The sequence below is a fragment of the Streptomyces sp. NRRL F-5727 genome (assembly GCF_000719555.1).
Classification (GTDB): domain Bacteria; phylum Actinomycetota; class Actinomycetes; order Streptomycetales; family Streptomycetaceae; genus Streptomyces.
In genome coordinates this window covers 111,543-216,402 of the sequence record NZ_JOGX01000006.1, presented here as the reverse complement: position 1 = coordinate 216,402, position 104,860 = coordinate 111,543, and the positions used below count along the sequence as shown (strand labels likewise).

105 protein-coding genes, 1 tRNA gene, 2 pseudogenes and 1 riboswitch (1 of these 109 running past the window's edge) are annotated in these 104,860 nt (G+C 73.7%); of the genes and pseudogenes, 45 read left to right on the top strand and 63 right to left on the bottom strand.

What is annotated here, in order from left to right; all coding sequences use genetic code 11:
* The 3 genes from IF73_RS0107430 to kdpF all read right to left on the bottom strand — a co-directional run.
* A partial coding sequence (locus tag IF73_RS0107430) for a potassium-transporting ATPase subunit KdpA (RefSeq protein ID WP_037878472.1) occupies window positions 1–1,194 on the bottom strand: 1,194 nt, incomplete at its 3' end.
* A gap of 314 nt (window positions 1,195–1,508) precedes the next feature.
* Complete coding sequence (locus tag IF73_RS0107420; protein ID WP_234338182.1) at window positions 1,509–3,944, bottom strand: ATP-binding protein; 2,436 nt, start codon at window positions 3,942–3,944, stop codon at window positions 1,509–1,511.
* A gap of 125 nt (window positions 3,945–4,069) precedes the next feature.
* On the bottom strand, window positions 4,070–4,159 hold the full coding sequence (kdpF, locus tag IF73_RS40315) for a K(+)-transporting ATPase subunit F (protein WP_037878462.1): 90 nt from the start codon (window positions 4,157–4,159) through the stop codon (window positions 4,070–4,072).
* A gap of 877 nt (window positions 4,160–5,036) precedes the next feature.
* On the opposite strand from kdpF, the gene kdpB reads away from it, so the two are divergent.
* From kdpB to IF73_RS0107395, 4 genes are all read left to right on the top strand, one after another.
* Window positions 5,037–7,271: a potassium-transporting ATPase subunit KdpB gene (gene kdpB / locus IF73_RS0107410; protein WP_078867969.1), complete on the top strand. Its 2,235-nt coding sequence runs from the start codon at window positions 5,037–5,039 to the stop codon at window positions 7,269–7,271.
* A 251-nt stretch (window positions 7,272–7,522) separates the two neighbouring features.
* Window positions 7,523–8,332, top strand: a complete 810-nt coding sequence (locus IF73_RS0107405) for an SDR family NAD(P)-dependent oxidoreductase (RefSeq protein WP_031004741.1) — start codon at window positions 7,523–7,525, stop codon at window positions 8,330–8,332.
* A gap of 173 nt (window positions 8,333–8,505) precedes the next feature.
* Window positions 8,506–9,294 (top strand): GNAT family N-acetyltransferase, encoded by a 789-nt coding sequence (locus IF73_RS0107400; RefSeq protein ID WP_051716597.1) that lies wholly within the window; start codon window positions 8,506–8,508, stop codon window positions 9,292–9,294.
* A gap of 54 nt (window positions 9,295–9,348) precedes the next feature.
* Window positions 9,349–9,885, top strand: a complete 537-nt coding sequence (locus IF73_RS0107395) for a hypothetical protein (protein ID WP_051716596.1) — start codon at window positions 9,349–9,351, stop codon at window positions 9,883–9,885.
* Here IF73_RS0107395 and IF73_RS0107390 read toward each other — a convergent pair.
* Window positions 9,829–10,629: a DUF4118 domain-containing protein gene (locus IF73_RS0107390; protein ID WP_051716595.1), complete on the bottom strand. Its 801-nt coding sequence runs from the start codon at window positions 10,627–10,629 to the stop codon at window positions 9,829–9,831. The two genes, IF73_RS0107395 and IF73_RS0107390, sit on opposite strands and share 57 nt — an antisense overlap.
* A gap of 202 nt (window positions 10,630–10,831) precedes the next feature.
* Between IF73_RS0107390 and IF73_RS0107385 the strand changes: the two genes are divergently transcribed.
* Entirely contained in the window at window positions 10,832–12,787 is a 1,956-nt protein-coding gene (locus tag IF73_RS0107385; RefSeq protein ID WP_031004733.1) for an APC family permease, read from the top strand.
* A gap of 114 nt (window positions 12,788–12,901) precedes the next feature.
* Here the strand turns inward: IF73_RS0107385 and IF73_RS0107380 are convergent, their stop codons facing one another.
* On the bottom strand, window positions 12,902–14,740 hold the full coding sequence (locus tag IF73_RS0107380; protein ID WP_031004731.1) for an APC family permease: 1,839 nt from the start codon (window positions 14,738–14,740) through the stop codon (window positions 12,902–12,904).
* A gap of 208 nt (window positions 14,741–14,948) precedes the next feature.
* Here IF73_RS0107380 and IF73_RS40310 point away from each other — a divergent pair, with 208 nt between their 5' ends.
* Both IF73_RS40310 and IF73_RS41895 read left to right on the top strand, forming a co-directional pair.
* Window positions 14,949–15,131, top strand: coding sequence for a hypothetical protein (locus IF73_RS40310; protein ID WP_107049206.1), 183 nt, complete (start codon window positions 14,949–14,951; stop codon window positions 15,129–15,131).
* A gap of 81 nt (window positions 15,132–15,212) precedes the next feature.
* Window positions 15,213–15,458 (top strand): annotated as a pseudogene (locus IF73_RS41895) (IS5/IS1182 family transposase); the annotation flags it as partial.
* Window positions 15,459–15,724: 266 nt separating this feature from the next.
* On the opposite strand, the gene IF73_RS0107370 reads toward IF73_RS41895, so the two are convergent.
* Complete coding sequence (locus IF73_RS0107370; protein ID WP_037878459.1) at window positions 15,725–16,966, bottom strand: MBL fold metallo-hydrolase; 1,242 nt, start codon at window positions 16,964–16,966, stop codon at window positions 15,725–15,727.
* A 120-nt stretch (window positions 16,967–17,086) separates the two neighbouring features.
* Here IF73_RS0107370 and IF73_RS0107365 point away from each other — a divergent pair, with 120 nt between their 5' ends.
* Together IF73_RS0107365 and IF73_RS0107360 are read left to right on the top strand one after the other, a co-directional pair.
* On the top strand, window positions 17,087–18,265 hold the full coding sequence (locus tag IF73_RS0107365; protein ID WP_031004727.1) for a Glu/Leu/Phe/Val dehydrogenase dimerization domain-containing protein: 1,179 nt from the start codon (window positions 17,087–17,089) through the stop codon (window positions 18,263–18,265).
* A gap of 65 nt (window positions 18,266–18,330) precedes the next feature.
* Entirely contained in the window at window positions 18,331–18,951 is a 621-nt protein-coding gene (locus tag IF73_RS0107360; RefSeq protein ID WP_199806623.1) for a TetR/AcrR family transcriptional regulator, read from the top strand.
* Here the strand turns inward: IF73_RS0107360 and IF73_RS0107355 are convergent.
* The 3 genes from IF73_RS0107355 to IF73_RS0107345 form a co-directional block, all read right to left on the bottom strand.
* Complete coding sequence (locus IF73_RS0107355; protein ID WP_031004722.1) at window positions 18,936–19,706, bottom strand: SIMPL domain-containing protein; 771 nt, start codon at window positions 19,704–19,706, stop codon at window positions 18,936–18,938. The two genes, IF73_RS0107360 and IF73_RS0107355, sit on opposite strands and share 16 nt — an antisense overlap.
* Window positions 19,707–19,875: 169 nt before the next feature.
* Window positions 19,876–20,898, bottom strand: a complete 1,023-nt coding sequence (locus IF73_RS0107350; RefSeq protein ID WP_031004720.1) for a DUF6745 domain-containing protein — start codon at window positions 20,896–20,898, stop codon at window positions 19,876–19,878.
* A 37-nt stretch (window positions 20,899–20,935) separates the two neighbouring features.
* Window positions 20,936–21,262, bottom strand: a complete 327-nt coding sequence (locus IF73_RS0107345; protein ID WP_031004718.1) for a hypothetical protein — start codon at window positions 21,260–21,262, stop codon at window positions 20,936–20,938.
* 233 nt (window positions 21,263–21,495) lie between these two features.
* Between IF73_RS0107345 and IF73_RS0107340 the strand changes: the two genes are divergently transcribed.
* The 5 genes from IF73_RS0107340 to IF73_RS0107320 are packed head-to-tail and all read left to right on the top strand — an operon-like array spanning window position 21,496 to window position 26,651.
* Window positions 21,496–22,455, top strand: a complete 960-nt coding sequence (locus tag IF73_RS0107340; protein ID WP_031004716.1) for an STM4015 family protein — start codon at window positions 21,496–21,498, stop codon at window positions 22,453–22,455.
* Entirely contained in the window at window positions 22,452–23,597 is a 1,146-nt protein-coding gene (locus IF73_RS0107335) for an STM4014 family protein (protein ID WP_051716594.1), read from the top strand. Before IF73_RS0107340 ends, IF73_RS0107335 begins: the two co-directional genes overlap by 4 nt.
* Window positions 23,598–23,608: 11 nt before the next feature.
* Window positions 23,609–24,430, top strand: coding sequence for an STM4013/SEN3800 family hydrolase (locus IF73_RS0107330; protein ID WP_031004712.1), 822 nt, complete (start codon window positions 23,609–23,611; stop codon window positions 24,428–24,430).
* Window positions 24,427–25,764, top strand: coding sequence for an STM4012 family radical SAM protein (locus tag IF73_RS0107325; RefSeq protein ID WP_031004710.1), 1,338 nt, complete (start codon window positions 24,427–24,429; stop codon window positions 25,762–25,764). Before IF73_RS0107330 ends, IF73_RS0107325 begins: the two co-directional genes overlap by 4 nt.
* A gap of 8 nt (window positions 25,765–25,772) precedes the next feature.
* Window positions 25,773–26,651: an STM4011 family radical SAM protein gene (locus IF73_RS0107320; protein WP_031004708.1), complete on the top strand. Its 879-nt coding sequence runs from the start codon at window positions 25,773–25,775 to the stop codon at window positions 26,649–26,651.
* Here the strand turns inward: IF73_RS0107320 and IF73_RS0107315 are convergent.
* Window positions 26,638–27,441 (bottom strand): SGNH/GDSL hydrolase family protein, encoded by an 804-nt coding sequence (locus IF73_RS0107315; RefSeq protein WP_031004707.1) that lies wholly within the window; start codon window positions 27,439–27,441, stop codon window positions 26,638–26,640. The genes IF73_RS0107320 and IF73_RS0107315 overlap by 14 nt on opposite strands.
* Window positions 27,442–27,602: 161 nt before the next feature.
* Window positions 27,603–28,577, bottom strand: coding sequence for a LysM peptidoglycan-binding domain-containing M23 family metallopeptidase (locus IF73_RS0107310; protein WP_031004705.1), 975 nt, complete (start codon window positions 28,575–28,577; stop codon window positions 27,603–27,605).
* A 4-nt stretch (window positions 28,578–28,581) separates the two neighbouring features.
* Window positions 28,582–28,745, bottom strand: a riboswitch (cyclic di-AMP (ydaO/yuaA leader).
* Between the two features lie 388 nt (window positions 28,746–29,133).
* On the opposite strand from IF73_RS0107310, the gene IF73_RS0107305 reads away from it, so the two are divergent.
* Complete coding sequence (locus IF73_RS0107305) at window positions 29,134–29,958, top strand: tyrosine-protein phosphatase (RefSeq protein WP_031004703.1); 825 nt, start codon at window positions 29,134–29,136, stop codon at window positions 29,956–29,958.
* A gap of 15 nt (window positions 29,959–29,973) precedes the next feature.
* On the opposite strand, the gene IF73_RS41395 is transcribed toward IF73_RS0107305, so the two are convergent.
* The 17 genes from IF73_RS41395 to IF73_RS0107220 all read right to left on the bottom strand — a co-directional run bounded on the left by IF73_RS41395 (window position 29,974) and on the right by IF73_RS0107220 (window position 47,695).
* Window positions 29,974–30,138: a DUF6126 family protein gene (locus IF73_RS41395; protein WP_199806622.1), complete on the bottom strand. Its 165-nt coding sequence runs from the start codon at window positions 30,136–30,138 to the stop codon at window positions 29,974–29,976.
* 21 nt (window positions 30,139–30,159) lie between these two features.
* Window positions 30,160–30,789: a helix-turn-helix domain-containing protein gene (locus IF73_RS0107295; protein WP_031004701.1), complete on the bottom strand. Its 630-nt coding sequence runs from the start codon at window positions 30,787–30,789 to the stop codon at window positions 30,160–30,162.
* A gap of 100 nt (window positions 30,790–30,889) precedes the next feature.
* Complete coding sequence (locus tag IF73_RS0107290) at window positions 30,890–32,275, bottom strand: aspartate aminotransferase family protein (protein ID WP_031004699.1); 1,386 nt, start codon at window positions 32,273–32,275, stop codon at window positions 30,890–30,892.
* A 10-nt stretch (window positions 32,276–32,285) separates the two neighbouring features.
* Window positions 32,286–33,302, bottom strand: a complete 1,017-nt coding sequence (gene hpnH / locus IF73_RS0107285) for an adenosyl-hopene transferase HpnH (protein WP_031004697.1) — start codon at window positions 33,300–33,302, stop codon at window positions 32,286–32,288.
* Window positions 33,303–33,309: 7 nt separating this feature from the next.
* Window positions 33,310–33,966 carry a hypothetical protein gene (locus IF73_RS0107280; RefSeq protein ID WP_031004695.1) on the bottom strand — a complete coding sequence of 219 codons (657 nt, stop codon included), beginning with the start codon at window positions 33,964–33,966 and terminating at the stop codon, window positions 33,310–33,312.
* Window positions 33,966–35,972, bottom strand: a complete 2,007-nt coding sequence (gene shc / locus IF73_RS0107275; protein ID WP_031004693.1) for a squalene--hopene cyclase — start codon at window positions 35,970–35,972, stop codon at window positions 33,966–33,968. Before shc ends, IF73_RS0107280 begins: the two co-directional genes overlap by 1 nt.
* A gap of 108 nt (window positions 35,973–36,080) precedes the next feature.
* Window positions 36,081–37,181: a polyprenyl synthetase family protein gene (locus IF73_RS0107270; RefSeq protein ID WP_031004691.1), complete on the bottom strand. Its 1,101-nt coding sequence runs from the start codon at window positions 37,179–37,181 to the stop codon at window positions 36,081–36,083.
* On the bottom strand, window positions 37,178–38,575 hold the full coding sequence (gene hpnE / locus IF73_RS0107265; protein ID WP_031004689.1) for a hydroxysqualene dehydroxylase HpnE: 1,398 nt from the start codon (window positions 38,573–38,575) through the stop codon (window positions 37,178–37,180). The genes IF73_RS0107270 and hpnE overlap by 4 nt, the downstream gene beginning before the upstream one ends.
* Window positions 38,575–39,519 carry a presqualene diphosphate synthase HpnD gene (gene hpnD, locus IF73_RS0107260; protein WP_037878451.1) on the bottom strand — a complete coding sequence of 315 codons (945 nt, stop codon included), beginning with the start codon at window positions 39,517–39,519 and terminating at the stop codon, window positions 38,575–38,577. The genes hpnE and hpnD overlap by 1 nt, the downstream gene beginning before the upstream one ends.
* The gene (hpnC, locus tag IF73_RS0107255) at window positions 39,516–40,421 is read right to left on the bottom strand and encodes a squalene synthase HpnC (protein WP_031004685.1); all 906 of its coding nucleotides are present in this window, start codon (window positions 40,419–40,421) and stop codon (window positions 39,516–39,518) included. The genes hpnD and hpnC overlap by 4 nt, the downstream gene beginning before the upstream one ends.
* Before the next feature lie 287 nt (window positions 40,422–40,708).
* The gene (locus IF73_RS0107250; RefSeq protein ID WP_031004684.1) at window positions 40,709–41,344 is read right to left on the bottom strand and encodes a TetR/AcrR family transcriptional regulator; all 636 of its coding nucleotides are present in this window, start codon (window positions 41,342–41,344) and stop codon (window positions 40,709–40,711) included.
* A 118-nt stretch (window positions 41,345–41,462) separates the two neighbouring features.
* Window positions 41,463–42,251 carry an ABC transporter ATP-binding protein gene (locus IF73_RS0107245; protein ID WP_031004682.1) on the bottom strand — a complete coding sequence of 263 codons (789 nt, stop codon included), beginning with the start codon at window positions 42,249–42,251 and terminating at the stop codon, window positions 41,463–41,465.
* Window positions 42,244–43,176, bottom strand: a complete 933-nt coding sequence (locus IF73_RS0107240) for an ABC transporter permease (RefSeq protein ID WP_031004680.1) — start codon at window positions 43,174–43,176, stop codon at window positions 42,244–42,246. Before IF73_RS0107240 ends, IF73_RS0107245 begins: the two co-directional genes overlap by 8 nt.
* A 164-nt stretch (window positions 43,177–43,340) precedes the next feature.
* Window positions 43,341–44,120: a CDP-alcohol phosphatidyltransferase family protein gene (locus IF73_RS0107235; RefSeq protein WP_078867974.1), complete on the bottom strand. Its 780-nt coding sequence runs from the start codon at window positions 44,118–44,120 to the stop codon at window positions 43,341–43,343.
* The gene (locus tag IF73_RS0107230) at window positions 44,098–45,159 is read right to left on the bottom strand and encodes an iron-containing alcohol dehydrogenase family protein (protein WP_031004674.1); all 1,062 of its coding nucleotides are present in this window, start codon (window positions 45,157–45,159) and stop codon (window positions 44,098–44,100) included. Before IF73_RS0107230 ends, IF73_RS0107235 begins: the two co-directional genes overlap by 23 nt.
* The gene (locus IF73_RS0107225) at window positions 45,147–45,884 is read right to left on the bottom strand and encodes a sugar phosphate nucleotidyltransferase (protein ID WP_031004672.1); all 738 of its coding nucleotides are present in this window, start codon (window positions 45,882–45,884) and stop codon (window positions 45,147–45,149) included. Before IF73_RS0107225 ends, IF73_RS0107230 begins: the two co-directional genes overlap by 13 nt.
* The gene (locus IF73_RS0107220) at window positions 45,881–47,695 is read right to left on the bottom strand and encodes a DUF5941 domain-containing protein (protein WP_037878447.1); all 1,815 of its coding nucleotides are present in this window, start codon (window positions 47,693–47,695) and stop codon (window positions 45,881–45,883) included. The genes IF73_RS0107225 and IF73_RS0107220 overlap by 4 nt, the downstream gene beginning before the upstream one ends.
* A 419-nt stretch (window positions 47,696–48,114) precedes the next feature.
* On the opposite strand from IF73_RS0107220, the gene IF73_RS0107215 reads away from it, so the two are divergent.
* The 3 genes from IF73_RS0107215 (at window position 48,115) to idi (ending at window position 51,307) form a co-directional block, all read left to right on the top strand.
* Window positions 48,115–49,068: a cation diffusion facilitator family transporter gene (locus IF73_RS0107215; RefSeq protein WP_031004669.1), complete on the top strand. Its 954-nt coding sequence runs from the start codon at window positions 48,115–48,117 to the stop codon at window positions 49,066–49,068.
* 189 nt (window positions 49,069–49,257) lie between these two features.
* Window positions 49,258–50,523 carry a bifunctional class I SAM-dependent methyltransferase/N-acetyltransferase gene (locus tag IF73_RS0107210; protein ID WP_031004667.1) on the top strand — a complete coding sequence of 422 codons (1,266 nt, stop codon included), beginning with the start codon at window positions 49,258–49,260 and terminating at the stop codon, window positions 50,521–50,523.
* A gap of 145 nt (window positions 50,524–50,668) precedes the next feature.
* Window positions 50,669–51,307: an isopentenyl-diphosphate Delta-isomerase gene (idi, locus tag IF73_RS0107205; RefSeq protein WP_199806621.1), complete on the top strand. Its 639-nt coding sequence runs from the start codon at window positions 50,669–50,671 to the stop codon at window positions 51,305–51,307.
* Here idi and IF73_RS37530 read toward each other — a convergent pair.
* Window positions 51,273–51,791 carry an ATP-binding protein gene (locus IF73_RS37530; RefSeq protein ID WP_051716593.1) on the bottom strand — a complete coding sequence of 173 codons (519 nt, stop codon included), beginning with the start codon at window positions 51,789–51,791 and terminating at the stop codon, window positions 51,273–51,275. The genes idi and IF73_RS37530 overlap by 35 nt on opposite strands.
* A gap of 130 nt (window positions 51,792–51,921) precedes the next feature.
* Window positions 51,922–52,587, bottom strand: coding sequence for an HdeD family acid-resistance protein (locus IF73_RS0107195; RefSeq protein ID WP_051716592.1), 666 nt, complete (start codon window positions 52,585–52,587; stop codon window positions 51,922–51,924).
* Between the two features lie 71 nt (window positions 52,588–52,658).
* On the opposite strand from IF73_RS0107195, the gene IF73_RS0107190 reads away from it, so the two are divergent.
* Window positions 52,659–53,411 carry an enoyl-CoA hydratase/isomerase family protein gene (locus IF73_RS0107190; RefSeq protein WP_031004658.1) on the top strand — a complete coding sequence of 251 codons (753 nt, stop codon included), beginning with the start codon at window positions 52,659–52,661 and terminating at the stop codon, window positions 53,409–53,411.
* 1 nt (window position 53,412) lies between these two features.
* Here the strand turns inward: IF73_RS0107190 and IF73_RS0107185 are convergent, their stop codons facing one another.
* Window positions 53,413–54,054, bottom strand: a complete 642-nt coding sequence (locus tag IF73_RS0107185; RefSeq protein WP_031004656.1) for a DJ-1/PfpI family protein — start codon at window positions 54,052–54,054, stop codon at window positions 53,413–53,415.
* 11 nt (window positions 54,055–54,065) lie between these two features.
* On the bottom strand, window positions 54,066–55,040 hold the full coding sequence (locus IF73_RS0107180; RefSeq protein ID WP_031004654.1) for a GlxA family transcriptional regulator: 975 nt from the start codon (window positions 55,038–55,040) through the stop codon (window positions 54,066–54,068).
* A gap of 115 nt (window positions 55,041–55,155) precedes the next feature.
* On the opposite strand from IF73_RS0107180, the gene IF73_RS0107175 reads away from it, so the two are divergent.
* Both IF73_RS0107175 and IF73_RS0107170 read left to right on the top strand, forming a co-directional pair.
* Window positions 55,156–56,022: an SCO6745 family protein gene (locus IF73_RS0107175; protein ID WP_031004652.1), complete on the top strand. Its 867-nt coding sequence runs from the start codon at window positions 55,156–55,158 to the stop codon at window positions 56,020–56,022.
* Between the two features lie 114 nt (window positions 56,023–56,136).
* Window positions 56,137–58,500, top strand: coding sequence for a Tex family protein (locus IF73_RS0107170; protein ID WP_031004650.1), 2,364 nt, complete (start codon window positions 56,137–56,139; stop codon window positions 58,498–58,500).
* A gap of 82 nt (window positions 58,501–58,582) precedes the next feature.
* On the opposite strand, the gene IF73_RS0107165 is transcribed toward IF73_RS0107170, so the two are convergent.
* Genes IF73_RS0107165 through IF73_RS0107155 form a run of 3 tightly spaced genes read right to left on the bottom strand, consistent with a single transcriptional unit; the run spans window position 58,583 to window position 61,352 of the window.
* The gene (locus tag IF73_RS0107165) at window positions 58,583–58,987 is read right to left on the bottom strand and encodes a hypothetical protein (RefSeq protein WP_031004648.1); all 405 of its coding nucleotides are present in this window, start codon (window positions 58,985–58,987) and stop codon (window positions 58,583–58,585) included.
* A complete protein-coding gene (locus IF73_RS0107160; protein WP_031004646.1) occupies window positions 58,984–59,715 on the bottom strand; it encodes a 2-phosphosulfolactate phosphatase in 732 nt (243 codons plus the stop codon). The genes IF73_RS0107165 and IF73_RS0107160 overlap by 4 nt, the downstream gene beginning before the upstream one ends.
* Window positions 59,715–61,352: an ABC-F family ATP-binding cassette domain-containing protein gene (locus IF73_RS0107155; protein ID WP_031004644.1), complete on the bottom strand. Its 1,638-nt coding sequence runs from the start codon at window positions 61,350–61,352 to the stop codon at window positions 59,715–59,717. Before IF73_RS0107155 ends, IF73_RS0107160 begins: the two co-directional genes overlap by 1 nt.
* Window positions 61,353–61,404: 52 nt before the next feature.
* On the opposite strand from IF73_RS0107155, the gene IF73_RS0107150 reads away from it, so the two are divergent.
* Window positions 61,405–62,361, top strand: coding sequence for an NAD(P)/FAD-dependent oxidoreductase (locus IF73_RS0107150; protein ID WP_031004642.1), 957 nt, complete (start codon window positions 61,405–61,407; stop codon window positions 62,359–62,361).
* A gap of 63 nt (window positions 62,362–62,424) precedes the next feature.
* Here the strand turns inward: IF73_RS0107150 and IF73_RS0107145 are convergent, their stop codons facing one another.
* Together IF73_RS0107145 and IF73_RS0107140 are read right to left on the bottom strand one after the other, a co-directional pair.
* Window positions 62,425–62,721, bottom strand: a complete 297-nt coding sequence (locus IF73_RS0107145) for a hypothetical protein (protein WP_031004640.1) — start codon at window positions 62,719–62,721, stop codon at window positions 62,425–62,427.
* Window positions 62,722–62,837: 116 nt separating this feature from the next.
* On the bottom strand, window positions 62,838–64,148 hold the full coding sequence (locus IF73_RS0107140; protein WP_031004638.1) for a M14 family metallopeptidase: 1,311 nt from the start codon (window positions 64,146–64,148) through the stop codon (window positions 62,838–62,840).
* A gap of 205 nt (window positions 64,149–64,353) precedes the next feature.
* On the opposite strand from IF73_RS0107140, the gene IF73_RS0107135 reads away from it, so the two are divergent.
* On the top strand, window positions 64,354–65,859 hold the full coding sequence (locus tag IF73_RS0107135) for a M1 family metallopeptidase (RefSeq protein ID WP_031004636.1): 1,506 nt from the start codon (window positions 64,354–64,356) through the stop codon (window positions 65,857–65,859).
* A 24-nt stretch (window positions 65,860–65,883) separates the two neighbouring features.
* Here IF73_RS0107135 and IF73_RS0107130 read toward each other — a convergent pair whose 3' ends face one another.
* The gene (locus IF73_RS0107130; RefSeq protein WP_031004634.1) at window positions 65,884–66,804 is read right to left on the bottom strand and encodes an oxygenase MpaB family protein; all 921 of its coding nucleotides are present in this window, start codon (window positions 66,802–66,804) and stop codon (window positions 65,884–65,886) included.
* 143 nt (window positions 66,805–66,947) lie between these two features.
* Complete coding sequence (locus IF73_RS0107125) at window positions 66,948–67,439, bottom strand: hypothetical protein (protein WP_063833407.1); 492 nt, start codon at window positions 67,437–67,439, stop codon at window positions 66,948–66,950.
* A gap of 172 nt (window positions 67,440–67,611) precedes the next feature.
* Here IF73_RS0107125 and sph point away from each other — a divergent pair, with 172 nt between their 5' ends.
* A complete protein-coding gene (sph, locus tag IF73_RS0107120; protein ID WP_031004630.1) occupies window positions 67,612–68,595 on the top strand; it encodes a sphingomyelin phosphodiesterase in 984 nt (327 codons plus the stop codon).
* A gap of 22 nt (window positions 68,596–68,617) precedes the next feature.
* On the opposite strand, the gene IF73_RS0107115 is transcribed toward sph, so the two are convergent.
* Window positions 68,618–69,103, bottom strand: a complete 486-nt coding sequence (locus tag IF73_RS0107115) for a hypothetical protein (protein WP_031004628.1) — start codon at window positions 69,101–69,103, stop codon at window positions 68,618–68,620.
* Between the two features lie 140 nt (window positions 69,104–69,243).
* Between IF73_RS0107115 and IF73_RS0107110 the strand changes: the two genes are divergently transcribed.
* The 3 genes from IF73_RS0107110 to IF73_RS0107100 are packed head-to-tail and all read left to right on the top strand — an operon-like array spanning window position 69,244 to window position 70,779.
* The gene (locus IF73_RS0107110) at window positions 69,244–69,453 is read left to right on the top strand and encodes a helix-turn-helix domain-containing protein (RefSeq protein WP_031004626.1); all 210 of its coding nucleotides are present in this window, start codon (window positions 69,244–69,246) and stop codon (window positions 69,451–69,453) included.
* The gene (locus tag IF73_RS0107105; RefSeq protein WP_031004624.1) at window positions 69,453–69,989 is read left to right on the top strand and encodes a Clp protease N-terminal domain-containing protein; all 537 of its coding nucleotides are present in this window, start codon (window positions 69,453–69,455) and stop codon (window positions 69,987–69,989) included. The genes IF73_RS0107110 and IF73_RS0107105 overlap by 1 nt, the downstream gene beginning before the upstream one ends.
* A 52-nt stretch (window positions 69,990–70,041) precedes the next feature.
* Entirely contained in the window at window positions 70,042–70,779 is a 738-nt protein-coding gene (locus tag IF73_RS0107100; protein WP_031004622.1) for a MerR family transcriptional regulator, read from the top strand.
* Here the strand turns inward: IF73_RS0107100 and IF73_RS0107095 are convergent.
* The 4 genes from IF73_RS0107095 to IF73_RS0107080 are packed head-to-tail and all read right to left on the bottom strand — an operon-like array spanning window position 70,766 to window position 76,561.
* Window positions 70,766–72,940, bottom strand: a complete 2,175-nt coding sequence (locus IF73_RS0107095; RefSeq protein ID WP_031004620.1) for a 3-hydroxyacyl-CoA dehydrogenase NAD-binding domain-containing protein — start codon at window positions 72,938–72,940, stop codon at window positions 70,766–70,768. The genes IF73_RS0107100 and IF73_RS0107095 overlap by 14 nt on opposite strands.
* 39 nt (window positions 72,941–72,979) lie before the next feature.
* Window positions 72,980–74,194: an acetyl-CoA C-acetyltransferase gene (locus IF73_RS0107090; RefSeq protein ID WP_031004618.1), complete on the bottom strand. Its 1,215-nt coding sequence runs from the start codon at window positions 74,192–74,194 to the stop codon at window positions 72,980–72,982.
* Window positions 74,195–74,246: 52 nt separating this feature from the next.
* Window positions 74,247–75,398, bottom strand: a complete 1,152-nt coding sequence (locus tag IF73_RS0107085) for an acyl-CoA dehydrogenase family protein (protein WP_031004616.1) — start codon at window positions 75,396–75,398, stop codon at window positions 74,247–74,249.
* Window positions 75,395–76,561: a CaiB/BaiF CoA transferase family protein gene (locus tag IF73_RS0107080; RefSeq protein ID WP_031004615.1), complete on the bottom strand. Its 1,167-nt coding sequence runs from the start codon at window positions 76,559–76,561 to the stop codon at window positions 75,395–75,397. The genes IF73_RS0107085 and IF73_RS0107080 overlap by 4 nt, the downstream gene beginning before the upstream one ends.
* 186 nt (window positions 76,562–76,747) lie before the next feature.
* On the opposite strand from IF73_RS0107080, the gene IF73_RS0107075 reads away from it, so the two are divergent.
* A complete protein-coding gene (locus IF73_RS0107075) occupies window positions 76,748–77,953 on the top strand; it encodes a saccharopine dehydrogenase family protein (protein WP_051716590.1) in 1,206 nt (401 codons plus the stop codon).
* Between the two features lie 24 nt (window positions 77,954–77,977).
* On the opposite strand, the gene IF73_RS0107070 is transcribed toward IF73_RS0107075, so the two are convergent.
* From IF73_RS0107070 to IF73_RS0107055, 4 genes are all read right to left on the bottom strand, one after another.
* Window positions 77,978–78,409, bottom strand: coding sequence for a RidA family protein (locus IF73_RS0107070; RefSeq protein WP_037878444.1), 432 nt, complete (start codon window positions 78,407–78,409; stop codon window positions 77,978–77,980).
* A 60-nt stretch (window positions 78,410–78,469) separates the two neighbouring features.
* Window positions 78,470–78,856 (bottom strand): VOC family protein, encoded by a 387-nt coding sequence (locus tag IF73_RS0107065; protein WP_031004610.1) that lies wholly within the window; start codon window positions 78,854–78,856, stop codon window positions 78,470–78,472.
* Window positions 78,853–78,990, bottom strand: a complete 138-nt coding sequence (gene mmpA, locus IF73_RS40920) for a morphogenic membrane protein MmpA (protein WP_158821947.1) — start codon at window positions 78,988–78,990, stop codon at window positions 78,853–78,855. The genes IF73_RS0107065 and mmpA overlap by 4 nt, the downstream gene beginning before the upstream one ends.
* Window positions 78,991–79,060: 70 nt before the next feature.
* Window positions 79,061–79,753: an endonuclease V gene (locus tag IF73_RS0107055; protein ID WP_031004608.1), complete on the bottom strand. Its 693-nt coding sequence runs from the start codon at window positions 79,751–79,753 to the stop codon at window positions 79,061–79,063.
* 62 nt (window positions 79,754–79,815) lie between these two features.
* Here IF73_RS0107055 and IF73_RS0107050 point away from each other — a divergent pair, with 62 nt between their 5' ends.
* Window positions 79,816–80,376 carry a hypothetical protein gene (locus tag IF73_RS0107050; RefSeq protein WP_031004606.1) on the top strand — a complete coding sequence of 187 codons (561 nt, stop codon included), beginning with the start codon at window positions 79,816–79,818 and terminating at the stop codon, window positions 80,374–80,376.
* A gap of 35 nt (window positions 80,377–80,411) precedes the next feature.
* The gene (locus IF73_RS0107045; RefSeq protein WP_031004604.1) at window positions 80,412–80,711 is read left to right on the top strand and encodes a YciI family protein; all 300 of its coding nucleotides are present in this window, start codon (window positions 80,412–80,414) and stop codon (window positions 80,709–80,711) included.
* A gap of 40 nt (window positions 80,712–80,751) precedes the next feature.
* On the opposite strand, the gene IF73_RS0107040 is transcribed toward IF73_RS0107045, so the two are convergent.
* Window positions 80,752–81,828, bottom strand: a complete 1,077-nt coding sequence (locus IF73_RS0107040) for a WD40/YVTN/BNR-like repeat-containing protein (protein ID WP_031004602.1) — start codon at window positions 81,826–81,828, stop codon at window positions 80,752–80,754.
* 151 nt (window positions 81,829–81,979) lie between these two features.
* On the opposite strand from IF73_RS0107040, the gene IF73_RS0107035 reads away from it, so the two are divergent.
* The 3 genes from IF73_RS0107035 to IF73_RS0107025 all read left to right on the top strand — a co-directional run bounded on the left by IF73_RS0107035 (window position 81,980) and on the right by IF73_RS0107025 (window position 84,964).
* Window positions 81,980–82,462, top strand: coding sequence for a (4Fe-4S)-binding protein (locus IF73_RS0107035; RefSeq protein WP_031004600.1), 483 nt, complete (start codon window positions 81,980–81,982; stop codon window positions 82,460–82,462).
* Window positions 82,463–82,605: 143 nt separating this feature from the next.
* Window positions 82,606–83,022, top strand: a complete 417-nt coding sequence (locus IF73_RS0107030) for an SsgA family sporulation/cell division regulator (protein ID WP_031004599.1) — start codon at window positions 82,606–82,608, stop codon at window positions 83,020–83,022.
* Window positions 83,023–83,317: 295 nt separating this feature from the next.
* Window positions 83,318–84,964, top strand: a complete 1,647-nt coding sequence (locus IF73_RS0107025) for an ABC-F family ATP-binding cassette domain-containing protein (RefSeq protein ID WP_031004598.1) — start codon at window positions 83,318–83,320, stop codon at window positions 84,962–84,964.
* Here the strand turns inward: IF73_RS0107025 and IF73_RS0107020 are convergent.
* Window positions 84,950–85,426, bottom strand: coding sequence for an ATP-binding protein (locus IF73_RS0107020; RefSeq protein WP_234338178.1), 477 nt, complete (start codon window positions 85,424–85,426; stop codon window positions 84,950–84,952). The genes IF73_RS0107025 and IF73_RS0107020 overlap by 15 nt on opposite strands.
* Before the next feature lie 193 nt (window positions 85,427–85,619).
* Here IF73_RS0107020 and IF73_RS0107015 point away from each other — a divergent pair, with 193 nt between their 5' ends.
* The 3 genes from IF73_RS0107015 (at window position 85,620) to IF73_RS0107005 (ending at window position 87,908) form a co-directional block, all read left to right on the top strand.
* Window positions 85,620–86,465, top strand: a complete 846-nt coding sequence (locus IF73_RS0107015; RefSeq protein ID WP_031004596.1) for a helix-turn-helix domain-containing protein — start codon at window positions 85,620–85,622, stop codon at window positions 86,463–86,465.
* Window positions 86,466–86,477: 12 nt separating this feature from the next.
* On the top strand, window positions 86,478–86,726 hold the full coding sequence (locus IF73_RS0107010) for a hypothetical protein (protein WP_078867968.1): 249 nt from the start codon (window positions 86,478–86,480) through the stop codon (window positions 86,724–86,726).
* Between the two features lie 207 nt (window positions 86,727–86,933).
* Complete coding sequence (locus tag IF73_RS0107005; protein ID WP_031004594.1) at window positions 86,934–87,908, top strand: acyl-ACP desaturase; 975 nt, start codon at window positions 86,934–86,936, stop codon at window positions 87,906–87,908.
* Window positions 87,909–87,934: 26 nt separating this feature from the next.
* On the opposite strand, the gene IF73_RS0107000 is transcribed toward IF73_RS0107005, so the two are convergent.
* The gene (locus tag IF73_RS0107000; protein WP_051716589.1) at window positions 87,935–88,207 is read right to left on the bottom strand and encodes a WhiB family transcriptional regulator; all 273 of its coding nucleotides are present in this window, start codon (window positions 88,205–88,207) and stop codon (window positions 87,935–87,937) included.
* 45 nt (window positions 88,208–88,252) lie between these two features.
* Complete coding sequence (ligD, locus tag IF73_RS0106995) at window positions 88,253–89,305, bottom strand: non-homologous end-joining DNA ligase (RefSeq protein ID WP_037878441.1); 1,053 nt, start codon at window positions 89,303–89,305, stop codon at window positions 88,253–88,255.
* Window positions 89,306–89,357: 52 nt separating this feature from the next.
* On the opposite strand from ligD, the gene IF73_RS0106990 reads away from it, so the two are divergent.
* The 4 genes from IF73_RS0106990 to IF73_RS0106975 all read left to right on the top strand — a co-directional run bounded on the left by IF73_RS0106990 (window position 89,358) and on the right by IF73_RS0106975 (window position 93,601).
* Entirely contained in the window at window positions 89,358–90,416 is a 1,059-nt protein-coding gene (locus IF73_RS0106990) for an ATP-dependent DNA ligase (protein WP_031004590.1), read from the top strand.
* Window positions 90,417–90,772: 356 nt separating this feature from the next.
* Complete coding sequence (locus IF73_RS0106985; protein ID WP_373307825.1) at window positions 90,773–91,021, top strand: hypothetical protein; 249 nt, start codon at window positions 90,773–90,775, stop codon at window positions 91,019–91,021.
* A 63-nt stretch (window positions 91,022–91,084) separates the two neighbouring features.
* Window positions 91,085–93,187: an MDR family MFS transporter gene (locus IF73_RS0106980; RefSeq protein WP_031004585.1), complete on the top strand. Its 2,103-nt coding sequence runs from the start codon at window positions 91,085–91,087 to the stop codon at window positions 93,185–93,187.
* Window positions 93,188–93,241: 54 nt separating this feature from the next.
* Complete coding sequence (locus IF73_RS0106975; protein WP_031004583.1) at window positions 93,242–93,601, top strand: hypothetical protein; 360 nt, start codon at window positions 93,242–93,244, stop codon at window positions 93,599–93,601.
* Between the two features lie 16 nt (window positions 93,602–93,617).
* On the opposite strand, the gene IF73_RS0106970 is transcribed toward IF73_RS0106975, so the two are convergent.
* A complete protein-coding gene (locus IF73_RS0106970; RefSeq protein ID WP_031004581.1) occupies window positions 93,618–94,061 on the bottom strand; it encodes a YchJ family protein in 444 nt (147 codons plus the stop codon).
* Window positions 94,062–94,165: 104 nt separating this feature from the next.
* Here IF73_RS0106970 and IF73_RS0106965 point away from each other — a divergent pair, with 104 nt between their 5' ends.
* Window positions 94,166–95,509, top strand: coding sequence for a 6-phospho-beta-glucosidase (locus tag IF73_RS0106965; RefSeq protein ID WP_031004579.1), 1,344 nt, complete (start codon window positions 94,166–94,168; stop codon window positions 95,507–95,509).
* Between the two features lie 40 nt (window positions 95,510–95,549).
* Here the strand turns inward: IF73_RS0106965 and IF73_RS0106960 are convergent, their stop codons facing one another.
* The 3 genes and pseudogenes from IF73_RS0106960 to IF73_RS37525 all read right to left on the bottom strand — a co-directional run bounded on the left by IF73_RS0106960 (window position 95,550) and on the right by IF73_RS37525 (window position 97,558).
* A complete protein-coding gene (locus tag IF73_RS0106960) occupies window positions 95,550–96,368 on the bottom strand; it encodes an SAM-dependent methyltransferase (protein WP_031004577.1) in 819 nt (272 codons plus the stop codon).
* 76 nt (window positions 96,369–96,444) lie between these two features.
* Window positions 96,445–96,681 (bottom strand): DUF397 domain-containing protein, encoded by a 237-nt coding sequence (locus tag IF73_RS0106955; RefSeq protein ID WP_030495614.1) that lies wholly within the window; start codon window positions 96,679–96,681, stop codon window positions 96,445–96,447.
* Window positions 96,682–97,558: pseudogene (locus IF73_RS37525) on the bottom strand (helix-turn-helix domain-containing protein). It lies immediately after the preceding gene.
* Window positions 97,559–97,807: 249 nt separating this feature from the next.
* On the opposite strand from IF73_RS37525, the gene IF73_RS0106945 reads away from it, so the two are divergent.
* From IF73_RS0106945 to IF73_RS0106935, 3 genes are read left to right on the top strand one after another with little or no spacing between them, the layout of a single operon-like run.
* Entirely contained in the window at window positions 97,808–98,314 is a 507-nt protein-coding gene (locus IF73_RS0106945) for an ATP-binding protein (protein ID WP_234338177.1), read from the top strand.
* 5 nt (window positions 98,315–98,319) lie between these two features.
* Window positions 98,320–98,748 carry a hypothetical protein gene (locus IF73_RS0106940; RefSeq protein WP_107049210.1) on the top strand — a complete coding sequence of 143 codons (429 nt, stop codon included), beginning with the start codon at window positions 98,320–98,322 and terminating at the stop codon, window positions 98,746–98,748.
* A 34-nt stretch (window positions 98,749–98,782) separates the two neighbouring features.
* Entirely contained in the window at window positions 98,783–99,493 is a 711-nt protein-coding gene (locus IF73_RS0106935; RefSeq protein ID WP_031004571.1) for a class I SAM-dependent methyltransferase, read from the top strand.
* A 6-nt stretch (window positions 99,494–99,499) separates the two neighbouring features.
* On the opposite strand, the gene IF73_RS38570 is transcribed toward IF73_RS0106935, so the two are convergent.
* The 5 genes from IF73_RS38570 to IF73_RS0106910 form a co-directional block, all read right to left on the bottom strand.
* Window positions 99,500–100,216: a hypothetical protein gene (locus IF73_RS38570; RefSeq protein ID WP_051716588.1), complete on the bottom strand. Its 717-nt coding sequence runs from the start codon at window positions 100,214–100,216 to the stop codon at window positions 99,500–99,502.
* Window positions 100,217–100,311: 95 nt separating this feature from the next.
* Window positions 100,312–100,399 (bottom strand) — tRNA-Leu (locus IF73_RS0106925).
* Window positions 100,400–100,690: 291 nt separating this feature from the next.
* Window positions 100,691–101,326 (bottom strand): class F sortase, encoded by a 636-nt coding sequence (locus IF73_RS0106920; protein WP_031004566.1) that lies wholly within the window; start codon window positions 101,324–101,326, stop codon window positions 100,691–100,693.
* Window positions 101,327–101,410: 84 nt separating this feature from the next.
* The gene (locus IF73_RS0106915; RefSeq protein WP_031004564.1) at window positions 101,411–101,962 is read right to left on the bottom strand and encodes a hypothetical protein; all 552 of its coding nucleotides are present in this window, start codon (window positions 101,960–101,962) and stop codon (window positions 101,411–101,413) included.
* A gap of 166 nt (window positions 101,963–102,128) precedes the next feature.
* Window positions 102,129–103,073: a beta-ketoacyl-ACP synthase III gene (locus IF73_RS0106910; protein ID WP_031004562.1), complete on the bottom strand. Its 945-nt coding sequence runs from the start codon at window positions 103,071–103,073 to the stop codon at window positions 102,129–102,131.
* 218 nt (window positions 103,074–103,291) lie between these two features.
* Here IF73_RS0106910 and fdhD point away from each other — a divergent pair, with 218 nt between their 5' ends.
* Window positions 103,292–104,119, top strand: coding sequence for a formate dehydrogenase accessory sulfurtransferase FdhD (gene fdhD / locus IF73_RS0106905; RefSeq protein ID WP_031004560.1), 828 nt, complete (start codon window positions 103,292–103,294; stop codon window positions 104,117–104,119).
* A 9-nt stretch (window positions 104,120–104,128) separates the two neighbouring features.
* Here the strand turns inward: fdhD and IF73_RS0106900 are convergent, their stop codons facing one another.
* Window positions 104,129–104,512 (bottom strand): hypothetical protein, encoded by a 384-nt coding sequence (locus tag IF73_RS0106900; RefSeq protein WP_031004558.1) that lies wholly within the window; start codon window positions 104,510–104,512, stop codon window positions 104,129–104,131.
* On the bottom strand, window positions 104,509–104,860 hold the 3' portion of the coding sequence (locus IF73_RS0106895; RefSeq protein WP_031004557.1) for an isochorismatase family protein. It continues 170 nt past the right edge of the window; only the last 352 of its 522 coding nucleotides appear in the window; its start codon lies off the right edge, out of view; it ends in the stop codon at window positions 104,509–104,511. The genes IF73_RS0106900 and IF73_RS0106895 overlap by 4 nt, the downstream gene beginning before the upstream one ends.

Here is a 104,860-nt window from a genome sequence, read left to right as displayed (position 1 = left end):
GCCGTTGTTGTTGGCGCCCGAGGTGTAGGCGTACAGGATCTCGGAGAAGCCGTGCGCGCCGGAGTTCGTCATCGAGTTGGCCGGGGTGTCCAGGACGAAGGAGGCGGCGGTGAAGCCGAGGACGAGCGCCGGGGTGACCAGGATGTAGCAGGCGGCGAACTTGATCTCGCGGGTGCCGATCTTCTTGCCCAGGTACTCCGGGGTGCGGCCGACCATCAGGCCGGCGATGAACACCGCGATGATCGCCATGATCAGGTTCACGGCGCCGGTCGAGGTCAGCGTGGTGGCGACCGAGAAGATCGCGGAGGCGCCGATGCCGAACCGGGTCTCCTTGCCCTCCATGGCGCCGCCGGCCAGCTCGAACGCCGGACCCTTCCCCGCGAACTCGGTCCACATCATCAGCGCCGTGAAACCGACCCAGATGACGGCCATCGTGCCGAGGATCGCGTATCCCTGCTTCAGCGACCCGACCATGCGGCCGAAGGTCCGCGTGAGCGCGAAGGGGATGACGAGGATCAGGTAGATCTCGAAGAGGTTCGACAGCCCGTTGGGGTTCTCGAAGGGGTGGGCGGAGTTGGCGTTGAAGTAACCGCCGCCGTTGGTGCCCAGCTCCTTGATCACCTCCTGCGAGGCCACCGCCCCGCCGTTCCACTGCTGCGTCCCGCCCGTGAACTGGCCGACCTCGTGGATGCCGGAGAAGTTCTGGATGGCCCCGCAGGCGACCAGGACGAGCGCGCCGATCACGGAGATCGGGAGCAGGATCCGGACGACTCCGCGGACCAGGTCGGCCCAGAAGTTGCCCAGCTCGCCGGTACGGGACCGGGCGAAGCCGCGGACGAGAGCGACCGCGACCGCCATGCCGACCGCCGCCGACACGAAGTTCTGCACCGCCAGGCCGCCGGTCTGCACGACGTGGCCCATGGCCTGCTCGCCGTAGTACGACTGCCAGTTGGTGTTGGCGACGAACGAGGCGGCCGTGTTGAACGCCTGGTCCGGGTCGATCGACACGAAGCCCAGCGAGCCGGGCAGCGACCCCTGCACCCGCTGGAGCAGGTACAGGAACAGCACGCTCACCGCGGAGAAGGCGAGGACCCCGCGCAGGTACGCGGGCCAGCGCATCTCGACCGCCGGGTTGGCGCCGATCGCCTTGTAGATCCACTTCTCGGGCCGGAGGTGCTTCTCCGAGGAGTACACCTTCCCAGCAGGGCGGCGGCGACGAGCAGACCGATCACGTTCTCGGCACTCACAGCTTCGCCACCCCCTTGGCGATGAACGCCACCAGCGCGAAGACCGCGATCGTGGTGACGACGAAGGCCATGTCGGCCATCGTGAACTCCCGGAAGAAGGAAGAGCGGATTCTCTGACGAGATGAGGAAACAGCCTCTTTCGGCCGCCGCCGTCGTCGTTGACGCCGCTCTAACGTCCTTGACGCCGCTCTTGACGCGTCCCCTACGCGACCGGCTCCTGTGCCCGGCTGGAGGGCATCGTTCGCACGGCCCAGGCAGCTGTCAGGGCTCCGTAGGGACGGGGACACCCTGCGTCCGGGCGTGCGCGCAGGGCAGCGTGACGACCATGGTCAGTCCTCCTCCGGGGGTGTCCTCCGGGGTGAGCGTGCCGCCCATCGCCTCGGTGAGCCCTCGGGCCAGGGCCAGGCCGAGGCCGACACCGGTGGTGTTGTCGGTGTCACCGAGGCGCTGGAAGGGCTCGAACACGCGCTCACGGTCCGCCGGCGGCAGACCGGGGCCCCGGTCGGCCACGCGCAGCTCGACGCGGCCGGCGAGCGTACTGGCTCCGAGGAGGACGGGGTGTCCGGGCGGGGAGTGGCGTACGGCGTTGGCCACGAGGTTGGCGACGACCCGTTCGAGGAGCGGAGGGTCGGCGAGAACGAGCGGTGCCTCCTCCAGTCCCTGGAGGGACACCCGGCGTCCCGCGTCGTCCGGGAGGCCGTCCAGGGCCGCCGGGACGACCTCTTCCCAGGCCGTGGGGCGGAGGTCCAGGGTGAGGGCTCCCGCCTGGAGGCGGCTCATGTCGAGGAGGTTGTCGACGAGCCTGCTGAGCCGGGCCATGGACTCGTCCGCCGTGGCCAGCAGCTCCGCCTGTTCCTCCGGTGTGAAGTCCACGTCGGGGCTCCGCAGGGAGGCCACGGCTGCCCAGCCCGCGGCGAGCGGAGTCCGTAGATCGTGGCTGACGGCGGCGAGGAGGGCGGTGCGCATCCGGTCCGCGGCCTTCGCGGTCTCCGCCTCGGCCGCCGCCTCGGCGAGCCGGGCCCGTTCGACGGCGGCCATGAGGTGGGCGGCGAACGCAGTGAGGACGCGGCGGTCGGCGGCCGGCAGGGTGCAGCCACGCAGGACGAGGTAGCTGCCGTCGCCCATCGTGACCTGGCTCGCGGTGGGGTCGTCCACGGGGTGGTCGGTCAGTTCGGCGGCGTGGGCGGCGAAGGTCTCCCGGGTGCGGGCGAGCAGGTCGGGGACGGTGTGTTCGCCCCTGACGACGGAGCCGGCGAGCGCCGAGAGGGTCTCGGCCTCGGCCGTGGCGCTCGCGGCTCTGCGCGACAGCCGCAGCGACCGGTCCACGACCGCCGCGACGGCACCCGCGACCACGACGAACACGCCGAGGGCGAGGACGCTGTCGGTGTCTTCGAAGGAGAAAGCCCCTATGGGCGGCACGAACCAGTAGTTGAGCAGCAGGGAGGCCGTCACGGCCGCGACGAGCGCGGATCCGACGCCGCCGATGCAGGCCACACCGACCACGACCAGCAGGAAGAGCAGGGCCTCGCTGGTCAGGCCGATGCTGCCCCTGACCCGGTCGAGCAGCAGAGTGAGGAGGACGGGGAGAACGACACCTGCGAGGGGTCCGGCAATGCGCCGGGACAGCGGGAGGGTGCGTCGGCGCGTGGGGAGCAGGCGTCCCCGGCCCGCCCGCTCATGGGTGACCATGTGCACGTCGATCCCGCCGGAGAGCGAGACGGTGGTCTCGCCGATGCCGCGCCCGGTGAGGAAGCGTTCGAAGCGGCCGCGTCTGCTCGTGCCGAGGATCAGCTGGGTGGCGTTCCCGGCCCGGGCGAAGTCCAGCAGCGCGGTCGGCACATCCTCGCCGACGACCGTGTGGTAACTGCCGCCGAGGCTCTCGACCAGACGCCGCTGCCGTGCGAGCGCCGTGGACGAGGCGCCCGCAGCGAGCCCGTCGCCCCGCGCGACGTGCACGGCCGACAGTTCGCCGCGGGCCGACCGGGCGGCGATCCGGCCGGCTCGTCGTATGAGGGTGTCGCCCTCCGGGCCGCCCGTCAGTCCGACGACCACGCGCTCCCGGGCTTCCCAGATCCCGCCGATGCCGTGCTCGGTGCGGTATCTCCGCAGGGCGTCATCGACCTGGTCGGCGACCCAGAGCAGGGCGAGTTCCCGCAGGGCCGTGAGGTTGCCGGGGCGGAACCAGCTGGCCAGGGCCGCGTCCACCATCTCCGGGGGGTGGATGTTCCCGTGCGCCATCCGCCGGCGCAGGTCCTCAGGATCCACGTCGACGAGGACGATCTGGTCGGCACCGCGGACGAAGCCGTCCGGGACGCCGTCGCCGGGCGGTACCTCGGTGATCGTCTCGACGACGTCGCTCAGGGACTCCAGGTGCTGGACGTCGATGGTCGTCAGGACGTCGACGCCGGCCGAGAGGAGTTCCTCGACGTCCTGCCAGCGGCGGGCGTTGCGGTGACCGGGCGGGTTGGTGTGGGCCAGGTCGTCGACGAGGAGCAGTCCGGGGCGGCGGCGCAGTGCGGCGTCCAGGTCGAAGCCGCCGTGACCGTCCGCGGGACGGCCGAAGGCCGCGTCGTCCCGGTGTCCCAGGAGCTCCAGGCCGTCGAGGAGTGCCTCGGTGTGCGGTCGGCCGCGGCAGTCGGCGGCGCCGACGACCACGTCCGTCCCCCGCGCCGCCCTGCGGTGGCCCTCGTCGAGCATCCGGTACGTCTTGCCGACGCCGGGCGCGGCGCCGACGAGCACCTTGAGCCGTCCCCGGCGTCCGGCGGACGGGCCCGGCTGCGGGCGCCCGGTGAGCGACTGCGTCGCCGGACGCCCGGCACGGTTCAGAACTTCTCCGGGCGGATCAGCGCGGCTACCAGGTAACCGACGAGACTCAGGGCGACGACGAGACCGACGACGTTCTCGACACTCACGAAAGACCAACTCCCCATGGGGTACGGCCGATGCCGGCACACGAAGGGCGCCGGAACACGGCCGCCCACTGCCATCGAAGCCCGCACCGGGCGGCAGCCCGCCCACCTTGACGTCGTCCTGTCGACCGCGCCCCGGAAGCTGACGGGACCTTGACGGTTCCCGTACGGGCGGTTCACACGGCCGGGCGCGCACGTCCGCCGATCCCGGTCCGGATGTCTGTGCACAGGAGGGCGTGGCTGTCGTACAGGAGGGCTCGTCCGGCCCGCGGCCACCCCCTGGTGCCGCGGGCCGGAACGTCCCTCTCGTCGGACGGTCCCGCTCGCTCGCACCGAGGTGTCGGTCCGGGCCGTCGGTCACGGACCATGCGCGCCGCCTCGGCGACGCGCCCCTCCCACCCCATGCGTTCGAACGGTCGTCCGATCCCCCGTGAGGAGATCATCCTGTGCCACGACCGGGCGGAGATCCGGCCTTCTTGACGCCGTTCTGACATCAGGTCACCTCGCTTTGACGGGACCTTGACGAGCACGTCCAACGGCTCGTAAGAGGCTCGTCAAAGGCTGCGCCGACTTGGCTTCACCCGGGCGTCGAGCGTCTAGATTCATCCTCGGTCGCTCACCGGCCCAGGGACGTCAGTGGCCTGATCGTCCCGGCCGCGGGGGCACGGACCGCCCTCCCATCCGGCGTTCCGTGCCCCCGCGTCGCGACCGCGCTGTCCGTCCACAGCCGCACCCCGGGTGCCGGGTCCACACGGCCCGGCACCCGTAGGCGCGGGCCGGACAGTCCACTCCTCCGGGACTTCTTCCCGGGAGGGGCCCAGCCGTTTCTCCTCGGCCTCCGCCGCACGGACGGCCGGGATCTTCCCGAAGGTCTTCCGCGATGCATTCCGCCGCGCCCCGACCGGCGCACCCTCCCGCCGGCCCGCCCACTTCCACCGGCCCGCAGGTCCCCGCCGGTTCACCGTACTCCGACGGACCGCCCTTCCCCGGCCCCCCGCCGGCCCCGCCCCGCAACCCCGCCCCCCGCTTCCGTCCCGGGCGCCGGCGGGCGGGCCACGGCGGGCTCCTCGACCCCGTGCAGCTCGTGAAGTCCTTCCCCGAGGCGCTGCGCAAACTGCACCCGCGCACCCTCGTCCGCAAGCCCGTGCTCTTCGTGGTGGCCGTCGGCTCGGCGCTGACCACGCTCTCGGCACTGCTCGATCCGTCCGTGTTCACCTGGACGGTCAGCGTCTGGCTCTGGCTGACCGTGGTCTTCGCGAACCTCGCGGAGGCCGTCGCCGAAGGCCGGGGCCGCGCGCAGGCCGAGTCGCTGCGCAGGGCCCGGACGGACACGGTCGCGCTGCGCCTCAACCACTGGCGGTACGGCACCGATGTCGACCGCGCCGCGACGGAGGCGGTGGCCGCGACCGACCTCAAGCAGTTCGACTTCGTCCTCGTCGAGGCGGGCGAGTTGATCCCGGCGGACGGCGACGTCGTCGCCGGGATCGCCTCGGTCGACGAGTCAGCCGTCACCGGCGAGTCCGCGCCCGTGATCCGCGAGGCCGGCGGCGACCGCTCCGGGGTCACGGGCGGGACGACGGTGCTCTCGGACCGGGTCGTCGTACGGGTCACGTCCCGGCCCGGACACTCCTTCATGGACCGGATGATCGCCCTGATCGAGGGCGCGGAACGGCAGAAGACCCCGAACGAGATCGCCCTCAACATCCTTCTCTCCGCCCTGACTGTCGTCTTCATCCTCGTGGTGGTCGCACTGAAGCCGATGGCGGGGTACGCGGACGCCGCCCCGTCCACCACCGTCCTCGTCGCCCTCCTCGTCACGCTCATCCCCACCACCATCGGGGCCCTGCTCTCCGCGATCGGCATCGCCGGCATGGACCGGCTCGTGCAGCGCAACGTCCTCGCCATGTCGGGCCGGGCCGTCGAGGCGGCAGGTGACGTGAACACCCTGCTCCTCGACAAGACCGGAACGATCACCCTCGGCAACCGTGAGGCCGCCGCCTTCATCCCGCTCCCAGGAGTGGAGGCCGCCCTCCTGGCCGACGCGGCCCAGCTCTCCTCGCTCGCCGACGAGACCCCCGAGGGACGGTCCGTGGCCGAGCTCGCCCGGCGGCAGTACGGTCTGGAGGCCCCCGCCGAGGGCGAACTGGCGAACCCCCGGTTCGTGGAGTTCAGCGCGCAGACCCGGATGAGCGGCGTCGACCTGCGCTGGGACGGCGGCGCCTGCCACATTCGCAAGGGGGCCGCGGCCCAGGTCGTCGCCTGGGTGGAGATGTACGGGGGCGCGGTGCCACCCGAGGCCCGAGACTGGTCCGACGCGATCGCGGACGCCGGCGGCACGCCCCTCCTCGTGGCCCTGCACGACGGCGACGGCCCGCGGGTGCTCGGGATCGTCCACCTCAAGGACGTCGTGAAGGAGGGCATCCGGGAACGGTTCGCGGAGCTGCGCCGCATGGGCATCCGTACCGTCATGGTTACGGGTGACAACCCGCTCACGGCCCGGGCCATCGCCCACGAAGCCGGCGTCGACGACTTCCTCGCCGAGGCCACCCCCGAGGACAAACTCGCCCTGATCCGAAGGGAGCAGGAGGGCGGAAAACTGGTCGCGATGACCGGCGACGGCACCAACGACGCCCCGGCGCTCGCGCAGGCGGACGTCGGCGTGGCGATGAACACCGGCACGTCAGCCGCGAAGGAGGCCGGCAACATGGTCGACCTCGACTCCAACCCGACCAAGCTCATCGAGATCGTCGAGATCGGCAAGCAACTCCTCATCACCCGAGGCGCGTTGACCACCTTCTCGATCACGAACGACGTGGCGAAGTACTTCGCGATCATCCCCGCGATGTTCTCGGGCGCGTACCCGGGGCTCGAAGCACTGAACATCATGGGGCTGAGCAGCCCCACCTCGGCGATCACCTCCGCGATCATCTTCAACGCCCTGATCATCGTGGTTTTGATCCCGCTCGCCCTGCGCGGCGTCCGCTACACCCCGGCGTCCGCGCACGAGCTGCTGCGCCGCAACCTGCTGGTGTACGGACTCGGTGGCCTCATCCTCCCCTTCGTCGGCATCAAGGCCATCGACCTGCTCGTCTCCACCGTCCCCGGCCTGGGGTGAATTCCCGTCAGGGCTCCGTCAGGGAAAGACTGTTGAGCTTGCGAGCGGACCGATCCGAGGCTTCGATGGAGAGCATGGACAGCGCGTGGCTCCTGCTCGACCGGCCGCCCCATCGGGCGCCCCGCTGCCCGGAGACCGCAGTACGCCGCTGATCCTCTCCGGCCCTGCCACGGGGGCGTCGTGACCTCTCGCGTCCGGCGCCCCTTCTCCGTACCCGAACACCTTCGAAACCCGTAAGGGACTGACCAGTCATGTCCGTTTCCGACCTTTCCTCCCGCACCGTCCTGGTGACCGGCGCCACCTCCGGCATCGGCCACCAGACCGCCCGGCTCCTCGCCGAGCGCGGCGCCACCGTCCTCGTCCACGGCCGCACCGCCGAGGAGGCGCACGCCGCCACCGACCGGCTCATCACCCTGGCCGACATCGACGAGGCCCGCCTGCACCCGCTCGGCGCGGACTTCACCCGCCTGGAGGAGGTCGAGCGCCTCGCGCACCGCGTCCTGGCCGAGCACCCGCGCCTCGACGTGCTCGTCAACAACGCCGGCATGGCCGCACCCGAACGCCACACCGTCACCGCCGACGGCAACGAGATCGCCTTCCAGGTCAACTTCCTCGCCCACTACCTCCTCACCCACCTCCTCGAACCCGCCCTCACCAGCGACCCCGGCGGCCGGGTCGTCAACGTCTCCTCCGTGCTCCACCGCACCGGCTCCATCCAGTGGAACGACCCCAACCGCGTCCGCCGCTACTCCCGCCTCGCCGCCTACGCCCAGTCCCAGCTGGCCCTCACCGTCTTCGCCGCCGATCCCCGGGTGACCGCCGTCTCCGTCCACCCCGGCATCTGTACCACCAGCCTCCTCCCCCTCTACGCGCACGAGGGCGTCGCCCCGGCCGAGGGCGCCGCCCATGTCGTGCGCCTCTGCGACCCGGCCACCGAGATCGTCAACGGCGCCTACTACGACCGCGACCAGCGCGTCACCCCGGCACCGATCGCCCTGGAGGAACGCAGCGTCAAGCGCCTCACCAAGCTCGCCGACCTCCTCGTCGGCCAGAACGCCTGAAGGGGGCACCGGACATGTCGAAGCGCGCCCGCAAGAAGAAGGCCCGCCGCAAGAAGAAGGCGAACCACGGCCGCAAGGCCGGCCAGAGCTGACCCTCTCCCGCCGTTCCCACCACGGGGCGGCCCGCACCACGACGGCGGGCCGCCCCGCTCCCCGTACTCCCGGAGGTTCCCGTGATCCCCCACCCCGCCCATCAGCCGCCCTCCGCCGCGCGGGCCTTCCCCACCGGCGCGCCCGGCACGGCGACCCTGGCCGAGCACGTCCTCGCCACCGGCCACGGCACCTGGTGGACCGACCGGGTCGTCCACCCCCGCGTCATCGCCGTCGCCAGCGGCCGCCACGCCCTCCTGGCCGGCGACCCCACCGCCCTCGCCCCCTCCGATCTCGCCCCGCTGGCCGGCCACTGCGTCGAGGCGTCCCCCCGCTTCCTGCCCGTGCTCGCCGCCGCCTTCGACCTCCTGCACCCGTGGGACCGCATGCTCTACGTACAACAGGCGGAGGCGGCCGCGACGCGGGTCCCCCACGGGACGACGGTCCGGCGCCTGTGCGCGGAGGACGGCCCGGCACTCGCCGCAGCCGGTCTCTCCCTCGGGCGGCCCTTCGCCACCTGGGGCGGTCCCGACGGCCTCGCCCGTTCCGGGCACGGCTGGGCCGCCTTCCGCAAGGAACGGGTCCTGGCCGTGGCCTGCTCCCGCTTCACGGGCAGCCGGTACGAGGACGTGGCCTGCGCCACCGACCCCGCCGAGCGACGGCAGCACCTCGCCCTCGCCTGCGTCGCTGGCCTGACCGCCGACATCACCGCCCGCGGCCGGACCGCCACCTGGAGCTGCTCCCGCGAGAACCGGGCGAGCCGTCTGCTCGCCTGGACCTCCGGGTTCCGACTCCACCGCGAGTACGTGCACCACACCACCGGCCCGCACACCGCCGTCAGCGGCACGTCAAATCTGCGGGCCGCCGCGTAAACAGCGCGTAGCCCACACCACGCACACGGGGTGCCCGGCCCTAGCGTCAGCGCCATGCAGCCACCGCTCCCCCCACCCCGCCCCGCCGCCGACGTGCTGCACGACGCCGGATGGCCCGGTGAGGCCCGGGCCGCCCTGCTCTGCTCGGGTCTCCTGCTCGGCGTCGCGCTGGTCGTCGATGCGGGAACCCCGCACGGCCTGACCTTGTGGGGAGTCCTGGGCTGCATCACCCTGTGCGTGCTCCTGCTGGTCATCCTGCTGCCCACCCGGGTGAGCGCCGCGCCAGGCCGGCTGATGGTCCAGGGCCTGTGGACCACGAGGACCGTGCGCACCGACCGGCTCGTGGCGGTCGTCTGGCCCGCGGACACCGCCGGGCGCCTCGCGCTGCGGGACGAGGACGGCACCCGGGCCGAGGTCGACCTCCGCGTCCTCCTCACCAACCCGGCCCTGTGGCTCCGCGTCGAAGCGGACGCACGCACGTCCCGCGCACACGGCACCCTGGATCACGGCACGGCCGACCTCGCGCGGCTCGCCCTACACGTCCATTCCGAGACGGCCCGCACCGTCCTCAGGGTCTCCGGTCTGGACTAGCGGCCCCCAGGCTTCGAGCGCGACCGCGGCGAGTCCCGCCAGGTCGACGGCGACGAGCCGCGCCTCCACCGGGACCGGTACGGCTCCGGGAGTGGGTGTCAGCAGAAACCGGCCCCGCACCATGCCGCCCGCCACCGCCGGCAGCTCGGTCTCCCCGTCCGGCCACCCCTGACGCTCCAGGTCCCAGATCCAGCCCTCCACCCGCACCGACCCGTCCGTCTGCAGTCTGGGCGGCGGAGAACCGACGGTCTCCGCGTCGCGGGTGAACCGGCACTCCCGCAGCTCCAGCACCTCCGCCAGGTCCCGCCGCACCCGGTCGATCAGCTCGGCCTTCGTGCCGCCGCCCGAGCGCGCCAGGCGGATCGTGCGGTGCAGACGCTCCAGGTGCTCCGCGTCCGTGCCCGCGACCGACCGCATCACGCGGGCCCGGGCGGCGAGCTGGGACACGAGCAGACCGACGACAAGCAGCAGGAGCGCCGTCTCGACGTCAGCCCGGTCCCGGATATCGAAGCTCTGGTACGGCTCGGTGTGGAAGAAGTCGAACCAGGCCACCGCCGACACCGCGGCAAGGGCGCCGGCCCACCGGTTCCCCAGCGCCGAGACGGCGACGACCACGACGACCAGCACCAACGCGAGGTTGGTGGGAGCGACGCTCGCACGGACCGGCAGCAACGCTAGCGCCACCAGGAAGGGCGCGATGACCGCGGCCGCCACGGCGGCCACGTCCCGGAACGGCATACGCATCGTCGGCCTCCTCGGTGGCCCCCATACGCCGGGTACGCCTCAAGGCTGCGCCCGGTGTGAGGAAGGTGACGCCCGACCGGCGGATCTTGACGCTTCCCTGACGCGCTCGACGGGTGGACCCTCTCACCCGCTGCTTACGCTGGCTCGGCCGCGCGACCAGCGGCCGGAATCCCTTCCTCGAGCAGACCCCAGGAGCACCCCCATGGCCACCACGGACGAGACGCGCGGCAGCAGGCTGCGCGCGTGGATGCTGGAAGGGCTGTCCGACATGGGCAAGGGCAAACCCTCCCGCCCGAAGGAGACGGCCCCGGACGCCGGACACAAGGGGCAGCCCTGGTGGCGCGTGATGTGCCTGACCGGCGTCGACTACTTCTCCACCCTCGGCTACCAGCCCGGCATCGCCGCCCTGGCCGCCGGCCTCCTCTCCCCCATCGCGACGATCGTCCTGGTGATCGTGACGCTGGCGGGTGCCCTGCCGGTCTACCGGCGGGTGGCGGAGGAGTCCCCGCACGGCGAGGGCTCGATCGCGATGCTGTCGCGCCTGCTGTCCTTCTGGAAGGGCAAGCTCTTCGTCCTCACCCTGCTCGGCTTCGCCGCCACCGACTTCCTCATCACCATCACCCTGTCGGCGGCCGACGCCTCCACCCACCTCGTGGAGAACCCGCACCTGGAGTCGGCGCTCCACGACAAGCAGGTGATCATCACGATGATCCTGATCGCGCTGCTCGGCGCGGTCTTCCTCAAGGGCTTCCTGGAGGCGATCGGCGTCGCCGTCGCCCTCGTCGGGATCTATCTCGCGCTGAACGCCGTCGTCGTGGTCACGGGGCTGTGGCAGGTGATCACCGAAGGCCACGTCGTCACCGACTGGACGGCCGCCCTGACCCAGGAGCACGGCAACGTCTTCGTCATGATCGGCGTCGCGCTGATCGTCTTCCCCAAGCTCGCCCTCGGCCTGTCCGGCTTCGAGACCGGCGTCGCCGTCATGCCGCACGTCAAGGGCGACCCGGGCGACACCGAGGAGCGGCCCGCCGGCCGGATCCGGGACACCAAGAAGCTCCTGACGACCGCCGCGCTGATCATGAGCGTCTTCCTGATCTGCACCAGCTTCATCACCACCGTGCTCATCCCGCACGAGGAGTTCGAGTCCGGCGGCAAGGCCAACGGCCGCGCGCTCGCCTACCTCGCCCACGAGTACCTCGGCAACGCCTTCGGCACCGTCTACGACGTCTCGACCATCCTCATCCTGTGGTTCGCGGGCGCCTCCGCCATGGCGGGCCTGCTCAACCTGATGCCGCGCTACCTGCCGAAGTACGGCATGGCTCCGCACTGGGCGCGGGCCGTCCGCCCGATGGTGATCGTCTTCACCCTGGTCGCCTTCCTGGTGACGTGGATCTTCGACGCCGACGTCGACGCCCAGGGCGGCGCCTACGCCACCGGCGTCCTGGTGCTCATCTGCTCGGCAGCCATCGCGGTGACCATCGCGGCCCGCAAGGCAGGGCAGCGCGGCTGGACGATCGGGTTCGGGATGATCTCCGTCGTCTTCCTCTACACGACGGTCGTCAACGTCATCGAACGCCCGGACGGCGTGAAGATCGGCGCCTGCTTCATCGCCGGCATCATCCTGATCTCGCTGCTCTCCCGGCTCGGCCGCGCCTTCGAGCTGCGGGTCACCCACGTCGAGCTCGACGACATGGCCGAGCGGTTCATCCGCGACGTCGCCAGCCGGACCCCGCGCTTCATCGCCAACGAGCCGGACAATCGCGACGCGGAAGAGTACCGGTCGAAGAAGGACCAGATCCGCGCCGACAACGACCTGCCCGGCACCGAGGACTTCGTCTTCATCGAGGTCACCGTCACCGACCCCTCCGAGTTCGAGGCCGGCCTCACCGTCCGCGGCGAGGTCATGCACGGCCGCTACCGCGTGCTCACCGTCGAGTCCTCGTCGGTCCCCAACGCCCTCGCGGCCCTCCTGCTCCACGCCCGGGACATGACCGGCGTCCGTCCGCACGTCTACTTCGAGTGGACCGAGGGCAATCCGTTCGCCAACTTCCTGCGCTTCTTCCTCTTCGGTCAGGGCGAGATCGCCCCTGTCACCCGCGAGATCCTCCGCGAGGCCGAGTCCGACCGCGACCGCCGCCCGCGCGTCCACGTCGGCTGACCGGGCGGCCGCCCATCGGCCCTGGTGAAGCGGCCGGTCGTGAAACCCGTGGCGGCGGGGTCCACATCCGGCGGCATGTCCGCGTCGGAGGCATGGCGGACACGATCCAGCCGGCTAGCGATCCCGGAGCCGGAACCTCAGTCGGCAGATCACGGCGTCGGTGTCCCGGCGTACGGCATGGGCGACGACGGCGCCGCGCTGGTTCTGCAGCAGCCGCTGCCACAGGCTCTCGGGCTCGGCCTCAGGGATGAGGACGGTGACACGGGTTGCGGAGTCGGCGTCGCGCAGTGCGCGCACGTAGGCGCTGATGGGCCGGCCGAGCGAGCGGCGTTCGAAAGGGAGCCGGACGAGCTGGACGCCCGGGTTCCACAGGGCCCAGTCCCGCTCCAGGGCCTCGGTGGCAGCCAGGTCCTCGGGGTCCGGATGGCAGACGGTCACGGCGCGGACCTCGTCGCCGAGGGAGACGGCGGTGGTGAGGGCCTCGCTGGTGAGCCGGGTGAGCGAGGAGACGGGGACCAGGACCAGGGAGCGCTCACGGTGCGGCGGCTCAGGGATCCTGCCCACGCCGAGGCGCTCACCGATCCGCCCGTATGCGCGGTGGACGGTCTCGAAGGCGAGGACGAGTGCGGGCAGGGCGATCACGATCAGCCAGGCCCCGTCGTGGAACTTGGTGGCGGTGACGACGATCGCGGAGACACCGGTCAGGACGGCGCCGAGGCCGTTGAGGAAGGCCCTGCCCCACTGCCGGGTGGCCCTCCAGTGCAGGACCATGCCGGTCTGGGCGATCGTGAATCCGACGAAGACGCCGATCGCGAAGAGCGGCACCAGGGTGTTCGTGTCGCCGCCGGAGAAGAGCAGCAGCGCCGCCGACACCACGGCGAGCCACACGACGCCGTGCCGGTGCACTTGCCGGTCCGCCTTCAGGCCGAAGACGTGCGGTGCGTAGTTGTCACGGGCCAGCAGCTTCAGCAGGACGGGCAGACCTCCGAAGGACGTGTTCGCCGAGAGGGCCAGCAGCACCATGGTGGCGAACTGGACGACGTAGAAGGCCCCGTTGTGGCCGAGGGAGGCGTCGGTGAGCTGGGCGAGGACGGTGACGCCCTCCACCGGCTGGAGGCCGAAGCGGGAGATCAGGACGGACAGGCCGATCAGCATCACGCCGAGCAGCGCGCCCAGCGCGACCTCCGCCCGCATCGCACGGCGGGCGGCCGGTGCCCGGAAGGACGGCACCGCGTTGGCTATCGCCTCCACACCGGTCAGCGCGGAGCAGCCGGAGGCGAACGCCTTGAGGAGGAGCAGAGCGCCGACGGTGGTGGCGTTGTCGGCGAGGACGGAGGTGTGCCCGTCGGAGGCCGCGGTGGAGACGGGCGCGTCGCGGAACAGGCCGACGGCGATCACGACGAGGATCGCTCCGACGAAGACGGCGGTGGGGACGATGAAGGCGCGGGCCGAGTCGACGATCCCGCGCAGGTTGACGGCCGTGATGAGCACCAGGACACCGAGGCAGATCACCAGCCGGTCGCCGTACAGGCCCGGGAAGGCGGACGTCAGCGCGGCCACGCCGGCGGTGACGGCGACGGCCACGTTGAGGACGTAGTCGAGGACCAGCGAACCGGCCGCGACCAGGCTCGTACGCCGCCCCAGGTGCGCCTTCGCCACGGCGTAGGAACCACCGCCGTCCGGGAACGCGGCGATGACCTGCCGGTACGAGGCGACCAGCACCGCGAGCAGCCCCGCGATGGCGAGCGTCACCGGCAGCGTGAACCCCAGCCCGTACCCGCCGGCGGCCGCGAGGACCAGCACGATGGCCTCGGGCCCGTACGCCACCGATGCCATCGCGTCCAGGGACAGGGCCGCGAGCCCGGTGACGGCGGTCAGCTTGTGCCGCGCGCCGGTATCGGGCGGTTCCTCGGCGCCGGGTACGGCGCCCTTCTCAGCGGTCACGGTGGTCATGCGGACGGACTCCTTCGGATCGGGCTCCGCTCAGCTTCCGCCCGCCTCCCGGCCCTGTCCGCCCTTCCTGGCGCGTTCTTGGCGCCGCTCCTCCTTCTCCTGACAACTCCTTGACGCCCGCCTCCGCACAGCACGGGGGCATCAGGGTGGTGTGAAGACTTCCCGGGCATCGGCAGTCCTGCCCGACCGCAGACCTACAGTGCGCCCCATGAGCCCACATGACGGACGCCTGCCCTCCGACCACCGCGTGCGCCGCCTCTCCCGCACGCTCTTCGTCGGCGCATCCCTCACGAGCGCCGTCGGGCTGGCCCTCGACAGCATGTGGCTGCTCGCCGTCGGCGCGTGGCAACTCATCGCAGCCGTCATCCTGGAACTGGTCTACCGCCCGTGACCGCCAACATCACGGCCCCCTGAATCGCCGACAGCGACTACCTCATGGCCGAGGACGTCCTCCGCATCAGCATCGAGATGGATAGCCCCGCTCGCCAGGCTGAGCACACACCAGTTGGGGATGGTGACCACGCCGCGGTGCGGGGGGGCCAATGCAGTTCACAAGGCCGTCCCGTGAAGTCTTCCGCTGCTGGACCGGGCGGTGCTTATCGCGTCCTGCTAGCGCGCGAGGCTGGCCGTTCGGCAGCTCGCTCCGGTATTCGGGGTGCCCAAGTCGGCAGCAGACCGCATCATCGACCACCTGGGGTCGATGCTAGCCCTCCAGCCCGAGACCACACGCAGAGGCTCTGCCACCGACAGCGCGGCGAAGACCACCCAGATCGCTCCGTCTGCGGGCTCAGCCCTCCACGAATCGTGTCCGCACAGTAACCGAGGGCAAACCCTGTCGGGACGGCAGAGGCACGAACCGCGGCGTACTCGCCGAAGGCTCCCGTCGGGACGGACCGTCGAGCACGCGCACCACACGATCACGTTCCTCGCCCGAGAGACGAGCCAGCAGGGCCACGACCCTGCCCAGCTCGTCCTCGCTCGACGTCATCGATCACCCGCCAGGTCTAGATCACGCTCGGACGCATCGAGAGGAGTCGACGCCTGCTTCGGCCGACGCCATGGATGAGCGATCGGCTGAGACACCCCTCGCCACCAAGCATCCGCAGGCAGCTTTCCCGCCGGCTCGAACGGCTCGCCGGGCCGGGGGAACGCCACCGCCTGCCCCGCCTCCTCCGCCGCGTCCTTCGTCCACTCCCCAGGCTCCGCCCACGCATGCGGAGCCAGGTTGAAGGTCGCCCAGTGGATCGGCAGCATCACACCGCCCGGACCACCTCCCTGCAGGTCAAGGTGGGCCTGCACCCCCTTCGCGGGCGACATGTGAATGTCTGGCCAGGCCCCGGGCATCGGCGTATAGTCCGTGTGGTTCTTGGGCCAGAACTCGGCGTACGCGCCGATCTGGATCATCGTCACGTCGAAGGGGCCGTGGGCCGCGCCGATGTCCTTGAAGCCCTGGAAGTAGCCGGTGTCGCCGCTGTGGAAGACGCGGTGGCGCGGGCCGCGGACGGACCAGGAGGCCCAGAGGGTGTGCTGCCGGTTGCGGATCGCTCGGCCGCAGAAGTGGCGGGCCGGGGTGGCGGTGAGGGTGACGTCGCCGACCTCGGTGGACTCGTGCCAGTCCAGCTCGCGCAGACGGGAGGCGGGGACGCCCCAGTGCTCCAGGTGGGCGCCGACGCCGAGCGGGACGGCGAAGAGGGTGTCCGTGCCGGCCAGCGCCTTGATCGTCGGCAGGTCGAGGTGGTCGTAGTGGTCGTGGGAGATCACGACGACGTCGACCGGGCCGAGCGCGGCCAGCGGCGCGGGCGCCGGGTGGAGCCGGCGGGGGCCGACGAAGGAGAAGGGCGAGCAGCGCTCTCCCCAGACCGGGTCGAAGAGGATCCGTACGCCGTCGATCTCGGCGAGCACGCTGGAGTGGCCCAGCCAGGTGATCCGCAGGCCGGTGGCGGCGGGGCGGGCGAGGTCCGCCACGGTCGTCGGGTGGACGGGGATCACCCCGTTCGGGGCGCGGCGGGCACGCGCCTCCTTCTCGAAGTAGATCTTCATCAGGTCCGTCGTGGAACCGGAGGGGCCGCGGCGGGCCTCCTCGGGGTTCTGGAAGACGCCGTCGGCGAAGTGCGGCGAGCGGCGGATGCGGGCCAGCCGCTCCCCCGTGGGCTCGGCGCCGAAGGACTCGGGACGCAGGGCGCGCAGCCGGTCCCGCAGCGGACGGTCGGAGCCGGTACCGGTCACAGGTCCTCCTGATCGATGGGGGTCGTTCCATTATGGGCGGCCGGGCCGGGGACGGGCAGGGCCTCTCGGTCATACTGAACCGGCGTTCAGTAACCCGCCCCGCCCGAGACGAGGAGTCCCATGACCGCCGGCCCGCTGCTCTCCCTCACCTGGACCGACCACGTCACCGGCCGCCGCGGCCATCTGGTCGTCGACCGGCTGGTCAGGGGCGTCGCCAGCGGCGGGCTGCGGATGCGGGAGGGGTGCACCGCCGAGGAGGTCGCCGGGCTGGCCCGGGGGATGACCATGAAGGAGGCGCTGCACTACGACCCGTCCGCGCGGTACGTGCCGCTGGGCGGCGCCAAGGGCGGCATCGACTGCGATCCGCGCTCCCCCGAGGCGTACGGCGTGCTGGTCCGCTACCTGCGGGCGATGCGGCCGTACGTGGAGCGGTTCTGGACCACCGGGGAGGACCTGGGGCTCAGCCAGGAGACGGTGGACCGGGCGATGGCCGAGGCCGGGCTCGACTCCTCGGTGCAGGCCGTCTTCCCGCTCCTGGAGGACGAGGCGGCGGCCCGGAAGCGGCTCGCGGACGCCTTCGCCGTCGAGGTCGAGGGCATCGGCCTGGACGCGCTGGTCGGCGGGCTCGGGGTGGCCGAGTCGGTGCTGGTCGCGCTGGACCGGGCCGGACGGCCCCACGCGGGCACCCGGGTCTCCGTGCAGGGCTTCGGCACCATGGGCGCGGCGACCGCCCGTTTCCTCGCCCGGGCCGGGCTGACGGTGGTCGCGGTCGCCGACGTGCGCGGCACGGTCGTGAACCCCGGCGGGCTCGACGTCGAGGCGCTGATCGCGGCCCGGGACGGGCACGGCACCGTGGACCGGGCGGCGCTGCGCCCGGGCGACCGGGAGGAGGCCGGGGACGCCTGGCTCGCGGTCGACGCGGAGGTGCTGGTGCCGGCCGCCGTCTCGTACGCGATCGACGCCGCGAACCAGGGGCGGATCGGCGCCCGCTGGATCGCCGAGGCGGCGAACATGCCGGTGCTCCCGGACGCCGAGGCGGCGCTCGCCGCGCGCGGGGTGACGGTGCTGCCGGACGTGGTGGTCAACTCCTGCACCAACGCCTGGTGGTGGTGGACGCTCTTCGGCGACGTCGAGGCGGACGCGGAGCAGGCGTTCGCCCGGGTACGGAGCGCGATGCGGGCCCTGGTGGGCACGGTGCTCGACCGGGCCGAGGCCGACGGCGTCCTCCCCCGCACGGCGGCGCACGCCCTGGTGGCGGAGCGGCTGCCGGTGATCGCGGAGCGCTACGGCTGGTACTGAGCGGCCCGCTCGCGGGCCCGCCGTGTCGATCATGACTCCGGCATGTGCTGTGTAGGCTGCCCGGCGTGGCGAGAGTGCGGTTGAGCGTGGCCGAGCGGCGCGAGGAGCTGCTGCGGGCCGCCGTCGAGCAGATCGAGGCCCGGGGCGCCGCCGCCGTCCGGATCGCCGACGTGGCCGCCTCCCTCGGTGTCAGCAACGCGCTGGTGCTCTACCACTTCTCCACCAGGGAGCAGCTGGTCGCCGCGGCCTTCGCGCACGCGGCGGAGGTGGACCTCGGACGGCTGCGCCGGATCCTCGGCCGCCGCGGCTCGGCGGAGCGGCGGCTGCGCGCGGCCGTCCGCTGGTACGCCCCGACCGGGCAGGCCAAGGGCTGGCGGCTGTGGATCGAGGCGTGGGCGGCCGGGCTGCGCGACCCGGAGCTGCGCCGGGTCGCGGTCACCCTCGACCGGGCGTGGAAGACGGCGCTGACCTCGGTCATCGAGGAAGGGGTCGCCGCGGGCGAGTTCCCCTGCCCCGATCCGGCCGGTGCCGCCTGGCGGCTGACCGCCTACCTGGACGGCCTCGCCGTCCAGACGACGGTCTCCACGGGCGGCCTCTCCCGGTCGGCGATGCTCCAGTGGGCGGACGAAGCGCTCGCCCGCGAACTGGGCCTCCCCGCGCCGCCCCGGTCTCAGAGCAGTTCGTAGACCGCCGAGACGGTGACCTGCTCCTGGATCTCCCCGGGGGCGAGCGGCACGCTCGGCTCGTCGGCCGGCATGGACGGCAGCGCCCCGTGGCCGGGCCGCAGCGAGTCGCCCTCGCTGAGCGAGACCAGCCGGCCGAGGCGGTGGCCGCTCAGCCGGGCGTGCTGGGACGCCTTCTCGTACGCGTCCTTGTAGGCGGCCTCGCGGGCCTTGGCGCGCAGCTCCTTCGGGTCGGCCACGTCGAAGACGACGCCGTTCACCCGGCCGGTGTCCCCGGTGGCGCCGTTGACGGCCCCGATGACCTGGCCGGCCCGGTCGATCTCCCGGACCTTCACGGAGAAGGTCTGGCTCGCCTGGTAGCCGGTCACCTTGGACTCGCCGCCGGTCGTCTGGGTGTAGACGGGGGTCAGGGCGAGGCTGTCGGTGCGGATGTCCCGGTCCTCGACGCCCTCCTTGCGGAGGACCGCGAGGAGCGCCTCCGCGGCGGTGGTCTGCGCCGCCATCGCCTCCTTCGCCGTCGCCTTGGTGACCTCCACGCCCACGGAGAGGATCGCCAGGTCGGGGGCGGCTGACGCGCTGCCGCTGCCCGTGACGGTGACCGTCGCCGGGGTCTCGGACCGGGCGGCGGCGCGCGGTGCGGAGCGCTCGGGCGCGGCGGCCAGGGCGGGCGCGGCCGCGCCCAGGAGGAGCCCGCCGAGGACGGCGGTGGCGGCGAGCAGCCGGGCCGCGCGGACGCGGCGGTCCGGGCGGGTGGTCACGGGGCGGCCTGGGAGGGCGGTCACGGGGCGGTGCGGCACGGGCGGTCCCTTCGACGGGTGGGTGCCGGTGGCTCCGGCGGGCACATCCCAGCACCCGGGGCCGCCGCCTCCCGGGCGCCACTCCTGACCGGCGCCGCCCTTCACCTCTCCGTACCAGCGGCCGGGCGGTTCAGGTCTGCACGTACGGCTCGTACACCTCCGCACCGAGGCCGAAGGTCCAGGCGACGCCCTCGCGGGCGGTCCGGGTGGTGGGCGGCACGCGGAGCCAGTAGGTGCGGTGGCTGCCGTCCGGTTCGGGCGTCGAGTTGACCACCTCCACCATGACGACGTCCTCGTCGTCGGCCAGCTCGATCCGCCACAGCACGCCCGTCTCGTCGCGCCCTTCGGGACGGGCCCCGGAGTCGGCCAGGTAGCGCTCGTAGCCGTAGAACTCCAGCATCACGCGGCGGAGTTCGGCGTTCTCCTCCGCGCGGATCCGCTCCGGGTCGAGGTCCGCGAGCCCGGCGAGGAAGCCGGGCGTGACCGGCATGCCGCGCCAGGCGTGGAGGGCGAAGCCGTCCCGGTGGGCGAGGGCGGGGCCGTCGCCGCGGTCGAGCCGGCCGGCCTCGTCCCGGTGCAGCTCGACCGGGCGCTCGCAGACGACGGCGACCTTCTCGTACGGCCACCACCAGCCGGCCTGCCCGGCGACGGCGGCGAGCCCGGCGAGCCGGGTGCCGTGGCCGTCGAAGGCGGCGAGCCAGGCGGCGTCCTGCTGGCCGAGCACCGCGTCGTACAGCAGCTCGCGGCCGGCGAGCCCGGTGAGCGCGCCGGGCTCCTCCCGGTCGCCGAGCACGTCCAGGACCGCGGCCCTGACCCGCTCGGCGAGCGCCCGCGTCGGCTCCCAGAGCCGGGCGCCGGTGGCCTGCCAGTGCGCCGTCCAGCCGGCCGGGCCGAGCGCGTCGTGGAGCCGGCGCCGCTCCTCGGCCCAGGGCAGGGTCCGCACCTCCTCGCGCACCGAGCGTCCGCGGTCGGCGAGGCCGGCGACCAGCTCGACCCCGGCGAGCGGCGACTCCGCCCAGACCACCCGCTCCGGCGCGGGCAGCGCGGCGCACTCGTAGGCCAGCCGGATGCCGTCCTCGGCGGCGGCCCGGTCGGCGGGCCCGGTGGCGGCCGCGACGGCCCGCCACTTCTCGTACACGTCACCGTCGTTCATCGTTCCGTCCCCCACGTCGCCTTCCGTCCCCTCGTCCTCAGTCCGCCACGATCCGGTACGCGCCCGGCACGTACTCCCGCTGCCGCACCACCCGGTACCAGCCCTTCGGCAGCACGATCGGCGCGTGCTCCTCGTGCACCAGCCGCCCGCCCTCGGGCAGTTCGAGCAGGAACGGGCCGTACGGCCCCGGCTCCCGCACCAGCCGGCCGGGCCCCGGTATCGCGTGGGCGTGTCCGGTGACCTCGCCGAAGGCGAGCACGAGCCGTCCCCGGCCGTCCCTCGGCTCGCCCCGCGCGTCCTTCGCCCGGGCGGGCACGGCCCGCTCGTCGACGGGCACGATCAGCACGTCCCCCTGCCGGTACATGCCTCTCCCCTTTCCCGTCCGGAGCCCGGTGCCCGAACACGAGAACGACGCTAGAGGCCGCCACTGACAACGCGTCCGGTCCGGGCCCCCGCCGCCCCCGGCTGTCGGTGGGACTTGGTAGAACTCTTGCCGTCAGTCCGTACAGGCGTCAGCCCGAACAGGCGTCAGCCCGAACAGGCGTCAGCCCGTACACCCGTCCGTCCGCACACCCGTCCGTCGTCTGGAGCACCGTCATGACCATTGGGGCCTACCTGGAGGAGTTCCACGGCCTCCCCGTCCTCGACTTCGCGGACGCCTCCGCGGGCGACGCCCTCCCCGACGCGGCGGCCGTGGCGTGGCGGGTGTCGGGCGCGACGTACCGCGACGGCGACGACCCGGAGTGGGGCGGACTCTTCGAGGACTTCCTGAAGACCGTCGACACCCACCGGGTCCGCGCGATCGTCGTCGGCGGCTGGGAGGACGCCTACGACACGTCCTCGGCCGCGATCGTCACCGCCCTCATCGCCGCCAACGACCGGCTGACCGGCCTGGAGGCCGTCTTCCTCGGCGACATGACCGTCGAGGACTGCGAGATCTCGTGGATCGTCCAGTCCGACGTGACCCCGCTGCTCGCCGCCTACCCGGCGCTGCGGGAGTTCGGGGTGCGCGGCGGCAGCGGGCTCGCCTTCCCGTCCATGCGCCACACCGGCCTGGAGACCCTGGTCGTGGAGACCGGCGGGCTCCGCGCCGAGGTGGTGCGCGGCATCGCCGGCAGCGACCTGCCCGCCCTGGAGCGCCTCGAACTGTGGCTCGGCACCGACGAGTACGGCGGCGACTCCTCCCCCGCCGACCTGGCGCCGCTGCTCTCCGGCGAGGCGTTCCCGGCCCTGCGCAGCCTGGGGCTGTGCAACAGCGTGATCGAGGACCAGGTGGCCGCGGCCGTGGCGAGCGCCCCGGTCGTCGCCCGCCTCGACCGGCTCGACCTCAGCATGGGCGTGCTCACCGACGAGGGCGCGGCCGCGCTCCTCGACGGCCAGCCGCTCACCCATCTGCGGGAGCTGGACCTGAGCCACCACTACCTCTCCGAGGCGATGGCGGAGCGGCTGACGGCCGCGCTCGCCCCGCACGGGGTGCGGGTCGTCCTGGACGACCCGCAGGAGGCCGAGGACGACGGCGACGGGGACGTCTGGCGCTACGTCGCCGTCGCCGAATGACCGCCGGTCCGCGCCTCGTCGTCGTCGGCGACCCGGCGGGGCGGCGCGTCGCGTTCTTCCAGGACGCGCTGCGCGCCGCCGGGCTGCCCGGGGCGCGGGCCGTCGGCTGGCTCGACGTGCTGCGCGGGCGGGCGCGCCTCGCGGCGGGCGAGACCGTCCGCGTCGACTCGCCCGGGGAGGTGCCCGCGGTGGACCGGCTGCTGCGCGACACCGACGACCCGGCCCGGGTGGAGGGCGGCCGGCTCTGGTACGAGCGGTTCACCGCGGCTGTCGCCGGGCTCGCGGCCGAGGCCGGGCGGGCCGGCGCGGTGCTGGTGGACGATCCGGCGGAGACGGCGGTCCTCTTCGACAAGCGGCTCACCCACGGCCGGCTCGCCGCCGCCGGGGTGCCCGTGCCGGCCTCGCCGACCTCGGGTCCCGGCGGGGCGCCGGTGCGCGGCTGGGACGACCTGGTCGCGCTGATGGCCGCCGCCGGGCTGCGCCGGGTCTTCGTGAAGCCGGCCCACGGCTCCTCCGCCTCCGGGGTCCTCGCCCTGGAGACGGCCGGCGCCGGCCGGGTGCAGGCGACCACCTCGGTCGAGCGGGACGCGGCCGGACGGCTCTTCAACTCGCTGCGGGTGCGGCGCTACACGGGGGCGCGGGACGTCGGCGCCCTGGTCGACGCGCTCGCCCCGGACGGACTGCACGTGGAGCGCTGGCTGCCGAAGGCGGTGCAGGGCGGCCGGGCCGCCGACCTGCGGGTGGTGGTCACCGGCGGGCGCGCCACCCACGCGGTGGTCCGCACCAGCCGCTCCCCGCTGACCAACCTGCACCTCGGCGGCGCCCGCGGCGACCTGGCCGCCGCCCGGGCGGCGATCGCCGCCGCCGGCGGGCGATGGGAGGACGCCCTCGCCGTCTGCGAGCGGGCGGCGGCGGCCTTCCCCGGCACCCGCTGCGTCGGGGTGGACCTGCTGCCCGGCACCGGCTGGCGCCGCTTCGCGGTCGGCGAGGTCAACGCCTTCGGGGACCTCCTGCCCGGCCTCACCGGCCTCCCCGGCAGCGGGGCGGAGGGCCTGGACACGTACGGTGCCCAGGTCGCCGACCTGCTGAACGCCGCCGGGACACCGACATCCAGCACCACAGGAACGAGCACCGCCCCGTGAACCAGCCCGACATGAACGAGGTCGTCGGCAGCCACGACCTGCTCCTGGTCACCCTGGACACCCTCCGGTACGACGTGGCCGCCGAGCTGGCCGCCGCCGGCCGCATCCCGAACCTGGCGCGTCACCTCCCGGGCGGCCGCTGGGAGCGGCGGCACGCCCCCGGCAGCTTCACCTACGCCTCCCACCAGGCGATCTTCGCCGGTTTCCTGCCGACGCCGGCCGCGCCGGGCCCGCATCCGCGGCTCTTCGCGGCCCGGTTCGCGGGCAGCGAGACCACCGCGGACGGCACCTACGTATACGACGCCCCCGACCTGGTCTCGGCGCTGGCCGCGGACGGCTACCGGACGGTGTGCGTGGGCGGTGTCGGCTTCTTCAACAAGCAGCCGCCGCTCGGCTCGGTCCTCCCCGGGCTCTTCCAGGAGAGCCACTGGGAGCCGTCCTTCGGGGTGGCGTCACCGACCTCGTTCGAGGCGCAGGTGGCGAGGGCGGAGGAGGTGGTGGCCGCGCTCCCGGCGGACCGCCGGCTCTTCCTCTTCGTGAACGTGGCGGCGCTGCACCAGCCCAACTGGTTCCACACGCCGGGCGCGAGCCGCGAGGCCGGCGACACCCGGGCCACCCACGCGGCGGCGCTGGAGTACGTGGACCGGCACGTCGGGCGCCTGTTCGCCGCGATGTCCTCCCGCCGCCGCTGCTTCGCGATCGTCTGCTCGGACCACGGCACGGCCTACGGCGACGACGGGTTCACGGGCCACCGGCTCGGCCACGAGGTGGTGTGGACGGTGCCGTACGCGCAGTTCACGCTGGACGGTCCCCGGGAAGGAGCCGCCGCGTGACCGGCGCCCGGCACCCGCGTCCGTACCGCTCGTACGTGTACGCCTACCCGCACAAGACGGCGTACCGGCCGCTGCCCGAGCGGCCGGAGCTGGCCGCGCTCTGGGCGGACGAGCCGAAGGACGCCCTGTCGCTCTACGCGCACATCCCCTTCTGTGAGGTCCGCTGCGGCTTCTGCAACCTCTTCACCCGGATCGGCGCCCCGGACGAGCTGACGACCCGCTATCTCGACGCGCTCGACCGGCAGGCCGTGGCGGTCCGGGAGGCGCTGGGCGACACGGCGCCGGTGCGGTTCGCGACGGCGGCGTTCGGCGGCGGCACCCCCACCTTCCTGACCGCCGCCGAGCTGGAGCGGCTCTGCGACATCGCCGAGCACCGCATGGGGGCGGACCTGCGGGCGGTGCCGCTCTCCGTCGAGACCTCGCCGGCCACCGCCACCGCGGACCGGCTCGCGGTGCTCGCCGCGCGCGGCGCGACCCGGCTCAGCATCGGCGTGCAGAGCTTCGTGGACGCCGAGGCGCGGGCCGCGGTCCGCCCGCAGCGCCGCGCGGACGTGGAGGCGGCGCTCGGCCGGATCCGGGACACCGGCGTGCCGGTGCTCAACATCGACCTGATCTACGGGATCGACGGGCAGACCGAGGAGTCCTGGCGGTACTCGCTGGACGCGGCGCTCGCCTGGCGGCCCGAGGAGCTGTACCTGTACCCGCTGTACGTGCGCCCGCTGACCGGGCTCGGCCGCTCGGCCCCCGCCGAGTCGGACCGGGAGTGGGACGAGCGGCGGCTGCGGCTCTACCGGCAGGGCCGCGACCACCTCCTCGCGGAGGGCTACGAGCAGGTGTCGATGCGGATGTTCCGGCGGGCCGGCGCGGCCCCGTCCGGACCCGACGACCACGCCTGCCAGACGGACGGCATGATCGGCCTGGGCTGCGGCGCCCGCTCGTACACCGCGGCGCTGCACTACTCCTTCGACTACGCGGTGGACATGCGGGAGATCCGCTCGATCATCGACGCCTACACGGAGACCGCGGACTTCTCCCGGGCCCAGGTGGGCCGCTGGGTGGACGGCGCGGAGGCGCGCCGCCGCCACCTGCTCCAGTCGCTGCTCCAGGCCCAGGGCATGGAGCTCGCCGGGTACGAGGAGCGGTTCGGGTCGGGGGCGTACGAGGACTTCGGTGCCGAGCTGGAGCGGTTCGCCGGGTACGGCTGGCTGGACGGGTCGGCGCCGGACGGGCTGCTGCGGCTGTCGGCGGAGGGGCTCGCGCACTCGGACGGCCTCGGTCCCGAGCTGTTCTCCCCCGCCGTACGGGCCGCGATGGCCGCGTACGAGCCGAAGTAGGGGCGGGCGTGGACCTGACGCTGCTGTACCGCGGGCCGCTCGCCTCCTGCGACTACGACTGCCCGTACTGTCCGTTCGCCAAGCGGCGGGACAGCCCGGAGACGCTGCGGGCGGACCGGGCGGCGCTGGAGCGGTTCACCGGCTGGGCGGCCGGGCAGGCCGGGGACCGTCTGCGGATCCTCTTCACCCCGTGGGGCGAGGGTCTGGTCCGCTCGTGGTACCGGCGGGCCATGGTCGAGCTGTCGCGGCTGCCGCACGTGGAGCGGGTGGCCATCCAGACCAATCTGAGCTGCCGGACGTCCTGGCTCGACGAGGCCGACCTCGGCACGCTGGCCCTGTGGTGCACGTACCACCCGGGCCAGACCCCGTACGACCGCTTCCTCGGCAAGGCGCTGGACCTGGCGGCCCGCGGCGTCCGGTTCAGCGTGGGCGTGGTGGGGCTGCCCGAGCACCACGGGGAGGCGCTGCGGCTGCGGGCGGCGCTGCCGGACCACGTCTATCTGTGGGTGAACGCCGCCGAGGGGCACGCGTACACCGACGCGGAGGCGGCGGCGTGGACGGGCATCGACCCGCTCTTCGGCTACAGCCGGCATCCGCATCGCTCGGCGGGGCTGCCCTGCCGGACCGGCGAGTCGGTGGTGTCGGTGGACGGCGCCGGGACGGTGCGGCGCTGCCACTTCGTCCCGGCGGAGCTGGGCAACCTGTACGACGGCTCGTACCGGGCCGCGCTGCGGCCGCGGGCCTGCCCCCTCGCCGTGTGCGACTGCCACATCGGCTACGTCCACCTGGAGACGCTGCCGCTGTACGACGTCTTCGCCGGCGGGGTCCTGGAGCGGATCCCCGCCGGCGGTCCACGAGCTACAGGGGCACGAGCTACAGGGGCATGAGGTCGGGGCGCTTCGCCTCGACGTGGTCACCGGAGCTCTCGCCGCGCAGCCGCCGGCCGATCCACGGCACCAGGTACTCGCGCGCCCAGAGGATGTCGTCCCGGCGGACCTCCAGCGGGCCGCGGGCGGGCAGCGGCGGCCACTCCTGGTCGGGGTCGGCGGGCACCGGCACGCCGAGGACCTGGGCGGCGCGCAGCGCGACCCGGGTGTGCCCCTCGGGAGAGAGGTGCAGCCGGTCGTCGTCCCAGGCGCGCCGGTCCTGGACCGATTTCAGCGACCACAGGTCGAGGACCGGGCAGTCGTAGCGGTCGGCGATGGCCCGGACGTGGGCGGTGTACGTGGCGATCTTGCCGCGCAGGTGCCTGAGCACGGGCACGTCGCGGGTGTCGAAGCCGGTGGTGACCATGACGGTGCCGACCGCGGAGGTGAGGTCGCGCACGGCCCGCTCGAAGCGCTCGGCGACGTCGTCGGGGTCGGTGCCGGGGCGGATGATGTCGTTGCCGCCGGCGCAGAAGGTCACCAGGTCGGGGGCGAGCTCCTTCGCCCGGGGGACCTGCTCCTCCACGATCTGGTCGAGGAGGCGCCCGCGGACGGCCAGGTTGGCGTAGCGGAAGTCCTCGGGGTCCGGCAGCTGGTCGGCGAGGAGCACCGCGAAGCGGTCCGCCCAGCCGACGTAGGTCCCGTCGGGGCCGGGGTCTCCGACGCCCTCCGTGAAGCTGTCACCGATCGCCGCGTACGACCCGAACGAACCGAACGCCTGCTTGCCTGTTTCTCTCGAATCGTCTGCCACGGAAGGACATCCTTCCTTTTCGGATGTGACCTACGCGACCGTAAGGAGGGGTTGACGGCGGGTGATATATGCCACCGCTAAAGAAATGGCCAAAGCCGGAATAGGGCGAAGGCCCGGCACCAGGGGTGCCGGGCCTTCGTGCGGCCGTTCGGCCGGACGGGTCAGAGGGAGACGCCGTGCTGGCGCAGGTAGGCCAGCGGGTCGATGTCCGAGCCGTAGCTCGGGGAGGTGCGGATCTCGAAGTGCAGGTGCGGGCCGGTGGAGTTGCCCGTCGAGCCGGAGAGGCCGATCTGCTGGCCGCCGCCGACCGACTGGCCGGCGGAGACGGAGAGGGAGGAGAGGTGGGCGTACTGGGAGTAGTTGCCGTCGGCGTGCTGGATGACGACCTCGTTGCCGTACGCGCCGCTCCAGCCGGCGGAGACGACGGTGCCGGCGCCGACGGCGCGGACGGTGGTGCCGGAGGAGGCGATGAAGTCGGCACCGGTGTGGTAGCCGGAGGACCACATGGAGCCGGAGGCGCGGTACGGGGTGGAGATGCCGCCGGAGACGGGGGCGACCCAGCCGGAGGAGGCGGCCTGCGTGCCGGAGCCGGCCTGCTGGGCAGCGGCGGCGGCCGGGGCGGCGGCGCGCTCGGTGGAGCGCGAGGCGCGGGTCTGCTCGGTGACCTCGGCCTTGGCCTTCGGGGCGGCCTTGCGCTCCGCCTTGGGCGCGGCCTTGGCGGCGGCGGGCTTCGGGGCGGCCTTGGCGGTGTTCTTGGCGCCGAGGGTGAGCTTCATGCCCGGGAGGATGAGCGAGGGGTTCTCGCCGACGACCTGGCGGTTGTCCGCGTAGAGCTTCTGCCAGCCGCCGGCGACGTCGTGCTCGGCGGCGATCTTGGACAGGTAGTCGCCGGCGACGACGGAGTACGTCTTCGGGGCGGCGGCCTTCGCGGCCGGCGCGGCGGCCGGGGCCTGGACGTGCGCGGCGGCGCTGACGACGGTGCCGGAGACGGCGGCCGGGGCGGCCTGCTCGGCGGCGTGGGCTCCGGTGGCGCCGATGAACGGCAGGGCGACGACGGCGCCACCGGTGCCGGCGGCGACCAGGCCACGGGTGATGAGGGTGGACTTCTGGCGGCGGTGCTTACCCTTCGCGGGCATGGCGAATTCCTCTCCGGCGCCTGCGAGGTGAGCTGTCGGGTTCGGACTGGAGATGCCCGGCCGCGTTTCTCACGCGGCTTCACCCCGAGCCGTCCTGCGTCGCGGGACCGGCGTACTTCCTTGGGTCCCCCGCTCCTGCCATGCGATGGGATGGGGTCGAATTCCGGACGGTGGCAGGATTCGGCGGTCCGACCGGATTGACGGCGACGCTAGACGAGCGGGGTCGGCGCGAACAAGCCGCGGAATTCACCGGGCATTCCGGGGCGATCTTCGGGCCCGGAATTCCGGTCACCCTCCGTCGATGACGGTCCCTCGATTCCCTTTTCCGGGAGGGGGATTGGACCGGGCGGTCGGCCACGATCCGTCACTTCTATGACGCTGCTCACGCGCCCGATGCCATCTCCCCCTCAACCAGGGCGCGTTACCCCAAGACTCCCAATACGGACAGATCACCCATTACCGGCCAGGGGGGTGCGCCGCGCCCCCGGTCCCGGGATGATTGCAGGGGGAACCGATCCCGTCCCGGCCCCGTGAACGCCTACCCCCTGGAGCATCCGTGACGCAGCAGCTGCCGCAGGTCCAGTCGCCCCTCGAACCCGGCGAGCCCGAACTCGCCGAGGTCCGCAACTTCCGGGACGTGGGCGGCCTGCCGACGACGGACGGACGCGCCGTCCGCCCCGGCACCCTGTTCCGCAGCGGCCACCTCGCCGACGCCACCGAGTCCGACGCGGCCTTCCTGGCCGGCCTCGGCCTGCACACCGTCTTCGACTTCCGCAACGCCGCCGACGCCAAGGTGGAGGGGCCCGACGTCGAGCTCCCGGGCGTGCGGAACGTGAACATACCGCTGAGCGACCCGGCCGACGGCAAGGAGTTCTGGCGGATGGTCCGGGAGGGCGACCTCGACACGCTGCGCGGCCTGCTGGGCGACGGCAAGGCCGCGGAGCGGATGACGAGCTCGTACCGCCGGATGATCGTGGAGCGGACCGCCGAGCACAGCCGGGTCCTGCACGCCCTCGCCGAGGACGCGGTCCCGGCCCTGATGCACTGCGCGGCCGGCAAGGACCGCGCCGGGCTCTCCATCGCGATCACCCTGCTCGCACTGGGCGTGGAGCGCGCGGCGATCGAGGCCGACTACGTGAAGTCCGACGCCCCGCACCGCCGCTACAAGGTGCGCCGCAGCTCCACCGCCCGGGACGCGATGGCGCCCGAGGTGATGGAGCTGCTGAGCCCGCTCTTCGACGCGCGGGTGGAGTACCTGCGGGCCGCCTTCGAGACGATCGACGCGACCTGGGGCTCCGTGGACGTCTACCTCTCGGAGGGCCTGAAGCTCGCTCCCGAGACCCGCGAGCGGCTGCGGCTGCGGTTCCTCACGGAGGCGTGACCGCCCCGGGACCGGCTACTGGTTCTGCCCGCCGAGCATGAAGAGCAGGTAGAGGAAGCCGGCGAAGAGGTGACCGGCGATCAGATACGCGAAGAGGCGCAGCACCAGCCCCTTGGGGAACTTGCCCTCCCCGCGTTCCTCGCCGGTGACCGGGACGGAATGAGCTGACTTGTCGGACATGTCGGTCGACCCTTCGGAGGCTCAGACGGGATGCGGGGCGCCGCCGCCCAGGCACAGCTCGGCGGCGGGGCTCTGCAGGAGGGTGTGGACGAACAACACCTCGGCGCCGGCGCGGCCGGCCGCGCCGATCCGGTGCGGGGTGAGCGAGTCGAAGTGCGCGCTGTCCCCGGGATCGAGCAGGTGCACGGTCTCGCCGAGCGCGAGCCGGACCTGCCCGTCGAGGACATGCAGCCACTCCTCGCCCGGGTGGACGCGCACGATGTCGGCCCGGGTGGCGTACGGCACGTGGACCCGGAGGCACTGCATGGCCCGGCCGGCGCCGCCGGCCTGCCGGTAGATCCAGCCGTCGGCCTCCACCGGCTCGGAGCGGCCGGCCCGGACCACCGGGTCGCGCTCGGGCGGGGTCTCCCCGAGCAGCTCGGCGACCGTCGTACCGTAGATACGGGCGAGGGCCAGCAGCATCGGCAGCGAGGGCTGCCGGTTCCCGGTCTCCAGGCGCGAGAGGTGCGCCGGGGAGAGCCCGGCCCGCTGGGCCGCGGCCTCCAGGGTGAGCCCCCGGCGCCGGCGCAGGGCCCGCAGCTGCGGGGCGACGTCGGGCACGAGCTCGGGGGCGGCGGTTTCCGGGGCGGAGCCCCGGGGGACGTGGTCCATACGTCCATTCCGCCAGGAACGTGCCTCTGAGGCAACTTTCTTGCCTCAGAGGCAAAAACTCGGGAAGCCCTGCCCGGGAGGCTCCGGGAGATCCCGGCTGTCAGCGCTGCGCGACCGCCTGCTTCACCAGCGTCTTCCCGAAGTCCCAGAGCAGCCCGCCGCCGCCGTGGGCGTCCTCCATGACCGCCGTGAAGGCGGTGACGAAGCGGTCCACGTCCGCCTCGTCGATCACCAGCGGCGGGATCAGCTTGATCACCTCCAGGTGGTCGCCGGAGACCTGGGTGAGGATCCGGTGCCGCTGGAGCAGCGGCACCACCACCATCTGCGCGAAGAGCCCCTTCCGGGCCGTCTGGAGCATCGCCCACCGGCCGCGCAGCCCCAGCGAGCTCGGCCGGCCGAACTCGATCCCGATCATCAGCCCCCGGCCCCGCACCGCGTGCAGCAGCTCGTACCGGGGCACCAGCTCCTCCAGGCGGCTCTTCAGCAGTCCGCCGACCCGCCGCACGTGCGCGACCGTCCCCTCGGACTCCATCACCGAGAGCACCGCGAGCCCGGCCGCCATCGCCTGCGCGTTGGAGCCGAAGCTGGCGGAGTGGACCAGGACCCGGTCCATGGACGAGTAGACCTTCTTGAAGATCCAGTCCTTGCCGAGGGTGGCGCCGACCGGCACGTACCCGCCGGAGAGCGCCTTCGCCACGCACACCAGGTCCGGCTCGACGCCGTCCTCGTGCTGGTACGCGTAGAAGTCGCCGGTCCTGCCGAGGCCGGTCTGCACCTCGTCGGCGATCAGCAGCGCCCCGTGCCGGTGGAGCAGCTCCTGGGCGGCGGCGAGGAAGCCGGGCGGGGCCTCGTGGACGCCCTTGCCCTGGATCGGCTCGACCACGAAGCCGGCCACGTCGCCCCTGCGGAGCTCGCGCTCCAGGGCGTCGAGGTCGCCGAGCGCGATCGCCGTGTCGGGGAGCAGCGGGTCGAAGCCCGCCCGGAAGCCCTGCTCGCCGTTGACGGACAGGGCGCCGGTGGTGAGGCCGTGGAAGGCGTGGTGGCAGTAGACGATCCTGGGCCGGCCGGTGGCGTACCGGGCGAACTTCAGGGCGGTCTCGACGGCCTCGGTGCCGCTGTTGCCGAAGAAGACCCGGTCGAGGTGGGGGCTGTGGGCGAGCAGCCGCTCGGCGAGCAGTCCCGGCAGCGGCGGGCAGTCGAAGCGGGTGAGGTCGGGGAGGTCCGCGTCGAGGACGTCGTGCAGGGCCTGACGGACGACGGGGTGGTGCCGGCCGAGGCCCATGACGCCGAAGCCGGCGAGCATGTCGAGGTGGTCGTTGCCCTCGGCGTCCCAGAAGTGGGCGCCGGCGGCCCGCTCGTAGACCTTGTCGAAGCCGATGGTGTGCAGCATCCGCGGCAGCTGCGGGTTGAGGTACCGGGCGTGCAGCCCGTACCGCTCGCCGCCGCGTTCGGCGAGCAGCGCCCGCAGGTCGAAGCCGTCGGTCATGGCCCGGCCCTCAGCTCCCCTGGACGGTCTCGCGGACCGCCCGCAGCGACTCCTTGAGCGAGCCCATGGTGGCGAGCACGGCGGTCGGTTCGTAGCCGCAGTGCGCCATGCAGTTGGCGCAGCGCGGGTCCTTGCCGCGGCCGTACTTGTCCCAGTCGGTCTCCTCGACGAGCTCGCGGTAGGTGGGGACGTAGCCGTCGCTCATCAGATAGCAGGGGCGCTGCCACCCGAAGAGGGAGTAGTTGGGGATCGCCCAGGCGGTGCAGGGGAAGTCGGCCTTTCCTTCGAGGAAGTCGAGGAAGAGCGGCGAGTGGTTGAGGCGCCAGCGGCGCCGGTTGCCGCCGGCGAACGCCTTCTTGAAGAGTTCCCTGGTCTGTTCGACGCCGAGGAAGTGTTCCTGGTCGGGCGCCTTCTCGTAGGCATAGGCGGGCGAGATCATCATTTCGTCGACCTGGAGGTCGTCGTTGAGGAAATTCAGCACCTCGATGATGGTCTGCGGGGTGTCGGTGTTGAAGAAGGTCGAATTGGTGGTGACCCGGAATCCGCGCCGTTTGGCTTCCTTGATCGCCGCGACGGCCTCGTCGAACACGCCTTCCTTGGCGACGGATTCGTCGTGGCGTTCGCGCAGTCCGTCGATGTGGACGGCGAAGGCGAAGTAGGGGGAGGGGGTGAAATCGGCGAGCTTCTTGCGCAGCAGCATCGCGTTGGTGCAGAGGAAGACGTACTTCCTCCGGGCGACCAGCTGGCGCACGATCTCGTGGATCTGGGGGTGCATCAGGGGTTCGCCGCCGGCGATGGAGACCATCGGGGCGCCGGACTCCAGGACGGCGCCGACCGCCTGGGCGACCGGCATGCGCTGCTTGAGGACGCCGGCCGGGTGCTGGATCTTGCCGCAGCCCTCGCACTTGAGGTTGCAGGCGTAGAGCGGCTCCAGCTCGACGATGAGGGGGAACTTGTCCCGCTTGCGGAGCTTCTGTTCGAAGAGATAGGTCCCGACCCGGACGGACTGACGGAGCGGCATGGCCATAACTCGCTCACCTCCTGGGGAGCAGCAGAGAACGGTGCCATTCGAAGAAGGGGGGAAGGACGGCACGAAGGACGCGGAAGGCCGATATTCCCCCGCGTACCGTGCCGATCCGGACCAGTTCGTGCTCGGGGGCGTCCACGACCACCCGTACGGCGGCAACGGGCCGGGGTCCGGCGGCCCGCGCGGTACCGAGGGTGGCGGCGGACTCCATGTCGACGGCGATCGCCCCGCCGGCGGCCAGCGCGGCCCGCTCGGGGCCCCGCACCACGTGGTCGGAGCCGGTCAGCGGACCCGTGTGCACGGTCCGTCCCGGCAGCGCCCGGGTGAGGGCCTCGACGAGGAGGTCGGTGCCGTCGCAGGCGGTGGCGCCGCCGGGGCCGCGGGTCTCCTCGGCGACGACCAGGTCGCCGGGGTGCATCCCGGGGGCGAGTCCGGCGCAGAAGCCGGAGGCGATGACGGCGGCCCCGTGCCAGCCCTCGCGGCCGAGGGCCTGTGACACCCCGCGGGCGGCGTGGACGGGTCCCATGCCGGTGCGGACCACCCGGACCGGCCCGGGCGCCTCTCCCCGGTCGCCGCCGCGCAGGGCGAGACGCTCGATGCCGAGCGCGCAGGCGACGAGCAGCGGCGGCACGGTGGTGCCCGGTTCCCCGGGCGGGCGGTCCATCACCCCTCCCGGTGGAGCGTGGGCTCGCCGTGCAGGTACCGGCCGAGCGCGGTGAGCGGGAAGACCTGCCGGTAGAGGTGGTAGTTGATGGAGAAGTCCCAGGGGAAGCCGGTGCCGGTGAAGTACGGCTCGTCCCAGGAGCCGTCCTCGTGCTGGGTCTCCGCCAGCCAGGCCACGCCCCGGCGGACCGTCTCCGACTCGCGCTCGCCGGCGGCCAGCAGGGCGATGAGGGCCCAGGCGGTCTGCGAGGCGGTGGAGGTGCCCCGGCCGATCCAGGACCGGTCGTCGTACGAGCGCAGGTCCTCGCCCCAGCCGCCGTCCTGGTTCTGGACGGAGGCGAGCCAGGCGACGGCCCGGCGGACCGCCGGGTGGGAGGCGGGGATCCCGGCGGCGGCGAGGGCGGGGAGCACCGAGCCGGTGCCGTAGACGTAGTTGACGCCCCAGCGGCCGAACCAGGCGCCGTTGGGATCCTGTTCGGCGAGCAGCCAGTCGATGCCCCGGCGGGTGCGGGGGTCCTCGGTCCGGCCCTCGTGGGCCAGCATCTCCACGACGTGGGCGGTGACGTCGACGGAGGGCGGGTCGATGACCTCGCCGAAGTCGCAGAAGGGCAGCTTGTTCGGCAGGACGCCGGTGTTGTCGGCGTCGAAGGCGGCCCAGGCGCCGTTGCCGGACTGCATCCCGGCGGTCCAGCGGGCGGCGCGGTCGACTGCGGCGTTCACCCGGGCGGGGTCGGGGTGGCGGACCCGGCGCAGCGCGAGGATCACCTCGGCGGTGTCGTCGATGTCCGGGTAGTTGTCGTTGTGGAACTCGAACGCCCAGCCGCCGGGCGGGAGTCCGGGCCGGCGCACGGCCCAGTCGCCGGCCTTGGTGATCTCCTCGCCGAGCATCCAGTCCACGGCCTTCACGAGGGCCGGGTGGTCGGCGGGCAGGCCGGCGTCGGCGAGGGCGATGGTGGCGAGGCAGGTGTCCCAGACGGGCGACTGGCACGCCTCGATCATGCGGACCGGGCCCTCGGGTTCCTCGCGCCAGACGGCGAACCGGTCCAGGGACTCCAGGCCGGCCCGCATGACCGGGTGTTCCAGGTCGTAGCCGAGCAGGTGGAGGGCGATGAGCGAGTAGACGGCCGGCGGCTGGATGCCGCCCCAGCAGCCGTCGTTCTCCTGCCGTTCGATGATCCAGCGGGAGGCGGAGTTCATGGCCGCCCGGCGCAGGCCGCGCAGGGCGAAGCGGTGGTAGACGTGCAGGGCCTTGTCGAGGCGCTGGAAGATGCCGTCCCAGCCGGTGAGCGGGGCGAGCGGGCGCGGCGGCGCCGGGCGGTCCGGGTCGGTGTGCAGCTCGTCGAGGGGGAAGGGCGCGGGGCGGACCGGGCGGTGCGCGGAGACGATGGCGAGCGGCACGATGGTCTGCCGGGCCCAGCAGCCGAAGTCGTAGATGTTCAGCGGGAACCAGGACGGCAGGAAGACCAGCTCGGGCGGCAGCTCGGGCAGGTCCTCCCAGCGCCACCAGCCGAAGAGGGCCAGCCAGATGCGGGTGAAGACGCGGGCGCCGGCGATGCCGCCGCGGGCCCGGATCCAGCCGGCGGCGCGGGCCATGTGCGCGGCCTCGGGCCGGTCCCCGGCCAGCCGGAGGGCGACGTACGCCTCGACGGTGGCGGACAGGTCGCCGGGCCCGCCGTAGAAGGTCGGCCAGGTGCCGTCCTCGTACTGCCGGCTCCGGATGTGGCGGGCGGCGGCGGCGAGGGTGTCCGGGTCGAGGATGCCGAGGAACCGGCGGAGCAGCAGGTCCTCGGCGTCCATGGTGACGTTGGTCTCCAGGTCGCCCTTCCACCACCCCTCGGGCGCCTGGCGGGCGAGGAGGTGGTCGGTGGCCCTGCGGACGGCGCGGGCGGCGGCCTCCTCCAGGGGCCCCGGGGCGGCGGCTGATGTGGTGCGGTGGTGTCGTGTGGTGCGTGCCGCGGGCGCGAGGGGACCGAGGGCCCCGGCGTTTCCGTCGGTCGTCGCTGTCATGGCTTCCCCTTCGTGGCAGTCGGTTTCCTCTGCTCCTGCGGGTCTGCCGTCGGCCGGCACCGGGTGGCGCCGGCCGGCGACTGCGCACTCATATCTGGCTGCTGGTGATCATTTCTTCCGTACGACGACGAAGTCGGCGAGGGCGATCAGCTGGTCGCGCACCCGGGCGGGCATGTCGACCTCGTGCAGGGCACGGAGCGCGATCGCGTGCTGGCGGCGGGCCTCCTCGGCGGTCCACTCGCGGCCGCCGGCCTCCTCGATGAGGGCGGCGCGGTAGGCGAAGTCCTCCTCGGTGAAGGAGTCGAACGCGGGGGACTTGGCGTCCTCGGCGAGCAGCCGGGCGAGCCGCTCGGACGCCTCCCCGCCGGCCGCGAGGGCGGCGACGACCGGCAGCGACTTCTTGCGCTGCCGGAGGTCGCTCCAGGTCTGCTTGCCGGTGGCGTCCGGGTCGCCCCAGATGCCGAGGAGGTCGTCGACGGCCTGGAAGGCGAGGCCGAGGTGGTAGCCGTACTCCTCCAGCTTGTCGGCGGTGCGGTCGTCGGCGCCGCCGAGGACGGCGCCGATCGAGACGGCGCAGGCGAGGAGGGCGCCGGTCTTGTTGCCCTCCATCTCCAGGCACTCCTCGACGGTGACCCGCTCGCGGTGCTCGTAGGAGATGTCCTGGGCCTGCCCGTCGATGAGCTTGCGGTTGGCCGTGGTCAGCCGGCGGGTGGCGCGGCCGGCCTCGACGGTGCCGAGTTCGAGCAGCACCTCGTTGGCGAGGGCGGAGAGCGCGTCGCCGACCAGGATCGCCTGGGCGGGGCCGAACACCTTCCACACGGTGTCGCGGTGGCGGCGCTGCTCGTCGCCGTCCATCAGGTCGTCGTGGAGCAGCGAGAAGTTGTGCACGAGCTCGACGGCGACCGCGCCGGGGACGCCGACCTCGGGCGCGGCACCGGCGGCCTCGGCGGAGAGGAGGGCGAGCGCGGGACGCACGGCCTTTCCGCTGTCGCCGTCGGTGGGGTTGCCCTGGGCGTCGATCCAGCCGAAGTGGTAGGCGGCCACGGTGTCCATGGGAGGCGCCAGGCGGCCGACGGCCGCCCGCATGACGGGGGTGGACAGGGTCCGCCCCCTCTCCAGCAGGGCGTTGACGTCGGCGGTGTCGACGGCCGGGGACCCCGGGGGCACGGTCGGCACGGTCTCTCCTCTGGTTCCTGTGATCACACTCATGCCGCCTCCTGCAGCGGATGGTCGTGGCGGCGGCCGAAGGCGGAGAGCGCGGCACCGGCGGCGCTGAAGCCGCTTCGGACGGCACCCTCCATGGTCGCGGGCCAGCCGGTGGCGGTCCATGCGCCGGCCAGGTAGAGGCCGGGCGCACGGGTGCGGGCACCGGGGCGAAGGCGCCCGACGCCCGGGGTGGGGGCGAAGGTGGCGGTCCGTTCCCGGGTGACGAAGAAGTCGCGGACGCCGGCGCCGCGGGCGGCCGGCAGCAGCCGCTCCAGCTCCGGCAGGTAGCGCGCGCGGAGTTCGGCGACGGGCACGTCGATCTCGTCCTGGGCGGCGGACTGCGAGATGGCCAGGTACTGGCCGCCGCCGGTGAGTCCGGCGGACTCGGTGCGGTCGAAGACCCACTGGACCGGGGAGCCGAGGGCGGTGAAGAAGGGCCGCTTCAGCACCTTGCGGTCGTAGACCACGTGCAGGTCGAGGATGGGCGCGGTGCCGATGTCGAGGAGCCGGTCGGCGTCGTCGAGGGCGCCCTCGGGGAGCAGGGCGTGGGTCTCGGTCTGCGGCACGGCGAGGACGACGGCGTCGGCGGTCAGGGTCTCGCCGGGCACCTCGACGGTCCACCGGCCGTCGCCGGTGCGGGAGATCCGCTCGGCCTTGGTGCGCAGCAGCGTCCGGACGCCGAGTCCGTCGAGGGCCTTGGCGGCGAGGGTGTCGTGGAGCCGGCCGAGCGGCACGTGGGCCCAGCCGATGTCGGCGGCGCCGGGGTCGGTGAGCAGCCCGGTCTTGAAGACCATGGCGGCGAGCCCCATGGAGGCGTCGGGGGCGGGGGCGTTGAGGGTGGGGATGCCGACGAGGTCCCACAGGGCCTCGATGGCGCGGGGCGACTGTCCGTGCCGGCCGAGCCAGGTGGCGAAGTCGATGCCGTCGAGGGCCGGGTCGGCCGGGTCGAGCTTCTTGAGCGCGAGGGCGGCGCGGCCGACGGAGGCCCGCTCGGCGAGCGAGAGGTGGGGGTACGTGGCGAGGCTGCGGGCCAGGTGGAAGGGGACCGGCAGCGGGTCGCGGCGGATCCGGCCGAGGCGGGGGCCGCGGGGGTGGGCGACGTCGAGGACGGGCACGTCGAGCCGGTCCTGGAGGGGGGCGAGGCGGGTGCCGTCGATCCGGTCGAGGAACCAGCGGTAGGCGGTGCAGCAGCGCAGGTAGACGTGCTGGCCGTTGTCGACGGTGAGGTCGCCGCGGCGGAAGGAGAAGGCGAGGCCGCCGAGGCGGGGCCGGCCTTCGAGCAGCGTGACCCCGACTCCGGCCTCGGCGAGCTGGAGGGCGGTGGTGACGCCGGCGAGCCCGCCGCCGACGACGACGGCGGTCGGGGCCGGGTTACCGGCCTGGTCGACGGGGGCCATCAGGCGCGCCCCCTGGCGGTGCGGCGGGCGACGTGGCGGGCGTCGAGGCCGGAGAGGCCGCGGACGGCGACGTACGCCTTCTCGGGGCCGGGGAGCGAGACCCGGCCGCGGAGCACGGCGTCGGGGTCGCGCTCGATGCGGTCGAGGAGCCTGCGGTAGATGCCGGCCATGGCGGCGACGCAGGCGCCGCTGCGCCGGTCCAGCATGGGCAGCAGCCGGTAGCCCTCGGCGAAGAGGGCGCGGGCGCGGCGGACCTCGAAGTGGACGAGCCCGGTGAAGTCGGCGCCGGCGGGCAGGACGGCGGCGCCGAAGCCGTCCTCGCAGCCGAAGCGGGCGAGGTCGTCGGCGGGCAGGTAGGTGCGGCCGTTGCCGGCGTCCTCGCGGACGTCCCGGAGGATGTTGGTGAGCTGCAGCGCGAGGCCGAGGGTGTCGGCGTACTCGGCGGCCCGCTCGGACTCGGCGGCGCCCGGCTGGGTGCCGAAGACGCCGAGGGAGAGCCGGCCGATGGCTCCGGCGACGCACCGGCAGTAGACCTTGAGGTCGTCCCAGGTGCGGTAGGTCGCGCCGCGGACGTCCATGAGGACGCCGTCGATGAGTTCGTCGAGCCCTTCGAGGGGGATCGGGAAGCGGCGGGCGGAGTCGGCGAGCGCGACGCCGACGGGGTCGGTGTCGTCCTCGGCGACGTCGCCCTTGCGGACCCGGTCGAGCAGGGTCCGGGTGGCCTCCAGGCGCTCGTGCTTCTCCTCCGGGGCCAGGGAGCCGTCGCCGATGTCGTCGACGCGCCGGGAGAAGGCGTACAGGGCGGACATGGCCTGCCGTTTGTCGGTGGGCAGCAGGCGGATGCCGTAGGCGAAGTTGCGGGCCTGCTGTCCGGTGACGGCCTCGCAGTAGCTGTACGCGGCCTGCACCGGCGCGGACGGCCGGGTCAGTTCCTCCACGGTCACGATCCCCCCTCTCTTCGCGCGTGGAGCAGGACCGCTCCCGCCTGGCGCGTCAGGCTCGGCTTGGTGGGCTTCGGCGGTCCGGCGAGGACGTCGAAGCCGGCGGCGGCGATGGCGTCGAGCGCGGCGAGTCCGCCGGCGGTGAAGCCGGCGAGGAGCAGGCGGAGGCGGCCGTGGACGCTGCCGACGAGCGGGGTGCCGGCGTGCAGCAGGGCGCGGGCGCGCTCGGCCTGGAAGGCGACGAGGGAGCGCACGGCGGCGCCGGCGGTGGGCCGGGCGAGCTCGTCCTCGGTGACGTGGAACCGCTTGAGGTCCTCGGCGGGGAGGTAGATCCGGTCGCGGCGGAGGTCCTCGGCGACGTCCTGGAGGTGCTCGACGATCTGCAGGGCGGTGCAGATCTCGTCGGAGCGGCGGATCCGCTCGGGGGTGGCGGTGCCGGTGATGCCGAGGACGAGCCGGCCGATCGGGTTGGCGGAGAGCTCGCAGTAGGCGAGGAGCTCGTCGTACGTCGCGTAGCGGCTGACGAGCTGGTCCTGCCGGTTGGCCTCGATCAGGCCCAGGAACGGGCCGCGGCCGAGGCCGTGGCGCCGGACGGTCGGCTGGAGGCCGCGCAGCAGCGGGTGGCGGGGTGTCCCGTCGAAGACCCGGTCCAGGTCCTCCTGGAGGGCGTCGAGGAGGGCGAGCGGGCCGGCGTCGGGGCCGAGGCCGAAGGGGTCGGCGCCGCCGGGGGCGAGGTCGCCGTCGCCGATGTCGTCGACGAGACGGGCGTAGCCGTAGACGGCCATGAGGTCGTCGCGCCAGGCGCGGGGCAGGAAGAAGGGGGCCACGGGGAAGTTCTCGTCCGCGGCCTTGCCGAGTGTGGTGCGCGAGGCGTCGTCGGCGCGCACGTGCCGGGAAGCCGTCACCGGGCGGCGCCCGACGGGGGGACGGCGACACCCACGTGGAGATGGAGATTCTGCGTCATGGCCGTCATATCTCCCGTTCTACACTGCCGACCCAATCCATCCTATTTCGGACACGCCGCCCCGCACGGGGCACGCGCCCGCCGGGGTCTTCCCGGGGGCGCCGCGGGCGGTGTGGATCAGACCGGTACAGCTTACGTTGTACGAGAGATGTCGCCATTCGGGGGGCCCGCGCCACGCCGGGCCGGTCCGCCGATGTCGACCCGCGGCGACGGGGGCGCGCCGGGAGGTCAGCGGGCGTGGGCTCCGGAGACGACCATGGCGAGGGTGGCCTCGACGACGTCGGCCCGGCGCTGGGCGGAGAGCCGGCGCAGCGGGCCTTCGAGGAGGAGCAGCGAGAGGCCGTGCACGGCCGACCAGGCGGCGGCGCCGGCGGCGGGCCGCCGGCCGCCGGTGCGGTCGAGCGCCTCCAGGGCCTCGCGGAGCAGGGCGAAGGCGCGGATCTCGGGCTCCGGCGGGGCGGCGGGCCCGGCCGGCGGTTCCTCGGCGGCGGGGCGTACGGCGCCGAAGGCGGCGCGGTAGAGGCCGGGGTGTTCGACGGCGAAGCCGACGTAGCCGCGGCAGAGGGCGGCGAGCCGGCGTTCGGCGGCGAGGACGGGGTCGTCGGCGCCGGGCTCGCGGGCGGCGGCCCGCTCCATGGCCTCGGCGAGCCGGGCCCGGGCGTGGCGGCGGACGGTACGGAGCAGTTCGCCGCGTCCGTCGAAGTGGCGGTAGGCGGCGGTGGGCGAGACGCCGACGCGGCGGGCCGCCTCGCGCAGCACGACCCGCTCGGGGCCGCCCTCGGCGGCCAGGCCGACGGCCGCGCAGACCAGGGCGTTGCGCAGGTCGCCGTGGTGGTAGTTCTTTCCGCCCGAGATCCCTGCCATGGGCTCATCCTGCCCGATGTTGACCGCATGAACATTCCGCGGGCAAGCGCGACCGGCGAAAACCGGAACGCCCCCCGCCGGGTGGCGGGGGGCGTGCGGTACGGGTGCGGCGAGGGCGTCAGCGGGCGGTCTCGCGCTCGTACGCCTTGAGGACCTCCTCGGTCGGGCCGTCCATCAGGAGCTGGCCCTTCTCCAGCCAGAGCACCCGGTCGCAGGTGTCCCGGATGGACTTGTTGCTGTGGCTGACCAGGAAGACCGTGCCGGCCTCCTTGCGCAGCTCGCGGATCCGCTCCTCGGAGCGGATCTGGAACTTGCGGTCACCGGTGGCGAGCGCCTCGTCGATGAGGAGCACGTCGTGGTTCTTGGCGGCCGCGATGGCGAAGCGGAGCCGGGCGCCCATGCCGGACGAGTAGGTGCGCATGGGCAGGCTGATGAAGTCGCCCTTGTCGTTGATCCCGGAGAAGTCGACGATGTCCTGATACCGCGCGTGGATCTCCTCGCGGCTCATGCCCATGGCGAGGCCGCCGAGGATGACGTTCCGCTCGCCGGTGAGGTCGTTCATCAGGGCCGCGTTGACGCCGAGGAGCGAGGGCTGGCCGTCGGTGTAGACCTTGCCGCTCTCGGTGGGAAGCAGGCCGGCGATGGCGCGCAGCAGGGTGGACTTGCCGGAGCCGTTGGTGCCGATGAGGCCGATGGCCTCGCCGCGGTAGGCGGTGAAGGTGACGCCGCGGACGGCGTGCACCTTGCGGACGCCCCGGGAGACCTCGGCCTTGCCCTTGCCGACGATCCGGCTGAGGGCGGCCGTGGCGCTGCCCTTGCCGCCGCCGCCGGTGTTGACGCGGTAGACGATGTGGACGTCGTCGCAGATCACGGTGGGCGTCTTGGCGCCCTGGGTGGTGTCAGCCACGGCCGTACCTCTCCTCGGCCTTCCAGAAGTAGACGAAGCCGCCGATCCCGAAGAGCAGCGCCCAGCCGAGGCCGGTGGCCCACACGTGGTCGGGCAGGTTCTCGGAGCCGTAGCCGTCGATGAGGGCGAAGCGGATCAGGTCCATGTAGACCGCCGCCGGGTTGTACATGAGGATGTCCGCGATCCACTGCGGCTTGTCCTGGAGCATCACGGGGATCGAGAACATGACGCCGGAGGCGTACAGCCAGGTCCGCATGACGAAGGGCATCAGCTGCGCGAGGTCGGGGGTCTTGGCGCCGGCCCGGGCCATGATCAGGGCGAGGCCCACGTTGAACACGAACTGCAGGAGCAGCGCCGGGATCACGAGCAGCCAGCTCGCCGAGGGGTAGCTGCCGGAGACCATGACGATCGCGACGAGCACGATCATCGAGAAGAGCAGCTGCTGGAGCTGCTGGATCGAGAAGCTGATGGGGAGGCTGGCGCGCGGGAAGTGCAGGGCGCGCACCAGTCCGAGGTTGCCCGAGATCGCCCGTACGCCGGCCATCACGGAGCTCTGCGTGAAGGTGAACACGAAGATGCCGGTGACCAGGAAGGGGATGTAGACGTCCTTCTCCATGCCCTTTCCGGCGCCCAGGATGAGCCCGAAGATCAGGTAGTAGATCAGGGCGTTGAGCAGCGGCGTCGCCACCTGCCAGACCTGGCCCAGCTTGGCCTGGCTGTACTGGGCGGTGAGCTTCGCCGAGGAGAAGGCCATGATGAAGTGGCGATGGCTCCACAGCTGCCGGACGTACTCGAACAGTCCGGGCCGGGCGCCGCTGACCGAGAGGCCGTACTTCGCGGCGAGGTCGCCCGGGGCCAGGCCCGCGTCGACGGGGGCCGGAGGCGCGCTGGTCGCGACCGCCCCGCCCTGGTGAATGTCACTCACAGTCGAAACTTTCGTGTTCACGGTGTGCGGCACGTCGGGGTGCCGCGATGTCAGCTGACCGGTGGGCGGCCCCCGGCACCGGGTCCGCCGCCACACCGTACGCCATCCGGGGGCCCGCCGGGACGCCGGGCGATCTTCCCGGCGGGCGGCGGGCCCCGGGCCCGCTACTTCAGTCTGCTGGACGCGAGCACCGAGACGAGGTGCAGCAGCGTCTGGAGCAGGGCGATGCCGGCGAGGACGGCGACGCCGAGCCGGGAGAAGAAGAGGTCTCCGCGCATCTGGTCGACGACCGCCAGGACCAGGATCAGCAGGGACGCCTCGATCCCGAGGATCAGCCGGTGGAACTTGAGCGCGGCGGCGGCCCGGCGGGCCAGCGCCATGCCGGAGGAGCGGGGCTCGGAGGCCGCCTCCTTGACCGGGGGCATGCCGTTCTGGTGGCGGGCGACGCCCACCAGGTCGGTCTCGGCCTTGATCAGGATGGCGCCGAGCGCGGCCAGGGTGCCGAGGAAGGCCCACAGCCAGTCGGCCCCGCCCTCGCCCCAGAGGTCGGCGGCGCGCAGGCCGAAGCCGACGAGCACGGCCGCGTCGCACAGGTAGGCGCCGACCCGGTCCAGGTAGACGCCGGCCAGCGAGTACTGCTTCTTCCAGCGGGCCAGCTCGCCGTCGACGCAGTCGAGCAGCAGGTACAGCTGCACCGCGACGACACCGAGCACGGCGCCCGCCACGCCCGGCACCAGGAGCGCCGGGGCGGCGAGGACGCCGGCCAGGGTCATCAGGTACGTCAGCTGGTTCGGGGTGACCCGGGTGTTCGCCAGCTGGCGGGTGATCCGCAGGGAGATCTCCCGCATGTAGAGGCGGCCGCCCCAGTGCTCGCCGCTCCGCCGGTCCTTCACACCCGGCGGGTGGACGACCGGGCGGAGCTCAGCTACCGATGGCTTTGGCATAGTCGGCGTACGCGTCCCTGATCTCGTCGGCGGACAGGTCGAGGTGTTCCAGGATGGTGAACCGGCCCGGCCGGGTCTGCGGGGCGAACTCCACCGCGCGCACGAACTCGTCGACGGTGAAGCCCATCTCCTCCGGCAGCACGGGCAGGCCGTGCCGGCGCAGGGTGTCCACGATCACGCCGGCCTCCTCGCGGGCACCGCGCAGGTGCATCGCGAAGGCGGCGCCGAGGCCGCACTGCTCGCCGTGGCTGGCCGCGCGGGCCGGGAAGAGCAGGTCGAAGGCGTGGCTGATCTCGTGGCAGGCGCCCGAGGAGGGGCGGCTGTCGCCGCTGATCGACATGGCGATGCCGGACATCACCAGGCCCTCGGAGAGGGTGACGAGGAAGTCGTCGTCGCCGACGCCGCCGGGGTGCCGGAGCACCGCCTCGCCCGCGCTGCGGGCCATGGCGGCGGCCAGGCCGTCGATCTTCTCGCCGGTCTCGCGGTGGGAGAGCTCCCAGTCCGCGAGGGCGGAGATATTGGAGATCGCGTCGCCGATGCCGGAGCGGATGAAGCGGATCGGGGCGTCCCGGATCACGTCGAGGTCGATGACCAGCGCGATCGGGGTCGGGACGCCGTAGGAGCCGCGTCCGTTGTCGTTGTCCAGGGTGGAGATCGGCGAGCAGATGCCGTCGTGCGACAGGTTGGTGGCTATGGCCACGAGCGGCAGTCCGACCCGGGCCGCCGCGTACTTCGTCACGTCGATGATCTTGCCGCCGCCGAGGGCGACCACGGCGTCGTACCGCTTGCCGCGCATGGCGTCGGCGAGCTTCACCGCCTCGTCGATGGTGCCGCCGGAGACCGTGTACCAGTCGGCGCCGGGCAGCTCGGGCGCGAACTGGTCGCGGAGCTTCAGCCCGGAGCCGCCGCTGATGGCGACGGCGATCTTGCCGTTGCTGGAGATCCGCTGGTCCGCGAGGAGCGCGGACAGGTCGTCCAGCGCTCCCCTGCGGATGTCGACGACGACCGGCGACGGGATCAGTCGGGTCAGTACCGGCACGCGATCTCCCGGCCCTTGGCGAGGTCGTCGTGGTTGTCGATCTCGACCCAGGAGACCTCGCCGATGGGCTCGACGTCGACGGTGAAGCCGCGGTTGACGAGCTCCTGGTAGCCGTCCTCGTAGTACAGGTCGGGGTCGCGCTCGAAGGTGGCCTCCAGGGCGTCGGCGAGCTCCTCGGCGGCCTCGGCCTCGATGAGGGTGACGCCGATGTACTCGCCGGTCGCGTCGGCCGGGTCCATCAGCTTGGTGATCTTCTGGACGCCCTTGCCCTCGGCGGTGACGACCTTCATCTCCTCGTCGGCGAGCTTCTTCACCGTGTCGAGGGCGAGGATGATCTTCTGGCCCTTGCCGCGGGCGGCGAGCAGGGTCTTCTCGACGGAGACCGGGTGGACGGTGTCGCCGTTGGCGAGGATCACACCGCGCTTGAGGACCTCACGGGCGCACCACAGGGAGTAGGCGTTGTTCCACTCCTCGGCCTTGTCGTTGTCGACGAGGGTGATCTGCAGGCCGTACTTCGCCTCCAGGGCCTCCTTGCGCGCGTAGACGGCCTCCTTGCGGTAGCCGACGACGATGGCGACCTCGGTGAGGCCGATCTCGGCGAAGTTCTTCAGCGTGAGGTCGAGGATGGTGGTGTCACCGTCCACCGGCACGAGGGCCTTCGGGAGGGTGTCGGTGTAGGGGCGCAGTCGCCGTCCGGCACCGGCTGCCAGAACGAGGCCGATCATGCTGTTTCTCCTTCGTCGTGAACGGCGGGTGCTCCGGAGGAGACCCAGAAGCGGATGGACTCCACGAGCACCACGAGGGCGAGCGCGCCCGCCAGGGCGGTCAGCGCCAGGGTGAAGTCGTCGCCGCGGTCCACGAGGAGCGCGGCGAGGACGGTCACCAGGAGCGTGCGCCCCTCGTGTCCGCCGGTGATCCGCACCAGCCAGGCGGGCGGCGCGCCGGTGCCGCCGCGAATGCGGTACACCGTGTCGTAGTGATGGTAGGCGACCGCCGCGACCAGGCCGAATGCGGCGGGGACGGCCTGCGGCACGTCCGACCGGGCGGCGAGGACCAGGACCGTGCCGTACTCGGCGGCCCGGAAGAGCGGCGGGACGAGCCAGTCGAGGGCGCCCTTGAGCGGGCGGGCGACGGCGCGGCCGGCGAGGAGCGCGTAGCCGCCGGCGGCGGCGACGGTGGCCCAGCCGCCGACCGGGGCGGTGACCGCGACGGTGAGCATCAGGGCGGCGCCGAGGAGCGCGGCGACCGGGGCGGGCGCCGGGAGGCGGCGGGTGATCCGGCCGGCCAGGAGCGCGAGCGGGCCGGAGTCCGCGAGGTCGGCGAGGGCCCGGGCGGCGCGGTCGGAGCGCGGGGCCCGGCGCTTCACCGAGCGCAGCAGCCGGCCGGCCGTGGTGTAGCAGGCGGCGAAGGCGCAGCCGACGATGAGCGCCCAGAAGACGATCCGGGGGCTGGTGGCGGCGGTGAGGACGGCGATCATCGCCCAGCGCTCGCCGATCGGCAGGATGATCATGCGCCGGGCCCAGACGGTCCAGCCGACGCCGTCGAGCCGGCTGGAGAGGGCCAGGCTGGTCTTCGCGGTGGAGCCCGGGGTCGCCGCGTCGTCGACGTTGGACTCGTTGAAGGCGAAGTCCACGACGTGCCGGCAGGTCATGAGGACCATCGCGGCGAGCGCGAGCGTCCACACGTCGTCGCCGTTCCGCGCCGCGCCGAGGGCGAGGCCGGCGTAGAAGGCGTACTCCTTGGCCCGGTCGAAGGTGGCGTCGAGCCAGGCGCCCATCGTCGAGTACTTGAGCGCGTACCGGGCGAGCTGCCCGTCGGTGCAGTCCAGGACGAAGGAGACCAGCAGCAGCACGCCGGCGGCGAGGTAGCCGCCGCGCTCCCCGGTGGCCGCGCAGCCGGCCGCGATCAGGGCGGTGAGCAGCGAGGCGGTGGTGACCTGGTTGGGGGTGAGGCCGCGGCGGGCGCACCAGCGGGCGATGTACCGCGAGTAGGGGCTGATGAAGAAGGTGGTGAAGAAGCCGTCGTGGGCCTTCACGGCGGAGCGGAGCCGGACGGCCTCGTCGTCGACGGCGTCGACGGCGGCGCGGGCCTCCTGGCGGGCCCCGGCGTCGGCGGGGACGGTGGCGACGAGGGTGCCGAGGGCGGGCCGGTGCACGGCGACGCCGTCGGCGTCGAGGGCGTCGGCGACCGCCTCGGTGAGGTCCCGCTCGGGCGCGGCGGCGGCCGGGGCGGTGAGCGCGGGGGCCGCGGTCAGCGCGCGGGCGAGCGCCGGGCGGGCCTCCGGCTGCGCGGTGAGCGCGCCGGGCACGGCGGCGGCCGGGAAGCGGGGGTCGGTCAGCGCGAGGCGCAGGGCGTGCCGGTGCCCGACGAAGCGGGCGTCGACGAGGGCGACGCGCTCGCCCGCGGGGACGGCGGCCAGGAGGGTACGGGCCTCGTCGGCGCCGGCGGCCCGGCGGACGTCGAAGCCGAGCGACCGCAGATCAGCGTCGAGCGAGGATCCGGGTGCCGGCGGGCCGGTGAGGATGGCGGTCGACAGACGAACTCACTCCTTGGAACGGGCAGTGGGCCGGCGGGGGTCCTGACGGCCCCGGGCACGACGGCGCGCCCCTGGCCCCGGGCACCGGGCGGCGGCACGTCGGCTGAGGCTATCGGATGAACGGAGCGTGAGTTCACCGAGGCTTCGCACGCCGGACTCCCCCCGGTCCGCCCCTCGCCGCCGGGGTGCGCCGCGCTCCGCGTGATCATCATCGGCGATCGGCGGCCCGCCCTCCAAACCGCCGCCGGGGAGGCCTCCGGCGGCATTCCGGCAGGTGATCGCACCCATATCGGCCGAATGGACATCGCCGCAGGTCAGAGCAATGACAACGGTGTTCAGTACCGTGTTGCACATACCCCCCACCCGTAGTTCACTGACGACTCGGGGCACCGACGGAACAGGACTTGGGAGGCCATGTCATGGGGGCTGGACACGACCACGGGCACAGCCACGGACACAGCCACGGGGGGCCGCCGCCGACCGGTACCGCGGGGGCCGCGTACCGCAGCCGGTTGCGGATCGCGCTCGGGATCACGCTCTCCGTGATGGTGGTCGAGATCGTCGGCGGTCTGGTCGCCGACTCGCTGGCGCTGATCGCCGACGCGGCGCACATGGCCACCGACGCGATCGGTCTGGCGATGGCGCTGCTCGCGATCCACTTCGCCAACCGGCCGCCGTCCGGGAACCGCACCTTCGGCTTCGCCCGGGCGGAGATCCTGGCGGCGCTCGCCAACTGTCTGCTGCTCCTCGGCGTCGGCGGGTACGTGCTCTTCGAGGCGGTCCAGCGGTTCATGGAGCCGGCCGAGACCAAGGGCGGACTCGCCATCGCCTTCGCCGTGGTCGGCCTGGTGGCCAACGTGGTCTCGCTGTCGCTGCTCATGCGGGGCCAGAAGGAGAGCCTGAACGTCCGCGGCGCCTATCTGGAGGTGCTGGCCGACGCGCTCGGTTCGGTGACGGTGATCGTCGCCGCCGCGATCATCCTGCTGACCGGCTGGCAGTACGCCGACCCGATCGCCTCCCTGGTCATCGGCCTGATGATCGTGCCGCGCACGGTGAAGCTGCTGCGGGAGACCCTGGACGTGCTCCTGGAGGCGGCGCCCAAGGGCGTGGACATGGCGGAGGTACGGGCGCACATCCTGGCCCTGCCGGGCGTGGAGGACGTGCACGACCTGCACGCCTGGACGATCACCTCCGGGATGCCGGTCCTCTCCGCGCACGTGGTGGTGGACGCGGCGGCGCTGGACTCGGTGGGCCACGAGAAGATGCTCCACGAGCTCCAGGGCTGCCTGGGCGACCACTTCGACGTGGAGCACTGCACCTTCCAGCTGGAGCCGGCCGGGCACGCCGCGCACGAGGCCGGGCTCTGCCTGTGACTGTTAGGCTCGTGGGACGAACACGTGCGTGAGAGGAGCTGAGGTTGATGACCGTCGCGATGGAGGCCGCCGTCCGCGGCCGCACCCGGCCCAGCCTCAGCTCCCGGGTCTCCGGCTGACCTGATCCCGGTACTTCCACCGGTCCGTCACGTCGTCGGCCGGGACCCTTTCACACCAAGGGTTTCCACGTTGTCCGACAACGACATCCAGCACACTTCGGCGTCCCACGACGCCTTCTTCGCCCTGCACCACGGCCTTCCGCGGCAGGGTCCCGGCTCCGACGCCACCACCCGCCGTCTCCTCTCGCTCGCGGGACCGCTGCCCGAGCGTCCGCGCGTGCTCGACCTGGGCTGCGGCCCGGGCCGCTCCACGCTGCTCCTGGCCGCCGAGGCGGGCGCCGAGGTGACGGCCGTCGACACCCACGAGCCGTTCCTCGACGAGCTGCGCGCGGCGGCGGCCGAGCGCGGTCTCACCGAGTCCGTCCGTCCGGTACGGGGCGACATGGGCGCGCTGCCCTGCCCCGACGGCTCCTTCGACCTGGTCTGGGCCGAGAGCTCGGTCTTCGTGCTCGGCTTCGACCGGGCGCTCGCCGAGTGGCGCCGGCTGCTCGCGCCGGGAGGGACGCTGGTCCTCACCGAGTGCGTGTGGACCACGGACGCACCCGCCCCGGAGGCCCGCGCCTTCTGGGACGAGCACTATCCGCTGCGTACGGTCGCCGAGCTCGCCGCCGTCGCGGTGGCGGCCGGGTACCACGTGCTCGGCACCTTCACCCAGCCCGACGGCGACTGGGACGAGTACTACGTCCCGCTGGCCGCGCACGCCGACGCCGCCGACACCTCGGTGCCGGGCATGGCCGAGGCCGTGGCGGGCGCCCGGGCCGAGATCGCGCTCCGGCGCGACCACGGCGGCGACTACGGCTACGCGGGCCTGGTCCTCCGCCCGGCCGATCCCCGCTGGCCGACCCGCACCGAGCGGGAGTCCGACCACGCGGCGGTGCGGGAGGTCGTGGCGGCGGCCTTCGGGTCACCGGCGGAGGCGGAACTGGTCGACGCCCTGCGCGCCGACCCGGACGCCTGGCTGCCCGGGCTCTCGGTGGTCGCCGAGGCCCCGGACGGCTCGGTCGCCGCGCACGCGCTGGTCACCCGCTGCCGGGTGGACGGGGCGCCGGCCGCCGCGCTGGCACCGGTCTCGGTGGCGCCGGAGCACCAGCGCACGGGGGCCGGGCAGGCCGTCGTCCGGGCGGCGCTCGACGCGGCGCGGCTCGCGGGCGAGCCGCTGGTGCTCGTGCTGGGCCATCCGGAGTACTACCCCCGGTTCGGTTTCGTACGGGCGTCCGCATACGGAATCAAGCCAGGTTTCGAGGTTCCGGACGAAGCGATGATGGCGCTGGTCCTGGACGGTTCGGTTCCGCTCCCGTCGGGCACGATCGCCTATCCGGCGGCTTTCGGGGTCTGACCTGCCCCTGACGGACCCGCCGCTCCCCCGCCCCGGTGTACTCCGGTGCGGTGGGAGCGGCGGGCTCCGGCCGCCGAAGTGCGGACAAGCCGGTTTTGTACGGCAGACTGGGGTGGCCCTCACGGGCCGAGGACCGAAGCGAAGGATGGGTATGCCGACCACACAGGGCACCACGGCCGAGATCGCGCCGGGGCTTGCGTCGAAGCTCTCGTCGAACGGCACGGAGCCGTCCGCCACCCCGGAGCCGATCATGCTGGAACTGGTCGACGAGGCCGGGAACACCATCGGCACGGCGGAGAAGCTCGCCGCCCACCAGGCCCCCGGCCAGCTGCACCGCGCGTTCTCGGTCTTCCTCTTCGACGAGGAGGGCCGGCTGCTGCTCCAGCGCCGGGCGCTCGGCAAGTACCACTCCCCCGGCGTCTGGTCGAACACCTGCTGCGGGCACCCCTACCCGGGCGAGGCGCCGTTCGCGGCCGCCGCCCGGCGCACCTTCGAGGAGCTCGGCGTCTCCCCCACCCTGATGGGCGAGGCCGGCACCGTCCGCTACAACCACCCGGACCCGGCCTCGGGCCTGGTGGAGCAGGAGTTCAACCACCTCTTCGTCGGCCTGGTGCAGGCCACGCCGCGGCCGGACCCGGAGGAGATCGGCGAGTACGCCTTCGTCACCGCGTCGGAGCTGGCCGAGCGGCACGCGGCCGCGCCGTTCTCCGCCTGGTTCATGACGGTGCTCGACGCGGCCCGGCCCGCGATCAGGGAGCTGACGGGTCCTGCCGGGGGCTGGTGACCCGGCCGTCCGTCGCCGTCCCCGGCCCCGGTGCCATCGGGGCCAGGGGCAGCGCCGCCCAGATGATCTTTCCGCCGCCCGCGGTGTGCTCGACGTCGCAGGCGCCGCCGGACTCCAGGGCGATCTCCTTCACCAGGAGCAGCCCCCGGCCGCCGGTCTGGCCGTAGTCCGCCTCCAGCGCCTTGGGCCGGTAGGGGTGGTTGTCCTCGACGGACACCCGCACCCACTCCGGCCCGATGGCCACCTCGACCGCTATCTCCGGGGAGAGCAGCGCCGCGTGCCGCACGGCGTTGGTCACCAGCTCGGAGACGATCAGCAACAGCCCGTGCCGGATGTCCTCGTGGACCGGAACTCCCTGGCGGGCCAGCAGGTCGCGTACCGCGTGCCGGGCCTGGGGGACGGAGACGTCGACCGCGGGAGCGGTGAAGCGCCAGACTCCTTCGTAGGACGGTGGCCGGGCGGGGACACCTCCGCGGGTCTCCATGGTCCGGTTCCCACCCTCGTGCTCGATTCTCGCCACGCTTCGAGTCTTGGCAATCCGGAGGGGTCTCCCGACCTACTGACCAGAAGTCGACATCTATCGGCCACCTTCTGATCGAGGGCGTATGCCGACGTCAGTTGTTCGACTGATCCTGCGCGTTTTCCGGGGGCACCACCGGGGGCTGGTCCGTGGCCGGTTCCGGCTGCGGGGTGACCATGCCGACGATCCGCCGGCCGCCGACGCCGATCGCGACCAGCCCGAGGCCGTCGAAGAGCAGCGCCAGCGAGAAGAACACGCCGATGACGTACCGGCTGCTGTCCGGCCAGTCGAAGAGCACCAGAACTCCCAGGAGCACCCCGAAGGCGCCCTGGAGCAGCGTCCACCCGAACTGCGGGCCGCGCACCACCACGCTGCCGACCAGCCGGAAGACCCCGCCGGTGAGGAAGAGCAGGGCGGCGAACATGGTCAGCGCCTCGGCCGTGCCCTCCGGGTGGCGCAGCACCACGCAACCGGCCGCGAGGTTCACCGCCGCGACCACCGCCGCCAGCCAGAAGTAGCTGGTGCCCCGCGACGAGTACGCCTGGAGCAGGCCCACCAGGCCGCCGATCAGCAGCAGCCAGCCGAAGAGCCACATGGAGGTGAGGGTGGCGAGCCCGGTGTAGACCAGGCCGACGATCCCGCAGACCACCAGGATCACGCCGAGCGCGGCCAGCCAGCCGAAGCTCCGGCCCAGCTTCTTCCCCTCGCGGGCCATCTCCTGGACGGGATCGAGGGCCTCGTCCCGGGACTTCCTGGCCATCGTGCCTCCTCACGGCTGCCTGACGACCCCTTCCTGATCGTACGATCGGCACCGCTGGATAGCATCCGGCCATGGAGACCGTGGAGCCCCGGCTCGTCGACAGCGTCACGGACGGGGTCGCGACCCTCGTCATCAGCAACCCGGCCAAGCGCAACGCCATGACGGCCGGGATGTGGCGGTCGCTGCCCGCCGTCCTCGACCGCCTCGCCGCCGATCCCGCGGTCCGGGTGCTGGTGCTGACCGGCGCGGGCGACACCTTCTGCGCCGGCGCCGACATCTCGACGCTGCGCGAGCCGGGCGACGAGCAGCAGGCGCTGGCCGTCCGCGCCGAGGAGGCGCTCGCCGCCTTCCCCAAGCCGACCCTCGCCGCCGTCCGCGGCTACTGCGTCGGCGGCGGCAGCCAGCTGGCCGGCGCCTGCGACCTGCGGTTCGCGGCGGAGGGCGCCCGGTTCGGGATCACCCCGGCGAAGCTGGGCATCGTCTACCCCTCCTCGTCGACCCGGCGGCTCACCGCCCTGGTCGGCCCGGCCACCGCCAAGTACCTGCTCTTCTCCGGCGAGTTGATCGACACCGGGCGGGCGCTGCGGACCGGCTTCGTGGACGAGGTGCACCCGGCGGAGGGGCTGGCGAAGCGGGTGGAGGAGTTCTGCCGGGTCCTCACCGCCCGCTCGCTGCTGACCCAGGCGGCGGCCAAGGAGTTCGCCGACGGGCGCCTCGACCGGGACGCGCACTGGACCGCCCAGGCGCGGGGCAGCGGCGACACCGCGGAGGGTGTCGCCGCCTTCCTGGAGCGCCGCGCGCCCCGCTTCACGTACGGGCTCTGAGTCAGCCCTGGGGCAGGTCCTCGGTACGGACCTCGCGCCAGCGCTCGACCAGGTGGGCGGGGGCCTTGAGCGGGGAGCCCGCGTCGTACGGCGGCTGCGGGTCGTACTCGGTGAGCAGCTGGACGGTCATGGCGGCGTCGTCGCCGGCGATCCGGCCGAGCAGATGCAGGCCCATGTCGATGCCGGAGGAGACGCCGGCGGCCGTCACGTACTTGCCGTCGAAGACGACCCGCTCGCCGGTCGGCTCGACGCCGAGGGCGCGCAGCTCCTCGTAGGCCAGCCAGTGGGTGGTCGCGCGGCGGCCGTCGAGGAGTCCGGCGGCGGCGAGCAGCAGCGCGCCGGTGCAGACCGAGGTGGTCCAGGTGCTGGTGGCGTCGGCCGTGCGGAGCCACTCCCGGATCTCCGGGTCGTGCATGGCCTGACGGGTCTCGGGGCCGCCGGGGACGAGGACGATGTCCGGGTGCGGCACGTCGGCGAGGGACTTGTCGGCGACGAGCGCGAGGTTGCCCTGGTCGTTGCGGACCGGGCCGGGCGCCTTGGCGACGAAGACGGTCTCCGCGCCGGGGAGCCGGGAGAGGATCTCGTACGGGCCGACGGCGTCGAGCGTGGTGAAGCCCTCGAAGAGGAGCACGGCGATCTGCATGGCGGTCCCTTTCAGCTGACGGGTGCGTGGAAGCGGCGGCGGTAGTCGGCCGGGGCGGTGCCGAGCGCCTTCACGAAGGCGCGGCGCATCGCCTCGGGGGTGCCGTAGCCGGCGGCCCGGGAGACCTCCTCGACCCCGCCGGTGGTCTCCTCCAGGAGCCTGCGGGCGTGTTCGAGGCGGATCCGGTCGACGTAACGGCCCGGGGTGACCCCGGTCTCGGCGTGGAAGGTGCGGGCGAAGTGACGGGGCGAGAGCCGGGCGCGGGCGGCGAGCCGGTCGACGGACAGGTCCTCGTCGGGGTGCTCGGCGATCCACGCCTGGACGTCGCGCAGCGGTTCGCGGCGCGCGGTCTGGGCGGCGAGCTGGGCGCTGAACTGGGCCTGGTTGCCCGGTCGGCGGAGGAAGACCACCAGCATCCGGGCGATGGCGAGCGCCGCCTCCCGGCCCAGGTCCTCCTCCACCAGGGCGAGCGCCAGGTCGATGCCGGCGGTGACCCCGGCGGAGGTCGAGATCCGGCCGTCCCGGACGAAGATGGGCTCGGGGTCGACGTCGACCTCCGGATGGCGGCGGGCGAGGTGCTCGCAGGCCATCCAGTGGGTGGTGGCCCGGTGCCCGTCGAGGAGCCCCGCCTCGGCGAGCCGCAGCGCCCCGGTGCAGACCGAGACCAGCCGCTCGGCGCGCGGGCCGTGGACGCGCAGCCAGTCGACGAGGGCCGGGTCGGAGCCCCGGGTGCCGTCGCCGCCGGGCACGACGAGGGTGTGCGGCGGCCAGTCGGCGACGGCCTCGGCGAGTCCGGTGTCGGGGAGGATCCGCAGTCCGCTGCCGGTGCGGACCGGTCCGCCGTCCAGGGAGGCGGTACGGATCGGGTACGGGTCCTCCGCGGCGCCCGAGGCCCAGCCGGCGGCGTGGAACACCTCGACGGGTCCGGTGACGTCGAGGCTCTGTACGCCGTCGAAGAGGACGACGAGGACGGGGCGCGGGGTCATGGCTCCATCCTTCGGGCCCGGCGCGGACGGCCGCAAGGACGACGACCCCACCTTTCCTGCCATCCGCGTCCGGAGGCGGTTCCCTCCGTACCAAGCAGTCGGTTAGGTTCTGCGCATGACCACCACGCTGCCCCCGAAGGCCGGCCGCCACTGCCTGGGCGTCCTCAACCCGATCCACTCGACGCTGTACTTCTCCCCCGACCTGGACCGGGAGTTCGGCGCGCTCGGCCACACCGACACCAGCGCGATGCGGCTCGCCGCGCGCAGCGCCCCGCTCGGCCCCGTGGGCGCCGGCCCGGTCGCCGCGACCTTCTACAACTACAACCACGAGCTGCTCGCCCGGCACCTGCCGGCCGTCTGGGAGACCGCCTCCCCCGCCGCCGTCCTCGACGCCCGGCTGCGGGCCGCCGACGCCACCCTGCGCCGGCTCCTCGGCGAGGAGGCCGTCGCCTCCCCGGAGATGGCCGAGGCCGCCGGGCTCGCCCTGAAGGCCGCCGAGGCGTGCACCCGGCACGCCCGCCCGCTGTACGCGGCCAACGCGGACCTGCCGGTCCCCGAGGAGCCGCACCTCGCCTACTGGCACGCGGCGACCCTGCTCCGCGAGCACCGCGGCGACGGGCACCTGGCGGCCCTGCTCGCCGCCGGCCTCGACCCGGTCGAGGCGCTGGTCTCCCACACGGCCACCGGGAAGGGCATGTCGCCGCGCTGGGTCCTCGGCTCCCGGGGCTGGAGCCGGGCCGACTGGGAGGCCGCCCAGGAGCGGCTGCGCGGGCGCGGGATCCTCGACGCCGACGGCGAGCTGACGGAGAACGGCGTCCGGCTCCGCGCGGAGCTCGAAACCGCCACCGACCGCCTGGACGCCGCCCCGTACGAGCACCTCGGCGCGGCCGGCGTGGAGCGGCTCACCGAGCTGGGCCGCGGCTTCCTGGTCGCCGCCGCGGGCGCGGGCGCCTTCCCCGCCGACCTCGTCGGCAAGGGCTGAGCCCCGGCGGCGCCGCGCGGCGCGCGCGGAGACGGGTCGGTTGCCGCGTACGGGTGACCGACCCGGCACAATGCACTCGCAAGCAGCAGGCACGAGAAGGCGAGTCGGGACACCGTGACGACGTCCATCGAAGCAAGGATCGCCGAGGAGCTCGGCGTACGCGAGCGACAGGTGAAGGCGGCGGTCGAGCTGCTCGACGGCGGCTCCACCGTGCCGTTCATCGCGCGCTACCGCAAGGAAGCGACCGAGATGCTCGACGACGCGCAGCTCCGCACCCTGGAGGAGCGGCTGCGGTACCTGCGGGAGCTGGAGGACCGGCGGACCGCCGTCCTCGACTCGGTGCGCGAGCAGGGCAAGCTCACCGAGGACCTGGAGGCCCGGATCCTGGCCGCCGACACCAAGGCGCGCCTGGAGGACATCTACCTGCCGTTCAAGCCGAAGCGGCGGACCAAGGCGCAGATCGCCCGCGAGGCGGGCCTCGCACCGCTGGCGGAGGGGCTGCTGGCCGATCCGTCGGTGGAGCCGGCCGCCGCCGCGGCCGCGTTCGTGGACGCGGACAAGGGCGTGGCCGACGCGTCGGCGGCCCTGGAGGGCGCGCGGGCGATCCTCACCGAGAAGTTCTCCGAGGACGCCGACCTGATCGGCGAGCTGCGCGAACGGATGTGGGGCCGGGGCCGGCTGGTCGCCAGGGTCCGCGAGGGCAAGGAGCAGGACGGAGCGAAGTTCGCCGACTACTTCGACTTCGCCGAGCCGTTCACCGCGCTCCCCTCCCACCGGGTCCTCGCGATGCTGCGCGGCGAGAAGGAGGACGTGCTCAGCCTGGAGCTGGAGCCGGAGGAGGCCACCGACGGGCCCTCCTCGTACGAGCCGATCGTGGCGAGCCGCTTCGGCATCGCCGACCGGGGCCGCCCCGGCGACAGGTGGCTCCTGGACACGGTCCGCTGGGCCTGGCGCACCCGGATCCTGGTGCACCTCGGGATCGACCTGCGGCTGCGGCTGCGGACGGCCGCCGAGGACGAGGCCGTCCGGGTCTTCGCGGCGAACCTGCGGGACCTGCTGCTGGCCGCCCCGGCGGGCACCCGGGCCACGCTGGGCCTCGACCCCGGTTTCCGTACCGGCGTGAAGGTCGCGGTGGTCGACGCGACCGGCAAGGTCGTCGCCACCGACACGATCTACCCGCACGTCCCGGCCAACCGGTGGGACGAGTCGCTGGCGAAGCTGGCGCGGCTGGCGAAGGAGCACGCGGTCGAGCTGGTCGCCATCGGCAACGGCACGGCCTCCCGCGAGACGGACAAGCTCGCCGGTGAACTCCTGGCCAAGCACCCCGAGTTGAACCTGACGAAGGTGATGGTCTCGGAGGCCGGCGCCTCGGTCTACTCGGCCTCCGCCTTCGCCTCGCAGGAACTCCCGGGCCTGGACGTGTCGTTGCGCGGCGCGGTGTCGATCGCCCGCCGCCTCCAGGACCCGCTGGCCGAGCTGGTGAAGATCGACCCGAAGTCGATCGGCGTCGGCCAGTACCAGCACGACCTCGCCGAGACCAAGCTCTCGCGCTCGCTCGACGCGGTCGTCGAGGACTGTGTGAACGGTGTCGGCGTCGACGTCAACACCGCCTCGGCGCCGCTGCTCTCCCGGGTCTCCGGGATCAGCGCGGGGCTCGCCGAGAACATCGTGGCGCACCGCGACGCCAACGGCCCCTTCCGCTCCCGCAGGGCGCTGAAGGACGTGGCCCGGCTCGGCCCGAAGGCGTACGAGCAGTGCGCGGGCTTCCTGCGGATCCGGGGCGGCGACGACCCGCTGGACGCCTCCGCGGTGCACCCGGAGGCGTACCCGGTGGTGCGGCGGATGGCGAAGACCACCGGCGGCGAGGTCGCCGCGCTGATCGGCGACACGGGGACGCTGCGGTCGCTGCGCGCGGGCGACTTCGTGGACGAGACCTTCGGTCTGCCGACCGTCACCGACATCCTGCGCGAGCTGGAGAAGCCCGGGCGCGACCCGCGGCCCGCCTTCAAGACGGCCACCTTCAAGGAGGGCGTCGAGAAGCTCGGCGACCTGGCGCCCGGGATGGTCCTGGAGGGCGTCGTCACGAACGTGGCGGCGTTCGGGGCGTTCGTCGACGTCGGTGTGCACCAGGACGGCCTGGTGCACGTCTCGGCCATGTCGAAGACCTTCGTCAAGGACCCGCGGGACGTGGTGAAGCCGGGGGACGTGGTGAAGGTGAAGGTGCTGGACGTCGACATCCCGCGGAAGCGGATCTCGCTGACGCTGCGGCTGGACGACGAGGCGGCGGCGTCCGACGCGGCGCCCGGTGCCCCGTCCGGGCAGCGGCGTGACCGTGGGGGCCGGCCGCCGCAGCAGCGGCAGGGGCAGAACCGGGGGCAGTCGCGCGGCCAGGGTCAGGCCGCCGCGCCGGCGAACAGCGCCATGGCGGACGCGCTGCGGAAGGCGGGGCTGCTCGGCGAGGGGCGCAAGCGGCGCTGAGGCGCGGCGGGTGGGCACAGGGAGCGGAGGCGCCCGCGAAGGCGCCGCCCCGGTGTGCCCACCCGTTCACGGGGGACCGCGGCTACGGCAGGAAGCGGAGCGCCCAGTCGGCTCGGTTCGAGACGGTGAGGTCGTCGTCGTCGGTCAGCGGGCGGAGGACTCGTTCGGCCGTTTTCGGGTCGGACTGGACCAGGTCGACGATCTCCGCGGCCAGGCCGTCCTGGTCGTCGCCGAGGTCCGCCGCCGAGGCGCGGACCAGGGTCGGGAGGGTGGTCGGGCCGCCGAGGGCGGCGATGACACCGCCGAGGAGTTCGCGGGCGTAGCCGTTGCGCTCGGCGACGGCCCGGTCCAGTTCGGACTCCAGGCGCGGCAGCAGCGCCCGGTCGCCGCCGGCCGCGATCTCGTCGGCGAGGTCGATCGTGGCGTCGACGTCGGCGTCGAGGTCGTCCAGCATCGCGAGGAGCCGGGTCACGCTGTCGTCGGTCATGGTGCCTCCTGGAATGCGCCGTCCACGAGGACGGGGACGGCGGTCGACGCGTCGAGTTCGGCGGCCACCTCCACGTCCTGCGGATAGCCGTACTCGTACAGTTCACGGCCCGATGCGCAGCCGTGCAAGGCGGCGACCGGGTCCTCCGTGGCCGCCCACAGCGTGGCCGCCGCGGTCGCCTCCGGGGTCAGGGGGAGCCCCGGCGCGAGGGCGCGCAGGGCGTCGAGGACCGCGCCGGCCCCGAGGTGGTCCTCCAGGGCGGGGCGGAGCGAGCCGTCCGGCCACCGCTCGCCGGCGGCGACCACGACGAGGGGGCGCGCCCCGGAGCCGTGTCCGTCCCGCAGGATCCGTTCGGCGACGGCCCCGCGGTTGCGCAGCGAGGCGGCGATCACGGTCGCGGCGCCGGCCTCGGCGGCGATGGTGGAGCCGTTCGGGGAGGGCAGGACGAGCCGCGCGGGGGCGGGGGCCGAGCGGAGCGCCGCCGGGGAGAGCGACCACGGGTGCGTGCCGGTGGCCTCGCTGCGCCCGACGGCGAGGACGGCGTCCTGCTCACGGGCGTACGCGGCGGCGGTGGCGTCCCGCCAGCGGTACGGGTACACGGCCGTGCCGGCCTCGACGGCGACGCCGACGGTCGTCGTGAACGAGAGCACGTCGACGACGACCAGGCACGCCGCCGCGGGGGCGAGGGCCCGTGCCTCGACGGGCCCCCAGCCGAAGGCGACGGTCATCAGAGTTCGGTGACCTTGCCGTCGGCGACCTCGACGCGCCGGTCGACGCGGACGGCGTCGAGCATCCGGCGGTCGTGGGTGACGAGCAGCAGGGTGCCCTCGTAGGAGTCGAGGGCGGACTCCAGCTGCTCGATGGCGGCCAGGTCGAGGTGGTTCGTCGGCTCGTCGAGGACGAGGAGGTTGACGCCCCTGCCCTGGAGGAGGGCGAGCGCGGCGCGGGTCCGCTCGCCGGGCGAGAGGGTGGTGGCGGGGCGCAGCACGTGGTCGGCCTTGAGGCCGAACTTGGCGAGCAGGGTGCGGACGTCGGCCGGTTCGGTGTCCGGGACGGCGGCGCAGAACGCGTCGAGGAGGGTCTCGGTGCCGTGGAAGAGCCTGCGGGCCTGGTCGACCTCGCCGACGACGACGCCGGAGCCGAGGGCGGCGTGGCCGGAGTCGAGCGGGAGGCGGCCGAGGAGAGCGGCGAGCAGGGTGGACTTTCCGGCGCCGTTCGCGCCGGTGACGGCGACCCGGTCGGCCCAGTCGATCTGGAGCGAGGCGGGCCCGAAGGAGAAGTCGCCGCGGCGGACCTCGGCGTCGCGCAGGGTGGCGACGACGGAGCCGGAGCGGGGCGCGGCGGCGATCTCCATCCGCAGCTCCCACTCCTTGCGGGGCTCGTCGACGACGTCCAGGCGCTCGATCATGCGCTGGGTCTGGCGGGCCTTCGCGGCCTGCTTCTCGCTGGCCTCGCCGCGCAGCTTGCGGCCGATCTTGTCGTTGTCGGTGGCCTTGCGGCGGGCGTTGCGGACGCCCTTGTCCATCCAGTTGCGCTGCATGAGGGCGCGGCCCTCCAGGGCGGCCTTCTTGTCGGCGTACTCCTCGTACTCCTCGCGGGCGTGCCGGCGGGCGGTGGCCCGCTCCTCCAGGTAGGCGTCGTAGCCGCCGCCGTAGAGGGTGATCTGCTGCTGGGCGAGGTCGAGTTCGAGGACCTTGGTGACGGTGCGGGTGAGGAACTCGCGGTCGTGGCTGACGACGACGGTGCCGGCCCGCAGGCCCTTGACGAAGGTCTCCAGGCGCTCCAGGCCGTCCAGGTCGAGGTCGTTGGTCGGCTCGTCGAGGAGGAAGACGTCGTAGCGGGAGAGGAGGAGGGAGGCGAGGCCGGCCCGGGCGGCCTGGCCGCCGGAGAGGCCGGTCATGGCCTGGTCGAGGTCGACGGTGAGGCCGAGGGAGGCGGCGACCTCCTCCGCGCGCTCGTCGAGGTCGGCGCCGCCGAGGTCGAGCCAGCGCTCCAGGGTGGTGGCGTACGCGTCGTCGGCGCCGGGGGTGCCGTCGACGAGGCCCTGGGTGGCCTCGTCCATCGCGGCCTGGGCGGCGGCGACGCCGGTGCGGCGGGCCAGGAACTCCCGGACGGTCTCCCCGGCGCGCCGCTCGGGCTCCTGCGGGAGGTGGCCGACGGTCGCGGTCGGCGGGGAGAGCCGGACCTCGCCCTCCTCCGGGGTGTCGAGCCCGGCGAGCAGCCGCAGCAGGCTGGACTTGCCGGCGCCGTTGACGCCGACGAGGCCGATGACGTCGCCGGGGGCGACGACGAGGTCGAGCCCGGCGAAGAGGGTGCGTTCGCCGTGGCCGGCGGCGAGGTCCTTGGCGACGAGAGTGGCAGTCATCAGACCACGCATCCTACGTGGGCGCCGGAAGGCTTCCGGGTACGGTCCGGGCATGGACAGCGACGTGATCGTGGTGGGCGGCGGGGTCGTCGGGCTGACGACGGCGGTGACGCTGGCGGAGCGGGGTCTGCGGGTCCGGGTGTGGTCCCGGGACCCGGCCGGGGAGACGACCTCGGCGGTGGCGGGCGCCCTGTGGTGGCCGTACCGGATCGAGCCGGCGGAGGAGGCCGGGGCCTGGGCGCTGGAGTCGCTGCGGGTGTACGGGGAGCTGGCGGGCGCGCCGGAGGAGACCGGGGTGCGGTGGGTGCCGGGGGTGCACGCCGACACCGTCCTGGACGGGCTGGGGGCGTGGGCGGCGCGGGTGGCGGGGCTGCGGCAGCTGCCGCCGGGGGAGGTGCCGGGTCCGTACGCCACGGGGCTGGCGGCCCGGCTGCCGCTGATCGACATGCCGGTCCACCTGGCGTGGCTGCGGGACCGGCTGGTCGCGGCGGGCGGGGTGGTCGAGCGGCGGGCGGCGGGCGCCCTGGCGGAGCCGGCGGCGGTGGCGCCCGTGGTGGTGAACTGCACCGGTCTCGGCGCGCGGGAGCTGGTGCCGGACGGCGGACTGCGGCCGGTGCGGGGGCAGTTGGTGCTGGTCGAGAACCCGGGGATCGAGGAGTGGTTCACGGCGGCGGACGCGGGGGCCGCGGAGACGACCTACTTCTTCCCGCAGCCGGGCCGGCTGGTCCTCGGCGGGACGGCCGAGGAGGGGGCGGAGGGGCTGGTGCCGGATCCGGTGACGGCGGCGGGGATCGTGGCGCGGTGCGCGCGGATCCGGCCGGAGATCGCGGGCGCGCGGGTGCTGGGGCACCGGGTGGGGCTGCGTCCGGCCCGGGCGGGCGGGGTGCGCATCGAGGCGGAGCGGCTGCCGGGCGGGGCGCGGGTCGTGCACCACTACGGGCACGGGGGCGCCGGGGTCACGGTGGCGTGGGGGTGTGCGCGGCGGGCGGCGGAGCTGGTGACGGGCTGAACGGCCGACGGCCCCCGTCCGGAGGGACGGGGGCCGTCGGGCCGGGCGGGTGGCCCGCCGGGGTCACCTGCCGAACGGCGGGGCCACGACCTCGTCGGCGCGGGCGCACTGCCTGGCCCGGCGGTCCAGGGCGTCGGCGCGGGCGGTGGCCCGGCGGGCCTCCTCGCGGGCGCCGAGGCGCTTGAGCTGGGCGGCCCGGTCGCGCTCGTCGCGGGCCTGCTTGTGGAGCTGGTTGACGTTGCAGGTGCCGCTCTTCGCCGCCTCGGCCGCCGGGGCGGTGACGGTCTGTCCGAGCAGCAGGCCCCCGGCCAGCAGCACGGTGGCGAGCAGGGCGCGGCGCGCACGCGTCGCTTTGTTCATGTGTTTCTCCAAGTCGGAGCCGCATCGGCCCGTTTGAGGCATGGTCAGTACCGACGGGTAACTTTACGCGGTCCGACGGCACCGAACGGACACGACCCGCCGTACCCACCCGATCGTCAACACTCCTCCACAGAACGGCCACTGACGAGGTGGAAGGCGGCGCGGCCGTCGAGCAGCAGGGGGACGAGCAGCCGCTGCGACTGGCGCAGCGGGACGAACGCGCCGCCGCCCGCCTCGCGGCGCACCGTGACGCCGTGCAGGGCGAGTTCGTCACCCGTCTCGGCGTACTGGGCGGCGTCGAGGCGGTAGCCGCAGGGCGGGTCGGCGAGGATCTCGGCGGGCTCGGGCGGGTCGTTGTCGGCGCCGCCGAGGTAGACGGGTCCGCGGTCGGCGAGGCCGGTGAGACGGGCGGCGGCGGAGGCCGCGGCGAGCGGTCCGCCGCGCTCGGAGACGTACGCGAGGACGTCCTTCAGCGCGGTGAGGTGGGTGGCGACCCTGCGCCGCTGGGAGAGTGCCGGGTCGCGCTCCTCGGCCTCGCCGAGCGGGTCCTCCCGGGTCTCGGCGAGCAGCGCGGCCATGTGCTTGATCCCGGCCGTGTTGCGCAGGATGCGCTCCTGGCCGTCGCCGGCGACCTGCCGCACCGGGCGTCCGGTGAGCGGGTCGGTCCAGATGCCGTAGACGCCGTGGGTGTGTCCGGCGCGGGCGGCGCCGGGGCGGACGTACTCCTCCGCGAGGGTGCGGGACTCGGCGTGGACACGGGTGTCGGTGTCGAGGCTGCGCGGCCAGAGGGTGAGGAGGTCCTTGTCGTAGAAGCCGGGGGTGGCGGCGTACTCGTGCAGGTCGTGGACGAGGTCGGGCCGGCGGTCGCGGAGGACGGCGGCGAGTGCGCGGGCCTCGGGGGTGCGGAGGGCGAGGTGGTCGCGGTTGACGTCGACGCCGGCGGCGTTGCCGCGAGTGCCGGCCTCGCGCCCGTCGGGGTTGGCGTTGGGCACGACCAGGACGGTGGTGCGGGCGAGGAGCCGCAGGGTGCCGGGGTCGCGGGTGTGGGCGAGGTCGCGGACGGTGGTGAGGCACGCCTCCCGGCCGGCCGGTTCGTCGCCGTGCTGGCCGCAGACGAGCAGGACGGTGGCGGCGCCGTGGGCGGCGCCGAGGACGGCGAGCCGCAGCGGCCGGCCCTGCCCGCTGGCGCCGATGGCGGTGACCGCGACCCGGTCGCTGCCCCGGTCGACGGCGGCGAGGAAGTCGCGCTCCTCCGCGTCGGTGGTCCAGCGGGCGCCGCCGCTCGTCTCGAATCCGGTCCGGGGCGGGGCGGGCGGTCCGGCGGGGCCGGCCGCCTTCGCGGGGACGGTGACGAGGGGCAGTCCGAGCACGGCGGTCCCGGCGGCGAGGGCCAGGACGCGGCGGACGGCACGCGGTCGCTTCGGCATGGGGCGGAACGTACTCGCCGGGCCCGCCGGGGCGGAAGACCGCGTGCGGGAAACGGGTGAACCGGTGGTTCATGTCGGCCGAATGGCGATCGTGTGGCGGGAGGCGCTCTTTACGTGACCGTCCGCGGCGTGGTTCATAGAGTCCGGAGCTAAGGACCGACGCCCACCCACGCGTCTTACGTTTCTTATGACTTGGGGAGCATCCGTGCACCGCAGACTGATCGTTCCGAGCGCCCTCGCCGCCTCCCTGCTGCTGGCGATCCCGGCATCGGCGGCCGACTACGTCCCCGGCGCGCCGGGCATCGGCGACTCCTACTACCCGACGAGCGGCAACGGCGGCTACGACGTCTCCCACTACGACCTGCGCCTGAAGTACCAGCCGGCGACCGACCTCCTGGAGGGCACGGCGACGATCCTGGCGACGACGACGCAGAACCTCTCCCGGTTCAACCTGGACCTGGGGCTGCGGGCGAGCGAGGTGCGGGTCGACGGGCGGCTCGCGAAGGTCACCGCGACCGGGGCGCACGAGCTGGAGGTCGTCCCGGCCGCGCCGCTGCCGAAGGGGAAGCAGATCACGGTGGTGGTCCGGTACGCGGGCAAGCCGTCGGAGTTCAAGGTCGACGGCTGGTCGGCGTGGCACCGCACCCCGGACGGCGGTGTCGCCGCGCAGGAGCCCGACTCGGCCGCCTGGTGGTTCCCGTCCAACGACCACCCGCGCGACAAGGCCACCTTCGACGTCTCGGTCTCGGTGCCGGACGGCACCCAGGCCGTCAGCAACGGCGTGCTCCAGTCGCAGTCCTCCCGGCTCGGCTGGACGCGCTTCAACTGGCGCTCGAACAAGCCGCAGGCGACGTACCTGGCCACGCTCGCGGTCGGGAAGTTCGACATCACCACGGACAGGACCGCGAACGGGCTGCCCGTCCTCAACGCCTACAGCAAGGACCTCGGCGACAACGCGGGCGCGGCGCGCGCCTCGATCGAGCGGACCACCGAGGTCGCCGAGTGGCTGGAGGGGGTCTTCGGCCCGTACCCGTTCAACGCGCTCGGCGGCTACGTGCCGAACGTGACCAGCGGCTACGCGCTGGAGACGCAGACCCGGCCGTTCTACAGCCCGCGCCAGTTCGCGAACGGCGCGAACGTGTCGGTGGTCGTGCACGAGCTGGCCCACCAGTGGTACGGCGACAGCGTCTCGGTGCACGACTGGAAGGACATCTGGGTCAACGAGGGCTTCGCCCGCTACAGCCAGTGGCTGTGGTCGGAGAAGGAGGGCGAGGGCACGGCCCAGGAGCTGGCCGACTACGTGTACGCCACGCGCACCGCCGAGGACCCGTTCTGGACGGTGAAGCCGGGCGACCCGGGGCCGGACAACCAGTTCCACATCGCGGTGTACGACCGGGGCGCGCTGGCGCTCCAGGCGCTGCGGAACGAGATCGGCGACGAGGACTTCTTCGCGGTCCTGAAGGGCTGGCCGCAGCGGTTCGCCCACGGCAACGCGCGGGTCGCGGACTTCGTCCGGTACGCGGAGGAGGTCTCCGGCAAGCCGCTGGCGGCGCTCTTCGACACCTGGCTCTACCAGCCCGCGAAGCCGGCGGCCGGGCCCTCGCCCGTGAGCGCCTCCCCGGCGCGGGCGGCCGCGGTGGAGCCGGCGCAGCCGAAGTCCTGGAAGAAGATCGCGGCGACGAACACGGTCCACGAGCACGGGGACCACTGAGGCACCGCCCCGGGAGGCCGTCCGTCAGCGCCCGGCGCGGCGGGCGGCCTCCCGGGCGCGCCGGGCGAGCGGCAGATAGCGCAGCCGCTCGGGCAGGACCGGGACGACGGCCCGGACGACCAGGGCGAGGCGGCGCAGCCGGCGCTCCTGCTCCGGCGTCCACTCCAGGCCGATCGCCGCGCGGGCGTCCGGCGGCATCAGGCCCACGGTGAGGAAGGCGCGGATCCGCTGGAAGGGACGGCGGAGCAGCGGCCAGAGGGGGCGGAGGGCGAGCCGGAGAAGGAGCGGGCCCCGGTCCGGGGCGGGCACGGGGGCGTCCGGGTCGATCAGCTCGCGGACGACGGCGGTGGCCTCCAGCTCCTCGGCGAGGACCCTGCGGTAGTACGGCCAGAACTCCTCGACGGTCTGCGGCATGTCCCGGTCGTGGATGCCGAGGATCCGGCCGACCTGGAGCCATTCGGCGTACAGCCTGCGGTCCTGGGCCTCGGTGAGCGGCCGGTGGAGCAGGGCGAGGCCATGCCGGTAGACGGGGTAGCCGGTGGCGTGCACCCAGGCGTAGTAGGCGGGGGTGAGGGCGTGGTAGCGGCGCCCGTGCGCGTCGGTGCCCTGGATGGACCGGTGCAGGGCGCGCAGCCGGCGCCCTTCGGCGGCGGCCTCGTCGCCTCCGTACACCCAGAGCTGGACGGAGCGCAGCGAGCGCTCGCCGCGCCCCCAGGGGTCGGTGCGGAAGACGGAGTGCTCGTCGACGCCGGCGCCGATCGCGGGGTGGGCGACCTGCATGGTGAGGGCGGCGGGCAGCATCAGCAGGGCGCGGACGTCCCCGGCCACGCTCCACAGCACGCCGCCGACGGGCGGCGGCGCGGGGTCGGCGGGCTTCCGGACGGTTCCGGGCGCGCCGGGCGTCCCGGGCTCCGCCCCGGTCGTCGCCTCGCCGCTGGTGCTCATACGGGGGTCCCCCTCTGCCTCTCGCCTCGGTGGCCGCCCCTCCAGGGTGCACCCCGGGGGACCGTACGACGACGCCGGGGCCGTACCCCTGGGCTCTCGCCCCGGGTACGGCCCCGGCGTCGCGGTGTGCGGGTCGGTCGCGGTCAGGCGCGGTCGGCGCCGACCGGCTCGCCGACGATCCGGCCGGCGAGGGCGCGGGCCCAGGCGTCGACGTCGGCGTTGAGCTCGCGCTCGGCGGCGTCGCGCTCGGCGGCGATCTTCGCGCCACCGGCGGCGAGGATCGCGTCGCGCTCGGCCTGGCCCTCGGCGCGGGCGGCGGCGATGGCGGCGGAGCCCTCCTCGACGGCCTTCGAGCGGATCCGGGCGGCGTCGTGGCGGGCCTCGGCGAGCTCGGCCTCGTACTGGGCGCGGATGTCGGCCGCCTCGGAGCGCAGGTCGTCGGCGCGCTCGGTGCCGCCGTCGATGGCGTCCTCACGCTGCTCGATCGTGCGCTTGATCTTCGGCAGGATCACCTTCGCCAGGAAGAAGAAGGTCAGGAAGAACACCGCGAAGCCGAGGATGAGCTCGGCCAGGACGGGGTTGAGCGGGCCGAGGTCCATGTCGAAGATCTTGGCGTTGGAGGCGAGGGTCGTCATGGCGCGCATCCTACCTGGTCCCGGAACCGGCGGATCGTACACCCCCGTGATCGTTGGCGCGCTCGTACGACGCGGTCCAGATTCCCGGCACCTGGAGGCTACCGGAAGGTAACTACGACTGGTTGTATGTCCCGCGCCGAGTCCAACCCCCCACCACTCGACGGGAGTTCACGTGTCGCTCAGCGCGTTCCGCCGTATCCCCGGTGCCGCCCTGTCCCTGGCGCTCGCCGCCGCCACCCTGGCGGCGACCGCCCCCGCCGCCTCCGCCGCCCCCGCGGCCGAGGCGCCGCGGATGAAGGTGCTCACCTACAACGCCTTCCTCTTCAGCAAGACCCTGTACCCGAACTGGGGGCAGGACCACCGCGCCCGGGCGATCCCCGCGGCGCCGTTCTTCCAGGGCCAGGACGTCGTGGTGATCCAGGAGGCGTTCGACAACTCCTCCTCCGACGCGCTCAAGGCGAACGCCGCCGCGGCCTACCCGTACCAGACGCCCGTCATGGGCCGCTCGAAGACCGGCTGGGACGCCACCGGCGGGGCCTACTCGGCGACCACCCCCGAGGACGGCGGGGTGACGGTCCTCAGCAAGTGGCCGATCGTCCGCAAGGAGCAGTACGTCTACAAGGACGCCTGCGGCGCCGACTGGTACTCGAACAAGGGCTTCGTCTACACGGTGCTCGACGTGAACGGCAGCCGCGTCCACGTCGTCGGCACCCACGCCCAGTCCACCGACCCGGGCTGCTCGGCGGGCGAGGCGGCCCAGATGCGCAGCCGGCAGTTCAAGGCGATGGACGCCTTCCTGGACGCCAAGAACATCCCGGCGGGCGAGCAGGTGATCGTCGCGGGCGACCTGAACGTGGACTCCCGCACCCCCGAGTACGCCACGATGCTCGCCGACGCGGGCCTGGCCGGCGCGGACGCCCGCACCGGTCACCCGTACTCCTTCGACACCGAGCTGAACTCGATCGCGGCGGACCGCTACCCGGACGACCCGCGCGAGGACCTCGACTACGTCCTCTACCGGGCCGGCAACGCCCGCCCGGCGAACTGGACGAACCACGTGGTCCTGGAGTCGAGCGCGCCGTGGACGGTCTCCAGCTGGGGCACCTCGTACACGTACACCAACCTGTCCGACCACTACCCGGTGACCGGCTTCTGAGCCGGCCGCCCGGGTCCGCGGGTCAGTAGCCGGGGCTGCCGAAGACGGTGTACGCCCAGGCGGCGACGGCTATGCCGACCAGCACCAGCACCACCCAGGAGCCGGCACCCGTGTGCCGGCTCCTGGCCTTCGGCGCCTTAGGCGCCTCAGGCGTCTTCGGTTCCCTCCGGGGGCGGCCGGCGCGCGAGGGCCCGGCGGCGGGTCCGGCCGGCTCGGCCGCCGCGGCGACCTCGGCGAGCATCCGCCGGCAGACCGTGGCCAGCTCGGAGACCGGCGCCGTCAGGTCGACCACGACCTCGGTACGGGCCGGCGCCGTGGTCCCCCCGTCGAGCAGCCGCCCGGCCCGCAGCAGCGCCTGGTCCTTGCCGCCCGTCGGGGCGAGGCTGATCCAGCGCCGCACGTGCTCGCCGCGGATCACGACGCCGCCGCCCCGCTCCCGGTACACCGTGTGCTCCCGCCACAGAACTCCGGCCAATTCCGAAGCGGTCTCCCTGAGTTGCGCGTACATCCCACTCCCCTGTTCCGCCCGCCGACGCGGACCGGCCGCCGACTCTAGCCGCCGGCGACGTCGCACATGGCGAGCGGTGCCCCCCGCGCCCGATGTCAACCATGGTTGACATGATCCGTGTGTCAACCTACATTGACAGCATGACCGATGCGACCGATCTCGCCGCGCGGGCCGGTGACCGGGACCCCCGGGTGGGGCTGCGGGCCGTCTCCGCTCTGCGGCGACTGCTGGAACAGCTGGAGGCCGTCCAGGTGCGCGGTGCGCGCGCCCAGGGATGGTCCTGGCAGGAGATCGCCACCGAGCTGGGCGTCAGCCGGCAGGCCGTTCACAAGAAGTACGGGAGGCAGTGATGTTCGAACGGTTCACGAAGCCCGCGCGCGCCGTGGTGAAGGGCGCCGTCGACCACGCGGAGCGCGGGGGCGCGGCGGTCGTCACACCGGAGCACCTGCTGCTCGCGCTGCTCGACCGGGAGGACACCCGCGCGGCGGCGGCGCTCGGCCGGCTCTGCCCGGCGGAGCGGCGGCCGTCGCTGCTCGCCGCGCTCTCCGACGCCCGGCGCCGGGCCGGGCTGTCCCGGGCGGACACGGAGGCGCTGGCCGGCCTCGGCATCGACGTCGGCGCGATCGTCGCCCGCGTCGAGGAGGCGCACGGCGCCGGAGCCCTGGCGGGCGACCGGAAGGACGAGGGCCGGTGGTCCGGGCGGCGGACCTTCTCCCGGGAGGCGAAGGGCGTCCTGGAGAGGTCGCTCCGGGTCGCGCTGGCCCGCAAGGACCGCGAGATCGGCGACGAGCACCTGCTCCTCGCCCTCACCGCCACCGGCGGTGTCGTCGCCGAGGCGCTGGCCGACCACGGCGTGACGTACGCGGCCGTCGACACCGCGCTCTGAGCCGCCCCGGGGGGCTTTTACAGTTCTGGTGAGACAGCAATACTGTTCCACCATGGAGGACGCGAGCGACGAGGGACTGCTGCCCGGCTACACCGTCGACGAGCTGGCCGCGCGGGCCGGGGTGACGGTGCGGACCGTGCGGTTCTACGGGACGCGGGGGCTGCTGCCGCCGCCGGTGATCGGGCCCCGCCGGGTCGGACGGTACGGCCCCGGGCACCTGGCCCGGCTCGCGCTCATCGAGGAGCTCCAGCGGCAGGGCATGACGCTCGCCGCGATCGAGCGGTACCTGGAGCAGCTGCCGGCCGACCTGAACGCGCAGGACCTCGCGGTGCACCGGGCGCTCGTGGCGTCCTGGGCGCCCGAGTCCGCCGAGACGATCACCCGGCGGGAGCTGGAGCGGCGGGCCGGGCGGGAGCTGGCCGACCGGGACGTCGCCCGGCTCGCCGCCATGGGCGTGGTGGAGGCCGGCGAGGACCCGGACGTCTTCCGGCTCGACGGTTCGCTGCTGCGGCTCGGGGTCGAGATGCTGGACGTGCCCATCGAGCACGACGCCATCCTGGCCTCGCGGACCGTGCTGCTCGACCACGCCCGGTCCGCCGCCCAGGAGCTGGCCCGGCTCTTCCAGGAGCAGGTGTGGAACCCGTACCGGGAGAGCGGGGAGGACCCGGACCACCTGGCCGCCATGAAGTCGCTCTCCGCGCACATGCAGCCCATCGTGGTCCAGGCCCTCCTCACCGCCTTCCAGCGCTCTCTCAGCGCGGAGCTGAGGGCCGCCTTCAGGCGTCCGTGAAGGTCTCGCCCCGCTCGGCCTTCTGCACCAGGAGGGCGGGCGGGTCGAAGCGCTCGCCGTACGTCTCCGCCAGCTCGCGGGCGCGGGCGACGAAGCCGGCGACGCCGCCCTCGTAGCCGTTGATGTACTGGAGGATGCCGCCGGTCCAGGCCGGGAAGCCGATGCCCATGATGGAGCCGATGTTGGCGTCGGCGACCGAGGTCAGGACGCCCTCCTCCAGGAGGCGGACGGTGTCCAGGGCCTCGGAGAAGAGCATCCGCTCCTGCATGTCGCGGAAGGGGATCTCGTACCCGGGCTTGGTGAAGTGCTCGCGCAGGCCCGGCCAGAGCCTGCCGCGCCTGCCGGACTCGTCGTAGTCGTAGAAGCCGGCGCCGCCGCTGCGGCCGGGGCGGCCGAACTCGTCGACCATGCGGTCGATGACGACCTCGCCGGGGTGGCTGACCCAGGTGCCGCCGGCCTCCTCGACCGCCTTCTTCGTCTCGTTGCGGATCTTGCGCGGGAGGGTGAGGGTCAGCTCGTCCATGAGGGAGAGGACCTTCGCCGGGTAGCCGGCCTGGGCGGCGGCCTGCTCGACGGAGGCGGGCTCGATGCCCTCGCCGACCATCGCCACGCCCTCGTTGATGAAGTGGCCGATGACGCGGGAGGTGAAGAAGCCGCGCGAGTCGTTGACGACGATCGGCGTCTTGTTGATCTGGCGGACCAGGTCGAAGGCGCGGGCCAGGGCCTCGTCGCCGGTCCGCTCGCCCTTGATGATCTCGACCAGCGGCATCTTGTCGACCGGCGAGAAGAAGTGCAGGCCGATGAAGTCGGCCTGGCGCTCGACACCCTCGGCGAGGACGGTGATCGGCAGGGTGGAGGTGTTGGAGCAGAGCAGCGCGTCGGGGTCGACGACGTGCTGGATCTCCTGGAACACCTTGTGCTTGAGCGCGGTGTCCTCGAAGACGGCCTCGATGACCGCGTCGCAGCCGGCCAGGGCCTGCGGGTCGGCGGTGGGGGTGATGCGGGCGAGGAGGGCGTCGGCCTTCTCCTGGGTGGTGCGGCCCCGGGAGACGGCCTTGGCGCAGAGCTTCTCCGAGTACGCCTTGCCCTTGGCGGCGGCCTCGTCGGTGACGTCCTTGAGGACGACCTCGATGCCGGCGCGGGCGCAGGAGTAGGCGATGCCGGCGCCCATCATGCCGGCGCCGAGCACGGCGACCCTGCGGACCTGGCGCTTCTCGACGCCCTGGGGGCGGCTGGCGCCGGAGTTGACGGCCTGGAGGTCGAAGAAGAACGCCTGGATCATGTTCTTGGCGGTCTGGCCGGTGACCAGCTCGGTGAAGTAGCGGGACTCGATGACCTGCGCGGTCTCGAAGTCGACCTGGGAGCCCTCGACGGCGGCGGCCATGATGTTGCGCGGGGCCGGGTAGGGGGCGCCGTTCAGGGTCTTGCGCAGGTTGGCGGGGAAGGCCGGCAGGTTGGCGGCGAACTTCGGGTTCGACGGGGTACCGCCGGGGATCCGGTAGCCGGGGACGTCCCAGGGCTGGGCGGACTCCGGGTGGGTGTCGATGAAGGCGATGGCCTTGGCCATCATCTCCTCGGGGGTGGCGGCCAGTTCGTGCACGAGGCCGCTGTCCAGGGCGCGCTTCGGGGCGTACTGGGTGCCCTGGAGGAGCACCTTGAGCAGGGCGTCGGTGATGCCCATGAGGCGGACGGTGCGGGTGACGCCGCCACCGCCGGGCAGCAGGCCGAGGGTGACCTCGGGCAGGCCGATCTTGGAGCCGGGCGCGTCGAGCGCGATCCGGTGGTGGGAGGCGAGCGCGATCTCGTAACCGCCGCCCAGGGCGGCGCCGTTGAGGGCGGCGACGACCGGCTTGCCGAGGGTCTCGATGCGGCGCAGGGCGCGCTTCATGTCCATGGCGGCGTCGAAGATGGACCGGGCGTGCTCGGGGCCCGCCTGGATCATGTCCTTGAGGTCGCCGCCGGCGAAGAAGGTCTTCTTCGCGGAGGTGTAGATGACGCCCCGGATGGAGTCCTTCTCGGCCTCCAGGCGGTCGGCCACGGCCGCGATCGACGTGCGGAACGCCTGGTTCATGGTGTTGGCGGACTGGTTCGGGTCGTCGAGGACGAGGGTGACGATCCCCGTGTCGTCCTGCTCCCAGCGGATGGTGGTGCTCTCGCTCATGACTGATGCTTCTCCGGTAGAGGGGTGCGGACGGGGAGGTCAGACGCGCTCGACGATGGTGGCGATGCCCATGCCGCCGCCGACGCAGAGGGTGGCGAGGCCGTAGCGCTTGTCCTGGCGCTCCAGCTCGTCGACGAGGGTGCCGAGGATGATGCCGCCGGTGGCGCCGAGCGGGTGGCCGAGCGCGATCGCGCCGCCGTTGACGTTGACCTTGTCCAGGGAGACGCCCATGTCCTTGACGAAGCGCAGGACGACCGCGGCGAACGCCTCGTTGATCTCGATGAGGTCGATGTCGTCGATGGTGAGGCCGGCCTTGGCGAGCGCCTTGCGGGCGGCCGGGGCGGGGCCGGTGAGCATGATGGTGGGCTCGGAGCCGGAGACGGCCGCCGCGACGATCCGGGCGCGCGGCCTCAGCCCGTACCGCTCGCCGACCTCCTTCGAGCCGACGGCGAGGAGGGAAGCGCCGTCGACGATGCCGGAGGAGTTGCCGGCGTGGTGGACGTGGTCGATCTCCTCGACCCAGTGGTACTTCTGCAGCGCGACCGCGTCGAAGCCGCCGAGCTCGCCGATGTCCTTGAAGGACGGCTTCAGCCGGGCGAGGGAGTCGGCGGTGGTGCCGGGTCGCATGAACTCGTCGTGGTCGAGGACGGTGAGCCCGGCCCGGTCGACGACGGGCACGACGGAGCGGGCGAAGCGGCCCTCCTTCCAGGCGGTCGCGGCGCGCTCCTGGGAGAGGGCGGCGTACTCGTCGACGTCGCGCCGGGTGAAGCCCTCGATGGTGGCGATGAGGTCGGCGCCGATGCCCTGCGGGACGAAGTTGGTCTCCAGGTTGGTCATCGGGTCGGCGAACCAGGCGCCGCCGTCGGAGGCCATCGGCACCCGGGACATCGACTCCACGCCGCCGGCGAGGACCAGGTCCTCCCAGCCGGAGCGGACCTTCATCGCGGCCATGTTCACGGCTTCGAGGCCGGAGGCGCAGAAGCGGTTCTCCTGGACGCCGGCGACGGTGTCGGGGAGTCCGGCGGCGATGCCGGCGATGCGGGCGATGTCGGAGCCCTGGTCGCCCACCGGGCCGACGACACCGAGGACGATGTCGTCGATGGCGGCCGGGTCCAGGCTCGGGTTGCGGCGCTGGATCTCGCGGATCAGGCCGGTGACGAGGTCGATGGGCTTGGTGCCGTGCAGGGAGCCGTTGGCCTTGCCGCGTCCGCGCGGGGTGCGGATCGCGTCGTACACGTACGCTTCGGTGCTCACGGGAAGCCTTTCGCGGTGAGGGTTCTTGCGGGGAGGGGCGGGAGCCGGGAGGTCAGCCGAGGAGGGAGCGGCCGATGATCTCCTTCATGATCTCCGTCGTGCCGCCGTAGATGGTCTGGATGCGGCCGTCGGTGAAGGCGCGGGCGACCGGGAATTCGCTCATGTAGCCGTATCCGCCGTGCAGTTGCAGACAGCGGTCGGCGACCCGCTTCTGCAGCTCGGTCGCCCACCACTTGGCCATGGAGGCGTTGACGGGGTCGAGGCCGAGGCCCGCCGGGTCGGCGTGCTCCTCGATGCAGCGGTCCACGAACGCCCGGGTGACGGCGCACTCGGTGGCCATCTCCGCGATCTCGAACCGCACGTGCTGGAGCCGGGCGAGCGGCCGGCCGAACGCCTCGCGCTCCTTGACGTACGCCGTCGTCAGCTCCAGGAGGTGCTCGGCGCCCGCGATGCCCGCGACGGCGATGGCCAGGCGCTCCTGGGCGAGGTTGGTCATCAGGTGGACGAAGGCGCCGTTCAGCTCGCCGAGGAGGTTCTCCTTGGGGACGCGGACGTCGTGGAAGAAGAGCTCGGCGGTGTCCTGGGACTTCTGGCCGATCTTGTCGAGGTTGCGGCCGCGCTCGAAGCCCTCCGTGCCGCGCTCGACGACGAGGAGGGAGAGGCCGTGCGCGCCGCCCTCCGGGGTGGTCTTCGCGACCACGATCACCAGGTCGGCGAGGATGCCGTTGGAGATGAAGGTCTTGGAACCGTTGAGCACCCAGTGGTCGCCGTGGTCCTCGGCGGTGGTGCGGATGCCCTGGAGGTCGGAGCCGGCGCCGGGCTCGGTCATCGCGATGGCGGTGATCAGCTCGCCGGAGCAGAAGCCGGGCAGCCAGCGCCGCTTCTGCTCGTCGGTGGCGAGCTTGGTGAGGTACGGGCCGATGATGTCGTTGTGCAGGCCGACGGCGAGGCCGGGGGCGGCCGCCCTGGTGAACTCCTCGGCGAGCACGGAGGCGTACCGGAAGTCGGGGTTGCCCCCGCCGCCGTACTCCTCGTCGACGGCGATGCCGAGGAGGCCCTGCCGGCCGGCGGCGCGCCACGCCTCGCGGGAGACGATGCCGTCCTTCTCCCACTGCGCGTAGTGGGGCAGCACCTCCTTCTCCAGGAAGGTGCGGACGACCGCCCGGAAGGCTTCGTGGTCCTCGGTGTAGAGCGTGCGCTTCATGGGGTCTTCGACTCCTGGGGGTGCGGGGCGTCCTGGGGGCGCAGGGCGGGGACGGCCCAGTCGCGGGCGACCTCGGCGGTGTCGGCGCCGGGCAGGGCGGGGCCGGTACGGAGGGTGCCGGGGGTGACGGAGAATCGGGGCGCGGGGGCGGGCTGGACGAGTCCGCCGTGCTCGGCGAAGGTGGCCCGGGCCGCGAGGTGCGGGTGGGCGGGGGCCTCGCGGAGCGAGAGGACGGGGGCGACGCAGGCGTCGGAGCCCTCGAAGACCTCGGTCCACTCGGCGCGGGTACGGCTCCGGAAGCGGGCGGCGACGGCCTCGCGCAGCTCGGGCCAGCGGGCGAGGTCGCGCCGGAGGGAGCGGGCCTCCGGCAGGTCGAGCAGCCGGGCGAACTCCTCGTAGAAGCGTTCCTCCAGGGCGCCGACCGCCATGTGGCCGCCGTCGGAGGTCGCGTACACCCCGTAGAAGGGGCAGCCGCCGTCGAGGAGGTTCACCCCGCGCCGGTCCTGCCAGCCGCCGGCCAGCAGCATGGCGTGGATCATGGTGGTGAGGTGGGCGGTGCCGTCCACGATGGCGGCGTCGACGACCTGGCCCTCGCCGTGCGTGCGCGCGTGCTGGAGGGCGGCGAGGACGCCGACGACGAGGTAGAGCGAGCCGCCCGCGTAGTCGCCGAGCAGATTGGCCGGGATGCTCGGCGGGCCGTCCGGGTCGGGGCCGACGAGGCCGAGGGCGCCGGTGACGGCGATGTAGCCGATGTCGTGTCCGGCGGTGGGCGCGAGCGGACCGTCCTGGCCCCAGCCGGTCATCCGGCCGTAGACGAGCCGGGGGTTGCGGGCCAGGCACTCCGCGGGGCCGACGCCGAGGCGTTCGGCGACGCCGGGCCGGTACCCCTCGATCAGCACGTCGGCGCGCTCGACGAGGTCGAGGACGGTCGCGGGGCCGTCCGGGGCCTTGAGGTCGACGAGGACGGAGCGCTTGTTGCGGTTGGTGAGGTCCTTGGCCGGGTCGACGCCGAGGCCGGGGCCGCCCGGCCGGTCGACGCGGACGACGTCGGCTCCGAGGTCGGCGAGGAGCATGGCGGCGAAGGGGCCGGGGCCGATGCCGGCGAGTTCCACGACCCGGACGCCGGCGAGCGGGCCGGTCCGCTCGGTGTGCCTCGTGCTCATCGAGCCCCCAGAGTGTGTGACACCAATGATGTAACACCGGAGATGCTAGGAACGCGTTCCACTCGGCACAAGCCCCCCGGCCGAGCAAGCGCTTGGAAATTCGACCGGGCGGCCGGGCCGCCCGGCGGGACGACCGGTCCGCTATCCTCCGCCGACGACATCGCCGAGGGACGGGAGTGGGGCTCGATGGAGACAGGGGCGGACACGGGGCGGGACCCCGGCGGACGGCGCTACGACGTGGTCCTGTTCGGGGCGACCGGGTTCGTGGGCGAGCTCACCGCGGAGTATCTGGCCGAGCACGCCCCCGCCGGGTGCCGCTGGGCCCTCGCCGGACGCTCGGCCGCCAGGCTGGCGGCGCTGCGGGACCGGCTCGCCGCCGGCCGGCCGCACCTCGCCGACGTACCCCTGCTCGTCGCCGACTCCGGCGACCCCGCCTCGCTGCGCGCGCTCGCGGAGTCGGCGCGGGTGGTGGCCTCCACCGTCGGCCCCTACGTCTGGTACGGCGAGGGACTGGTCGCCGCCTGCGCGGACGCCGGCACGGACTACCTCGACCTGACCGGCGAGGCCGAGTTCGTCGACCTCATGTACGTCCGCCACGACGCCCGCGCCCGGGAGACCGGCGCCCGGCTGGTGCACGCCTGCGGCTTCGACTCCGTCCCGCACGACCTCGGCGTCCTCTTCACCGTGGAGCGGCTGCCGGAGGGCGTACCGCTGCGCGTCGACGGCTTCGTCCGGGCCGGCGCCGTCTTCTCCGGCGGCACCTTCGCCTCCGCGCTGACCGCCTTCGGGCGCGGCCGGGAGATCCTGCGGGCCGCCCACGAGCGCCGGCTGCACGCGCCCCGGCTGGTGGGCCGGCGGGCCCGCGCGCCGCTGGGGGCGCCCCGGTTCAGCACCGAGACGGGCACCTGGGCGCTGCCGCTGCCCACCCTGGACCCGCAGGTGGTGGCCCGGTCGGCGGCCTCCCTCGAACGGTACGGCCCCGACTTCCGCTACCGCCACTACGCCTCGGTGAAGACCCTGCCGATGGCGCTCGGCGGCACGGCGGCGATCGGCGCGGCCGTCACGGCGGCCCAACTGCCGCCGCTGCGCCGGTGGATGATGGACCGTTACGAGGCGGGCTCCGGCCCGTCGGCCGAGCGGCGGGCGCGCAGCTGGTTCACGGTCCGGTTCGTCGGCGAGGGCGGCGGGCGGCGGGTCTTCACCGAGGTGTCGGGCGGCGATCCGGGCTACGACGAGACGGCGAAGATGCTCGCCGAGTCGGCGCTCTGCCTCGCCCTGGACCCGCTGCCCGAGACGGCGGGCCAGGTCACGACGGCGGTGGCGATGGGGGACGCGCTCATCACCCGGCTGCGGGCGGCGGGGCTGCGCTTCCGGGTGGCGCACCAGGAGTAGCGGCCCCCCGGTCTCACGCCCGGTTCACCAGCCGACCATGTCGGGGGCGCTGTGGTCGACCACCACGGCGTCGACCTCGATCTCGACCAGCCACGCCGGGTCGATGAACCGGGACACCTCCATGAAGGTGCAGGCGGGACGGACGGCGGCGAACCGCTCGCCGTGCGCGCGGGCCGCCTCGCGCCAGGCGGTGGCGTCGGTGAGCAGGACGCGGGTGCGGACGACGTCCTCCAGGCGGGCGCCCGCCTCGCGGAGGGCCGCCTCGGCGATGTCGAGACAGCGCACGGTCTGGGCGTAGACGTCGCCGGGCGCGGTGGTGGTGCCGTCGGGCGCGATCGGCGCGGTGCCGGCGACGGAGACGTACGGGCCGTGCCGTACGGCGCGGGAGAAGCCGATCTGCGGTTCCAGCGGGGAGCCGGAGGAGACGAGTCGTCGGGGTGTGGTGTGCAGGTCCATCCCGTCTTCCTTCCCCCGGTGCGGCCCGGTCAAATCCGGTGCGGGGAAGGGCGCCGGGGCCTACTCCCCCATGAGCCGGAACGGGTGCCCGGCCGGATCGGCGTACACCCGCCAGAGCGGCCGGGCGGCGTCTCCGTCTCCCCCGCCCTCGCCGAGGGGTACGGCTCCGAGGGCGAGCACCGCCTCGTGGGCGGCGGCCGGGTCCGGGACCCGGACGTCGAGGAGGAACTGCTGCTCGGGGGCGCCCCAGACGGGCGGCCGGTGGTCGGCGACGTCCTGGAAGGCGAGGACCGGTCCGTGCGCGTCGCGCAGCACGGCGGAGCCCGCTCCGACGGCGAGCCCCGGGTCGGGCGCGGTGATCTCGCCGCCGAGCATCGCGCGGTAGAAACCGGCGAGTTCACGCGCGTCGGGGCAGTCGAGCACGACGCACCGCAGCCGCCCGGTCATCCGGTGGTCCAGTCGGCGAGCACGTACAGGATGGCGCAGGTCCAGGCGAGCGCGGAGAGCGCGGCGACGGCGAGGACGACGGGCATCGCGCGGTCCGTGGAACGGCGGTGGCGTGTGGTGACGGGGGTTGTCATGGAGGCCACTGTGCCGCGGGGGTCTGACAACGGGCATCCGTACGGGTACTCAGACGCCGCTGGTACGTGCCTAGGTGGCGAGGGCCTCCTTGAGGGCGCCCCGGCAGAGGGCGTCGGCGTGCCGGGTGGTCTCGGGGAGCCGGTAGCGCGGGGTGAGGGCGAGGGTGTGGGCGCAGGCGTTGTCGAGGGAGACGCGGTGGCCGACGGAGACGAAGACGGGCTTGACCCCGCTCCGGGTCCGCAGCGCCCGGCCGACCTCCTCGCCGTCGGCGAGCAGCGGCGCGAAGTCGCCCCGGTCCTGGCCCGGTTGGTCGTGGGCGAAGGTGAAGGGGTTCTTGGCGACGCCGATCGCGGGCCGGCCGGTGAGCACGCCGAGGTGGGCGGCGAGCCCGAACCGGCGCGGGTGGGCGAGGCCGTAACCGTCGCAGACCAGGAGGCCGGGGTCGGCGGTGAGGGCGTCGAGCGCGGCCAGCACGGTGGGGATCTCGCGGAAGGCGAGGAGCCCGGGGACGTACGGGAAGGAGACCCGCCCCACGGCGGTCGCCTCCTCGACGACCGCGAGGGTCCGGGCGTCCAGCACCACGGCCGCGGCGGCGACGAGGTCCCGCTCGTCGTCGTACGCCACGTCGAGCCCCGTGACGTGTCCCGTGCCCGCCGCCGGGCCCTCCTCGTCCAGCACGAGCCGTCCCCGCAGCTCGCGTTGGACGTCCAGCGCCGTCTCCTGGTCGGCGGGCCAGCCCGCCGGAACCCCGATGATCCCCATGCGGCCACCCTACGGCGACGGCGTCCTGCGCCCCTGTCGGCGGGGTGCGGTAGCTTCCCCGGATGACCGCGATCGACGCCCTCGTACGCCTCTGCCCGCCGCCCGCCGAGCCGCCGCCCGCCGTGGACTGGGCGGGGACCGAGCGCGCGCTCGGGGTGCCGCTCCCCGCCGACTACCGACGGCTGGTCGAGACGTACGGCCCCGGGGTCTTCGACGAGACGGTGTGGCTGCTGGCCCCGGACGCCGGCCGCGCCCACCTCGACCTGGTCGCGCAGACCGCCGAACGGACCGAGATCCTGGAGTCGTTGCGGGAGTGGGAGGACGAGGAGTGGCCCGCGGAGCTGAGGGAGCCGGGGGCGCGGGTGGTGCCGTGGGCGTACGAGGAGGGGTCGGGGGCCTTCCTGTACTGGCTGGTGCTGCCGGACGCGCACCCCGACGAGTGGCCCGTCCTCTACAACGAGGGCCGCGGCCCGCTCTGGGAGCGGCACGGGCCGGGGTGCGCCGCCTTCCTGCTGGGGGTGCTCACGGGCACGGTGGAGACCTCGTACTTCGGCTACCTGTTCGAGGTGCTGAAGCCGGCGGAGCACCGTTTCGAGCAGCCCCGCCTGGTGCCGGACTGCTGATCGCGGGGGCGGCCCCCGCCGGTAGCCTTGCACGCATGTTCGTACTCGAATTGACCTACACGGCGCCCGTCGAGCGGGCGGACGCCCTCATGGACGCGCACATCGCCTGGCTGGACGAGCAGTACGCCGCCGGGGTGTTCCTCGCGTCGGGGCGGAAGAACCCGCGGGACGGCGGGGTGATCCTGGCGGCCGGGGTCGACCGGGCCGCGATCGAGCGGATCGCGGCGGCCGACCCCTTCAGCGCCGAGGGCGTGTGCGCGTACCGGATCACCGAGTTCTACGCGTCGAAGACCGTCGAGGGCCTGGCCGGCTACCGCGAGCAGCCGCCGGCCTGACCCGGCCGCCTCCCGCGTGGGGCGGCCTCCCGCCCGGGCCTCACGGGCGGGCGAGGACGGCGATCCGGCCCTTCTCGCCCGCGGCCCAGCAGCCGCCGTCCGGGGTGCAGTCCACGGTGTCGTACGAGCCGGTGTCCACGGTCCGCCAGGTGCGGCCGCCGTCGCGGGTGAGGTCGGTGCCGGTGGGTCCGACGGCGAGGGCGGCGTCCCCGCCGTGCGGGAGCCAGGCGACGCCGGAGCGGTAGGCGGGCGGGGGCGTGTCGGACGGGGTCCAGGTGCGGCCGCCGTCGGCGGTGACGGCGGCGGCCCGCGGCGAGGGCTCTCCGGCCCGGTAGTCGCCGCCGACGGCGAGGCCGTGGTGGCGGTCGCGGAAGGCGAGCGCGAAGACGCCCCTGGCCGGGTCGCCGGCCGGGACCGGGCTGTCGGTGACGGTCCAGGTGCGGCCCCGGTCCGCCGAGTGGAAGACGCGGGCGGTGGCGGCGCCGCCGGTCGCGAACCAGACGTCCCGCCCGCCGGTCGCCGCCGTGACCAGGCACTGGCCGCTCGCGGCGAAGCCCGCCTCGCCGGGCAGGGCGGCGGGCATCCCGGCGTCCGGCAGGACCTCCCAGCTGCGGCCGCCGTCGCGGGTGGAGAGGATGCGGAACCTGCCGTCGACGGGGTCGCTCAGGGCGAGGCCGTTGCGGCGGTCGAGGAAGGTCACGCAGTCGTAGAAGGCGCGCGGGTCGGTGTTGCGGAAGGTCTCGGTCCAGGTGGCGCCGCCGTCCTCGGTGCGCAGCAGCCGGGACGCCTCGCCCTCGCCGATGGCGAGGACGACGGCCCGGCGGGCGTCGAACGCCTCGACGTCGCGGAACTGCAGGCCCTCGGCGCCGGCGGGTGAGACGTTCCGCCAGCTGCGGCCCGCGTCGGTGGTGCGCAGGACGGTGCCCCGGGAGCCGGCGGCCCAGGCGGTGTGCCGGTCCACCGCGGCCAGGCCCCGGAAGCGGGCGTCGGTCCCGGTGGGGGTGAGCCGCCAGCCGTCGGCGGAGGTGGCGGCCGCGGGGGCCGCGGGGGTCTCCCCGGCCCGCGCGGGGGCCGCGAGGGAGAGCGCCAGCGCCGCCCCCAGCAGTCCCGCCGTCATCGTGCGTCGCGCCGTTCGCATCTTTCGCACAGGTGTCATGGCGCCGGAAGCTAGCGGCGGTGGCCGGGGCCCGTCCAGAGGGCGTCCGGTCCGGGTCCCGGCCCGGCTCCGCCGGAGTGCGGGGCGCGGCGGGCGTTCCTAGGCTGGGCGCATGACCGAGGGAACAGCGGAGCCGGGGACCGAATCCCCGACCGGCGGGAAGCCGCGGCTGAAGGAGTACGACGGCGAGGGGATCACCGTCACGTTCGAGCCGCGGCGCTGCCTGCACGCGGCCGAGTGCGTCCACGGTCTGCCCGAGGTCTTCGACCTGTCCCGCCGCCCCTGGGTGCTGCCCGACGCGGCCGTGCCGGAGCGGGTGGCCGAGGTGATCCGGCGCTGCCCCTCGGGGGCGCTCCAGTACCACCCGGCGGCGGGCGTCGGCGCGGAGGAGGCGCCGGACGTGCCGACCACCGTGCGCCGGAAGCCGTCGGGCCAGCTGAGGGTCCGGGGCGATCTGCTGGTCGCGGGCGAGCAGGGGGTGCGACACGAGACCCGGGCGCTGCTCTGCGGCTGCGGGGCCTCGGCGAACCAGCCGTACTGCGACCACTCGGGGCCCTGCGCGGAGCCCGACGACGACGTGGCCGAGGAGCGCTAGAGACGTCCTCCGGTTCGGCGCGGTGACGCACCTCACGTAGGGGTCCGGTGCACGTTCCGGCGGTTCCGCTCGTCTTGACGGGTGTCAGGTGCCCTGGTGTCGGGGAGACGCACAGGATCGCAACCGCGCGAGAGGAGTTCGCCGTGTCCGCCGTGATCGAGCAACCCGTCCAGGCCCGTCTGGTCGCTTCCGCACCCCGGATGGAGACCGTCCCCGCCACCCTGCGCTACGACCGTGAGGACCCGTACGCCGTCAGCATGGCCTTCCCGCCGCCGGCCACCCTGGAGGGCGTCGAGGTCTCCTGGGCCTTCGCCCGGGAGCTGCTGGCGCAGGGGGTCGAACGGCCCGCCGGGGACGGGGACGTACGGCTCCGTCCGTACGGCTACGACCGCACCGTGGTGGAGTTCCACGCCCCGGAGGGCGTGGCGATGGTCCATGTGCGCACCTCGGAGCTGCGCCGCTTCCTGGAGCGCTCGCAGCACCTGGTGCCGGCCGGGCGCGAGCACCAGTACCTGGACTGGGACCGGGACCTGGCCGCGCTCCTGGGCGAGCTGCCCTGAACGGCCCGTCCTGAACGGTCCACTCCGAGCGGTCCGCCTCGAGCGGTCCGCCGAAAACCGGTTGTCCCCTCCGCCCGAGCGGTCCTACCGTCGGTGAGGTCAGATCGCCTCCCGATCGGAGAAGGAACGTTGTACCTCTGAGGTCCCGAGACACCGTGCCGCGCCCGTGCCCCGTGCCGTGCGTGCCGTTCTCGACCTCGGTGGACGAGCCGTTCCCCACGCTGCCCGCGCCCCGGTGTCTCACGCGTCGCACCACGCCCACGCTCGTACCGTGCTCGCGGCACCGGAGGCCCTCGTGTCACATCACCCCGTCTTTCTCTCCACCACCTCGCTCTCCTTCTCCTGGCCGGACGGCACCGAGGTCTTCGACGACCTCAAGGTGACGGTCGGTCCCGGCCGTACCGGTCTGGTCGGGTCGAACGGCTCGGGGAAGTCCACCCTGCTCCGGCTGCTCGCCGGGGAGCTCACCCCCAGCGCCGGCTCCGTGCGGACGGCCGGCGAGATCGGCCATCTCCCGCAGAACCTGGTCCTGGACACCGGACGCCGGGTCGACGAGATCCTCGGCATCGACCGGAAACGTGCCGCGCTGCACGCCGTCGAGGCGGGCGACACGGCCGAGGAGCACTTCGGCGTCATCGGCGACGACTGGGACGTGGAGGAGCGGGCGCTGGCCACGCTCGACCGGCTCGGTCTCGGCTCGATCGGCCTGGACCGCACGGTCGGCGAGGTGTCCGGCGGCGAGTCCGTGCTGCTGCGGCTCGCGGCGCTGCTGCTGGCCCGGCCGGACGTCCTGCTGCTCGACGAACCCACCAACAACCTCGACCTGTACGCCCGTTCGCGTCTCTACGAGACGGTGGAGAGCTGGTCCGGGGTGCTGGTGGTGGTCAGCCACGACCGGGAGCTCCTGGAGCGGGTCGACCAGATCGCCGACCTCCACGACGGCGGGGTGAGCTGGTACGGCGGCCCCTGGTCGGCGTACGAGGAGGCGCTCGCGGCCGAACAGGAGGCGGCCGAGCGGATGGTGCGGGTCGCCGAGGCGGACGTCCAGCGGCAGCGACGGGAACTGGCCGACGCCGGGATGAAGCTGGCGCGCCGCAGGCGGTACGCGCAGAAGAGCTTCGAGAACAAGGTGCTGCCGAAGGTCGTGGCCCACACCCGGCGGAGCTCGGCGCAGGTCTCGGCGGGCAAGCACCGCAACCTGCACGCGGAGCGGCTGGCGGAGGCGCGGGAGCGGCTCGACGTGGCGGCGGAGGCGGTGCGGGAGGAGGACGAGATCCGGGTCGAGCTGCCGCGCACCTCGGTGCCGCCCGGCCGCGAGGTGCTGCGGATCAGGGACCTGGAGCTGCGGTACGGGGCGCGGGTCGAGGGCGGGTTCGAGCTGCGGGGCCCGGAGCGGATCGCGCTGGTGGGCCGTAACGGGGCCGGTAAGACCACGCTGTTGCGGACGGTCGCCGGGGAGCTGGAACCCGTGTCGGGCGAGGTGGAGACCCTGGTGCCGCTCCGCTTTCTGCCGCAGCGGCTCGACGTCCTCGACGACGGGCTGAGCATCGTGGAGAACGTGGCCCGGTTCGCGCCCGCGGCGTCGGGGAACGCGATCAGGGCCCGGCTCGCGCGGTTCCTGTTCCGGGGCGCCCGGGCGGACCAGCCGGTGGGCAGCCTGTCGGGCGGGGAGCGGTTCCGGGCGACGCTGGCGGCGCTGCTGCTCGCGGAGCCCGCTCCGCAGCTGTTGCTGCTGGACGAGCCGACGAACAATCTGGACATGGCGTCGGTGCGGAAGCTGACGGCGGCCCTCCGCGCGTACGAGGGGGCGCTGGTCGTGGCCAGTCACGACCTGACGTTCCTGGAGTCGCTGGGGCTGACGCGCCGGTTGCTCCTCGACGGCCGGCTGCGGCCGACGTCGGCGGAGGAGCTCCGTGCGGGGTCGACGTCAGAGGTGGAGTAACGCCCAGGACTTGGTGCCGCCGTCCGGGGTGAGGGCGGGGGCGAGTCCCCAGTCGCCGCCGTGCTCCTCGACCGCCGCGGCCAGCAGCCACATGCTGCGGCTGCGGCGGTCGCGGCACTTCTCGGCGGCTTCCGGCTCACGGTGGAGCGGATGCTGGTCGTAGACCACGATCCGCAGGGCGTCGAACTGCCAGCGGACGCGCAGCGCCATCTCCCGGTCGGGGGTGAACCGGTAGGCGGCGGCGACGAGTTCGGAGGCGGCGAGGGCGGCGGTCTCGCGCAGTCCGGCGAGTCCGTGGCGGGTGAGGAGGCCGCGGACGGCCTCGCGGGCGAGGCCCGCGCAGTAGGCGCCGCCGGGGAGCAGCATGGAGTAACTGAGGTTCTCCGCGGCGGGGGGTATGGGCCCGGCGGCCGTGACGGCGGCCGGAAGGCAACGCAGGGCGCCCTTCATCGGATTGCTCACATTTCCTGTACATGGGGGTGCTCTGCACACGGTCGTGGTCGCCCCGTGTGAGACTTGCGCTACCGACCGTAGCGCAGAAGCGGAGCACGGTGCTACTACTTGCGGGTAGTGGCGCCGTTTCCGGACAGCCGGGCGACGGCGGCGCGGGAACGGGGGCGGCAGGGGGCCGCCCAGCAGGACGAGGGAGATCGACGTGCCACCCAGGAGCAGCCCCACCGCACGCCAGCAGCGGCTCGGCGCCGAACTGCGCAAGCTGCGCGAACAGTCGGGGATGTCCGCCCAGCAGGCCGCCGCCCTCCTGGGCGTCGACCGCACCCGCATCCCGAACGTCGAGTCCGGCCGCTTCGGCATCAGCCCCGAGCGGGTGCGGACCCTGGCCTTCAACTACGGCTGCCCGGACACCGCCCTGGTGGACCTGCTCGCCGCCATGGCCCAGGAGCGGGACCGCGGCTGGTGGGAGGAGCACCGCGGACTGCTTCCGCCCGCCCTGCTCGACATCGCCGAACTGGAGCACCACGCAGCCGAGCTGGCGACCGCGGTGACCACCCACGTGCCCGGTCTGCTGCAGACCGAGGACCAGGCGCGGGCGGTCTTCGACACCGCCGTGCCACCGCTGCCGGAACCGGACCTGGAGGCCCGGCTCGCCCTGCGGCTGCGCCGCCAGGAGACCCTGGACCGGCCGGTGCCGTACGAGGCCGTGATCCACGAGGCGGCGCTGCGCATGCAGTTCGGCGGCCCGAAGGTCGCCCGGGCCCAGCTGGAGCACATCCTGGAGCAGTCGGAACGGGCCACCGTCACCGTGCGGGTCATCCCCTTCGCCGCCGGGGGTTTCCCCGGAGCGGGACAGTCGTTCAGCTATGTGTCCGCGCCCGTGCCGCAGCTCGACACCGTCCAGCTCGACTCCTCGCACGGCTCGATCCTCCTCGACGCCGACATGAAGCTGCGCCGATACCGGGGCCTGCTCGAACGGCTGCGCGGACTCGCCCTGTCCACCGCCGACTCCCGCGCGTTCATCCGCTCGATAGCCCAGGACCTGTGAGGGATCCGCACCATGCCCGACATCACGAACGTCACGACGTCCGCCCCCTCCGCCACCCCGTCCGCCCCCGCCGGCGCGATCGCCTGGGGCGACGCCTTCTGCAGCGAGGGGGCGAACTGCTTCCGCTTCGGCCTCGACGACGCCGGCCGGGCCTACATCGGCTCGACCCTCACCCCCGGCGAGTACGTCAGCGACTCCGTCGAGGCGCTGCGCGCGCTGATCTCCGCGGTGAAGTCCGGAGCGGCCGACCATCTGCTCTGAGTAGCCGATCAGCTGTTCACGGGTGACCCGCCCCGACGTGACCTGCATCTCTTTTCCGGCGTCCGAGCTGCGCACATAACGGAACGTAACCGGACAAGGTTCGAGCGGGGCTTGGTCGCCGCCTTACGGGGCCTTAACCTACGGAGTCGTAACCTACGAATCCGTAGGTATTTCCGTTCGCCCTCCTCTCCGTCCCCAGGAGTCCCCGTGACGCTCACCTCTCCCCACCTCGACAGTTCGGCAGGGTGGACCGACGCGCGCTTGCTGTACGCGCTGGAAGAGGTGGTGGAGAAGGAGCTCAACCGGCACCTCAAGGTCGTCAAGGACTGGATGCCGCACGAGTACGTGCCCTGGTCGGACGGCCGGAACTTCCCGGGCTTCTTCGAGGACGGCGAGGCGTGGGACCCGGCCCAGTCCAAGGTCACGGACATAGGGAAGATCGCGCTCGTGGTCAACCTCCTCACCGAGGACAACCTGCCGAGCTACCACCACGAGATCGCCAGCCTCTTCGGCCGCGACGGCGCCTGGGGCACCTGGGTGCACCGCTGGACCGCGGAGGAGGGCCGGCACGGCATCGTCATGCGCGACTACCTGCTCGCCTCCCGCGCCGTCGACCCGGACAAGCTGGAGCAGTTCCGGATGTCACACATGAGCGAGGGCTTCGAGTCGGACAACCGCCACTCGATGCTGCACTCGGTGGCGTACGTGTCCTTCCAGGAGCTCGCCACCCGCATCTCGCACCGCAACACCGGCCACCAGTCCGGCGACCCCGTCTGCGACCGGATGCTCGCCCGCATCGCGCTCGACGAGAACCTGCACATGATCTTCTACCGGAACCTGCTGAAGGCCGCCCTGGAGATCGCCCCCGACCTCTCCATGCAGGCCGTCCGCGACGTGGTGGTCAACTTCCGGATGCCCGGCCACGGCATCCCGGGCTTCGAGCGGGCCGCCGCCCAGATGGCGATCGGCGAGATCTACAACATGCGCATCCACCACGACGACGTGCTGGAGCCGGTGCTCCGCCACCTGAAGGTCCTCGACATCACCGGCCTCGGCCCGGACGGGCTGCGCGCCCAGGAGGAGCTGGGCCTCTTCATGAACGGCCTCGACGCGGAGGCCACGAAGTTCGACGCGAAGCTGGCCGCCCGCAAGGCCCGGATGGCCGCGCGCGCCGAGGGCTGAGCCCCGCGCACTCCCCCGGGAGCGGTTCAGGAGCGCCGCGCGCGCCGCAGCCTGAGCCGCTCCTTCTCGGAGAGCCCGCCCCACACCCCGAACCGCTCGTCGTGCGCGAGCGCGTACTCCAGGCAGGCGACGCGCCCCTCGCAGGCGCCGCAGAGCTGCTTGGCCTCGCGGGTCGAGGAGCCGGGGGCCGGGAAGAAGAACTCGGGTCCGGCCTGGGCGCACAGCGCGTCCTCGCGCCAGGCGAGGTCGGCGGCGGGGCGGGGGGCCGGGAAGGTCAGGACGTCGGTCTCGGTCTGCATGGCTCCACCCTGGCGCGGGGCGCTAAACACACCGTCAACGTCCGATCAATGCGGCTCGTCGGGCGCGTCCGGACCGTTCTCCGCCGGCTTCTTCGCCCGGCTCGGCTGGACCCGCTTCGGCTCGCCCGGCATCTTCGGGTACTCGGGCGGATAGGGCAGGTCCCCGAGGTCGTGCTCGGCCTCGTCGCGCCGGGCCAGTTCCAGCAGCGGCTCCAGGTCGAAGCGCTCGTCGTCCATGTCCGCGTGCACGTCGCCCAGCTCGGCGTACCGGGCCGGCATGGTCCGGATGTCGAAGTCCTCCGGCACCGCGTCGTCGATCTCGTCCCAGCGCAGCGGGGCGGAGACGGGGGCGTGCGGCTTCGGGCGGACCGAGTAGGCGGAGGCGATCGTGCGGTCGCGGGCCGTCTGGTTGTAGTCGACGAAGATCCGCTCGCCGCGCTCCTCCTTCCACCACTTCATGGTGACCCGGTCCGGCATCCGCCGCTCCAGCTCCCGCCCGACGGCGATGGCCGCCCGCCTGACCTGGACGAAGGTCCAGTCGGGGCGGATCGGGACGAAGACGTGCAGCCCGCGTCCGCCGGAGGTCTTGGGCCAGCCGCGCAGCCCGTACTCGCCGAGGACGGCCCGCAGCTCGTGCGCGGCGCGGACGGCGTCGGCGTAGTCGGTGCCGGGCTGCGGGTCGAGGTCCAGGCGGAGCTCGTCCGGGTGGTCGGTGTCCCCACGGCGGACCGGCCAGGGGTGGAAGGTGACGGCGCCGAGGTTGGCGGCCCAGACCACGGCGGCCGGCTCGGTGGGGCACAGCTCGTCGGCGGACCGGCCGCTGGGGAAGGTGATGTGCGCGGTCGGGATCCAGTCGGGGAGGTACTTGGGGGCCCGCTTCTGGAAGAAGGACTCCCCCGTCACCCCGTCGGGGTAGCGCTCCAGGGTGGTGGGCCGGTCCCGCAGCGCGCGGGTGACGCCCTCGCCGACGGCGAGGTAGTAGCGCACCATGTCGAGCTTGGTGTAGCCGGGCTCCGGAAAGTAGATCTTGTCCGGGTTGGAGACGCGGACGGTGCGCCCGCCGGCCTCCACCTCCACCGCTGCCGTCTTGCCTGCCATGGGCGCCACCCTAGGGCTCGCCGACAGATGTCGCATACCGGACAATCGACCCATGGATCTGCCGGTGATGCCGCCCGTGAAGCCGATGCTCGCCAAGGCCGTGAAGAAGATCCCGCCCGGGATGCAGTACGAGGCCAAGTGGGACGGCTTCCGGGCCATCGTCCACCGCGACGGCCCCGAGCTGGTCATCGGCAGCCGTACCGGCAAGCCCCTCACCCGGTACTTCCCCGAACTCGTCGACGCGCTGCGGGAACGGCTGCCGAAGCGGTGCGTGGTGGACGGCGAGATCGTCGTCGAGCACGGCGGGCGGCTCGACTTCGACCGGCTGAGCGAGCGGATCCACCCGGCGGACTCCCGGGTCCGGATGCTCGCCGCGACCACCCCGGCCCGCTTCGTCGCCTTCGACCTGCTCGCCCTCGGCGACGACGCCCTCCTCGACACCCCGCTCGCCGAGCGCCGCGAGGCCCTGGAGCGGGCGCTCGACGGCACCACCGCCCCGCTCCACCTCGCCCCGGCCACCCGCGACCCGGAGCTGGCCGCGCGCTGGTTCGAGCAGTACGAGGGGGCCGGGCTCGACGGCGTGATCGCCAAGCCGCTCGACCTGCCCTACCGGCCGGACGCCCGGCTGATGTACAAGATCAAGCACGAGCGGACCGCCGACGTCGTCGTGGCCGGATACCGCTTCCACAAGAGCGGCCCCGTCGTCGGCTCGCTGCTCCTCGGCCTCTACGACGACCGGGGCGCCCTCCAGCACGTCGGCGTCTGCGCCGCCTTCACCGCCGGGCGCCGGGCCGAGCTGGTCGAGGAGCTGGAGCCGCTGCGGATGGACCCGCCGGACGGACACCCGTGGGCCGCCTGGGCCGAGGAGGCCGCGCACGAGAGCGCCCGGCTGCCGGGCGCGCCCAGCCGCTGGTCGGGGAAGAAGGACCTGTCGTGGGTGGCACTGCGGCCGGAGCGGGTCTGCGAGGTCGGCTACGACCACATGGAGGGCGACCGCTTCCGGCACACCGCGCAGTTCAAGCGCTGGCGCCCGGACCGCACCCCCGAGTCCTGCGGCTACGGGCAGCTCGACGAGCCCGTCTCGTACGACCTGTCGGACGTGCTGAGCTGACGATCGTCCCGGCCGGGACGCCTCGGCGCCACGTGATTTCCTTCACACCGAGGGTGCCGTCCGGGGGCTTGCGCCGCGCCCGCCCGGCCCCGCCGCCGGCCGCCGGCGCCCGCGACGCGCGGCGTCCGTGCGGAACGCCCGGCCGGCGCCGTGCCCCGTACCTGCGGGAACGCCCGCGCCCGCGATCACCCGGGCCCGGGGCACGCCGACGGGTGCGCCCGCGCACTCCGGGCGAGCCGGGCGCCCCCGTCGCACACCGGCCCCGGAGCCGTACCGGAACCGCTCCCGCCATCCGGTACGTATGGAGGTGAGAGCCCTTCCCGTCCGCCCCCACGAACCGCTAGGACTGACCCGTGATCGCCTCGCCCTCTCCTCTCGTCCCCGTCCCGATCCCCGACCGCGTGGCCGCCCTCATCGGCTCCTGTCTGCCCGCGCACGTCCTCCAGGCGGAGATCGAGGCGGACTGCGCGGCGCGCGAGGTCTACCGCTTCCGCGGGCCGCTCTGCGCGGAGGACCGGGCCGACCGCGAGCACGCGCTGGCCGCTCTCGCCCGCGCCAACAAGATCCTGGCCAAGCACCACCCGACCCTGCCGGTACGCCCCTGACGGCGTCGCCCGATCGGCGGCACCCCGCGCGCAGCTGCGTCGGCGCGGTGTGACGCTGCCAAGGTGACCACGACCAGCGACGCAGCACCCGCGGCCCCGGCCGCGCCCGCACCGCCCCTGCTCGACGGCCGCCGCCGCAACATCGTGTTCGGCACGATCATGCTCGGCGTGCTCCTGGCCGCGCTCGACCAGACCATCGTGGGCACCGCCCTGCCCACGATCGTCGCGGACCTCGGGGGCGCGGCCCACATGTCGTGGGTCGTCACCTCCTACCTCCTCGCCGAGACCGTGGCGACGGTCCTGGTCGGCAAGTTCGGCGACCTCTTCGGCCGCAAGGTGATCTTCCAGATCTCGGCCGTGGTCTTCATCACCGGCTCCTTCCTGTGCGGCCTCGCCACCAACATGACGCTGCTGATCGTCTGGCGCGGTCTCCAGGGCGTCGGCGCCGGCGGTCTCATGGTCACCTCCATGGCGCTGATCGCCGACGTGATCCCGCTGCGCGAACGCGGCAAGTACCAGGGCGCGATCGGCGCCGTGTTCGGCGTCTCGACGGTCATCGGTCCGCTGCTCGGCGGCCTGTTCACCGACCACGCCAGCTGGCGCTGGGCGTTCTACGTGAACGTGCCGATCGCGATCCTCGTCGTCGTCGCCGCCGCCCGGACGATCCCCTCGGTCCGCTCGGCCAGCCGGCCGGTCATCGACTACCTCGGCATCGCGCTGGTCGCGGTCGGCTCCAGCGCGCTGATCCTGGCGACCAGTTGGGGCGGGAACGAGTACGCCTGGGGCTCCGGCGTCATCATCGGGCTCTTCGCCGGCGGTCTGGTCGCCCTCGGCCTGTTCTGCTGGGTGGAGGCCCGCGCGGCCGAACCCATGCTGCCCATGCGGCTGTTCCGCAACCCCGTCTTCACCGTCTGCTCGGTCCTGAGCTTCGTCGTCGGCTTCGCGATGCTCGGCGCGATGACCTTCCTGCCGACCTACCTCCAGTACGTGGACGGCGATTCGGCGACGGTCTCCGGCATCCGGACGCTGCCCATGGTCGTCGGCCTGCTCATCGCCTCCATCTACAGCGGCAACGTGGTCAGCAAGACCGGGCACTACCGGATCTTCCCCATCGTCGGCTGCGCGGTGATGGGCCTCGGGCTCTATCTGCTGTCGCTGATGGACCAGAACACCAGCGCCTGGCTGGAATCGCTGTACATGTTCGTGCTCGGCGTCGGCATCGGCCTGTGCATGCAGGTGCTCACCATCGCCGTGCAGAACACCGTCGACTACGCCGACCTGGGCACCGCCACCTCCGGCGTCACCTTCTTCCGCACCCTGGGCAGCTCCTTCGGCACCGCCGTCTTCGGCACGATCTACACCAACGCCCTGAAGCCCAACCTCACCACCGGGGTCGCCGAGGCGTCCGTGCTCGCCGGGCCGGTCGGCATCGATCCGCAGACCGTCGCACAGGCCGCGCAGAGCCCCCAGGGGCTGCACGCCCTGCCCGGCGGCATCGCCGAACCGATCGTCCGGGCCTACGCCGACACCCTGCACACCGTCTTCCTGTGGACCGTGCCCGTCGCCGTCGTCGGCTTCGTCGTCGCCCTCTTCCTCAAGCAGGTCAAGCTCCGCGACACGGTCCGGGAGTCCGCCCCCGACATGGGCGAGGGCTTCGCCTCCCCCACCAGCAGCGGCGACTCGGCGAAGCTCCTCGAACTCTCCGTCGGACGGCTGCTCCGCCGGATGGACATGGACACCGCCCGCCGGATCGTGGCGAACTCCGACACCCGCCTCGACACGGCCGGCGCCTGGGCGGTCATGCAGGTGGAGCTGTACACGCGGACGGTCGGCCACGCGAGCCTCGGGCTGATCGCGGCGAGCCGGCGGCTGCCGCCCGAGGTCCTGCTCCCCGCCTTCGACCGGATGGTCGACGAGGGCTTCCTCACCCGGCACGGGAACCTCCTCTCGCACACGCCCGCCGGCGCCCGCGAGGCCGAGGTCATCACCCACGCCTGGGGCGACTGGCTCTCCGCCCGCCTGGAGCAGGAGCGCGGCCGCCCCAGCGGCCCCGAACTCCGCGCCGCCGTCGACGCCATCGCGAAGAAGGCCGTGGCGGAGGACCTCTCCACCGGCCTCCCCGCGCACCGCGCGGACGACCGGACGGCCGTCGCCGCGCGGGGGTGACGCGGGGGCCGAAAAGCGCTGGTCCCGGCAGGGCCGACGCGTGAGGATCGGCCCATGAGCCTTCTCGTCCACACCTTCGTCCTCGACGCCGACGGCACCGAGCGCCTGCTGGAGGACCCGCCGGGTGGCCGCGATCTGGCGGGCTTCGAGCGGAGCCGCACCACGCTGTGGGGCTCCCCCGCGATGCGCGCCCTCGGCGCGCGGTTCTTCCCGCTCCTCGACGGCGACGACCTGCGCGTCCAGCCCGAGGAGCTGGGGGAGTTCCTGGCCGAGTGCGAGGCGGTCCGCCCGCACCTGGCCGCCCTCGCCGGGCACAGCGGCTACACGGTGGAGTACGTCACCGCCCGCTTCGACAACATCGTCGCCGCCGCCCACCGCGCCCGCGAGGTGAACGGCGGGGTCCTCGTCTGGTAGGCACCGGCGGGCCGGGTCAGTCGTCGAGGAAGTCGCCGTCGACGTACACCCAGGCGCCGTCGTGGCGGGTGAAGCGGCTGCGCTCGTGCAGCGAGCCGGCCTCGCCGCCGTGCGCGTACCGGGCCCGGAAGGTCACCGTGCCGCTCTGGTGGAAGGCGGTGCCGTCGGTCGTGCCCAGGATCTCCAGGCCCTTCCAGAGCATGCCGGGATCCAGGTCGAGGGTGCCGGGCCGGGTCTCCGGGGCCCAGGTGCGCAGCAGGTAGGGCGCGTCGCCGACGACGAAGGCGCTGTAGCGGGAGCGCATCAGGAGTTCGGCGGTGGGCGCGGTGCCCGCCGTACCGCTGTGGAAGCGGCCGCAGCAGGCGCCGTACGCGGCGTCGAGGCCGCAGGGGCAGGGCGTGTCGGCGGTGACGGCCGGGGCGGGCGCGGGCGGGCGGGGCCGGGTCTTGCGTCGGGACATGCCGTCATTCTCCCCCAGCCCCGCTGCCCGGGATACGGACGGCGGCGTGGACGCCGGGGCCGGTTCGGGCCGTCCGGCGGGGGTGTCCGAGTAGCGTACGGAGCATGCGACTGACGATTCTCGGAGGCGGCGGGTTCCGGGTGCCGCTGGTGTACGGCGCGCTGCTCGGCGACCACGCCGAGGGGCGGATCACCCACGTCACCCTGCACGATCTCGACGGGGACCGGCTGACGGCCATCGCGCGGGTCCTCGCCGAACAGGCCGAGGGGGTGCCGGACGCGCCCGCCGTCACGGCCACCACCGATCTCGACGAGGCGCTGCGCGGTGCGGACTTCGTCTTCTCGGCGATCCGGGTCGGCGGCCTGGAGGGCCGGGCGGCCGACGAGCGGGTGGCGCTGGCCGAGGGGGTGCTGGGGCAGGAGACGGTGGGCGCGGGCGGGATCGCGTACGGCCTGCGGACCGTGCCCGTCGCGGTCGCGATCGCCCGCCGGATCGCGGCGCTCGCGCCGGACGCCTGGGTCATCAACTTCACCAACCCGGCGGGGCTGGTGACGGAGGCGATGTCCCGGGTGCTGGGCGACCGGGTCGTCGGCATCTGCGACTCCCCCGTCGGCCTCGGCCGCCGGGTCGCCCGGGTCCTCGGCGCCGACCCGGACCGGGTGTGGATCGACTACGTCGGCCTCAACCACCTGGGATGGCTGCGCGGGCTGCGGGTGGACGGGCGGGACGAGCTGCCCCGGCTCCTCGCGGACGAGGCGCTGCTCGGCTCCTTCGAGGAGGGCAGGCTCTTCGGCTCCGAGTGGCTGCGGTCGCTCGGCGCGGTGCCCAACGAGTACCTGCACTACTACTACTTCAACCGGGAGGCCGTCGCCTCCTACCGGGGCGCGGAGAAGACCAGGGGCGCCTACCTGCTGGACCAGCAGGCCGGTTTCTACGCGGCGGCCGGCAAGCCGGAGACCCGCGCCCTGGACGCCTGGCACCGCACGCTCGCCGACCGGGAGGCGACCTACATGGCGCACAACCGGGAGGCGGCCGGGGCCGGCGACCGGGCGGAGGAGGACCTGGAGTCGGGCGGCTACGAGAAGGTGGCGCTGGCGCTGATGCGGGCGATCGCGCGCGGCGAGCGGGCCACGCTGATCCTGAACGTGCGGAACGGGCGGACGCTGCCGGGGCTCGACGCGGACGCGGTGGTGGAGGTGCCGTGCCTGGTGGACGCGAACGGCGCCCGTCCGGTGGCGGTGGACCCGCTGCCGTACCACGCGACGGGGCTGGTGTCGGCGGTGAAGGCGGTCGAGCGCGAGGTGCTGGTGGCGGCGGAGAGCGGGGCGCGGGCGGACGCGGTGAAGGCGTTCGCGCTGCACCCGCTGGTGGACTCGGTGGCGGTGGCCCGTCGGCTGCTCGACGGCTACACGGCCGCGCACCCGGGGCTCGCGTACCTGCGGGCGTGAGACGCCGGGCCCGCGGGCCCGGCGTCTCAGCGCGTACGGGTCAGGGCTTGCGGGCCACGGCGGCCCAGCCCGGGATCGGGTCGTCGCCCTGCACCGGCACCGGCTCGCCCAGCTCGGGGTGCCAGTCGGCGGTGAGGGAGACGCCGGGCTCGACGAGCTCCAGGCCGTCGAAGAAGGCGGCGAGTTCGTCGCGCGAGCGGGGTCGCAGGGTCATGCCGCGGGCCTTGTACATGCCGACGGCCTTCGCCGCGCCCTCGGGGTCGAAGTCCCCGGTGACCTGGGACAGGACGAGGTAGCTGCCGGGGGCGAGCTGGTCGACGAGCCTGGCGACGATGTCGTGGGCGCCGTCCTCGTCCCCCAGGAAGTGGAGCAGGGCCAGCATCGACAGTGCGATGGGCTGGTCGAAGTCAAGGACCTTTCCGGCCCGTTCGAGGATGGTCTCCGGGTCGCGGGCGTCCGCCTGGATGTACTCGGTGGCCCCCTGGGGGGTCGAGCGCAGCAGGGCGGCCGCGTGCGCGAGCACGATCGGGTCGTTGTCGCAGTAGACGATCCGGGACTCCGGCGCGGCCTGCTGCGCGATCTGGTGCAGGTTGGGCTCGGTCGGGATGCCGGTGCCGACGTCCAGGTACTGGCGGACGCCCCGCGCGCTGAGCCAGCGGATGGCGCGGTGCATGAAGGCGCGGTTGACCCGGGCCATGTCCCGGCCGCGCGCGTCGACGGTGAGGAGCTGGCGGGCCATCTCCTCGTCGACGGGGTAGTTGTCCTTGCCGCCCAGGAACCAGTCGTACATCCGCGCGGGGTGCGGCTTGCTGGTGTCGATCCGGATCTCGCTGCGGGCGGATGCGGGGTCCTGGGTCATCGTCGGCTCTCCTGGTCGGGACGAACGGGTGGCGCTGCTACAAGAGTTACGTGACGGTAGGCGTGGTGCGGAAGGGTCAGGTGAGCAGGAAGTCAGCCTGACCGGATTTGGCCCCCGCGATGAACGCGGCGATCTCCCCGTGGGTGTAGATGAGAGCGGGTCCTTCAGGGTCTGCGGACTGTCGCACGGCGACCCTGCCGTCGGCCAGCTTCATGGCCTCCACGCAGTTGCCCCCGTTCCCGCCGCTCCAGGGCTTGTGCCATCCCTCGGCACCGAGCTCCGCGGCGGGCATGCCGTTGTATATGCGATCCATTCACAGCTCCTTGCGGAGACCCCGGAGGATCTCCTTCGTGCGTGGTGCAGTCGCGGCCTGCGCCGCCATCCGGTCCATGACCTCCAGGTGGGACGCCACCTCGGGGCGCGCGTCGAGGTAGACGGCGCCGGTCAGGTACTCGCTGTAGACCATGTCCGGGAGTTCGGGCATGGCGAAGCGGAAGAGGACGAAGGGACCCGTACGTGCCGGGGTGGTGGCCGGACGCGAACTCCGCGATCTGCAGGGTGACGTTCGGCAGCTCGGACGCTTCGAGCAGCCGGTCGAGCTGGTCGCGCATCACTTCGGGCCCGTCGCCGACCGGTCGGCGGAACACCGTCTCGTCCATGATCACCCAGAACTTGGGGGCGTCCTCCCTGGTCAGCAGGGACTGACGCTCCATCCGCAGGGCCACATGCCGGTCGATGTCCTCTTCCCGCGCGGCGTCACCGCCGCCGCCGACCGCTCCGCTGCGCAGAATGGCGCGGGCGTACTCCTCGGTCTGGAACAGACCGGGGACGAACTGGGGCTCGTAGGACCGGATGAGGCTCGCGGCCCCCTCCAGGCTGACGTACATGGAGAACCAGCCGGGCAGCACGTCGTGGAACCGCTGCCACCAGCCGGGCAGGTTGGCCTCCTCGGCGAGGGCGACGAACGCCTCCGCCTCGGCGTCGGCGATCCCGTAGCTCTTCAGCAGCAGCTGGACGTACGGGATCTTCAGCGCGACCTCGGCGGTCTCCATACGGCGGACGGTGGCCGGGGCGACGTGGAGGACCTTGGCGGCCTCCTCCCGCTTCAGCCCCGCGCGCTCGCGCAGATCCTGGAGACGCCGGCCGAGGACGACCTGCCCCACCGTGGGGGCGGACCGCGGCTCGCTCACTCTCAGACCTCCCCGACGCGCTGTTTTCGACGAGTGTGCCACGACACCGGGCCAGAGAGAACACGGCACTCTGCAATTTTCAGAGTGCCACTTGCCAAGTGTCCGAGTCAGGAGGACAGTGTTCCGGTGAACCAGTACACACTGCCGCCGGTGCGCCCCAGGGCCCCGGCGACAGCGACGTACGGCAGCCCTGCCCACTGTTGTGAGGAACCGGTCGTGGCCTCTGGTAACGCGCAGCCCTCAGGTCTCATGAGCCCCCGAGTCATGGCCCAGCGCCCGCAGACCCGCCACGATCCCGCCCCCCACGAGGCCCGCCACCGCGATCCGCACCACCGGGACACCCCGCACCGCGCCCCCCTGCGCCGCATGGCCTTCGAGCTGCCCGCCCGCACCGAGTCCGTGAGCCGCGCCCGCCACCTCACCGAGGAACGGCTGATCCTCTGGGGCTGCGGACCGGAGATACGCGACACGGCCGCCCTGGTCGTCTCGGAACTGGTCACCAACGCGGTCCTGCACACCGCGAGCAGCCGGATCGTCTGCGAGGTCCGCGAGGGCGCCGAAGCCCTCCGCATCGCCGTACGGGACGAGGGCGGACCCGCCGGCCCCCGGATACGCGACTGCGGCGCGGACGAACGCGGCCGCGGCCTCCTCATCGTCGACGCGCTCTGCGCGGCCTGGGGCGCCGAGCGCACCGGGCACGGCACGGCCCAGATCGTCTGGGCGGAGCTGCCCCTCGCCCTGGGAGAGCCATGCTGAAGTCCATGGCGACCCTGCTCGTCCCCCGCGCCCGCCGCTCCCCCGAGAACGGCCCCGGCCGCGGCCCCTCCCTCGCCGCCACCCGCCTCGCGGTCCCCACCGGCCTCCACACCGGCCTCGGCTGCGACGCCGTCGGCGTCCCCGCCCGCTTCGGCTTCAAGATCCTCTCCCGGCTGCCCGCCAAGGGCTGTGTGTACGCCGACACCGACTGGTGGTGGTGGCTCGTCCCGGCCCGCTCCGACCTCGACCTGGTCTGGCCGCTGCCCGCCTGCTACGCCCCCGGCGCCGAGATCCCCGACCGCGGCCCGCGCCTGATCCACCACCCGGACGGCACCTCGCCCTACACCCCGCCGATCCCCCTCTACCTGCTGGCCTGCCAGCTCACCGGGATCGCCCCGGCGTGGCCCGCCCCGCAGGTGCGCAGCGCCCTGTGACCGTCCGGCCGCCCGGCTGCGTAGAGTCGGTCCCATGTTCACCCCGCAGGGCCCGACCCTCCGCGAACTGACCAGAGAAGCCCTCTCCTCGGTCGAGCACGGCTACGACCTCCTGGCGCCCAAGTTCGACGCGACCCCCTTCCGCACCCCGGACCGGATCCTCACGGCGGTGGCCGGCGCCCTGGAGGAGCTGGGCCCCTTCGAGTCCGGCCTGGACGTCTGCTGCGGCACCGGCGCGGGCCTCCCCGTCCTCCGCTCGGTCTGCGCGGGCCGTGTCGCCGGCGTCGACTTCAGTGCGAACATGCTGGCCGAGGCCCGCCGCCGGCACCCCACCGCGACCCTGGTCCGCGCCGACGCCCTGGCCCTGCCCTTCGCCCCGGCCTTCGACCTGGCGGTCAGCTTCGGCGCCTTCGGCCACTTCCTCCCCGCCGCCCAGCGCACCCTCTTCGCCCAGGTCCACGCCGCCCTGCGCCCCGGCGGCACCTTCGCCTTCCCCCTCCCGGCCCCGCCCCCGGTCGGCTCCCGCGCCTACTGGACCCTGTGGGCCTTCGACGCGGCGATGCGCCTCCGCAACGCCCTCTGGCGCCCCCCGTTCGTCATGTACTACCGCACCTTCCGCCTCGCGGACGTGCGCGCCCGCCTGGAACAGGCGGGCTTCACCGTCTCCCACCTCCCCCTGACCGCCTTCGGCCACCGCCCGGACGGCAGCCCGAACTGCCGGCTGGTGGTGGCGCGGAAGGGCTGAGGCCGGTCACGGCAGCCTGCCGCCCCAGAAGGCGGAGTCACCGGTGAAGCCGACACTCACCTCGACCTCGAACGTCTCCCCGGCGGCGGGCGGCACGTCGAAGCCGTAGACGGCGACGGCCTTCCGGCCGGGGAGCAGGCCGCCGGAGAGCGGCAGCAGCCCCTCCTGGCCGTCGAAGACCCGCACCGCCTCCCGGCCCTCGCCGTCCCGGCCCTGGACGACCACGTTCACGAGTTCGAACCGTTCGCCGGTGTCGTTGCGGACGGTCACGTCCACCTTCACCGCGACGTTCCCCGCCTTGTGCCCGGCCGACGAGTCCGCCGGGGTGAAGCGCTCGGGAGCGGAGACCGTCACCTCGACGCCGCCCTCGTACCGGTGCGCCCGCCCGAACGGGAGCAGGCCGTCGGCGGAGTCCCCGCCCGGCGGCAAGGTCGTGGCCGGCCGGGCCGTGGGCGCGGTGGAGGTCTCGCCTGCCGCCGTCGCGGGGGCGAGGGTGGGGGTGGGGGTCTTCTCTCCGTCGCCGTCGCCGAACGCGCCGGTGCCCACGAGGAGGCCGGCGACGCCGACGGCGAGGACGATCACTCCGACCAGGGCGAGCAGCCAGGCCCGGCGGCGGGAGGGCCGGGGGGAGGATCCGCTGAGCGGTCCGGGTGGCGGGCCCGACGGTGGTTCGCCGCCCCCGGAGGGCCGGCCGCCGGAACCGGACGTGTGCGCGTCGCCCATGGCACGCCTCCACAATCCCCGAGAGGGGTTCCCCTCAGGGTAGGCGCGGCATGCCGAAAGCGCCGGTCGATGCGAGATCGACCGGCGCTTTCGTGTGGTGTCCGAGGGGGGACTTGAACCCCCACGCCCGATAAAGGGCACTAGCACCTCAAGCTAGCGCGTCTGCCATTCCGCCACCCGGACAAGGTGTCTGTCGTTTCGCGGGGTGTTCCCCGCGGCGACATGGATAACTCTACCAGGGGTTCGCGGGCGCTTTCACCGGCGTTTTCCGTGGTCAGTCGTGGGGGTGGTGGGAGGAGGGGGCGGTCCCGTGCGCCGGTGGACCCCGGGTCGTGACCGGGCGCACGGGGACCGCCCATCCCCGGGGATGCCGCCTCGGCGGCCTGGAGCCGGGCGCCCCCCGACGCCCGCTCCGGGTACCACCTTCTCCCCCGTGGGTTGGTCCAGGCCAGTTCGTGTCCGGAATACGTCAGGTCAGCGGACGTCGGTGAGGCGGGCGGAGACGACGACGTTGCCGGTGTAGCCGGTGGCGCGGGTGTAGCGGCCGCCGCAGGTGATCACGCGGAGTTCGGGGGCGCCGGTGGAGGCGTAGACGCGGTCGGCGGGGAAGCCGTCCTTCGGGACGAGCTCGACGCCGTGGACGGTGAAGACGGCGGTCCGGCCGTCGGCGCGGCGGACCTCGATCGCGCGGCCGCGGGTGAGGGAGCCGAGGGCGTGGAAGACGGCCGGTCCCGCCGGGGTGTCGACGTGGCCGACGACGACGGCGGTGCCGGGTTCGCCGGGGGTGGCGGCGCCGGTGTACCAGCCGGCCCGGCCGGGGTGCTCGGGCGGCGGGGCCTCGATCCAGCCGTCGGCGTCGAGGCCGACCTGGGTGAGCGGGGCGTCCACGCCGAGCGCGGGGATCGCGACGGCCAGCGGGGCGGCGGCCGGGAGGCCCGGGCGGGGCGGGGGCGGCGGCGGTGCCGGGGCCGCGGGGGCGTCCGCCGCGAGGGGCCGGGGCGGGCCGGTGGCGGTGAGCTGCTCCGTACCGCCCCGGACGAGGTGGACGCCGACGAGGAGGAGGACCGCGACGACGCCCCAGGCGCCGCGCCGGCCGTAGGCGCTCTCCACGGGCTCGGCCTCCTCGTCTCGGGTGCGGTGCTGCTGGTCGCCCCTCCGTCCCGGACCTCGTCACACCGGGGCGGAGGGGCCGTCTCAGGGGCGGCCGCCGGTCCGGCCGCGGCGGGTGAGGGCGACGGCGACGCCCAGGGCCGCGGCGATGAGGACGGCGCCGGTGGCCAGCTCGGCGGTGCCGAGCGCGTCGGAGCCGGTGGAGCTGCCGAAGCCCGCCTTGACGCCCTTGCGCGGGGCGGGCGGGGCGGGCGGAGTGACGGGGGTGACCGGGGCCGGCGGGGTGGTGCCGTGGGCGACGGTCAGGGTGGTGGTGCCGCGCTCGCCCTTGCAGTCGAAGGCGATCTCGTACTCGGCGCCGGCCTTCGCGTCGAGGTCGACGGTGGCGGTGCCGGGGCGGCCCTCGGTGAGGGTGACGGTGTCGAAGATCCCGGAGGTGACGGTGACGGACGGGACCTCGCAGCCCTCCGTGGTCAGGGTGACCGTGCCGCCGGGGGCGACGGTGCGCGGGGTGACGGAGAAGCCGAAGGAGGTGACGTTCGGGGTGGTTCCGTCGTCCGCGGAGGCCGTGGGGGCGGACACCGCCACGGCCGCGGTGATCAGCAGGGCGGCGGAAGCGGTACGTATCGCGCGCATGCGGTCCTCCGGGTCGCGGCGGGAACGGGGGCGCGGAGCCGCTCCGCGTCCGGGTCCGGCGCCGTCGGCGCAGGCACCCCCACCGCGATCGAAGCTAGGTGCGCCGCGGGGGCGCCGCCACCGGGCCCTCCCCGGGCTGCGCCGTCCGGGGCACGCGGCGGGGCGTTCAGGGGACGCGGACGACCTGGCCTGCGTAGGAGAGGTTGCCGCCGAAGCCGAAGAGGAGGACGGGGGCGCCGGAGGGGAGCTCGCCGCGCTCGACGAGCTTGGCGAGGGCGAGCGGCACGGACGCGGCGGAGGTGTTGCCGGAGTCGACGACGTCCCGGGCGACGACGGCGTTGACGGCGCCGATCTTCGCGGCGAGCGGTTCGATGATCCGCAGGTTGGCCTGGTGGAGGACGACGCCGGCGAGGTCCTCGGGGGCGATGCCGGAGCGGGCGCACGCCTCGCGGGCGAGGGCGGGCAGCTTCTGGGTGGCCCAGCGGTAGACGCTCTGGCCCTCCTGGGCGAAGCGCGGCGGGGTGCCCTCGATGCGGACGGCGTGGCCCATCTCGGGGACCGAGCCCCACAGGACCGGGCCGATGGCGCCGGTGTCGGTCTCGGTCGCCTCGACGATCACGGCGCCCGCGCCGTCGCCGGTGAGCACGCAGGTGGTGCGGTCGGTCCAGTCGGTGATCTCGGTCATCTTGTCGGCGCCGATGACCAGGGCGCGGCGGGCGGCCCCGGCGCGGACCGCGTGGTCGGCGGTGGCGAGGGCGTGGGTGAAGCCGGCGCAGACCACGTTGAGGTCGAGGGTGGCGGGCGCGTCCATGCCGAGGCGGGCGGCGACCCGGGCGGCGGTGTTGGGCGAGCGGTCGATCGCGGTGGAGGTGGCGACGATGACGTAGTCGATGTCGCCGGGAGCGAGCCCGGCGGCGGCGAGCGCCTTGCCGGCCGCGTGCGCGGCGAGCTCGTCGACCGGCTCCTCGGGGCCGGCGACGTGCCGCGTGCGGATGCCGACCCGGCTGAGGATCCACTCGTCGCTGGTGTCGACCAGCTCGGCCAGGTCGTGGTTGGTCAGCACCTTGGCGGGCTGGTAGTGCCCGAGCGCGGCGATGCGAGTGCCCGTCATCCCGGGACCCCCTCGATGGTTCGTTCAGCGGCAGGAACCACCCAGTCTCGCCAGCGACTGATGGGTAACAGGTGACGTAAACCACCAAGATTCCCCCGGGTCGCTTGGCCGACCGTGACAAGGGGTCGGGCGGCGCACCGGGTTCGGGCGGGGGTGCCGGGGTGACGGACAATGACAGGGTCGGGTCGGGAACAGCGAGGGAATCGAAGGCGGCGGGGATGGGACGGGTCACCGAGCGACGGCGAGTCACGCGGATCCGCGGCGGCGCGGTGAGCGCGCGGCCGGACACGCTGGTGGCGGAGGAGCCGCTGGAGATCCGGCTGAACGGGCGGCCGATCGCCATCACCATGCGGACGCCGGGCGACGACTTCGCGCTGGCGGCGGGGTTCCTGGTCAGCGAGGGGGTGCTCGCCTCGGCCGCGGACGTCCGGTCCATCGTCTACTGCGCGGGGGCGAAGGAGGACGGCACCAACACGTACAACGTGGTCGACGTGAAGTCGGCCCCGGAGGTCGTCGTCCCCGACATCACGCTGGAACGGAACGTGTACACGACCTCGTCGTGCGGGCTGTGCGGCAAGGCGAGCCTGGACGCGGTGCGGACGACGGCGCGCTTCCCGATCGCCGACACTCCCCCGGTGCGGGTCTCGCCGGCGCTCCTGTCGGAGCTGCCGGACCGGCTGCGGGCGGCGCAGAAGGTCTTCGACACGACGGGCGGGCTGCACGCGGCGGCGCTCTTCTCGGAGGACGGCGAGCTGCTCGACGTACGGGAGGACGTGGGCCGGCACAACGCGGTGGACAAGCTGGTCGGGCGGGCGCTGCGGGAGGACCTGCTGCCGCTGGACCGGGCGGTGCTGCTGGTGTCCGGGCGGGCCTCGTTCGAGCTGGCGCAGAAGGCGGTGATGGCGGGGATCCCGGTGCTCGCCGCGGTGTCCGCGCCGTCCTCGCTGGCGGTCGACCTGGCGGCGGAGACGGGGCTGACGCTGGTCGGCTTCCTGCGCGGGCCGGACATGAACGTGTACGCGGGCGAGCACCGGATCGTGCTGTAGGACCGTCGGCTAGTTCTTCGGCGGGTCGATCATCTGGAGGGCCAGGGTCGCCGGGGGCGGGGCGAGGCCGGGGCCGCCGGCCTCGGTCCAGGCGAGGATGTCGTCGAGGCAGTCGTCGTCGAGGGTGAAGCCGACCCAGGCGGCCCGGCCGCCGCGGCGGCGCCCCTCGGTGGAGGGCTGGACGACGACGATGTTGGCCTGGGCGCAGGGGCCGAGGCAGTCGCTGGTGCGGACGGCGAGCTTCCCGCCGGAGGCCGCGGCGGCGGTGCGGAGCCGGTCGAGCTGGGCGGCGTGGTCGGTGCCGGGGTTCTTGCGGGGGTCGCCGCAGCAGCAGCCCCGGCAGACGACCAGGGAGCAGGGACGGGACCCGTACCGTATCGGGACGCGGTTCATCCGCGGCCGTCCAGGGTGATCCCGGGGACGGTGGCGACGGTGCCGAGGCGGGGGAAGTCGAGGTCGACGGAGGCCCGGTGCTCGTCGGCGGTGAGCGCGGTCATGGCGTCCTCGGCGAAGACGAGGTCGTAGCCGAGGTCGGCGGCGGCGCGGGCGGTGGACTCGACGCCGAGGTTGGTGGCGATCCCGGCGAGGACGAGGGTGCGGACGCCGAGGCCGGTGAGCACCTCGTGCAGACCGGTGTCCTGGAAGCCGCCGATGGTGCGCTTGACGAGGACCGGCTCGTCCGTGCGCACGAGGTCGGGCACGAGGTCGCTGCCGGGCGGCTGGGCGGGGACGCCGGGCCGC

Coding starts and splice junctions, on each gene's coding strand:
- IF73_RS0107055 (WP_031004608.1), bottom strand. CDS start 79,753: ATGGGGATCATCGGGGTTCCGGCGGGCTGGCCCGCCGACCAGGAGACG.
- IF73_RS0107175 (WP_031004652.1), top strand. CDS start 55,156: ATGACCACCACGCTGCCCCCGAAGGCCGGCCGCCACTGCCTGGGCGTC.
- IF73_RS0107295 (WP_031004701.1), bottom strand. CDS start 30,789: ATGGACCACGTCCCCCGGGGCTCCGCCCCGGAAACCGCCGCCCCCGAG.
- mmpA (WP_158821947.1), bottom strand. CDS start 78,990: ATGACAACCCCCGTCACCACACGCCACCGCCGTTCCACGGACCGCGCG.
- IF73_RS0107160 (WP_031004646.1), bottom strand. CDS start 59,715: ATGACCGTCGCCTTCGGCTGGGGGCCCGTCGAGGCACGGGCCCTCGCC.
- IF73_RS37530 (WP_051716593.1), bottom strand. CDS start 51,791: ATGGAGACCCGCGGAGGTGTCCCCGCCCGGCCACCGTCCTACGAAGGA.
- IF73_RS0107110 (WP_031004626.1), top strand. CDS start 69,244: ATGACCGATGCGACCGATCTCGCCGCGCGGGCCGGTGACCGGGACCCC.
- IF73_RS0107310 (WP_031004705.1), bottom strand. CDS start 28,577: ATGCCCGCGAAGGGTAAGCACCGCCGCCAGAAGTCCACCCTCATCACC.
- IF73_RS0107190 (WP_031004658.1), top strand. CDS start 52,659: ATGGAGACCGTGGAGCCCCGGCTCGTCGACAGCGTCACGGACGGGGTC.
- IF73_RS0107385 (WP_031004733.1), top strand. CDS start 10,832: ATGGCCACCACGGACGAGACGCGCGGCAGCAGGCTGCGCGCGTGGATG.
- hpnE (WP_031004689.1), bottom strand. CDS start 38,575: ATGGCCCCCGTCGACCAGGCCGGTAACCCGGCCCCGACCGCCGTCGTC.
- IF73_RS0107280 (WP_031004695.1), bottom strand. CDS start 33,966: ATGGACCGCCCGCCCGGGGAACCGGGCACCACCGTGCCGCCGCTGCTC.
- IF73_RS0106965 (WP_031004579.1), top strand. CDS start 94,166: ATGCGACTGACGATTCTCGGAGGCGGCGGGTTCCGGGTGCCGCTGGTG.
- IF73_RS0107075 (WP_051716590.1), top strand. CDS start 76,748: ATGGAGACAGGGGCGGACACGGGGCGGGACCCCGGCGGACGGCGCTAC.
- IF73_RS0107065 (WP_031004610.1), bottom strand. CDS start 78,856: ATGACCGGGCGGCTGCGGTGCGTCGTGCTCGACTGCCCCGACGCGCGT.
- IF73_RS0106900 (WP_031004558.1), bottom strand. CDS start 104,512: ATGAACCGCGTCCCGATACGGTACGGGTCCCGTCCCTGCTCCCTGGTC.
- IF73_RS0107290 (WP_031004699.1), bottom strand. CDS start 32,275: ATGACCGACGGCTTCGACCTGCGGGCGCTGCTCGCCGAACGCGGCGGC.
- IF73_RS0107390 (WP_051716595.1), bottom strand. CDS start 10,629: ATGCGTATGCCGTTCCGGGACGTGGCCGCCGTGGCGGCCGCGGTCATC.
- IF73_RS40310 (WP_107049206.1), top strand. CDS start 14,949: ATGAGCCCACATGACGGACGCCTGCCCTCCGACCACCGCGTGCGCCGC.
- IF73_RS0107335 (WP_051716594.1), top strand. CDS start 22,452: ATGACCGCCGGTCCGCGCCTCGTCGTCGTCGGCGACCCGGCGGGGCGG.
- IF73_RS0107270 (WP_031004691.1), bottom strand. CDS start 37,181: ATGAGTGTGATCACAGGAACCAGAGGAGAGACCGTGCCGACCGTGCCC.
- fdhD (WP_031004560.1), top strand. CDS start 103,292: ATGGGACGGGTCACCGAGCGACGGCGAGTCACGCGGATCCGCGGCGGC.
- IF73_RS0107380 (WP_031004731.1), bottom strand. CDS start 14,740: ATGACCACCGTGACCGCTGAGAAGGGCGCCGTACCCGGCGCCGAGGAA.
- IF73_RS0107340 (WP_031004716.1), top strand. CDS start 21,496: ATGACCATTGGGGCCTACCTGGAGGAGTTCCACGGCCTCCCCGTCCTC.
- IF73_RS0107040 (WP_031004602.1), bottom strand. CDS start 81,828: ATGACGGCGGGACTGCTGGGGGCGGCGCTGGCGCTCTCCCTCGCGGCC.
- IF73_RS0106955 (WP_030495614.1), bottom strand. CDS start 96,681: ATGGATCGCATATACAACGGCATGCCCGCCGCGGAGCTCGGTGCCGAG.
- IF73_RS0106910 (WP_031004562.1), bottom strand. CDS start 103,073: ATGACGGGCACTCGCATCGCCGCGCTCGGGCACTACCAGCCCGCCAAG.
- IF73_RS0106975 (WP_031004583.1), top strand. CDS start 93,242: ATGAGCCTTCTCGTCCACACCTTCGTCCTCGACGCCGACGGCACCGAG.
- IF73_RS0107105 (WP_031004624.1), top strand. CDS start 69,453: ATGTTCGAACGGTTCACGAAGCCCGCGCGCGCCGTGGTGAAGGGCGCC.
- IF73_RS0107420 (WP_234338182.1), bottom strand. CDS start 3,944: ATGCTCGACGAGGGCCACCGCAGGGCGGCGCGGGGGACGGACGTGGTC.
- IF73_RS0107035 (WP_031004600.1), top strand. CDS start 81,980: ATGACCGAGGGAACAGCGGAGCCGGGGACCGAATCCCCGACCGGCGGG.
- IF73_RS0107195 (WP_051716592.1), bottom strand. CDS start 52,587: ATGGCCAGGAAGTCCCGGGACGAGGCCCTCGATCCCGTCCAGGAGATG.
- IF73_RS0106945 (WP_234338177.1), top strand. CDS start 97,808: ATGAGCCCCCGAGTCATGGCCCAGCGCCCGCAGACCCGCCACGATCCC.
- IF73_RS0107010 (WP_078867968.1), top strand. CDS start 86,478: ATGCCCGACATCACGAACGTCACGACGTCCGCCCCCTCCGCCACCCCG.
- IF73_RS0106935 (WP_031004571.1), top strand. CDS start 98,783: ATGTTCACCCCGCAGGGCCCGACCCTCCGCGAACTGACCAGAGAAGCC.
- IF73_RS0107155 (WP_031004644.1), bottom strand. CDS start 61,352: ATGACTGCCACTCTCGTCGCCAAGGACCTCGCCGCCGGCCACGGCGAA.
- IF73_RS0107365 (WP_031004727.1), top strand. CDS start 17,087: ATGACCGCCGGCCCGCTGCTCTCCCTCACCTGGACCGACCACGTCACC.
- IF73_RS0106990 (WP_031004590.1), top strand. CDS start 89,358: ATGGATCTGCCGGTGATGCCGCCCGTGAAGCCGATGCTCGCCAAGGCC.
- shc (WP_031004693.1), bottom strand. CDS start 35,972: ATGACAGCGACGACCGACGGAAACGCCGGGGCCCTCGGTCCCCTCGCG.
- IF73_RS0107225 (WP_031004672.1), bottom strand. CDS start 45,884: ATGATCGGCCTCGTTCTGGCAGCCGGTGCCGGACGGCGACTGCGCCCC.
- IF73_RS0107165 (WP_031004648.1), bottom strand. CDS start 58,987: ATGACCGACGACAGCGTGACCCGGCTCCTCGCGATGCTGGACGACCTC.
- IF73_RS0107405 (WP_031004741.1), top strand. CDS start 7,523: ATGTCCGTTTCCGACCTTTCCTCCCGCACCGTCCTGGTGACCGGCGCC.
- IF73_RS0107070 (WP_037878444.1), bottom strand. CDS start 78,409: ATGGACCTGCACACCACACCCCGACGACTCGTCTCCTCCGGCTCCCCG.
- IF73_RS0107050 (WP_031004606.1), top strand. CDS start 79,816: ATGACCGCGATCGACGCCCTCGTACGCCTCTGCCCGCCGCCCGCCGAG.
- IF73_RS0107085 (WP_031004616.1), bottom strand. CDS start 75,398: ATGAAGCGCACGCTCTACACCGAGGACCACGAAGCCTTCCGGGCGGTC.
- IF73_RS0107395 (WP_051716596.1), top strand. CDS start 9,349: ATGCAGCCACCGCTCCCCCCACCCCGCCCCGCCGCCGACGTGCTGCAC.
- idi (WP_199806621.1), top strand. CDS start 50,669: ATGGGTATGCCGACCACACAGGGCACCACGGCCGAGATCGCGCCGGGG.
- IF73_RS0107095 (WP_031004620.1), bottom strand. CDS start 72,940: ATGAGCGAGAGCACCACCATCCGCTGGGAGCAGGACGACACGGGGATC.
- ligD (WP_037878441.1), bottom strand. CDS start 89,305: ATGGCAGGCAAGACGGCAGCGGTGGAGGTGGAGGCCGGCGGGCGCACC.
- IF73_RS0107330 (WP_031004712.1), top strand. CDS start 23,609: ATGAACGAGGTCGTCGGCAGCCACGACCTGCTCCTGGTCACCCTGGAC.
- IF73_RS0106915 (WP_031004564.1), bottom strand. CDS start 101,962: ATGCGCGCGATACGTACCGCTTCCGCCGCCCTGCTGATCACCGCGGCC.
- IF73_RS0107180 (WP_031004654.1), bottom strand. CDS start 55,040: ATGACCCCGCGCCCCGTCCTCGTCGTCCTCTTCGACGGCGTACAGAGC.
- IF73_RS0107145 (WP_031004640.1), bottom strand. CDS start 62,721: ATGAACAAAGCGACGCGTGCGCGCCGCGCCCTGCTCGCCACCGTGCTG.
- IF73_RS0107150 (WP_031004642.1), top strand. CDS start 61,405: ATGGACAGCGACGTGATCGTGGTGGGCGGCGGGGTCGTCGGGCTGACG.
- IF73_RS0107345 (WP_031004718.1), bottom strand. CDS start 21,262: ATGTACCGGCAGGGGGACGTGCTGATCGTGCCCGTCGACGAGCGGGCC.
- IF73_RS38570 (WP_051716588.1), bottom strand. CDS start 100,216: ATGGGCGACGCGCACACGTCCGGTTCCGGCGGCCGGCCCTCCGGGGGC.
- IF73_RS0107115 (WP_031004628.1), bottom strand. CDS start 69,103: ATGTACGCGCAACTCAGGGAGACCGCTTCGGAATTGGCCGGAGTTCTG.
- IF73_RS0107215 (WP_031004669.1), top strand. CDS start 48,115: ATGGGGGCTGGACACGACCACGGGCACAGCCACGGACACAGCCACGGG.
- IF73_RS0107125 (WP_063833407.1), bottom strand. CDS start 67,439: ATGACGACCCTCGCCTCCAACGCCAAGATCTTCGACATGGACCTCGGC.
- kdpB (WP_078867969.1), top strand. CDS start 5,037: ATGCATTCCGCCGCGCCCCGACCGGCGCACCCTCCCGCCGGCCCGCCC.
- IF73_RS0106940 (WP_107049210.1), top strand. CDS start 98,320: ATGGCGACCCTGCTCGTCCCCCGCGCCCGCCGCTCCCCCGAGAACGGC.
- IF73_RS0106960 (WP_031004577.1), bottom strand. CDS start 96,368: ATGACCCAGGACCCCGCATCCGCCCGCAGCGAGATCCGGATCGACACC.
- IF73_RS0107045 (WP_031004604.1), top strand. CDS start 80,412: ATGTTCGTACTCGAATTGACCTACACGGCGCCCGTCGAGCGGGCGGAC.
- hpnH (WP_031004697.1), bottom strand. CDS start 33,302: ATGGCCATGCCGCTCCGTCAGTCCGTCCGGGTCGGGACCTATCTCTTC.
- IF73_RS0107100 (WP_031004622.1), top strand. CDS start 70,042: ATGGAGGACGCGAGCGACGAGGGACTGCTGCCCGGCTACACCGTCGAC.
- IF73_RS41395 (WP_199806622.1), bottom strand. CDS start 30,138: ATGTCCGACAAGTCAGCTCATTCCGTCCCGGTCACCGGCGAGGAACGC.
- IF73_RS0107000 (WP_051716589.1), bottom strand. CDS start 88,207: ATGCAGACCGAGACCGACGTCCTGACCTTCCCGGCCCCCCGCCCCGCC.
- IF73_RS0107185 (WP_031004656.1), bottom strand. CDS start 54,054: ATGCAGATCGCCGTGCTCCTCTTCGAGGGCTTCACCACGCTCGACGCC.
- IF73_RS0107130 (WP_031004634.1), bottom strand. CDS start 66,804: ATGAGCACCAGCGGCGAGGCGACGACCGGGGCGGAGCCCGGGACGCCC.
- IF73_RS0107080 (WP_031004615.1), bottom strand. CDS start 76,561: ATGAGCACGAGGCACACCGAGCGGACCGGCCCGCTCGCCGGCGTCCGG.
- IF73_RS0107140 (WP_031004638.1), bottom strand. CDS start 64,148: ATGCCGAAGCGACCGCGTGCCGTCCGCCGCGTCCTGGCCCTCGCCGCC.
- IF73_RS0106970 (WP_031004581.1), bottom strand. CDS start 94,061: ATGTCCCGACGCAAGACCCGGCCCCGCCCGCCCGCGCCCGCCCCGGCC.
- IF73_RS0107250 (WP_031004684.1), bottom strand. CDS start 41,344: ATGGCAGGGATCTCGGGCGGAAAGAACTACCACCACGGCGACCTGCGC.
- IF73_RS0107350 (WP_031004720.1), bottom strand. CDS start 20,898: ATGAACGACGGTGACGTGTACGAGAAGTGGCGGGCCGTCGCGGCCGCC.
- IF73_RS0107235 (WP_078867974.1), bottom strand. CDS start 44,120: ATGCCAAAGCCATCGGTAGCTGAGCTCCGCCCGGTCGTCCACCCGCCG.